At 71.0% G+C, this 115068-nt stretch carries 99 protein-coding genes, 1 tRNA gene, 1 other RNA gene and 2 pseudogenes (2 of these 103 only partly in view); 43 read left to right on the forward strand and 60 right to left on the reverse strand.

What is annotated here, in order from left to right; genetic code table 11:
* The 6 genes from ACLQ2X_RS12925 to ACLQ2X_RS12950 all read right to left on the reverse strand — a co-directional run.
* Window positions 1-496, reverse strand: the start of a protein-coding gene (locus ACLQ2X_RS12925) for a hypothetical protein (protein WP_425681243.1). It extends 1331 nt beyond the left edge of the window; the window shows 496 of its 1827 coding nt (coding positions 1-496); it begins with the start codon at window positions 494-496; its stop codon lies off the left edge, out of view.
* Window positions 497-719: 223 nt separating this feature from the next.
* Complete coding sequence (locus tag ACLQ2X_RS12930) at window positions 720-1556, reverse strand: hypothetical protein (protein WP_425681244.1); 837 nt, start codon at window positions 1554-1556, stop codon at window positions 720-722.
* Window positions 1553-5611 carry an AAA domain-containing protein gene (locus ACLQ2X_RS12935; protein ID WP_425681245.1) on the reverse strand — a complete coding sequence of 1353 codons (4059 nt, stop codon included), beginning with the start codon at window positions 5609-5611 and terminating at the stop codon, window positions 1553-1555. The genes ACLQ2X_RS12930 and ACLQ2X_RS12935 overlap by 4 nt, the downstream gene beginning before the upstream one ends.
* A 337-nt stretch (window positions 5612-5948) precedes the next feature.
* Window positions 5949-6443 (reverse strand): hypothetical protein, encoded by a 495-nt coding sequence (locus ACLQ2X_RS12940; RefSeq protein ID WP_425681246.1) that lies wholly within the window; start codon window positions 6441-6443, stop codon window positions 5949-5951.
* The gene (locus tag ACLQ2X_RS12945; protein WP_425681247.1) at window positions 6437-6811 is read right to left on the reverse strand and encodes a hypothetical protein; all 375 of its coding nucleotides are present in this window, start codon (window positions 6809-6811) and stop codon (window positions 6437-6439) included. Before ACLQ2X_RS12945 ends, ACLQ2X_RS12940 begins: the two co-directional genes overlap by 7 nt.
* On the reverse strand, window positions 6808-9216 hold the full coding sequence (locus ACLQ2X_RS12950) for an AAA family ATPase (RefSeq protein WP_425681248.1): 2409 nt from the start codon (window positions 9214-9216) through the stop codon (window positions 6808-6810). The genes ACLQ2X_RS12945 and ACLQ2X_RS12950 overlap by 4 nt, the downstream gene beginning before the upstream one ends.
* Before the next feature lie 149 nt (window positions 9217-9365).
* Here ACLQ2X_RS12950 and ACLQ2X_RS12955 point away from each other — a divergent pair, with 149 nt between their 5' ends.
* The 4 genes from ACLQ2X_RS12955 (at window position 9366) to ACLQ2X_RS12970 (ending at window position 17442) form a co-directional block, all read left to right on the forward strand.
* Window positions 9366-11402, forward strand: coding sequence for an SAM-dependent DNA methyltransferase (locus ACLQ2X_RS12955; RefSeq protein WP_425681249.1), 2037 nt, complete (start codon window positions 9366-9368; stop codon window positions 11400-11402).
* Between the two features lie 20 nt (window positions 11403-11422).
* Window positions 11423-13039 carry an N-6 DNA methylase gene (locus tag ACLQ2X_RS12960; protein WP_425681250.1) on the forward strand — a complete coding sequence of 539 codons (1617 nt, stop codon included), beginning with the start codon at window positions 11423-11425 and terminating at the stop codon, window positions 13037-13039.
* Window positions 13040-13100: 61 nt separating this feature from the next.
* On the forward strand, window positions 13101-14195 hold the full coding sequence (locus ACLQ2X_RS12965; protein WP_425681251.1) for a hypothetical protein: 1095 nt from the start codon (window positions 13101-13103) through the stop codon (window positions 14193-14195).
* A gap of 31 nt (window positions 14196-14226) precedes the next feature.
* Window positions 14227-17442: a type I restriction endonuclease subunit R gene (locus tag ACLQ2X_RS12970; protein WP_425681252.1), complete on the forward strand. Its 3216-nt coding sequence runs from the start codon at window positions 14227-14229 to the stop codon at window positions 17440-17442.
* 275 nt (window positions 17443-17717) lie between these two features.
* Here ACLQ2X_RS12970 and ACLQ2X_RS12975 read toward each other — a convergent pair whose 3' ends face one another.
* Window positions 17718-18308 (reverse strand): AfsR/SARP family transcriptional regulator, encoded by a 591-nt coding sequence (locus tag ACLQ2X_RS12975; protein ID WP_425681253.1) that lies wholly within the window; start codon window positions 18306-18308, stop codon window positions 17718-17720.
* A 302-nt stretch (window positions 18309-18610) separates the two neighbouring features.
* Here ACLQ2X_RS12975 and ACLQ2X_RS12980 point away from each other — a divergent pair, with 302 nt between their 5' ends.
* The 6 genes from ACLQ2X_RS12980 (at window position 18611) to ACLQ2X_RS13005 (ending at window position 24106) form a co-directional block, all read left to right on the forward strand.
* Window positions 18611-18901 (forward strand): hypothetical protein, encoded by a 291-nt coding sequence (locus ACLQ2X_RS12980; RefSeq protein ID WP_425681254.1) that lies wholly within the window; start codon window positions 18611-18613, stop codon window positions 18899-18901.
* Between the two features lie 332 nt (window positions 18902-19233).
* The gene (locus ACLQ2X_RS12985) at window positions 19234-21858 is read left to right on the forward strand and encodes an FtsK/SpoIIIE domain-containing protein (RefSeq protein ID WP_425681393.1); all 2625 of its coding nucleotides are present in this window, start codon (window positions 19234-19236) and stop codon (window positions 21856-21858) included.
* Window positions 21855-22526 (forward strand): hypothetical protein, encoded by a 672-nt coding sequence (locus ACLQ2X_RS12990; protein WP_357410502.1) that lies wholly within the window; start codon window positions 21855-21857, stop codon window positions 22524-22526. The genes ACLQ2X_RS12985 and ACLQ2X_RS12990 overlap by 4 nt, the downstream gene beginning before the upstream one ends.
* 65 nt (window positions 22527-22591) lie before the next feature.
* Window positions 22592-22852 carry a hypothetical protein gene (locus ACLQ2X_RS12995; protein ID WP_203173648.1) on the forward strand — a complete coding sequence of 87 codons (261 nt, stop codon included), beginning with the start codon at window positions 22592-22594 and terminating at the stop codon, window positions 22850-22852.
* 25 nt (window positions 22853-22877) lie between these two features.
* On the forward strand, window positions 22878-23513 hold the full coding sequence (locus tag ACLQ2X_RS13000; protein ID WP_203173649.1) for a hypothetical protein: 636 nt from the start codon (window positions 22878-22880) through the stop codon (window positions 23511-23513).
* A 164-nt stretch (window positions 23514-23677) separates the two neighbouring features.
* Window positions 23678-24106: a hypothetical protein gene (locus ACLQ2X_RS13005; protein ID WP_357410533.1), complete on the forward strand. Its 429-nt coding sequence runs from the start codon at window positions 23678-23680 to the stop codon at window positions 24104-24106.
* A 48-nt stretch (window positions 24107-24154) separates the two neighbouring features.
* On the opposite strand, the gene ACLQ2X_RS13010 is transcribed toward ACLQ2X_RS13005, so the two are convergent.
* Both ACLQ2X_RS13010 and ACLQ2X_RS13015 read right to left on the reverse strand, forming a co-directional pair.
* Complete coding sequence (locus ACLQ2X_RS13010) at window positions 24155-24559, reverse strand: hypothetical protein (RefSeq protein WP_425681255.1); 405 nt, start codon at window positions 24557-24559, stop codon at window positions 24155-24157.
* The gene (locus tag ACLQ2X_RS13015) at window positions 24556-24837 is read right to left on the reverse strand and encodes a hypothetical protein (protein ID WP_357410508.1); all 282 of its coding nucleotides are present in this window, start codon (window positions 24835-24837) and stop codon (window positions 24556-24558) included. Before ACLQ2X_RS13015 ends, ACLQ2X_RS13010 begins: the two co-directional genes overlap by 4 nt.
* A 721-nt stretch (window positions 24838-25558) precedes the next feature.
* Between ACLQ2X_RS13015 and ACLQ2X_RS13020 the strand changes: the two genes are divergently transcribed.
* Window positions 25559-26446 carry a helix-turn-helix domain-containing protein gene (locus tag ACLQ2X_RS13020; protein ID WP_425681256.1) on the forward strand — a complete coding sequence of 296 codons (888 nt, stop codon included), beginning with the start codon at window positions 25559-25561 and terminating at the stop codon, window positions 26444-26446.
* Entirely contained in the window at window positions 26443-26646 is a 204-nt protein-coding gene (locus ACLQ2X_RS13025) for a DUF397 domain-containing protein (RefSeq protein WP_425681257.1), read from the forward strand. Before ACLQ2X_RS13020 ends, ACLQ2X_RS13025 begins: the two co-directional genes overlap by 4 nt.
* Window positions 26647-26789: 143 nt before the next feature.
* On the opposite strand, the gene ACLQ2X_RS13030 is transcribed toward ACLQ2X_RS13025, so the two are convergent.
* Window positions 26790-27461: a hypothetical protein gene (locus ACLQ2X_RS13030; protein ID WP_425681258.1), complete on the reverse strand. Its 672-nt coding sequence runs from the start codon at window positions 27459-27461 to the stop codon at window positions 26790-26792.
* Between the two features lie 636 nt (window positions 27462-28097).
* On the opposite strand from ACLQ2X_RS13030, the gene ACLQ2X_RS13035 reads away from it, so the two are divergent.
* The 3 genes and pseudogenes from ACLQ2X_RS13035 to ACLQ2X_RS13045 form a co-directional block, all read left to right on the forward strand.
* On the forward strand, window positions 28098-28973 hold the full coding sequence (locus ACLQ2X_RS13035) for a replication-relaxation family protein (protein WP_425681259.1): 876 nt from the start codon (window positions 28098-28100) through the stop codon (window positions 28971-28973).
* A gap of 418 nt (window positions 28974-29391) precedes the next feature.
* On the forward strand, window positions 29392-29640 hold the full coding sequence (locus ACLQ2X_RS13040) for a hypothetical protein (protein ID WP_425681260.1): 249 nt from the start codon (window positions 29392-29394) through the stop codon (window positions 29638-29640).
* A gap of 87 nt (window positions 29641-29727) precedes the next feature.
* Window positions 29728-30765: pseudogene (locus ACLQ2X_RS13045) on the forward strand (recombinase family protein); the annotation flags it as partial.
* Window positions 30766-31339: 574 nt separating this feature from the next.
* Here the strand turns inward: ACLQ2X_RS13045 and ACLQ2X_RS13050 are convergent.
* Both ACLQ2X_RS13050 and ACLQ2X_RS13055 read right to left on the reverse strand, forming a co-directional pair.
* Window positions 31340-31412 (reverse strand) — tRNA-Ala (locus tag ACLQ2X_RS13050).
* A gap of 88 nt (window positions 31413-31500) precedes the next feature.
* Window positions 31501-32091, reverse strand: a complete 591-nt coding sequence (locus ACLQ2X_RS13055) for a YqgE/AlgH family protein (RefSeq protein WP_425681394.1) — start codon at window positions 32089-32091, stop codon at window positions 31501-31503.
* A 150-nt stretch (window positions 32092-32241) separates the two neighbouring features.
* Here ACLQ2X_RS13055 and ACLQ2X_RS13060 point away from each other — a divergent pair, with 150 nt between their 5' ends.
* Window positions 32242-33042 carry an S-methyl-5'-thioadenosine phosphorylase gene (locus ACLQ2X_RS13060; RefSeq protein WP_425681395.1) on the forward strand — a complete coding sequence of 267 codons (801 nt, stop codon included), beginning with the start codon at window positions 32242-32244 and terminating at the stop codon, window positions 33040-33042.
* Between the two features lie 108 nt (window positions 33043-33150).
* Window positions 33151-34746 (forward strand): benzoylformate decarboxylase, encoded by a 1596-nt coding sequence (gene mdlC, locus ACLQ2X_RS13065; RefSeq protein ID WP_425681261.1) that lies wholly within the window; start codon window positions 33151-33153, stop codon window positions 34744-34746.
* A 77-nt stretch (window positions 34747-34823) separates the two neighbouring features.
* On the opposite strand, the gene ssrA is transcribed toward mdlC, so the two are convergent.
* The 7 genes from ssrA to pruA all read right to left on the reverse strand — a co-directional run bounded on the left by ssrA (window position 34824) and on the right by pruA (window position 41185).
* Window positions 34824-35199, reverse strand: a transfer-messenger RNA (tmRNA) gene (gene ssrA / locus ACLQ2X_RS13070).
* A gap of 103 nt (window positions 35200-35302) precedes the next feature.
* Window positions 35303-35782: an SsrA-binding protein SmpB gene (gene smpB, locus ACLQ2X_RS13075; protein ID WP_425681262.1), complete on the reverse strand. Its 480-nt coding sequence runs from the start codon at window positions 35780-35782 to the stop codon at window positions 35303-35305.
* A gap of 131 nt (window positions 35783-35913) precedes the next feature.
* Window positions 35914-36789 carry a permease-like cell division protein FtsX gene (gene ftsX / locus ACLQ2X_RS13080; protein WP_425681263.1) on the reverse strand — a complete coding sequence of 292 codons (876 nt, stop codon included), beginning with the start codon at window positions 36787-36789 and terminating at the stop codon, window positions 35914-35916.
* Window positions 36790-36853: 64 nt separating this feature from the next.
* On the reverse strand, window positions 36854-37534 hold the full coding sequence (ftsE, locus tag ACLQ2X_RS13085) for a cell division ATP-binding protein FtsE (protein ID WP_013284225.1): 681 nt from the start codon (window positions 37532-37534) through the stop codon (window positions 36854-36856).
* Between the two features lie 118 nt (window positions 37535-37652).
* On the reverse strand, window positions 37653-38774 hold the full coding sequence (gene prfB / locus ACLQ2X_RS13090) for a peptide chain release factor 2 (RefSeq protein WP_425681264.1): 1122 nt from the start codon (window positions 38772-38774) through the stop codon (window positions 37653-37655).
* Between the two features lie 108 nt (window positions 38775-38882).
* A complete protein-coding gene (locus ACLQ2X_RS13095; protein ID WP_425681265.1) occupies window positions 38883-39398 on the reverse strand; it encodes a helix-turn-helix transcriptional regulator in 516 nt (171 codons plus the stop codon).
* A gap of 158 nt (window positions 39399-39556) precedes the next feature.
* Window positions 39557-41185 (reverse strand): L-glutamate gamma-semialdehyde dehydrogenase, encoded by a 1629-nt coding sequence (pruA, locus tag ACLQ2X_RS13100; RefSeq protein ID WP_425681266.1) that lies wholly within the window; start codon window positions 41183-41185, stop codon window positions 39557-39559.
* 454 nt (window positions 41186-41639) lie between these two features.
* Between pruA and ACLQ2X_RS13105 the strand changes: the two genes are divergently transcribed.
* The gene (locus ACLQ2X_RS13105; protein WP_425681267.1) at window positions 41640-42692 is read left to right on the forward strand and encodes a hypothetical protein; all 1053 of its coding nucleotides are present in this window, start codon (window positions 41640-41642) and stop codon (window positions 42690-42692) included.
* A 12-nt stretch (window positions 42693-42704) separates the two neighbouring features.
* On the opposite strand, the gene ACLQ2X_RS13110 is transcribed toward ACLQ2X_RS13105, so the two are convergent.
* On the reverse strand, window positions 42705-43214 hold the full coding sequence (locus ACLQ2X_RS13110) for a DUF6912 family protein (RefSeq protein ID WP_425681268.1): 510 nt from the start codon (window positions 43212-43214) through the stop codon (window positions 42705-42707).
* Between the two features lie 199 nt (window positions 43215-43413).
* On the opposite strand from ACLQ2X_RS13110, the gene ACLQ2X_RS13115 reads away from it, so the two are divergent.
* Both ACLQ2X_RS13115 and ACLQ2X_RS13120 read left to right on the forward strand, forming a co-directional pair.
* Window positions 43414-43641 (forward strand): helix-turn-helix domain-containing protein, encoded by a 228-nt coding sequence (locus ACLQ2X_RS13115; RefSeq protein ID WP_099162455.1) that lies wholly within the window; start codon window positions 43414-43416, stop codon window positions 43639-43641.
* Window positions 43642-43741: 100 nt separating this feature from the next.
* Window positions 43742-44443 carry an Rv3235 family protein gene (locus ACLQ2X_RS13120; RefSeq protein ID WP_425681269.1) on the forward strand — a complete coding sequence of 234 codons (702 nt, stop codon included), beginning with the start codon at window positions 43742-43744 and terminating at the stop codon, window positions 44441-44443.
* An 85-nt stretch (window positions 44444-44528) separates the two neighbouring features.
* Here the strand turns inward: ACLQ2X_RS13120 and secA are convergent, their stop codons facing one another.
* Window positions 44529-47444, reverse strand: a complete 2916-nt coding sequence (secA, locus tag ACLQ2X_RS13125) for a preprotein translocase subunit SecA (protein WP_425681270.1) — start codon at window positions 47442-47444, stop codon at window positions 44529-44531.
* Between the two features lie 170 nt (window positions 47445-47614).
* Here secA and ACLQ2X_RS13130 point away from each other — a divergent pair, with 170 nt between their 5' ends.
* Entirely contained in the window at window positions 47615-48772 is a 1158-nt protein-coding gene (locus ACLQ2X_RS13130; RefSeq protein WP_425681271.1) for a GNAT family N-acetyltransferase, read from the forward strand.
* Entirely contained in the window at window positions 48769-49875 is a 1107-nt protein-coding gene (locus tag ACLQ2X_RS13135; protein ID WP_425681272.1) for a GNAT family N-acetyltransferase, read from the forward strand. The genes ACLQ2X_RS13130 and ACLQ2X_RS13135 overlap by 4 nt, the downstream gene beginning before the upstream one ends.
* A gap of 47 nt (window positions 49876-49922) precedes the next feature.
* On the opposite strand, the gene hpf is transcribed toward ACLQ2X_RS13135, so the two are convergent.
* The 5 genes from hpf to mtrA all read right to left on the reverse strand — a co-directional run bounded on the left by hpf (window position 49923) and on the right by mtrA (window position 55786).
* Window positions 49923-50567, reverse strand: coding sequence for a ribosome hibernation-promoting factor, HPF/YfiA family (gene hpf, locus ACLQ2X_RS13140; RefSeq protein WP_425681273.1), 645 nt, complete (start codon window positions 50565-50567; stop codon window positions 49923-49925).
* Window positions 50568-50814: 247 nt separating this feature from the next.
* Entirely contained in the window at window positions 50815-51522 is a 708-nt protein-coding gene (locus tag ACLQ2X_RS13145; RefSeq protein ID WP_425681274.1) for a ComF family protein, read from the reverse strand.
* A gap of 7 nt (window positions 51523-51529) precedes the next feature.
* A complete protein-coding gene (locus tag ACLQ2X_RS13150) occupies window positions 51530-53335 on the reverse strand; it encodes an LpqB family beta-propeller domain-containing protein (RefSeq protein ID WP_425681275.1) in 1806 nt (601 codons plus the stop codon).
* Window positions 53332-55047 (reverse strand): MtrAB system histidine kinase MtrB, encoded by a 1716-nt coding sequence (mtrB, locus tag ACLQ2X_RS13155; RefSeq protein ID WP_425681396.1) that lies wholly within the window; start codon window positions 55045-55047, stop codon window positions 53332-53334. The genes ACLQ2X_RS13150 and mtrB overlap by 4 nt, the downstream gene beginning before the upstream one ends.
* Window positions 55048-55096: 49 nt before the next feature.
* Complete coding sequence (gene mtrA, locus ACLQ2X_RS13160) at window positions 55097-55786, reverse strand: MtrAB system response regulator MtrA (protein ID WP_425681276.1); 690 nt, start codon at window positions 55784-55786, stop codon at window positions 55097-55099.
* 211 nt (window positions 55787-55997) lie between these two features.
* On the opposite strand from mtrA, the gene ACLQ2X_RS13165 reads away from it, so the two are divergent.
* Genes ACLQ2X_RS13165 through ACLQ2X_RS13185 form a run of 5 tightly spaced genes read left to right on the forward strand, consistent with a single transcriptional unit; the run spans window position 55998 to window position 61015 of the window.
* Window positions 55998-56843: a hypothetical protein gene (locus ACLQ2X_RS13165; protein ID WP_425681277.1), complete on the forward strand. Its 846-nt coding sequence runs from the start codon at window positions 55998-56000 to the stop codon at window positions 56841-56843.
* The gene (locus tag ACLQ2X_RS13170; protein WP_425681278.1) at window positions 56840-57445 is read left to right on the forward strand and encodes a DUF4129 domain-containing protein; all 606 of its coding nucleotides are present in this window, start codon (window positions 56840-56842) and stop codon (window positions 57443-57445) included. Before ACLQ2X_RS13165 ends, ACLQ2X_RS13170 begins: the two co-directional genes overlap by 4 nt.
* The gene (locus tag ACLQ2X_RS13175; protein ID WP_425681279.1) at window positions 57442-58734 is read left to right on the forward strand and encodes a DUF4350 domain-containing protein; all 1293 of its coding nucleotides are present in this window, start codon (window positions 57442-57444) and stop codon (window positions 58732-58734) included. The genes ACLQ2X_RS13170 and ACLQ2X_RS13175 overlap by 4 nt, the downstream gene beginning before the upstream one ends.
* Complete coding sequence (locus ACLQ2X_RS13180) at window positions 58731-59708, forward strand: AAA family ATPase (protein WP_425681280.1); 978 nt, start codon at window positions 58731-58733, stop codon at window positions 59706-59708. The genes ACLQ2X_RS13175 and ACLQ2X_RS13180 overlap by 4 nt, the downstream gene beginning before the upstream one ends.
* Window positions 59705-61015, forward strand: a complete 1311-nt coding sequence (locus ACLQ2X_RS13185; protein WP_425681281.1) for a DUF58 domain-containing protein — start codon at window positions 59705-59707, stop codon at window positions 61013-61015. The genes ACLQ2X_RS13180 and ACLQ2X_RS13185 overlap by 4 nt, the downstream gene beginning before the upstream one ends.
* On the opposite strand, the gene ACLQ2X_RS13190 is transcribed toward ACLQ2X_RS13185, so the two are convergent.
* Entirely contained in the window at window positions 60993-61946 is a 954-nt protein-coding gene (locus ACLQ2X_RS13190) for a stage II sporulation protein M (RefSeq protein WP_425681282.1), read from the reverse strand. The two genes, ACLQ2X_RS13185 and ACLQ2X_RS13190, sit on opposite strands and share 23 nt — an antisense overlap.
* Before the next feature lie 41 nt (window positions 61947-61987).
* Between ACLQ2X_RS13190 and ACLQ2X_RS13195 the strand changes: the two genes are divergently transcribed.
* Window positions 61988-62917: an RDD family protein gene (locus tag ACLQ2X_RS13195; RefSeq protein WP_425681283.1), complete on the forward strand. Its 930-nt coding sequence runs from the start codon at window positions 61988-61990 to the stop codon at window positions 62915-62917.
* A gap of 6 nt (window positions 62918-62923) precedes the next feature.
* On the opposite strand, the gene efeB is transcribed toward ACLQ2X_RS13195, so the two are convergent.
* From efeB to ACLQ2X_RS13265, 14 genes are all read right to left on the reverse strand, one after another.
* Window positions 62924-64246: an iron uptake transporter deferrochelatase/peroxidase subunit gene (efeB, locus tag ACLQ2X_RS13200; protein ID WP_425681284.1), complete on the reverse strand. Its 1323-nt coding sequence runs from the start codon at window positions 64244-64246 to the stop codon at window positions 62924-62926.
* Window positions 64243-65373 carry an iron uptake system protein EfeO gene (gene efeO, locus ACLQ2X_RS13205; protein WP_425681285.1) on the reverse strand — a complete coding sequence of 377 codons (1131 nt, stop codon included), beginning with the start codon at window positions 65371-65373 and terminating at the stop codon, window positions 64243-64245. The genes efeB and efeO overlap by 4 nt, the downstream gene beginning before the upstream one ends.
* 29 nt (window positions 65374-65402) lie before the next feature.
* Window positions 65403-66296 (reverse strand): iron uptake transporter permease EfeU, encoded by an 894-nt coding sequence (efeU, locus tag ACLQ2X_RS13210; protein WP_425681286.1) that lies wholly within the window; start codon window positions 66294-66296, stop codon window positions 65403-65405.
* A gap of 194 nt (window positions 66297-66490) precedes the next feature.
* Complete coding sequence (gene ahcY, locus ACLQ2X_RS13215) at window positions 66491-67990, reverse strand: adenosylhomocysteinase (RefSeq protein ID WP_425681287.1); 1500 nt, start codon at window positions 67988-67990, stop codon at window positions 66491-66493.
* Window positions 67991-68275: 285 nt separating this feature from the next.
* Window positions 68276-69433 carry a mannose-6-phosphate isomerase, class I gene (gene manA / locus ACLQ2X_RS13220; protein ID WP_425681288.1) on the reverse strand — a complete coding sequence of 386 codons (1158 nt, stop codon included), beginning with the start codon at window positions 69431-69433 and terminating at the stop codon, window positions 68276-68278.
* Between the two features lie 3 nt (window positions 69434-69436).
* Window positions 69437-70471 carry a cation diffusion facilitator family transporter gene (locus tag ACLQ2X_RS13225; RefSeq protein WP_425681289.1) on the reverse strand — a complete coding sequence of 345 codons (1035 nt, stop codon included), beginning with the start codon at window positions 70469-70471 and terminating at the stop codon, window positions 69437-69439.
* A gap of 28 nt (window positions 70472-70499) precedes the next feature.
* Window positions 70500-71696 (reverse strand): SIS domain-containing protein, encoded by a 1197-nt coding sequence (locus ACLQ2X_RS13230; RefSeq protein WP_425681290.1) that lies wholly within the window; start codon window positions 71694-71696, stop codon window positions 70500-70502.
* Window positions 71693-71899 carry a Trm112 family protein gene (locus ACLQ2X_RS13235; RefSeq protein ID WP_425681291.1) on the reverse strand — a complete coding sequence of 69 codons (207 nt, stop codon included), beginning with the start codon at window positions 71897-71899 and terminating at the stop codon, window positions 71693-71695. Before ACLQ2X_RS13235 ends, ACLQ2X_RS13230 begins: the two co-directional genes overlap by 4 nt.
* Window positions 71900-72099: 200 nt before the next feature.
* A complete protein-coding gene (locus ACLQ2X_RS13240) occupies window positions 72100-73146 on the reverse strand; it encodes a hypothetical protein (RefSeq protein WP_425681397.1) in 1047 nt (348 codons plus the stop codon).
* Between the two features lie 65 nt (window positions 73147-73211).
* Window positions 73212-73994 carry a deoxyribonuclease V gene (nfi, locus tag ACLQ2X_RS13245; RefSeq protein WP_425681292.1) on the reverse strand — a complete coding sequence of 261 codons (783 nt, stop codon included), beginning with the start codon at window positions 73992-73994 and terminating at the stop codon, window positions 73212-73214.
* 139 nt (window positions 73995-74133) lie between these two features.
* Entirely contained in the window at window positions 74134-74580 is a 447-nt protein-coding gene (locus tag ACLQ2X_RS13250) for a hypothetical protein (RefSeq protein ID WP_425681293.1), read from the reverse strand.
* Window positions 74577-78833, reverse strand: a complete 4257-nt coding sequence (locus ACLQ2X_RS13255) for a toxin glutamine deamidase domain-containing protein (RefSeq protein ID WP_425681294.1) — start codon at window positions 78831-78833, stop codon at window positions 74577-74579. Before ACLQ2X_RS13255 ends, ACLQ2X_RS13250 begins: the two co-directional genes overlap by 4 nt.
* A gap of 18 nt (window positions 78834-78851) precedes the next feature.
* Window positions 78852-79208 (reverse strand): hypothetical protein, encoded by a 357-nt coding sequence (locus ACLQ2X_RS13260; RefSeq protein ID WP_425681295.1) that lies wholly within the window; start codon window positions 79206-79208, stop codon window positions 78852-78854.
* A gap of 3 nt (window positions 79209-79211) precedes the next feature.
* On the reverse strand, window positions 79212-79625 hold the full coding sequence (locus ACLQ2X_RS13265) for a YbaB/EbfC family nucleoid-associated protein (RefSeq protein ID WP_425681296.1): 414 nt from the start codon (window positions 79623-79625) through the stop codon (window positions 79212-79214).
* 78 nt (window positions 79626-79703) lie between these two features.
* Between ACLQ2X_RS13265 and ACLQ2X_RS13270 the strand changes: the two genes are divergently transcribed.
* Entirely contained in the window at window positions 79704-80939 is a 1236-nt protein-coding gene (locus ACLQ2X_RS13270) for an SUKH-3 domain-containing protein (RefSeq protein ID WP_425681297.1), read from the forward strand.
* Between the two features lie 28 nt (window positions 80940-80967).
* Here ACLQ2X_RS13270 and ACLQ2X_RS13275 read toward each other — a convergent pair whose 3' ends face one another.
* Window positions 80968-82407 carry an aldehyde dehydrogenase family protein gene (locus ACLQ2X_RS13275; protein ID WP_425681298.1) on the reverse strand — a complete coding sequence of 480 codons (1440 nt, stop codon included), beginning with the start codon at window positions 82405-82407 and terminating at the stop codon, window positions 80968-80970.
* Between the two features lie 142 nt (window positions 82408-82549).
* Here ACLQ2X_RS13275 and ACLQ2X_RS13280 point away from each other — a divergent pair, with 142 nt between their 5' ends.
* Both ACLQ2X_RS13280 and gabT read left to right on the forward strand, forming a co-directional pair.
* Complete coding sequence (locus ACLQ2X_RS13280; protein WP_425681299.1) at window positions 82550-83986, forward strand: gamma-aminobutyraldehyde dehydrogenase; 1437 nt, start codon at window positions 82550-82552, stop codon at window positions 83984-83986.
* Window positions 83987-83989: 3 nt separating this feature from the next.
* Window positions 83990-85261 carry a 4-aminobutyrate--2-oxoglutarate transaminase gene (gene gabT, locus ACLQ2X_RS13285; RefSeq protein ID WP_425681300.1) on the forward strand — a complete coding sequence of 424 codons (1272 nt, stop codon included), beginning with the start codon at window positions 83990-83992 and terminating at the stop codon, window positions 85259-85261.
* Window positions 85262-85315: 54 nt separating this feature from the next.
* On the opposite strand, the gene ACLQ2X_RS13290 is transcribed toward gabT, so the two are convergent.
* Window positions 85316-85975, reverse strand: coding sequence for a hypothetical protein (locus ACLQ2X_RS13290; protein ID WP_425681301.1), 660 nt, complete (start codon window positions 85973-85975; stop codon window positions 85316-85318).
* A gap of 207 nt (window positions 85976-86182) precedes the next feature.
* Between ACLQ2X_RS13290 and ACLQ2X_RS13295 the strand changes: the two genes are divergently transcribed.
* The 4 genes from ACLQ2X_RS13295 to ACLQ2X_RS13310 all read left to right on the forward strand — a co-directional run bounded on the left by ACLQ2X_RS13295 (window position 86183) and on the right by ACLQ2X_RS13310 (window position 89925).
* On the forward strand, window positions 86183-87466 hold the full coding sequence (locus ACLQ2X_RS13295; protein ID WP_425681302.1) for a transcriptional regulator: 1284 nt from the start codon (window positions 86183-86185) through the stop codon (window positions 87464-87466).
* Window positions 87467-87507: 41 nt separating this feature from the next.
* The gene (gene adh, locus ACLQ2X_RS13300; RefSeq protein ID WP_425681303.1) at window positions 87508-89013 is read left to right on the forward strand and encodes an aldehyde dehydrogenase; all 1506 of its coding nucleotides are present in this window, start codon (window positions 87508-87510) and stop codon (window positions 89011-89013) included.
* The gene (locus ACLQ2X_RS13305; protein ID WP_425681304.1) at window positions 89013-89360 is read left to right on the forward strand and encodes a DUF779 domain-containing protein; all 348 of its coding nucleotides are present in this window, start codon (window positions 89013-89015) and stop codon (window positions 89358-89360) included. Before adh ends, ACLQ2X_RS13305 begins: the two co-directional genes overlap by 1 nt.
* 121 nt (window positions 89361-89481) lie before the next feature.
* Window positions 89482-89925, forward strand: a complete 444-nt coding sequence (locus tag ACLQ2X_RS13310; protein ID WP_425681305.1) for a hypothetical protein — start codon at window positions 89482-89484, stop codon at window positions 89923-89925.
* Between the two features lie 45 nt (window positions 89926-89970).
* On the opposite strand, the gene speB is transcribed toward ACLQ2X_RS13310, so the two are convergent.
* Genes speB through ACLQ2X_RS13345 form a run of 7 tightly spaced genes read right to left on the reverse strand, consistent with a single transcriptional unit; the run spans window position 89971 to window position 97680 of the window.
* Window positions 89971-90984: an agmatinase gene (gene speB, locus ACLQ2X_RS13315; protein ID WP_425681306.1), complete on the reverse strand. Its 1014-nt coding sequence runs from the start codon at window positions 90982-90984 to the stop codon at window positions 89971-89973.
* A complete protein-coding gene (locus ACLQ2X_RS13320; RefSeq protein WP_425681307.1) occupies window positions 90981-92183 on the reverse strand; it encodes a saccharopine dehydrogenase family protein in 1203 nt (400 codons plus the stop codon). The genes speB and ACLQ2X_RS13320 overlap by 4 nt, the downstream gene beginning before the upstream one ends.
* The gene (locus ACLQ2X_RS13325) at window positions 92183-93604 is read right to left on the reverse strand and encodes an NAD(P)/FAD-dependent oxidoreductase (RefSeq protein ID WP_425681308.1); all 1422 of its coding nucleotides are present in this window, start codon (window positions 93602-93604) and stop codon (window positions 92183-92185) included. The genes ACLQ2X_RS13320 and ACLQ2X_RS13325 overlap by 1 nt, the downstream gene beginning before the upstream one ends.
* Entirely contained in the window at window positions 93601-94431 is an 831-nt protein-coding gene (locus tag ACLQ2X_RS13330) for an ABC transporter permease (RefSeq protein WP_425681309.1), read from the reverse strand. Before ACLQ2X_RS13330 ends, ACLQ2X_RS13325 begins: the two co-directional genes overlap by 4 nt.
* Window positions 94428-95339 (reverse strand): ABC transporter permease, encoded by a 912-nt coding sequence (locus ACLQ2X_RS13335; RefSeq protein ID WP_425681310.1) that lies wholly within the window; start codon window positions 95337-95339, stop codon window positions 94428-94430. Before ACLQ2X_RS13335 ends, ACLQ2X_RS13330 begins: the two co-directional genes overlap by 4 nt.
* Window positions 95336-96490, reverse strand: a complete 1155-nt coding sequence (locus ACLQ2X_RS13340; protein ID WP_425681398.1) for an ABC transporter ATP-binding protein — start codon at window positions 96488-96490, stop codon at window positions 95336-95338. Before ACLQ2X_RS13340 ends, ACLQ2X_RS13335 begins: the two co-directional genes overlap by 4 nt.
* A gap of 5 nt (window positions 96491-96495) precedes the next feature.
* A complete protein-coding gene (locus ACLQ2X_RS13345) occupies window positions 96496-97680 on the reverse strand; it encodes an extracellular solute-binding protein (RefSeq protein ID WP_425681311.1) in 1185 nt (394 codons plus the stop codon).
* Between the two features lie 205 nt (window positions 97681-97885).
* Between ACLQ2X_RS13345 and ACLQ2X_RS13350 the strand changes: the two genes are divergently transcribed.
* The 3 genes and pseudogenes from ACLQ2X_RS13350 to ACLQ2X_RS13360 all read left to right on the forward strand — a co-directional run.
* On the forward strand, window positions 97886-98398 hold the full coding sequence (locus ACLQ2X_RS13350) for an Lrp/AsnC family transcriptional regulator (protein WP_425681312.1): 513 nt from the start codon (window positions 97886-97888) through the stop codon (window positions 98396-98398).
* A gap of 148 nt (window positions 98399-98546) precedes the next feature.
* Window positions 98547-99893, forward strand: a complete 1347-nt coding sequence (locus tag ACLQ2X_RS13355) for an aspartate aminotransferase family protein (RefSeq protein ID WP_425681313.1) — start codon at window positions 98547-98549, stop codon at window positions 99891-99893.
* An 11-nt stretch (window positions 99894-99904) separates the two neighbouring features.
* Window positions 99905-100498, forward strand: a pseudogene (locus ACLQ2X_RS13360) (NAD(P)/FAD-dependent oxidoreductase); the annotation flags it as partial.
* A 94-nt stretch (window positions 100499-100592) separates the two neighbouring features.
* On the opposite strand, the gene ACLQ2X_RS13365 reads toward ACLQ2X_RS13360, so the two are convergent.
* The gene (locus ACLQ2X_RS13365) at window positions 100593-100961 is read right to left on the reverse strand and encodes a DUF3499 domain-containing protein (protein ID WP_425681314.1); all 369 of its coding nucleotides are present in this window, start codon (window positions 100959-100961) and stop codon (window positions 100593-100595) included.
* 153 nt (window positions 100962-101114) lie between these two features.
* Here ACLQ2X_RS13365 and ACLQ2X_RS13370 point away from each other — a divergent pair, with 153 nt between their 5' ends.
* Window positions 101115-101564, forward strand: a complete 450-nt coding sequence (locus ACLQ2X_RS13370) for a metallopeptidase family protein (protein ID WP_018787548.1) — start codon at window positions 101115-101117, stop codon at window positions 101562-101564.
* A gap of 117 nt (window positions 101565-101681) precedes the next feature.
* On the opposite strand, the gene ACLQ2X_RS13375 is transcribed toward ACLQ2X_RS13370, so the two are convergent.
* From ACLQ2X_RS13375 to ACLQ2X_RS13400, 6 genes are all read right to left on the reverse strand, one after another.
* The gene (locus ACLQ2X_RS13375) at window positions 101682-101942 is read right to left on the reverse strand and encodes a WhiB family transcriptional regulator (RefSeq protein WP_013284161.1); all 261 of its coding nucleotides are present in this window, start codon (window positions 101940-101942) and stop codon (window positions 101682-101684) included.
* 458 nt (window positions 101943-102400) lie between these two features.
* Window positions 102401-102694, reverse strand: coding sequence for a phospholipase (locus tag ACLQ2X_RS13380; RefSeq protein WP_425681315.1), 294 nt, complete (start codon window positions 102692-102694; stop codon window positions 102401-102403).
* A 55-nt stretch (window positions 102695-102749) separates the two neighbouring features.
* Window positions 102750-104147 carry a DUF4331 domain-containing protein gene (locus ACLQ2X_RS13385; RefSeq protein ID WP_425681316.1) on the reverse strand — a complete coding sequence of 466 codons (1398 nt, stop codon included), beginning with the start codon at window positions 104145-104147 and terminating at the stop codon, window positions 102750-102752.
* Window positions 104148-104218: 71 nt separating this feature from the next.
* Window positions 104219-104512, reverse strand: coding sequence for a hypothetical protein (locus tag ACLQ2X_RS13390; protein ID WP_425681317.1), 294 nt, complete (start codon window positions 104510-104512; stop codon window positions 104219-104221).
* Window positions 104513-104662: 150 nt separating this feature from the next.
* A complete protein-coding gene (locus tag ACLQ2X_RS13395; RefSeq protein WP_425681318.1) occupies window positions 104663-107188 on the reverse strand; it encodes a bifunctional FO biosynthesis protein CofGH in 2526 nt (841 codons plus the stop codon).
* Window positions 107189-107293: 105 nt separating this feature from the next.
* Window positions 107294-108304 carry a hypothetical protein gene (locus tag ACLQ2X_RS13400; RefSeq protein ID WP_425681319.1) on the reverse strand — a complete coding sequence of 337 codons (1011 nt, stop codon included), beginning with the start codon at window positions 108302-108304 and terminating at the stop codon, window positions 107294-107296.
* Between the two features lie 100 nt (window positions 108305-108404).
* Here ACLQ2X_RS13400 and cofD point away from each other — a divergent pair, with 100 nt between their 5' ends.
* On the forward strand, window positions 108405-109352 hold the full coding sequence (gene cofD / locus ACLQ2X_RS13405; protein WP_425681320.1) for a 2-phospho-L-lactate transferase: 948 nt from the start codon (window positions 108405-108407) through the stop codon (window positions 109350-109352).
* Entirely contained in the window at window positions 109349-110434 is a 1086-nt protein-coding gene (locus ACLQ2X_RS13410; protein ID WP_425681321.1) for a coenzyme F420-0:L-glutamate ligase, read from the forward strand. The genes cofD and ACLQ2X_RS13410 overlap by 4 nt, the downstream gene beginning before the upstream one ends.
* A gap of 20 nt (window positions 110435-110454) precedes the next feature.
* Here the strand turns inward: ACLQ2X_RS13410 and ACLQ2X_RS13415 are convergent, their stop codons facing one another.
* Entirely contained in the window at window positions 110455-111447 is a 993-nt protein-coding gene (locus ACLQ2X_RS13415) for an ArsR/SmtB family transcription factor (RefSeq protein ID WP_425681322.1), read from the reverse strand.
* 296 nt (window positions 111448-111743) lie between these two features.
* Here ACLQ2X_RS13415 and ACLQ2X_RS13420 point away from each other — a divergent pair, with 296 nt between their 5' ends.
* On the forward strand, window positions 111744-112322 hold the full coding sequence (locus tag ACLQ2X_RS13420) for an NUDIX hydrolase (protein WP_425681323.1): 579 nt from the start codon (window positions 111744-111746) through the stop codon (window positions 112320-112322).
* Between the two features lie 75 nt (window positions 112323-112397).
* Here ACLQ2X_RS13420 and ACLQ2X_RS13425 read toward each other — a convergent pair whose 3' ends face one another.
* Window positions 112398-113489, reverse strand: coding sequence for a mannose-1-phosphate guanylyltransferase (locus ACLQ2X_RS13425; protein ID WP_425681324.1), 1092 nt, complete (start codon window positions 113487-113489; stop codon window positions 112398-112400).
* Between the two features lie 64 nt (window positions 113490-113553).
* Complete coding sequence (locus ACLQ2X_RS13430) at window positions 113554-114699, reverse strand: glycosyltransferase family 4 protein (protein WP_425681325.1); 1146 nt, start codon at window positions 114697-114699, stop codon at window positions 113554-113556.
* 150 nt (window positions 114700-114849) lie between these two features.
* On the opposite strand from ACLQ2X_RS13430, the gene ACLQ2X_RS13435 reads away from it, so the two are divergent.
* Window positions 114850-115068, forward strand: the 5' end (the start) of a protein-coding gene (locus ACLQ2X_RS13435) for a TIGR03089 family protein (RefSeq protein ID WP_425681326.1). It continues 471 nt past the right edge of the window; the window shows 219 of its 690 coding nt (coding positions 1-219); it begins with the start codon at window positions 114850-114852; its stop codon lies off the right edge, out of view.

Here is a 115068-nt window from a genome sequence, read left to right on the forward strand (position 1 = left end):
CGAAGACGACGCCTCGTCGCTCGGTGTCGATGAGCGCTCTGTGGACCTCGTCGACTTCGTCGCCGCGGATGACGATTGGTCGCGTCGTGAGGTGTGCGGCACCGTCCCAGGCATCGATGATTTCGAGCATGGGGGCGAGAAAGCGGGGGGTGCCGGCGCGGCGGGGGCGGCTGCGTGGGTCCTCGCTGTCGGGGTCGGGGGATTCGATGTCGACCCAAGCCCACGCCGCACGCTCTCTTGCGTTGGGCGCGTGTACGGTCAGCTGGGTGATCCACTGCCCGTCCGGCTTCGTCTCGACGATCCGTACGCGCGTTGAGGCCGATCCATCCTGCCCCTCGTGCTGCAGTAGGAGGGCCCTGACGTTCTCGCCGATGGTCGCCCACCGATTCTCATGAAGCGCAGACGGATCCCAGCCCTTGACGTCCGCGATCCAGCGGTCGAGTTGTTCCCGTACCAGTGGCTGCAGATGGTTCCGTTCGCGGTGGGTCGTGAACACAGACCTGAAACCGAGCATTGCGCCGTCCCGAGGGGTTACAGGCGAGAGGGCTGCGCCGAACGCGTCGCCGCACTCGCTCGATGCGGCCCCGCTGACCTCCGTCTGCTACTCCAGCACCTGGTCTTGGTTCGGAAGCTGGAGTAGCAGCGGCGGTGTCGAGGTCGGCATCTGGACAAGGAGAGGTCAATCCGCTTGCTTGCTGGTCACCGAGATGAGCTGTTGATCATGGTGCGGATTCCAGGTCATTGAGGAGCGCGTGTACAGGTGCCCAGCACATCCGCACCGTGTCCAGATCGGGCACGAGCCCGTAGTCGATCTGGTGGCGGGGGTGGACGAAGTTGCGGTAGTCCCGGACCTTCTCCATGAAGTCCTTGGCGTCGGTCTGGACCCACTTCTGTCGGTGCGCGTACTCGAGGAGCAGGTGAAGGCCCGCTCGTTCGGCCCGAACCCGTCGGCCGTTCCGGTCGACCAGGCCGCTCCTGCGCACGGTCTCGTCGCGGTCAGTCACCACGACGTGCAGCAGGCCTTCGACGAAGCTGCCGATGCCGATGATCGCCAGTGCGTAGGCTCCGTTGTTCTGGCAGATCGACGCTTCGTCGGCGCGGGCCATGAGGATGTCGGTCGCCTTGCTGTTGGGGGATAGTCGTCGCACCCGCTCGTGGAGGTCCGGCGGCGGCCCGTACAGGGGGACGTCGCTGCTCTGGCTGATCTGACCGAGCACAGGGCGCCCGCCGACGTAGGTGATGGTGAGCTGCTCGGGAGCCAGAAGGCGGTTCAGCTCTTGCGCGATCGGTTCGGCGGCCTCGACGCCGCCGTCGTACTCCAGCGGATCGCCGATGCGACAGAGCAGCCGGTCGAGGGCGGCGGCGTCATGGGCATGGGAATTGAGTACTTCTGTCAGCCAGGGGATGCGCGGAGAGCCGTCGTACTGCGGATCGCCAGGCCACCGGACTCGGTGAAGGAACCGCTCGATCTGCGTACCGGTCCGCTCGTAGGGACCATCGACGTCGCAGATCAGGCGGGCGACGCGTTCCAGAGTGAGCGGGTCGAGGGCAATCATCGGGATACCTCCCGGTCGGCGCGCTGCTGCGCGATGTCGAGTGCTTCGGTCAGGCGCTGGAGGATGATTGAGCCGCGCTTGCGGAAGCCAAGTTCGCTCATGGCCTCCTGGAGGCGCTCATCCCGATCACGCTGAAGCTGGTCACTCACCAGCCAGGTGCAGATCCGTACCAGCTGTTCCCGCGTGTAGTCGGTGATCCGCAGACCGATCGGCACGTCGGGGCGTGGGCCGCGGCGGGTCGCCGGCGGCGCCGGTGGCTGATCGGGCCGGCGTGCCGGCGGTATGGGGTGGCTCCTCGCGGCGTGGTTGGCGCGGTCGACCGCCTGCTTCCAGCGGGCGATGAGTCGGACTGTCTGGCCTGCCGGATCCACGTACCAGTCGGTCGACCAAATGCGGTGGAACTCCCACCCGAGGCGCTCGAGGTGTTGCTGGCGCAGCCGGTCCCGGTCCCGGGCGCTGTGTGCCTGGTGGTACGAGTGACCGTCGGTCTCCACGGCGAGGACCATGCGGCCGGGCTGCTCTGGGTGGGCGAGGGCCAGGTCGATGCGGTAGCCGGAGACGCCCCACTGCGGCACGGCGTTGATGCCCTGCTGCTGGAGAGCCTTCAGGACGCTGCGTTCGAGGCCGTTGAGCTCGACCCCGGTGTGCTGTCGCGCGCCGAGGTCGCCGCCTAGGTCAACGAACTCCAGGTAACGGCGGAGCAGTTCGGGCCCGCGATTCCGTGTCGCTGCGGTCTGGTTCGGGTCCATATCGTGATGGGAGAAGGCGCTCACCACGGTCATCCGACTCCGCGCTCGAGTGACCGCGACGTTGAGGCGCCGCTCACCGCCCTCCTGGTTGAGCGGTCCGAAGCGCAGCGGAAGTCGGCCGTCTTGAGTCTTGGCGTAGCCGATGCTCAGGATGATGGCGTCCCGCTCGTCGCCCTGGACGTTTTCCAGGCTCTTGATGAAGAACCGCTGGCTCGCGGCCTGGTCCTGCGAGAAGAAGTCGTCGAGGTGCTCGTGCTCGCGGCGTCGGCTGCGCAGGGTCGCTTCAATCCGCAGGGCGTGCTTCTGCCCCATGGTGATGACGCCGAGGCTCTCGTCTGGTCGCTGCTCGGCGTGCTCGAGGATCAGCTCGACTGCTCTGTTGACCTCCTCGGTTGATGAACCGCCCTGCCCGGGGGAGACACGGCCGTCCACCGTCTCCAAGCGCAGCGGACTGCCGACCTGGACGCCAGGGAACGTGACGAGGGAACGGTTGTAGATCTCGACGTTCGAGAATGCGATCAGGCGCTCGTCTCGGCTGCGGTAGTGCCAGGTCAAGCGGTACCGGTCCGAGATGAGGCCACCGAGGACGTCAAGAACGGACTCGTAGTCCTCGAGGCTCTCGTCGCCGAGATCATCGTCTTCGCCAGCCGGGCTCTGCTGAACGAGGCGCCGGAAGAACGGCGTGGGTGGGAGTTGCTTCGGGTCGCCGGCCACGACGAGCTGGGTGCCACGCATGATCGAGGCGACCGCGTCGTGCGGCTCGATCTGGCTCGCCTCGTCGAAGATCACCATGTCGAACGACCGCTCGGGCGGCAGGATGCGACTGACCACCAGTGGTGACATGGCCCAGCACGGAAACGCGGCGAGGAGCACCTCCGGTGCGCTGCTAAGCAGCTTCCGAAGAGAGAGGTGCCGGCTCTTCTTGGCCGCCTCCCGCCGGACGAGGCCGTTCTGGTCGGGATAGGCGTCTCGAGCCTTCCGGAGGTTCACTGCCACGTTGCGGCGCACGTGCCGGGCGGCCATCTCAATGTGCCGGCTGTCCGCAGCGCGGAAGTCCTGGACCACCGTGGCATGCTGCTGCCCGACGAACTGACCGAGGTACGGGACCCGCATGCGCATCTCGTCGAGGACCACCTGCAACCAGGAGCGCAACAGGGTGTCGGCTGCCTCGTCGCTCGAGACCTGCCGGGTGGCCAGGTCGTCGAGCATGTGGCTCAGCCCTAGCGAGCGGAACAGCTGCTGCTGCTTGTTCAGGTCGGGCATCAGGAACAACGTCTCGCGGTCGGCGTTCAACTCAGCGAGCGTGTTGGCCGCGGTCGTGGTGGCTCCACGCTCAAGGCCATCGATCCGGGCACATGCCGCCACCGCAGCGAGGTGGTTACGCACCTGCGTGAAGGACGACATGCACAGGTCGGCGCCCGCCAGAGCAGTGGGTGCGCTGTCTTGACGGCTGAGCTTCCGCCACCGCTCACGCTGGTCCACTGCGGCGACCAGGCCCTGGTACATCTCGGATCGATTCCGGGGAGCGGCCGGACAAGTCCGCCGCAGCTCGCGGCGCAGTTGGAACCGGCGGAAGATCCCGAGTGGCTCCGAACGGCGCGGCCGGGATCGCCCAGGTGCCGTCGCATAGACGAAGTCGTCCAGATCCGGGCCGAAGACCTGCTCGCCGTAGCTGGCGATGGTGCGGTCGACCTCGCTGAGCAGGTCAAACAGATCCTTCCACGCAGCGAGGTCGTCCGGCACGTCCAGCCCCGCTCGGTCGACCAAGTCCCGGATCTGGCGCTGTGCGCCCTGCAGGGCACCGGCCGCGAGTTCTTCGAGATGCACCAGCACCTTGCCGACATCGTCTGGGGTGCGGATGACGGCCTTCGCCCACGGCGACTCCCCGCGCCAGATCCTCAGGCCGCCACGATCCACGAACGTCCGAAGGTCCTCCCGCGCGGACTCAAGCCTCGACCGGTCGAGGTTCCGCAGCTCGGATGCGCGCAGCTTGTAGCCGCTGACGTCGCACGTCGGAAGCGCGAGGAGCTGCTCGATGATCTGAAAGGCGCTCACGCCCCAGGGCTGCCGTAACTCGTGCAGCTCGGCCGGATGCCGTTTTGCTACGGCCCGGCGGCTCTGTAGGCGGCGGTGCAGTTCGTCGGTGTCGACGGGTGGTTCGGCGCCGGCTTCAGTGAGGACATTGGCGATGCGTTGGGCGACCTGCCGCTTGCTGATCTTGCGGTCGTGCAGGTCGAACACCAGGTTGTCGAGCCCGACGTCGCCAAGGCGGTTCATCACAGCTTCGATGGCAGCCCGCTTCTCGGAGACGAACAGCACGCTGCGACCCATCGCGGCCATGTACGCGATGATGTTCGCGATCGTCTGACTCTTGCCCGTGCCGGGTGGGCCCTCGATGACCACATGCCGGCCGGACAGCACCGCGTCGATCGCCGACTGCTGAGACGAGTCCGCGTCGTGGACCAGGAACTCGTTGGCCGGATCGATCCGATCGGCACTGGAGCTGGACCCCTGAGCTTGCTCAGTGCGCAGCTGTTGCCGAGCGTCGCGGTCGCCCGCCATCGCGCCGATCACCGGATGTGATGCGAGCAGCTCGGCCGAGTTACGAAGGTCCTTGACCATGGGGAGCTTGTCGAAGCTGAAGACGCCGGCAACCACCGCGGGCTCGAGCCGGAGAGACAGGCCGCTGGGAGCGACTGCCTCGGCGATCAGCTCGTAGGCGGCACTGAGCTGCTGGTCCGGGTCAGCGATCTCGGACAGCATCGCGCTCAGCTTCTCGCCGAGTGCGCTGATATCCGCCTCCACGCCGTACTGCCGCTCCAGCGCGTACAGAAGGACGGGATTGATCTCGGGTGACTCCGACAGCTCCAGCGTGAAGTCGTTCTCCGTCGCCGTCCTGCTGTCCAGCGCAAGCTGCTGCAGAATCAGCGGCGCCCGCAGCGGTTGCATCGGCACGGACCCCCGGGTGTACTGGCCGACCATGCAGAGCAGGCCGCGGCTCACCCAACCTGCCTGGATGCCCTGCTCCTCCTCCAGCTCGACCAGCTTCCGGCGGAGGCTGCGGGCAGTGTTGCAGGCGGTGTTGTGCCGGTCCTGGTCCGGGAACAGCGTCCGTAGGCGAACCTTCTGTCCTCGGAGCAGGTCGGCGACCACGCCGGGAGCCGCGTCAGCGAGATCGAGGGTGGTGGTCTGTCGCTCCTTGAAGTAGAGCAGCGTGTTGCGCGGGCCGAAGTCGATCAGTTGGTCTGCCCACCGGCCAGCGGCCTGTTGAACGAGGTGGAGTACATCCGGTTGGGTCAACAGCATCTCGTCTCCAGTTCAGTCGACGTACGCCAATGCTGATCCGCCGGGCCGTCGGCCCGAGGTAAAGCCCTCCAGGATAGGGCGCATAACACGTTCATCTATGCATCCGATTTCCGACACCCGACGTCATCGGAACGACCTCTCTCAGCAACCTTCACCTCCGCGCCCGGAGCACCGCTGTGCCTTGTCGGCTCATCGAGCAGGCCGAAATGTTGCAGCGCCGCGCGGCTTGACGCAGCTGAAGCCCAACTCGAACAGGTGTTGCGTGGCGCGGAAGAGGCCGTAGCGCGCGACCCTCGCCGGGACTTGATCTTCGACGCATCGATGGGGGAAGTCAGGGTCAGCGGGAGACGGCGGCCGGCGGCTTCGGCGGCTCGTGAAAAAAGTTGGTGGCATCGACGGTGGCACTGACCAGGGCGCACGTCGTCGCGGTGAGGGCGAGCCAGAATGTCACGGTGCTCTTCCAGTCCTCGGCGATCTTCACGGTCACCACTTCGGTGACCTCGGTAGCCTCGGTAGACCGGCTTTGACGATTGCTCGGGTCTGGCTGACGACGCCAACCGAAGCGGGCAAAGAATTTGGCCCAGGTGTGGTTCGACCGGCCGCAGCCGAAGATCACCCCGTTGACCTTTCGTCCGCACCGGCCGCCGTTCTGGGTGGTCAGGCCGCACGTCGTCGGCGCCTTGACGGCAAGCAGCCAGGCCGGGATGGCGATCGCGATCGACGCCGACCAGGCAAGGCTGATGAGATCGAGCGTGACGAGGTAGTAGACGACACCGACGATGGCCAGCGCCTCAACGCCGAGGATCAGCATGGCCTGATCTCGCTTCAGCATGTCGGGGCCTCCGAGTGGTCAAGGAGCGCGACGAGGTCGAGGAGTTCGGCGCGGAGCCGGGTCAGCTCGGCTGCGGTGACGCCGAGTTCGTAGTGGTGGTGGTGACCGGCGCGGGACAGCGCCCACCACAGGTAGCTGGCCCGGCGCCCCAGGTCGGGGTCTGCGTAGTGGGCGAGCAGCAGCAGTTTCGGTCGCTGCACCCGGGTCTGTCCGATCTCGGGGCAGACCCGGGCCCAGTACCGGTCCATCGCTGCTTCCAGTTCGTGGCGAAGTAGCCAGGCGCACGCCCGGGGCCAGGCTCCGCGGGTGCCTCGGATGACGCTGTTGAGCATCCGGTCGGCGGTGGCGAGGTACAGGGACGTCGTCATCGCAACCGCCCCACGAGCGCAGCGGTCTTGGTGACCATCGCTCGGGCGGGCATGCTCCGGTGGCCGTGGACCGCGTCCGCCACCGCTTTGACCGCCCGGGTGGCCTGGGTGCCGTAGTCACGGTCGAGACGAGCGAAGAGCTCCGGGCGGGGTACGAGGCGGGCGAAGAGCCCGAGGCTGAGCCGGTCCTTGACCGTGTGCGCTCGGCTGAGTCCTTCCAGGATCTCCTGGTAGGGCGTGCCACGCCGGTGCTCGGCGGCCCGGTAGCGATCCATGCTCACCGACTCGATCGCGGACCGGCAGAACCCGGCGACCATCAGGTACTTCGCCTCGTCGGGGATGTCTGCGGCGACCAGGGCGCGGGCATCGTCGAGGTAGCGGTCCGCTGGGTCGCAGACCTTGCGGACCTCGACGATCGAGCCCTCGCGGCGAGTGACCTCCCGGACGTCGGCCTCGATGTCGAGGCGGCGGATCGCTTCCGGCAGCCGGTCGTCGTGTGTGAACACGATGACCTGCCGGGTCAGGGCGATCTCCCGCAACACCTCGGCCAGGCCGTCGATCTTGGTGGGGTCCATGCTCTGCACCGGGTCGTCGATGATCACGAACCGGTACGGGCTGGTGTCGGCGCAGGCGCGGGGCAGGAAGACCGCGAGGCCGAGGGCGTGCAGCTCACCCTGGCTCATCACCGCGAGCGCGCTGGTCTCGACGCCGTCGGCGGCTACGGGAAACAGGACCCGGCGGGTGTTGTTCGACCCTTCCATCCGCAGCCGGTGCAGCTCGACGTTGCTCTCCTGCCGCAGCTTCTGCCAGATCCGGTCCGACTGCGCGGCGAAGCTGCCCAGTCGGTCGGCCCGGATCGCCTTCTCGGCGGTGTCGAGGGCCGCACGAGCCTTGGTGAGCAGAGCCAGGGCTGGCGCCTCGGCGCGGGCCACGGCCGCGGCGTCGACCCACCGGCGGATCGCAGCGCCGGGCTCGCGCCAGGCGTCGTGACGCTGGGCGAGCCAGCCGGCCGCCGCCTTCACGAGGGTGGTGTGCGCCGCGACGACACTGTCCCAGGCGACCCGATCGGGGCCGAGGCCGGCGAGAGCTTCGCGCATTGCCGCGCTCTCGCCGGGGATGTAGGGCGCCAGCGTGGCAGCGGCCGGTTCCAGCAGCCGGTGGATGTCGCCGAGCAGCCCATCGACCGTACGCCGGGCGTGCGCGTAAGCCTGCTGGGCCGCGCGTGCCGCCGCGGCGACCGCGGCCATCCTGGCGAGTTCCTCCTCGGCCTGCGTACGCCAGTCCTGGTCCAGGGTCCCGACGCGGCACACCGGGCAAGGGCCGTTCCCACGATCGTGGTGCACGTCGAGCGCGGCCCGCAGCAGCCGAGCGCTCCGATCCGCGGCGCCGCTGTCGGTCGCGGTCGCCTCACGCATCGCCGCCGCAGACTCGGCGAGGGCAACCAGCGCCCCACCCAGGTCGGGCAAGTCCTGCTCAGCGAGCCCTCGTGCGGCTGCCGCTGCAGGTTCCTCCGACGTGGCGGTGTCGCCGCAGGCTAGGTCAGCCAACTGGGTCAGGTTTGCGCGGAGCGGACGGGCACCGAGCGCGCTCAGGGCGTCGCGGGCACGGTCGTCGTCGATGTGGCCGAGCTGTTCGCGCAGCTCGGTGAAGGCCGCCTTGAGCGCCTTGGCCCGGTCGTCGTAGACCTTGCGTCGTTGCTGCAGCCGGGCGTCGGTGTCGCGTAGCGGGCCCAGGCCGAGGATCGGCGCGATCGCGTCGTACAGTTCGGCCGGCTTCGCGGTGATGACCCGTTCGAGGTCGCGGGCGGACAGGAACGGCCGGTACCTGGCGGCCTGACCGACCCACTGCGGCACCTGATCGGGCGGCATCGCGGCGCCGCCCGTGGTCGTCGTGACCGTCGCGGAGGTCAGATCCGTGGCCCCAGCCGGCCAAGTGCGGTGGGTCGTCACCTGCTGGCCGGAGTCGAGCCGAAGGCTGAGGCGGATCTCCGATGCGCCGTCGTGGTGCAGGTTCCGCCAGCCCTCGCGGAAGGCCGGCGGGCGCTGCGCCCAGCGCACGGAATCCTCGGTCAGCGCGTACTCGACGGCCTCGGCGATGCTGGACTTCCCGGAGCCGTTGCGGCCCACGAACACGGTCAGCCCGGTCTTGGGCAGCCGCCCGACCGTGACCTGCTGGCCGATCCCGCGGAAGCCGGCAACACGGACCTCTTCCAGGAATGCCTGCGGCGCGGTGTCGCCCGTCTCACCCGGTTCGGGCGACGGCGGAAGGGCTTCACCTCGCAGTACGTCATTGAGAACCTGCTCGCCTTGGAAGGCGGCAAGAACCAGATCGTTGACCGGGCCGGGCGCCTGGGACCGCTGTAGGCGGTCCACAAGCTCCTGGTAGAGCGTGAGCGTGTCGTTCATCAGACCCCCTGATGTCGTTGGCGCATCGAGGGAACCGCAGATTGGTTGCTTACACTGCCCTACACACTGTTATCCGGGGATAACAGATCCACGGTCGTCTTTCACCGTTCAGAACTCGTACCTTGACCGCCAGAGCGAGGAGGTGAGCAGTGGAGGCGGAGTTGATGTCGCAGCGCGAGATCGCGCTGCTCGCGCGAGTCAGAAAGCCTGCGGTCACGACTTGGCGCCGGCGGCACCCCGACTTCCCTGCGCCCGTGCCGGGCAACCATGGACAGCCCTTGTTTTCCGCAGACGCTGTCGTGGCTTGGTTACTCCGTACCGGTCTCGGCCACGCCGACCCGGACACCCTGCGTGCAGAGCGGTCCATGCACACGCTGGCGGCCTACGCCCGGCGGCACGGCGGCCGACGCACGATCGTTGTCCTCGGCGCCGCGCTCTGCCTCCGCCACCTCGTCGGCCGGGCGCTGCCAGCCGATCCTCTGCCGCTGGCTCGGCGCCTCGATCCCGAAGACGAGTTTCTGCTGCACGAGCTGACCGACGCCCCTGAACCCACAGGGCTCGCCCAACTGGTCGAGCAACTGATCGAGGGTGCCTTCGACCCCTGGCACAGCTGCCAGTTCCTGCTCAGCTCCGCCAACCGCCTCGGCTGGCCCGAGCTGACAGCGGATGCACTCACTCCGGAGACGGTGGCTCTGATCCGCCGGGTGGCCGACGTGCCGACCCGGCTGCGGACCCACCGTGCCCTCACCATCGCCGACGGCAACGCGGGTGTCGGCGACCTACTGACAGCGCTGGTAACTGACCAGGACCGCGACAATCTGCGAGTCAACGCATCCGTCGCCGACGAGGAATTCGCCCGCCTGGTGCGCCGGCAGTTACTCCTCGCCGAGTTGCCCGAGTTCCAGTTCGACGTGCGCGCCAATGAGCTGAACGAGGAGTTCGCCGAACCGGACCTCATCGTTACCCGGCTGCCTTACCAGCCGTCGGAGAACCGAGACGCCCTCGCCGACCTCAACCGGGTCGAAGCGATCGCCGATCTGCTCGGTCCGGGCCACACGGCCATCGTCGTCGGTCCCGCCAGCAGCCTCGTCTACCAACTACGGGACGGGCCAGCGGCGTTGCGCCGATCGGCGCTGTTGAGCAGCAACATCGTCGAGGCAATTGTGCAGCTGCCGGGCGGCGTCTACCCGGCCAGGCCAGGCCACACTGCTGCCCTGTGGGTGCTGACCCGGGATCCGATTCCCACCACCAAGGGCCGCGTGCTACTCGCCGACCTCAGCGGTCACGCGCTTGACCAACCCACTATTGAGTCGGCGGCCGAGGACATCCTCCTCTGGCGCGCCGAGGGGCACCGCAGCGACGGCCACGACCCGCGCACCGGCCGAATCGTCCCACTGGAGAGCCTCGACCTGCGTCGGGCTGCCGCGCTCCGGCCGCCCGGACCAGCGTCAGGAACCCTGCGTGCCCGCCTGGCCGCCGACCGTCCCGCACTCGTCGGCGAGGTCGAGGGGCGTCTCACCGACGCTGAGCAAGAGGCCGTCCGGTACTGGAAGGAGAACGGCTTCCTGAACACTGGTGCGGTGCAGCGCGAGGGAATCAGGCCGAAGGAGCTTTCTTGCGAGGCACTACGAACGGCTCGCCGAATCCGCTCCCTCACCGGGCATCGCCTGAACCCCGAGCATGTCGGACCGCGAGGTCACCATCGGGTACTCGGCGCGGCAGAGGCACTCGGGCAGGGGTCCGAGCGCTGGATGGACCGCCTCACTCTCGCCGCGCAGTATCCGCAGGTCGCCCTCACCGAACCCGGTGACGTCGTGGTCACCAGCGTTCCTCGGTTCGGGGTCCTCCTCGACGACGACGGTTTCTCGGTGATCGAGTTCCCGGCCCGCGGCCTGCGCATCTCTTCTGGCGACCCGCTCACCCCCCGGGTGCTGGCGGCACTCCTGAGTACCGCCAGCAACATGGCACGCAGCCCTGGTGCAGTGCGGGGCCCGACACTGATGGACGCCACGATCCCCGACCTGGCCCGCGAAGAGGCAGCCCGCCTGGACGACGTGCTGCGCCGTCTGGAGGAACGCGAACATCTACTGCAACGGCAGGCCTACCTCTTGGCGACGTTGCGTGAACTTATCGTGACCGGGTTTGCCGATGGCACTCTCACGACTCTGTACGGTACGAACTCCTGAACGAGAGAACGGAACACATAGTGCCCCCACGTAAACGCGCCAACAGCCAGGCCGAGCTGTTCGGTGTGTCGAGCACCAAGCAGATCCAGGACATCCTGTGGAAGGCGGCCGATAAGCTGCGCGGCTCCATGGACGCCGCTCAGTACAAGGAGTTCGTCCTCGGCCTGGTCTTCCTCAAGTACGTCTCAGACGCGTTCGCCGAACGCCGCGCCCAGATCAAGGACAGCCTCTCCGACATACCGGAGAACCGCCGCGCCCAGTTCCTCAACGATCGCGACGAGTACGCCAGCGCCAACGTCTTCTGGGTCCCGGAGATCGCCCGCTGGGACTACCTGGTGGAGAACGCGCCCAGTGGCGTCGGCGAGCTGCTCGACAACGCCATGGACGCGATCATGCGGGAGAACCCGGCGCTGACCGGCGTCCTCCCGAAGATCTTCAACCGGGACAACGTCGACCAGAAACGGCTGAAGGAACTCGTCGACCTGATCAGCGACGCCCGCTTCACCGGCCACGGCAACCGGAAGGCACAGGACGTCCTTGGTGAGGTGTACGAGTACTTCCTGGAGCGGTTCGCCCGCGCCGAGGGTAAGCGGGCCGGCGAGTTCTACACCCCGTCCAGCGTGGTTAGGGTTCTTGTCGAGGTGCTGGAGCCCTACGAGGGCCGGGTCTACGACCCGTGCTGTGGATCCGGCGGGATGTTCGTGCAGTCAAAAAAGTTCGTCGAGGCCCGCGCCGGCCGAGATCACACCCACGACATCGCCGTATATGGGCAGGAAGCCAACGAGCGCACCTGGCGGCTGGCGAAGATGAACCTCGCCATCCACGGCATGGACCCGGTGGGCATCGGCGACCGTTGGGCCGACACGTTCGCCGACGATAAGCATCCGGACCGGCGGGCCGACTTCATCATGGCGAACCCGCCGTTCAACATGAGCGACTGGGCCCGCCACAATACTGACCCCCGCTGGCGCTACGGTGTGCCGCCGCAGAGCAATGCCAACTACGCCTGGCTCCAACACATGCTCTCCAAGCTGGGTGACCGCGGCAGCGCGGGCGTTGTCCTCGCCAACGGCTCGATGTCCTCGAAGCAGTCCGGCGAAGGTGCCATCCGCCGGGCGATGGTCGAGGCGGACCTAGTGGCCTGCATGGTCGCTCTGCCGCCGAACCTGTTCCGCACCACCGCCATCCCGGCGTGCCTGTGGTTCCTGACCAAGGACAAGACCCCGCAGGGCGGGAAGGCGCTGACGGACCGGCGCCACGAGGTCCTCTTCATCGACGCTCGCGCGCTCGGCACCATGGTCGACCGCACCGAGCGCATCCTGACTGACGACGACATCGCCAAGATTGCGGACACCTACCACGCGTGGCGCGGCACCAAGTCCGCCAAGGCCAAGGGCCAGACGTACGAGAACGTGCCCGGCTTCTGCTACTCCGCGAAGCTCGACGAGGTGGCCGCCCACGACCACGTCCTCACCCCTGGCCGCTACGTCGGCGCAGCCGAAGCTGAGGAAGACCCGGACGCCGAGCCGCTCGCCGACCGCATCGAGCGCCTAACCAAGGAACTGCAGGCTCACTTCGATGAATCATCTCGCCTCGAAGCGGTCATCCGAATGCAGCTCGGAGGACTCGATGCCTGATTGGCCGACCAGAACCCTCGAAGATTTATGCGTCCGGGTAACTGTCGGACACGTTGGCTCCATGGCACACGAGTATGTCGAGAACGGCATCCCGTTCCTACGGTCGCAAAACATCAAACGCGGCCACCTGGACCTATCCTCAGTTAAGTACATCAATGAAGATTTTCACCAGCGGCTCGCGAAGTCGCAGCTGAGGCCCGGAGACCTAGCAATTGTACGCACCGGTGAGCCTGGTGCTACCGCCCTGATTCCAGACGATCTCGGGTCGGCGAACTGTAGCGACATTGTCATTGCGCGCCCTGGTCCAGACACCGTCGGACGGTATCTGTGTTACGCAATCAACGCCACCGCACAACAGTTCATCGACGCGCACACGGTCGGAGCCGTCCAGCAGCACTTCAACGTAGCCTCGGCGAAGCGTCTGACCGTGGCCGTTCCCCCGATTGCTGTACAGGAGGCGATCGCCGGTCTACTCGGGGCGCTCGATGACAAGATTGCGGTCAACGACCGCATCGCCACCACTGCCGACTCGCTCATCAAGACGAAATACGAGCAGGCCGTGCAGCATGAATCGCGCCTGGTAGCACTATTGTCGGCACTCCGGTTAACTTTTGGCGCACCATTTCGCTCCAGCGCATTTAACACGAATTCGGTCGGCTACCCGTTGATACGGATTCGGGATTTAACAACGTTTAGCCCACAGGTCTGGACAGAGGAGCGACTGCCTCGCGATTTCCTAGTAGAAACGGGGGAAACTGTAATCGGCATGGACGCCGAGTTTCGGCCAACCTTCTGGCTGGGCGGTGCCGGGCTCCTCAATCAACGGGTGATGCATGCCGCTTCACTCATTGGCGGGGGGCAAGTATTAGCCCGAGAAGCCCTGCGGGCACCGCTAGCTCACGTGGAATCCTACAAGACTGGCACCACGGTGGCACACCTCAACAAGTCAGACCTTGAACGTCTGGAGGTAGAGGTTCCCGCGGCGTCGGCTATGTACATGCTGGAGGAAGAAACAATGCCATTGCACGGCATGATTGTTTCGCTCTCTAGGCAGAATCGAGCCCTAGTAGAGATCCGAGACACATTACTGCCCGAGTTGATGTCGGGGCGGCTGCGAGTCAGGGAAGCCGAGAAGGTCGTCGGAGAAGCGGTTTAGGTGGGTAAACGGTTCACGGGGAGGGATTGTGGTGGGTGCGGGCGGGTGGATGAGCGAGGCGGACTGGGAGGCCCTCGCGCTGGATCAACTCGGTGAGCTCGGGTGGGAGCCGGGTGCCGGGAAGGACTTCGCGCCGGGGTCTGGGCAGCGGCAGGCTTGGGCCGATCTGGTGCTCGTCGAGGACCTGCGGGCCGCGGTCGAGCGGCTCAACCCCGACCTGCCGCCCACGGCGGTCGCCGACGCGGTGCGGGCCGCCACCGACGTGGCCTCCCGGGAGGCGTTCGCCGAGAACCGGGCGGCACACGAGCGGCTGGTCCACGGCATCCGCTCGGTCACGTACACCGACGCGTTCGGTGCCGAGCACAACCCCACCGTGCGCCTAGCCAACCTGGACGACCCCGGCCGCAACGTCTACCGGGCGATCAGCCAGGTCACGATCGTGGACGGTGACTTCCGGCGCCGGTTCGACATCGTGCTGTACCTCAACGGTTTTCCGGTCGCGATCGTCGAGCTGAAGAACGCCGCCGACGAGAACGCCACCCTAACGGGCGCGCACGCCCAGCTTCAGGCGTACCTCGCGGAGTTCCCGCTCGCCTTCCGGCACACCGTCCTGTGCTTGATCTCCGACGGGGTCACCGCCAAGTACGGCACCCCGTTCACCCCCTACGAGCACTTCGCGCCATGGAACATCGACGACGAGGGCGAGCGTGTCGACACCACCTCGCCCGACTACGACGGCCCGGAAGCGCTGATCGTCGCCCTCTACGGGCTGTTCAACCAGCGGCGCTTTCTGGAGCTTACCGGCGGCTTCGTCAACTTCACGTCGAAGGCGAAACGGATCGCGAAGGCCCACCAGCACTTCGCGGTGATCCGGGCCGTCGAGTGCATCGTGCGGGCATCGCAGAGCGACGGGAAGGCGGGCGTCGTCTGGCACACCCAGGGCTCCGGCAAGTCTGAGGAGATGGTGTGCACGGCGGCGATGACCGCCCGCCACCCCGCACTGAAGAACCCAACCATCGTGGTGCTCACCGACCGCAACGACCTCGACGACCAACTCTTCGACACGTTTCTCGACAGCCAGACGCTGCTGGGCCAGGAGCCGGAGCAGGCCGACACCCGCGCCGAACTGCGGGACACGCTGTCGAACCGGAACGCCGGCGGCATCATCTTCACCACCTTGCAGAAGTTCGGGCGTACGAAAGAGGAACGCGACGCCGGGAGGCCGCATCCGCTTCTTTCCGACCGGCGCAACATCCTGGTGATCGTCGACGAGGCGCACCGCAGCCACTACGACAGCCTGGACGGCTACGCCCGCCACCTGCGTGACGCGCTGCCGCACGCCACGTTCATCGCCTTTACCGGCACCCCGATCGCCACCGCCGAGGTGAACACCCAGGCCGTCTTCGGCAACCACATCGACGTGTACGACCTCAAGCGTGCCGTCGACGACGAGGCGACCGTGCGGGTCTACCACGAACCGCGGATCATTCCGGTGTCGCTGCCGCCGGACATCGACCCGGAGAGCATCGACGAGCAGGTGGAGAAGCTCACCGCCAGCCTGGACGACGCGGAACGGCGTAAGGCCGAGGCGTACGCGGCCACCATGAACACCGTCTACGGTGCTCCCGACCGGGTCGAGACCCTTGCGAATGACCTCGTCGAGCACTGGGAGAAGCGGCGTGAGCTGATGCGGCCGCAGCTCGGCGGGCCGGGTAAGGCCATGTTGGTCTGCGCGACCCGGGAGATCTGCGTCCGCGTCTTCGACGCCCTCAAGGAGCTGCGGCCAGACTGGGCGGACCCGGCCGTCGACAAGGGCAAGATGAAGATCGTCTTCCATGGGGTGCCCAGCGACAAGGAGGTGCTACGCCCGCACCACCTACGCCCGTCACAGCAGAAGACCATCCAGGCCCGCGCCAAGGACCCGGACGACGAGCTGGAGCTGCTGATCGTGCACTCAATGCTGCTCACCGGCTACGACGCCCCGCCGATCCACACCATCTACATGGACCGGCCGATGAAGGGCGCCAACCTGATGCAGGCGCTCGCCCGGGTCAACCGCCGGTTCCGGGAGAAGCAGGATGGCCTGCTTGTCGGCTACGCCCCGCTCACCGAGAACCTGCGCAAGGCGCTCACCGAGTACACGCCCAGCGACCAGGAGGACCAGACCCTCGGCCGCGAGATCGAGCGCGCCATCAGTGAGGTGCACAACGAGATCTCCGTCCTCGAGGCCATGCTGACCCCGGTCAAGTGGCGGGAGATCCTGGACGACGAGACGGACCCGACCCGCTGGCGCCGGGCGGTGAAGAAGGCCGCCAACTTCCTACGCAACCCACGGACCCCCGGCAACGACGTGGAGCCCGGCACGAAGCCGCTGCACCGGCGGTTCCGTGACTCAGCGGGCCGGCTGGAACGGTTCTACACACTCTGCGCGACCAGTCGCGACTTCGCCGAACGCGCCGGTGACATTCAGCGGATGCGCCGCGACATCCACTACTTCCGCGACGTGCGGGTCTGGATCGTCAAGGAGGAGGCCGCTGACCGAGAGGCCAAGGGTCTGCCCAACACGGCCGAGGTGGAACGCTACCTGTCCCAGCTCGCCGCCGAAGTGGTCGACGCCGCCGACATCACCGACATCTACGAGGAGGCGGGCCTCGGCAGGCTCGACATCACCGAGCTCAACGGGGTGGCGTTGCAGCGCCTGCAGGACTCGGAGACCCCGCACTTGGCTGCTGCGGCGCTGCGCCGGCTGATCGAGCGGAAGATGCGTGAGGTCACCAAGCACAACGTGGTTCGGCAGGAGCGCTTCTCCGCCCAGCTCGAAGATCTGATGAACCGCTACATGCGCCAGCAGCTGACCAGCGCGCAGCTGATTGTTGAGCTCGTTGAGCTGGCCAAGCAGGTATCCGCGGACGCCCGGCGCGGCCAGCAGTTCGACCCTCCGCTCAACCACGCTGAGCTGGCCTTCTACGACGCCGTCGCGCAGAACGGCGCTGCCACCGAGCTCATGGGTGTCGGCACCCTGGCGGAGATCGCCCGGGAGCTGGTCAAGTCGATTCAGACCTCGATCACGGTGGACTGGTTCTCCCGTGAACCGGTGCGTGCCAAGCTCCGCAGCCATATCCGCCGCCTGCTGGCTCGCTACGACTATCCGCCCGATCACGAGCGTGCGGCCGTCGACCTGGTCATTCGCCAGATGGAGACGTTCGCGAACGAGTGGGCTCCGGGAGGTGCGGCCTCACAACGGTGACAGGAACGGGCGCTCAACCTCCCAGTCGAATGGTTGGGGCTACGCATCTCGGTGATGCCGAGTGAATGGCGCTCCGATCGGCATCTGGCGACGGTGCGTATGGTGACTCGATGGTGTCGGCCATAAGATGTTTTGTCCCGCTTCAAGCGTCATCCTTTCGGATGAATCTTGCAAAATCACAAAGTTGAGGCGTTCGTAGAATCTGACAGAAGCCGTTTTGGTTAGTGCAGAGACCTTCAGGTCGTTCGTGGCAGCGGCGGTGGTGAGGGCGGCAGTCAACCCAGCCGAAGACGGATGGTGGCAGCGGCGGCGGCCAGGATTTCGTCGTCCGGGTGGTGGTGGGCGGCGATGTCGAGGACGGCGTTGGCTTCGGTGGGGCTGTCGGCGAGTGCCTCGGCCAGGTTGACGGCCGCGGTCAGGAACTCCCGAGATACGGCTTGCCGATGCCGGACGAGCCATAGGTATCCGGTGTTGACGGCGAGGGGCCCGCGGTAGACGGAGACTGCTCGGCGTAGGGCACCAGTGCTAGCTGCCGGGCTGCTGGCGTGTTGGGCTGCGGTGATGGCGTCACGCATGGTCCACAGGTCGACGTCGAAGGCGTCGATATTGAGGGTGTAGTGGTGTCGGCGTAGCCGCAGGTAGACGTTGTCCCCGCTGATGGAGCGGAAGATGTGGCGCAGGTTGTAGGTGTACGTGTGCAGCCGCTGCGTGGCCAGGCGGTGCGGTGGCTCGGGGATGAGGTCGCCGAGGATGTCGTGCTGGTAGGCCGATCCTCCGCGCACGATTAGGTAGACGAGGAACTCCATCGCCTGTGGGCGGATGTGCTGCCCGTCGGGGACGCCGAGGATGGTAGGTGTGCCGAGCACCTGGACCCGGATCCGGTCCGCTCCGGCATCGGTCCGCCGGCCCGAGGGGTGGGCGGGGACGTGGACGCTCGGCAGTTCAGCGTTGTGACCGCTCTCGGAAGTGATGGCGGGAGGGTTCCCCGGTCGTGAGTCGTTCATGGCTGGGCTCCAGTGACCGCCCTCGAATCCGCTTGTGAGGACTCGGTGCTCATTGTCGCAACGGTACAGATCCCGTCGGCCTGTCGGTCCGGTCGAACGCGTACCGCCTGCTCGACGGCTGGACACGTGACCGTCTGCGGTGTCGAAAGGTCTCAGTCCTCCGCGTGACTGTGTTGCCGCTGGTTTTTCGCGGCATCGAACTCGATGTTGGGGTGGTTGTGTCCGCGGTCTGCGCAGTGCCGCCGCAGCTCGTTCAGGTGTTGAAGCGTGCGGGCGGTGGCGGGGTGGTGGGGGTGGGCGCGACGGTGCGTGGTGATGGTGTCGGCGAGGAGGTGTCGGGCGGCGCCGCAGTGGCCGAGGTCGCGCAGGACGAGGGCGAGGGTGGCCTGCGTGGCGAGGGTGGGGTGGGCGTCCCGCCGGCGGTGAGGGCGAGTTGGTCGGCGAGGTGCCGGTAGGCGTGGTACGCGCGTTGGTGATGCCCCGCCTGCCGGTGGGCGGTGGCGAGGGTGTGCAGAGTGGCGAGGGCGGGCTGGCCGGAGGGGGCCGTGCTGGTCTTCGTCGGTGTCCAAGGGCGCACCGACGTGGAGTCGACGGCGGCGGTCCTGTCGGGCACTAGTCGTTGACTTCCGATAGGCCTAGCCGGAGTTCGACGCGCTGCAGTCGACCCGAAATCATCCGCTCGGCATTTGATCAGCACCCTGCGCTACACAGGGCTGACTGCAGGTGGCGCAGTTGGGTAAGGTCGGCTCCAGAGATCGCGGTCCATCGGTCCTGGGGAGACGTTGGCATGGAGTCGGTGGCGTCGGCGTTCGGTCGGGCGGTGACAGCACATCGGGAGGCTGTGTCGCATGTGGATGCCGCCAGGGTGCGTCTGCGCGACCGCGCTGGCCAGGATGGCGTCTCGACGCAGGCCCGCGAGGAGGCGCGGCGGTTCGCTGCGGGGATGCAGCGGCTCGCTGAGGGGTTGACGCCGGGCTGGCTCGGCTGCCGGCTGGCTCATGCCGCTGCCGACATCCCAACCGGCGCCGACGCCGCACTGGGACGCCCGATTCCCGTTCGGCTGGGAGACGCGTCGCCCGTCGCCGGCAGCGCGTTCAGTGTCGTGGTGCCGTTCGTGGGCGCCGGTCATCTGGCGGTTGACAGTGACACCCGTGATCCGGCGGTGGCGCGCTGGCTGCGTGGCTTACTGCTGCGGGTGCTCGCGGCGCTACCGGATGGCGCGCTTCGCGTCGCGGCCGTAGACGGGGCGACTCTCGGGGCGGTGTTCGGCCCGTTCCGGGCGATGGTCGATGCGGAGGCGTGGCGGCGGCCCGCAATCGACCTGCCCGGCCTTCAGCAGGTGCTGACCGAGGCGGAGGAACGGATCGAGCGCGCCCAAGCCGGCGAGACGGACCCCTCGGTACTGCTGGTGTGCTGTGCGGCCCTGCCCGAGGGCGCGGGTCGTACGGAATGGTCGCGACTGGCGGCAATCGCCCATGCCGGTCCGGCGGCCGGGGTGTTCCTGCTGCTCGCTGGCTATCCACCACCGCAGCATCCGGGGCTCAACGCGGCACCCCGCCTGGAGAGCACCACGCATCTGACGGCGGTCGGCGGCGGGTTGTTCGCCGTGTCCGACCCGCCGGGGCCTTACCGGTTCAGCTCTGACGGGTCCGGGTTGGCGGTGCCGATGCGGTTGGACGCTGGGCCTCCAGACGATCTGGTGGAGGCGGTCTGCCGCAAGTTGGCGAAGTCGGCGCGGGTGCAGGCGTCGACGGACTTCGCGGCGCTGATGCCGGCGCAGATTTGGCAGGAGTCGTCGGTCGGCGGGCTAAAGACCGTGGTGGGCCGGGACGGCCGCAACGAGTGCGTGTTGGCGCTCGATGACGCGACACCGCACTGGTTGGTGGGTGGTCGTACCGGGTCGGGCAAGACGGTGTTCCTGCTGGACGTGCTCTACGGCCTGGCGTCGCGCTACTCGCCGGACGAGCTTGGCCTGTACCTGCTGGACTTCAAGGAGGGCGTGTCGTTCGCCGAGTTCACCCCGACGGCGGTGGACCCGTCCTGGATTCCGCACGCCCGCACCGTCGGTATCGAGTCAGACCGGGAGTACGGGCTGGCGGTGCTGCGGACGCTGTCGCGCGAGATGACCCGGCGGGCAACCGAGCTGAAGCGGGCCGGGGTGACCAAACTCGCCGACCTACGCATCGGCCGGCCGGACGTGGCGATGCCGCGGCTGCTGGCGGTGATAGACGAGTTCCACGTGCTGTTCGAGGGCAACGACGCAGTCGCCCGGCAGGCTGTGGCCCTGCTAGAAGAGCTGGCGCGTAAGGGGCGCTCGTACGGCATCCACCTGATCCTGGCCTCGCAGACCATCTCCGGGGTGGAGGCGCTGTTCACCAAGACCGAGTCGATCTTCGGCCAATTCCCGCTGCGGGTCGCCCTCGCCGGCGGCGGCGGCATCCTCGACCAGCTCAACGACGGCGCGGACAACCTGCCCATCGGTGGCGCGGTCATCAACTCAGCGGCCGGGATAGCGGGGGCGAACCGGGTCATCCGCTTCCCCAACGCCGACGCAGAGTCGGTGAGCGCGCAGCGGCACCTGCTGTGGGACGCTCGGCCACCGGGCGACGCCCCGCCAGCAGTGTTCGCCGGCTACGCCGAGCAGCACCCCGACCAGGACCCCACCTTCGTCCGCCTGACGCCGGACGTACGCCGACGGCGAGCCCTGGTCGGCCGAGCCGTGGATGTCGGCCTGCCCACTGCCGGGTTCACCCTGGACGCGACCCCGGGCAGCCACGTAGCGGTGCTCGGCACCTCGCCGGTCGGGGCCGACGTCCTCTTCGCGGCCACCGTCAGCTTGGCCCGCCAGCACGCCCCCGGCACCGCCAGGTTCCTCGTCGCGCCGTTGGTTGCCGCAGCCGACGAGGCCGCCGACGCCACTGTCGGCGCGATCACCGCAGCCGGCCACTCATGCGAAACCGTCAGCGCAGCCCAGCTCCGAGCGCGACTGGCGGACCTCGCTCAGGCGACCGCTCCCGGTGGTGGGCAGACGACCTATCTGGTGATCTTCGGCGCGGACATCGCCAGTAGTCTCCTCGCCGCCAGCGACCCCACCACCTACCGCTCCGGACACGACGACCTCCGAGATGTGTTGGCCAATGGGCCCACACAAGGTGTCCACCTGCTCGGCTGGTGGCGCACCGTGAGCCGGTTCACCGACGACCTCGGGCCCACCGGTGGCAACGAGGTCGCCTGCCTCGTCGCCCTCAACCTTCCCGGGAACGACTTCGGGGCCCTGCTCGGCGACTACGCATCCGAATGGCAGTCCCGCCCCAACCGCGCTCTACTGATTGATCGGCACGACAACCGCCGCGCCCTCATCGTCCCCTACGTGCGCCCCGGCACCCTCGACCAGATCGACGACATGGAATGACAGACCAGCCCGTCACCCCGATGCCCCGCGACGGCGGCTGGGCTGCCTACACCGATCACTCCCGTCGCCTGTCCGCCCTGCTGCACGACGAACGCGTCCGCTCCGAGCACCAGGGCGCTACCAGCCGCAACGGACAGGCCGCCGTCGACCAGATCACCTACCGGCTGGGGGCTCAGCGACAACACCTTCAACAACTCGCCGTCTCCCTGCGCCTGCCCGAGCCACACATCGGAGGTATAGCGCCCGGTCCCATACCTGACCCCGCTGAGGCCCTGCGCCGGGCCGCAGCAGCCGCTGACGCGGCTGACGCCGCCGCGGAGAACGCCCACCGGCGGGCGGCTCAGCCACCGCTGTTGCCCGGGCTGACGCCGCTGGCCCGCAACGCCCTCGTCTATGCCGCTGCGGCGATGCTGGGCACCTTCGCGTCGCTGCTGATGTTTGCCGTCAGCCCCGACACCGACCTCGACCGGATCCCTTGGCAGCTCGTGCCCTGGTCCCTGTGTGGGCTGCCCGCGCTGGCCTTCTTCGCCGGCTATCTCACGATCAGCCTCGTCGGACAGCCGCGCATCGGCAGCGGTGGCACCCGGTCCGCGCGGGCCGGCGGAGTGATCTGTTTTGTCGGCATGCCGATCTTGTGGTTCATCTTCATCGCCGCGACCAGAGGCTGAACCGCAGACGCATCTGCCACCAACGGCGGTGCGTTGGACACCACGAATCAGGGGAGGAACATCCAGTGGCCACCATCGGAGACATCAAGGCGGGCCTGGCTCACGGCAAGTCCGAGGCCGAAAAGGCACTCGCCCAGCTCGCCGGCGTCAACGCCCAGGTCGACAAGGCCATCGCCGTGCTCCAGGCCCTCGCCGCCGGCACCCAGCAACCCGCCGTCATGGGTGCCATAGGCAAGCTCAGCGCCGCCAAGCAGAAGTTCGGCGAAGGCGCCGGCCTGATCCAGGCCGCATCCGCCCAGACCGACAAGTACAACGCCGTCCTCTGACACCGAATCCCGGAAGGTCCCCTCGATGCCCACCGTCATTGTTCCTGTCGGCCTCAACCTTGGCCCCTCGTACCGGTACGCCACTCCGCCTGACTCTGAGCCGGAGTTCTACCGGGTGAGGCTTGGCCAGGAGTTCGCACAGCTGACCATCGACGAGTTCAAGGTGTGGGGACGAGCTTTCCTTGACCCTGAGCGTCACTCCCGGCTTGAGATCAACCGAGGAACGCTGCGCGACGATATCGATGCGTCTGGCGACGGTCCCACAAAGCCGGAGCACATCATCGAAGGACTCCTGGAGCGGGGATTGCTCATCGAGTTCGACCCGGACGGCTCGCTCGAGAGAGTGTTTAGGCAGCTCAAGCTGTTTCCCACCGCCGAAGGCATGGGCAACACGCCGGACGAGCCTGCTTGGGAGCGCATCGGCCACAACGGGCAGCCTCTATTGAAGGTAAGCGCGACGGTCTACGGGATCTGGGCGTTCTCCAACATCGAAGAGTCGCTCTGGGCCGCCTGCTCTGGCCTTGCTGAGGACGCCGAGCAGGGCAGAGCCGATGGCGAAGAGCTTGACGCCTTGACCGCGGACGAAGCCGCAAAGGCGATCGCCGGCAACGTGCCGCTACTCGTATCTGCGGGCTGCGCAGTTCTCGACAAGACTTCCTAGCGATGGGATGGCGTCGGCAGACTAACCGAGCCGGAACCTCCGGTTCCCGCCTCGGCAACGTAGGACGGTCAGCCGGACGCGCGCTGGTGGATACAGCGGTGGAATCAGCGCGGGAAGGCATCACCAAGGTCAGCGAGAAGGTCGGGAAGGTGGCTGGCGCTGGGATCGCGGTGGCGGCCACTGCGGCAGTCGATGCCGCTGGCCACCAGCCCTCGCCCTTGGTCGCGGTGGGTGCGGCGTACGCCGGCATGAAGGTCGGTGGGTTGGTCGGCCGTGCCATGAACGCCGGGCTGGATCGGATCACCGCTGGGCGGGGTGGTGGTCCGATCGGTTCGGTGATGGCGGAGTTGAGCATGGTGCTGCAGACGCTCGATCAGGTGGGTCGGGGCATCGCGGAGGTTGTCGACTCGGTGAACAATGCTCAGGCCCACTTCCAGAAGGTCAGCCGGGGCGGCGGGAACAACCTGCTGAACAGCGCCGTCCGTGCGTGCCGGCAGGCGCCTGTTCGCCTTGAGGAGGGTGTAGACGAGGTCAAGCAGGCTCAGGACCTCGTCGGTAAGCACTTGGTGGCGGTGGCGACGGCTGGTGGCTGAGCGCCGCCAGCCGCCCGCCGCTTTAAAGATGTCGTCGAGCCCGAACGGTCAGTGGGCCTTCGGATCGTGTGGTGCCGACTCGTCGGATTGCGAAGGTGGCTGGCCGTCGGGATGGTCGAAAATGGTTTCGCTTTGCTCGTCGTGAGTCGGCTCGACCTTCCGCTTTTCCTTGGCGGGCTGCTGAGGGAGGTCGATGCCGATTGCTCGCGCGTACTCGGCGAGGATGCCGCCTGCTTCGGCGAGCAGCCATGAGCCGTCGCGGAGCTTGACGATTCCTTGGGCGTAGTTGCCCAGTGCCCGGTTGACCAGTGGGTTGGTGGCCCCGGCGGTGAGAGCGCGGAACTCGGCTCGGGCGTTCTCGGCATCCTGGATGACGACCTTGGCAAGGTCCTGCTGCTGGCCGATGGAGACGTGCAGGTCCCGCAGCGCGGCGGCGATGTTGGGCAGGATCACGGTTGGTACCTCCGGGTGAGGCCGGCCGCGGAATCAGGGCTGGCGGTGAGTCGGCGGGCGTTGATGAGTTGTGGGCGGGTGGCGCCGGGCGTTCTGCGGGGTAGGCGGCCGTAACGCGTGAAGGTGGCGGCGGCCTGCTCGTTCGTGGGGCAGGGGCCAACCAGACGGCAGCGCAGGCAGTAGCCGGTGGCGCTGGAGGTGACGTGCTCGGCGAGCGTTCGCTGGGCGGCGGTGAGCTGATCGATGGCCGCCTCCGACAGGTAGATGGTGGCGGCCATCTCATGCCTCCGGTCGCGGGAGGGCAGCCACGCGGGCGAGCACTTGCCGGAAGCATCCTGCCTGGCTGTGCGCGTTGATCTCGATGCCTTCGAGCCACACCCACTGGCCGTCGTACCAGGTGCTTAGGTCAAGGCGGACGTGGATGATTCGCAGCCAGAGCGGACCGCAGCTGTGCTGATAGTCCTGCTCACGTAGGTGCACAGCGTCGCCGGGCGCGACCGTCACCTCGGGTATGAGGGGTGTCGGGATCACAGCCCGCCCATCCAACCCGTTTGGCCCGGCTGTGGCCGGGATCTGCGGCCTCCGCAGGCGGGGCAGTTCAGCACCGAACCGCACCGTCGGCACCACCGGGATTTGATCTTGAACAGGAACAGCCCAGCGGCGAAGCCGAGTACCGCAACCGCCACCAAGGCGAGGGATGGGACCACTGCGCTGCCTCCCTGACTCGGCCCCTCAAGGGACGCAACCCGCTTCGGGTGACGGACTGCGTCCCGTCAAGAGGCGTCCGAGGCCGGACGAGCGGCGGGCCCCTGGGAGCGCGAGCCCACCGTCGCACCGCGCGGCTTTCGGGCCGCACCGGCCTGACATGCTCAAGCCCATAGTGCCTATGCACTAGTGAGAATGCAAGGATTGCATTCGCAAGTAAGTCACTTGCCTGGCCTGCCTAGAGGTTGCATCCGCATGGCGGGCACACTCTGACTACGACAGGAGCGAAGGGACATGGAGTTGTCAGCTCGACGGCAGCCACCCACCGTGCGCCTCCGGCGGCTCGCTGCGGAGCTGCGTGGACTGCGCACCGCGGCCGGCCTCACCCGCGACGAGGTCAGCGAGCAGACCGGCATCAACCCCGCCACGCTCTATCGGATCGAGACGGCCAAGGTCCGCCCACAGCGGCGCACCCTGATGGCGATGCTCGACAAGTACGGCGTCACCGACGAAGACAAGCGCAGCGAACTCATCGCCCTATCGAGTCAGGCCGCACAGCTGGGATGGCTCCAGGCGTACGAGTCCGAGCTTCCCGAGCTGTACACCACGTACATCAGCTTCGAGGCCGAGGCCCGATCGGTCCGCAACTACGAGTCCCTCTTCGTCCCCGGCCTCCTCCAGACCGAGAACTACGCTCGGGCGGTGATCCGCGGCGTCCTACCGTTAGCCACGGACACTGACGTTCAGGCCCGAGTAGACGCGCGGATACAGCGACAGGTTTCGCTTCGCAAGACGGAGCCGCTGCGTGTCTGGGCAATTCTCGACGAGGCCGTCCTGCACCGGCAGACCGGCGGCGCTGAGGTCATGGCCGCGCAACTGGAAGCCCTGGCGGAGGCAGCCGACCAGCCGCACGTGACTCTCCAAGTCATCCCATTCACGGCCGGCGCCCACGCCGGCATGCCGGGCTCGTTCGTCGTCATGGACTTCCCCGACCCGGCCGACCCGGCCTTGGTCTACGTCGACAGCATGGCCGGCGATCTGTTCCTGGAGCGCGAGGCAGACGTACGCCGCTACTCCACCACGTTCGAACACCTCCGCGCCACCGCGCTGGACCCCACCAACTCGATCAAACTGATCAAGGCCCAAGCCGCCGTGATCGATCAACAAGGAGGTACGGGATGAACCAAGCTGAAGCGTCCCGCGCCCAGTGGAGAAAGAGCAGCCGATCGAGTGGGAACGGTCAGTGCGTCGAGGTCGCCGACTTCGACACCACTGTCGCGCTGCGTGACAGCAAAGACCCCTCGGGTCCGGTACTCGCCTTCGAGCGCGCCGCATGGGCGAGTTTCTTGGCGGGCGCAAAGAACGGCATCCCGAGGTCGTAGCAGGGCGATCCGGGTGGCAGTAGGCGAGGCACTTGCGCCACCAAGTCGGTCGTCCGCCGCACTGACCAAGATCGCGGGTAGCCCTCATGCTCCCGCTGCCAATGTCGGCTCCGCCTGAAAAGTTCAGCCGACATCGACAGTCTTCAGGTCGCCATCTTCTGGGCCCGTCGCGGGAGCTTCGCCCCGCCCCACAGGCAGCCCGGCTGAGCGGACCTGATGCCGTCCTGCTCATGGTCATCCGTAAACCACCACGCTGGAAGGCGGTACGGATCGGCCTCGCGCCCCTCGATGCTTTCGGACGTGAGAAGGCAGGCGATCGTCTGATCGACTAATTGGACGTAGGTGGCGAGGACGCTCCGGGCGATGCTTGTGTTCAACGTCCGGCCCGACCATCGCGCCTCGCCACTCCGCCGGCCGGGACCCGCGTCGCTGCCCATGCCTTCGTAGGAGGGCGCTGCCATCTTGTTTGGTAACACCCGGTGCGCCACGCCGTTGCGTAGCTCGATGAAGTCGTCCAAGCGCTTCGACATGTCGTCGTAATTCTCGACGGCGCTCAGCTCAACAGGGGCTCCGAGTCGCTTTCCAGCAGCGCTGTCGAAGAAGGTGAGGATCAACGCGCCGGGAAGTTGTAGCTGGGCAGGACACTGCGCCGTTGCCTGAGCCAAGATTCGCGCGGCCTTCGACTGCTTGTTCCGCCAGCCCAGCCGGCCGACAGTCTCCCGCTCGCCCACGGGGAAGCTGACGGCGGTGCCGACCTCGTACACCAGCCGCTCCCATGTCGATACAGCCAGCATCACAACCAGCGGGTTCAGCACCCCCCGCGGCTGATCACCACCGCCCGGACGTTCGTTGTGAATCAGTACGAGATCTACTGCGTCGCCCAGCGCTCCACGAGCCCTCAGGCATGCACGCACTACTGGTGGTAGAGCGTCAACCTTCTCGTTAGTCAAGTCACCACGGATCGATCCGAACGGCATCCGAACATGATTCCAGGTCGCCGCCGACCGTGTGAGCCCGTGCTCCTGCCGGCCGTGTCCGTCCTGCTGTGGTCAGTCAGTAGACGTTGGTTGTGACTCCTTGCGGCCTCACCTGACATCACCCCGACTCATTACCAGCCTGCCCTTGTGCCACCACCACGGCCGCGAAGTCTACGGCTCCGCTTCCACCCACCCTGATCTCGCTCATGGAGGACACCTTGACCACGCATCACGCCTCTTCCGCGCGAAACGCAAGAGCCCTCGCTTTCGCGAACCCCGAACCTGACAGATTCGGCCTTGACCTCCCGTTGCGGGTCCGGCCGGGTCTCCCACTTGGCGTCCCGCTTCAACAGGACCCCCGAACGGACCCTTCGGTTCGGCTCACAGCCCAGGTCAGGGCCGCTGTCAGCAACGTCTGTCGTGATGCGACAGACCCTCCGACTGGGTCTCTCCCCCCTGGGATGGTGATGGCGCATGCCTGATCAGCTGCTTCGTGTGCAGTCCCAGCTCACCGACCGCGACCTCGTCCTGCTCGGTTGGCTGGCCGATCACGGTGTTCTCACCTCCTTCCAGATCGCCAATGCCCTTTTCCCCTCGGTCGATTACGCCCAGGAACGCCTGCGGGCCCTGATGCAGAAGTTGGGGGTAGTGGACCGGTTCCGGCCGCAGAAGCCCGACGGCGGCTCCTACCCCTACCACTACGTGCTGGCGCAACTCGGCGTCGAGGTCGTCGCCGCGCAGCGCGGCGACGACCTGCCGCGCAGGGACCAGGCCCGGCGGAAGCGTTGGCACCTGACGAGGCGGGCAAACCTGCCGCATCTGCTCGGGGTCAACGGCTTCTTCACCGCCCTGGCCGGTCACGCCCGCACCCATCCCGGCAGCGAGTTAACGCGCTGGTGGCCGGCTGGACGTTGCCAGCAGACGGGGGCCTTCGCCGAGCCCGACGACGATGTCGCGGCCCGCGCTTATACGCCGAGGTCGCGGCCGGATGGGCACGGCATCTGGGTCGAAGGCGACCGCAGGGTGCCGTTCTTCCTGGAGTACGACCTCGGCACCGAACGGCCGCTTTCCCGACTGGTCGACAAGATCGACGGCTACCGGGAACTCGCGCACGCCACCGGCCGGATCTGGCCGGTCTTGTTCTGGCTGCACTCCCCGGAGCGGGAGCGGCACCTGCATCAGGAACTCGCCGCCGCCGGGACCATTTACCCGGTGGCTACCGCCGTGCACGCCGAGGTCACCGGCGTCACCCCGGCCGAGGCGATGTGGTGGCTGCACCGCTACCACGGGGCGTCGATGCGTTTGGCCGACCTCCCTGTCGGAGGCAGCCGCAGCGAACAGGCCGGCTGACCCACAGCGGCGGACCCGTCCCCGGTGACCGGACACGCGCCCACACAGGCGGCGACAAGGGCCATCCCGCCGTTGACCAGGCGGCCCCGCGGCGCGCGTGCGTGCGGTAGCTGTCCGCGCCTTTCTCCCGTCGAGGAAGGGCGGAGGGTACCTCTGCTCTCGCCACGACAGCAAGCCTTCGAAACTGTCAGCCGCTCTCCGACCCCTGCGTGAGTTGTCGTGAGTCGCTGACAGCCCGAATCGTCTGCCGGTGACCCCGCTGCGAGCTATCGTCCGCGCCCCTCACGCCAGGCAGCCGTGACCGCCGCCAGTGGGCTCTCCCGCATCAACCGGATCATCGCGCGCATTCGCGCAGGAAAGGAAACCGCATGAACGAAGGACTCCGACCCCAGCAGCGACACTTGCTTTTCGGAGGACCGTGGCCACCGCGCCCCATGACGACGAAAATGCCGTCCGGAGCTATCCTGACGACCCGCATTCCGGTACCGCCACCAATAACGGCGGTGCGAAAACCACCTCAACCGGCGGAAAGGAAACGACGATTCCGATGCGTATCGCACGCGTCGACACCATTCCCATGACCGCCGAAGACCTCGACAACGCCGCCGAAGCCCTCGCCGTCCTACTCAACCAGTTCTGGCGCGAACACCCCGACCTCGCCGCCTGAAACCCTCGCCCGACACCGGGCGGCCCACCCGCGAGTGGGCCGCCCGTCGGCCGAGCCACCCCAACCCCGCACGGAGGAACCACCCTCATGCCAGGCAAGCCCACCCCCACCAGCGCACCGAAGCGACGCGGCCGACGGGCCCCCACGAGCACCCAGCCCGACACGTCGACCGGCCCGTGCCGGGTGTGCATCTACATCCGGCGCTCCACCGACGACGAGCACCAGCCCTTCAGCCTGCTCGCCCAACGCACCGCCCTGCGTAAGTACGTCGAGAGCCACCCCGACTGGGTCATCGTCTGCGAATTCGAAGATGACGCCTCCGGCGCCACCACCGACCGCCCCGGATTGAAAAAGGCACTCGATGCCGCGAAAGCCGGCATGTTCGACGTCCTACTCGTTTACCGAGTAGACCGATTCAGTCGAAGCCTCGCTCATTTCATCGATCTCGCCGCCACCCTCGACGCCGCCAACGTACGATTCGCCTCCGCCACCGAACCCGTCGACACCGGCGGTGCGATCGGTCGCATGATGCTGCAATTCCTCGCCGTGTTCGCCGAATTCGAACGCAACATGATCATCGACCGGGTAAAGAGTGGCATGACCGCGAAAGCCAGCAAAGGCCAATGGGCCGGCGGCAACCGCCCCTACGGCTACCTCGTCGACCGCGACACCCAACGCCTGGTGCCCCACCCCGACGAGGCACCCATCCTGCGCGACATCTTCCACCTCTACACGCGCGACCGTCTCGGCACCCGCGCCATCGCCACCGAGTTGAACGGCCGCGGCGTCCCCAACCGCACCGGCAAACAATGGTCCGGACACACCATCAACCGGATCCTGGACAACCCCGCCTACCTCGGGGACATCGCCTACCGCGACATCCTCGTCCCCGACGCCCACGACGCACTCATCGACCGGGACACCTTCCGACGCGCCCAGGACATCGCCAACGCCCGAGGCGACGTCCAAACCCAGCGGGCCATGTCCGACTCGGACTACTACCTCACCGGCCTGTTGACATGTCCGCAGTGCGGACAGCGCTACATCGGCACATCCGCCAAAGGCCGGACCCGCCGCTACCGCTACTACACCTGCTTCACCCGCACCCGCTACGGCAAACACGCCACCTGCACCGCACCCCGGCTCCCCGCCGACGACCTCGACCACATGATCCTGCAGGCCCTGCACGACTTCTACACCACCGCCGAACCCGTCCTCGCCGCCATGATCGACCGCGCCCACGCCCAACACGACACCACCAGCGACGACCGGCGAGCCGAACTCACCGCCATCGCCCACCAGATCACCAGCACCGAGAACGCGATCGACCGGTATCACGCGGCGTTCGAGAACGGCACCATGGACGACGCCACCGCCGGACCACGCATCCGCGAACTCCGCCAGCGACTGGCCCAACTCCAGGCCCGGCACACCGAACTCGACGCTGGCCTGACATCGCAGCCCGAGCCCCCGCCGCCCGGCACCGTCGCTCGCATCCGTGACCACCTGAGCGCCATCATGACCAGCGGCACCGCCACCGAACGCAAAGCCGCCATCGAGGTACTCATCGCCGAAGTCCAACTCACCGACCAGGGAGTCGTACCCGTGTTCAAGATCCCCACCGACACGACAATGCCCCCGCCCGAAACGGACGGGGGCACCTCAGGAGTACCACCGGTTCGCACAATGGTGCGGTCGGTGGAGCCGAGGGGACTCGAACCCCTGACCCCCACACTGCCAGTGTGGTGCGCTACCAGCTGCGCCACGGCCCCTTGCGATCGTCCCGGGTCGCCCCGGGCACGGGAAGAACTATACACACGCCGCCGAGCATGGTCATATCGCGGGGTCCCGCACCGGTGCTCAGTTCAGCGCCACGTCGGGCGGGAAGTGGGCCACCGCGGCCATCATGCCGCCCTGCCGGCGCAGCACCATCGGCCAGAGATCATCCGGGCGGTCGACGAAGGCGTCGCCGGGCAGCGCGTCGAGCACGAACCAGGACCCCTCCTCGATCTCCCGCTCCAGCTGGCCGGCGCCCCAGCCGGAGTAGCCGGCGAAGACCCGGATGCCGCCGACGGCTTCGCGCATCTTCTCCGGGTCGACCGACAGGTCGATGGTGCCGACCGCTCCGGAGACCCGGTGGAACCCCTTCACCTGCGTGACCGGCTGGCGCATCCGCGCCAGGCAGATGGCCGAGTCGGGCTGCACCGGCCCGCCCTCGAACAGGACGGCGGGATCGCGTGCCAGCTCACCCCAGTCGCCGAGCACGTCGGCGACAGGCACCTCGGTGGCCCGGTTCAGCACCACACCGAGTGCGCCGCCGGACTCGTGGGCGACAAGCAGCACGACGGTACGGTCGAAGTTCGGATCCTTGAGCACGGGCGTCGCGACCAGCAGTCGTCCGGTCATCGACTCCATGGCTCGGCCACCGATCGCCTGCCCCTCACCCTGCATGTCGAACACCCGTCAGCCGTGCGCCCCTACCGGCGCGGGGTCGTCGACCGTCCACGCCGTCGACGCCATGTCTCGCACCATAGCTTGCGTCCCGCCGTCGGTCTAAGGTCTGAGTGGCGAGTGATCGGCACGATTCTGGGGAGGGATCGGATGGCGGCGGAAGCCGAACTGGCGGTAATCGGCGGGTCGGGCCTCTACGCCCTGCTGGACGGCGTCGAGCACACGGTGGACACCCCGTACGGCCCTCCGTCCGATCCGATCACGGTGGCCGAGGTGGGTGGTCGCCGGGTGGCGTTCCTGCCCCGGCACGGCCGGGACCACAGGTATCCGCCACACCGGATTCCCTACCGGGCCAACCTGTGGGCGTTGCGCTCCCTCGGCGTACGCCAGGTGTTGGCGCCCTGCGCGGTCGGCGGGCTGCGGCCGGAACTCGGTCCTGGCACGTTCGTGGTGCCGGACCAGTTGATCGACCGGACCAGCGGGCGCACGCAGACCTACTACGACCGGGGCGCGGTGCACGTGTCGTTCGCCGACCCGTACTGCCCGACCGGGCGTCGGACGCTGCTGGCCGCGGCGGCCGGGCGGGACGTGACGGCGGTGGACGGCGGGACCGTGGTGGTGATCGAGGGGCCGCGTTTCTCCACCCGGGCGGAGTCCCGGTGGTTCGCCTCGATCGGCGGCACGGTGGTCAACATGACCGGCCACCCGGAGGCGGTCCTCGCCCGCGAGTTGGCGCTCTGTTACACCTCGATCGCTCTGGTCACCGACCTGGACGCGGGTGTCGAGGCGGGCGACTCGGTCACCCAGGACGAGGTGTTCCGTGTCTTCGCGGAGAACACCGACCGGCTGCGCGCGGTGCTGCTGGACGCGGTCGCCGCGCTTCCCGCCGAACGGGAGTGCCCCTGCGGTGACGTGTTGGACGGCATCAAGCTGCCGTTCCCGCTGCCCTGAGCCCAGGCGAAGCGCCCGAAAAGTCACCCGGGGCCGGATAGATTCGGTTGTCGGGGACCGGGGCACCCGTCTCCGGCATCCACGGCCAGGGGATGGAGGCAGCCGGCGATGGCGACGGTGCGCGAGGCCACCTACGACCTGCTGCGCGCGCTCGGGTTGACCACCGTCTTCGGCAACCCCGGCTCGACCGAGGAGCCGTTCCTCCAGGGCTTCCCGGCCGACTTCCACTACGTGCACGCGCTCCAGGAAGCGTCCGCGGTCGCCATGGCGGACGGCTACGCACAGGCCACCGGGCGGCCCGCGCACGTCAACCTGCACACCGCCCCGGGCACCGGCAACGGCATGGGCAACCTGGTCACCGCCTGGCACAACCGGACGCCGCTGATCGTCAGCGCCGGCCAGCAGACCCGGGAGATGCTGCTGATCGAGCCGCGCCTGGCCAGCCCTCGCGCGGTCGAGCTGGTCCAGCCGTACGTCAAGTGGGCGCACGAGCCGACCCGCGCGCAGGACATCCCGGCGGCCTTCATGCGGGCGTACGCCATGGCGGTGCAACCGCCCGCCGGGCCGGTCTACCTCTCCCTGCCGATGGACGACTGGGACCGGCCCGCCGGTGCGCCGCCGCCGGTGCGTACCGTCGCCACCCGCGTCGCGCCGGACCCGGACCGGCTGCGCGGCTTCGCCACCGCGCTGGCCGCCGCCCGCGCCCCGGCGTTGGTGCTCGGCGCGGCCGTGGACCGGTCGGACGCCTGGCCGGCCGCGGTGGCGCTGGCCGAGCGACTGGCCGCCCCGGTGTGGGCCGCCCCGGCGCCGGAGCGGGCCGTCTTCCCGGAGCGCCACCCGCAGTTCCGGGGCGTGCTGCCGTACGCGATCGGTCCGCTGTCGGCGGCGTTGCGCGGGCACGATGTGGTGCTGGTGGTCGGCGCACCGGTGTTCCGCTACTACCCGTACGTACCGGGCGACTACCTGCCCGGGGACGCCCGGCTGCTGCACGTCACCGACGACCCCGACGAGGCGGCCCGCGCCCCGGTCGGGGAGAGCCTGCTCGGTGACGCCGGGTTGACCATGTCCGCGCTTGTGGACCTGCTGCCGCCGACCGACCGGCCCGCGCCGCCGCCCCGGGAACACCCGGCCCCGCCCGAGCCGTCCGATCCGCCCGGTGCCGACGGGCTGTTCGCGGCGCTGGCCGCCGCCTGGCCGGTGGACGGGGTGCTGGTGCAGGAGTCACCGTCCAACCTGGCCGCGTTGCGGCGTCGGCTGCCGATCGACAGGCCCCGCTCGTACGTCACGATGGCCAGTGGCGGTCTGGGCTTCGGGTTGCCGGCGGCGGTGGGCATCGCGCTCGCCGAACGCGACACCGGGCGCGGACGTCCGGTGGTGGCGGTGGTCGGCGACGGGTCGTTCCACTACTCGGTGCAGGCCCTGTGGACCGCGGCGCGGCTGCGGCTGCCGCTGGCCGTGGTGATTCCGGTGAACCAGCAGTACGCGATCCTCAAGGCGTTCGCCGAGTTGGAGCACACGCCGGGCGTGCCGGCGCTGGACCTGCCCGGGTTGGACGTGACCGCGGTGGCTCGGGGGTACGGCTGCGCGGCCGAGGTGGTGACGTCGCTGGAGCGGTTCGGGCCGGCGTTGGCCGCCGCACTGGCCGGGGACCGGCCGACGGTGCTGCCGGTGCCGATCAGCACCGAGGTGCCGAAGATCCTGTGAAGCTCAGCCCGGCGGGGCGGGTGGGCCGCCGACGACTGTGCGCCCCGGTCCGGGTGGACCGGGGCGCACAGTTCAGGTGGTGGAGGTGCCGGGAATCGAACCCGGGTCCTTCGCCGGTTTGTCAGGGCTTCTCCGAGCGCAGCTCGCTGTGCCTCTACTCGGCCCCACCGCTCACGCGAGCAAGTTGGTGTGACGGGCCCAGTCGCTGATTAATCTCGCCGCACGGACCCCGCGACCGGGTCCGATTGGCCAGCCTTCTAGCTGATGCCGGCTAACTGGGTCGAAGGCGCTCCCAGGCCGACAGACTCACTACTCGCCTCAGGCGGCGAGAGCGAAGTCAGCGCGATTTTGCTTGGCGCTTATTGGTTTCCGACGACCGATTCTCGAGACGACGTCGGCTTCCTCGGCTCGCTTCCCCTGTCGCTGCGTACGAAGTCGAAACCAGTCACCCCCTCGAAGGGCTGCCCGTGTCGGCAGCACACCAAGCCTAACGCCTGGCGCAACCGGATTCATCCCGAGGCCGGCCCGAGGCCGGCAACCGGACGAACCGGACGTCTCACTCGGCCATGCCCTTGCCGCGCCGCCCCACCGCCCGGGAGATCTCCCGCGCGGCGTCCCGCTTGGCCAGGTCCTGCCGCTTGTCGTAGGACTTCTTACCCCGGGCCAGGCCGATCTCCACCTTCGCCCAGCCGTCGGAGAAGTAGACCTGCAACGGCACCAGCGTCAGACCGCTCTCCTTGAGCTTGCCCAACAGCCGGTCGATCTCCAGCCGGTTCAGCAGCAACTTACGGGTCCGCCGGGGCTCGTGGTTGGTCCAGGTGCCCTGGGCGTACTCCGGGATGTGCATGGCGTGCAGGTAGAGCTCGCCGTCACGTTCCTGGGCGAACGCGTCGACAAGTGACGCCCGCCCGGCCCGCAGCGACTTGACCTCGGTGCCGGTCAACGCCATGCCCGCCTCGTACGTGTCGAGGATGGCGTAGTCGTGCCGAGCCTTCTTGTTGGAGGCGACCACCTTGCGCCCTTTTTCCCGTGGCATCGGTGCCACCTCCTCCCGATCGTCTCGCCGGCTGCCGGCCGGCGAGCGGAGATCATCCTACCGGAACCACAAGGGCCCTTCCGCGCGGTTTATTCCGGCGGAAGGGCCCCTCGACGAAGCCGTACCAGCGACTAGACCCGCAGGTAGAAGCGCAGCGTGACCCAGGCGGTGACCGCGCTGACCACGCCACCGACGGCGGCCATCAGCGGGAAGGTCAGGAAGATGTCGGACCAGGAGATCGGCGTGATCAGGCCCTCCAGGGCCGCCATCGAACTGCCGGCGGACAGTGTCTTCACCGCGATCAACGCGACCAGGCCGAGGATGGAGCCGAACAGGCCGGCGACCACCGCCTCCAGCACGAACGGCGCCTGGATGAACCAGTTCGAGGCACCGACCAGCTTCATGACCGCGACCTCACGCCGTTTGCTGTACGCGGCCACCTGAATGGTGTTCGCCACCAGCAGCAGTGCCGCCACCGCCATCACCGTGGCGATCGCCAGAGCGCCGTTCTGGAACCCGCTGAGCACGCCGAAGACCTTGTCGAGCAGCTTGCTCTGGTCGACGATCGTGTCGATGCCCTCGGTGGCCTTGTACTTGTCGTAGATGGCCTTGTACTGCTCGGGGTCGTTCAGCTTGAGCCGGTACGACTCGGGAAGCTGGTCCGGCTTGACCACGCTGACCAGATCCGGGGCGTCGGCGTACATCTGCTGGAAGCGCTCGTACGCCTGGTCCTTGTTGACGTACGTCGAGTCCCTGACCAGCGGGTCCTGTTCGAGCTGCTGGCCCAGCGCGTCGACCTGCTCCTTGGTGGCGTCGGTCTTCAGGAAGATCGAGACCTCGACGTTCTCGTAGTAGAGGTCCTTCATGTCGCCGACCTTCTGGTACAGAAGGCCGCTGCCGCCCAGCATGAACAGCGAGACCGCCATTGTGATGATCATGGCGACGGTCATCGTGACGTTGCGCCACAGTCCGACCAGTACCTCGGACAGGACGTACTTCATCCGCATCGGGATATTCCTCCGGCTCTCCGGCGTGAGGTGTTCGTCGAGGGTCTACGGATCGTCTACCGGCTCAGCCGTAGACGCCGCGGGCCTGGTCGCGCACGATGCGGCCGCTCTCGATCTCGATCACCCGACGCCGCATCTGGTTCACGATGTTGGAGTCGTGCGTAACCATCACGACAGTGGTGCCGGTGCGGTTGATCCGGTCCAACAGGCGCATGATCTCGATCGAGGTGTCCGGGTCCAGGTTTCCGGTGGGCTCGTCGGCCAGCAGGATCAGGGGCCGGTTCACGAACGCCCGGGCCACCGCGACGCGCTGCTGCTCACCGCCGGACAGCTCGTGCGGGTAGCGGTGCTCCTTGCCGCCGAGACCGACCAGCTCCAGCACCTCCGGCACGACCCTGCGGGCGACCGCCTTCGTCTTGCCGATCACCTCCAGCGCGAACGCCACGTTCTCGTACGCGGTGCGGTTGGGCAGCAGCCGGAAGTCCTGGAAGACGCAGCCGATGGAACGCCGGAAGTGGGGTCGCTTCCACGAACGCATCGACGTGACGTCCTTGCCGTTGACGACGACCCGCCCCTTGTTGGGCGTGACCTCGTGCAGCAGCAACTTGATGATGGTGGACTTGCCGGAGCCGGAGGGACCGATGAAGAAGACGAACTCGCCCTTCTCGATCGAGACGGACACGTTGTCGAGCGAAGGCCGGGACGCCTTCGGGTACGTCTTCGTCACTTGCTCAAGCTGAATCACGGGTCGGAAGTCTACGCGGTGTAACCGCAGAGCCAAGCCCCCCGCCCCGCCCAAGCGACACGCGTCATCGATTTACCCGGTCAAACCGAGATCGATGACGCGCTCTGTCGGAGTGTGATCACGCACCGTCAGCGGTGAGCTGCTGCTGCTTCCGCCAGCGGATTCCCGCCTCGATGAAGCTGTCCAGCTCACCGTCGAAGACCGAGGACGGATTGCCCGTCTCCTGCTCGGTTCGCAGATCCTTCACCATCTGATACGGGTGCAGGACGTAGGAGCGCATCTGGTCGCCCCAGGAGCTGGTGCCGCCGGTCTTGAGGCCGGCCAGCTTCGCCTCCTCCTCCTGCCGCTTGCGCTCCAGCAGGCGGGCCTGGAGCACCCGCATCGCGGAGGCCTTGTTCTGCAGCTGGGACTTCTCGTTCTGGCAGGTCACCACGATGCCGGTGGGGATATGGGTCAGCCGCACCGCCGAGTCGGTGGTGTTGACGCTCTGCCCACCCGGCCCGGACGACCGGTAGACGTCCACCCGGACCTCGTTCTCCGGGATGTCGATGTGGTCGGTCTGCTCGGTGACCGGCAGCACCTCGACACCGGCGAAGCTGGTCTGCCGGCGGCCCTGGTTGTCGAACGGGCTGATCCGCACCAGCCGGTGGGTGCCGGACTCCACGCTCAGCGTGCCGTAGGCGTACGGGACCTTCACCGTGAACGTGGCGGACTTCAGGCCCGCCTCCTCGGCGTACGAGGTCTCGTAGACCTCCGTCGGGTAGCCGTGCCGCTCCGCCCAGCGCAGGTACATCCGCAGCAGCATCTCGGCGAAGTCCGCAGCGTCGACACCGCCCGCGCCGGCCCGGATGGCGACCAGCGCCTCCCGCGAGTCGTACTCGCCGGAGAGCAGCGTGCGGACCTCCATCTCCTGGATGGCCTTGGTCAGCCCGGCGATCTCCGACTCCACCTCGGTCAGCACGCCCGGGTCGGACTCCGCCTGGGCAAGCTCCAGCAGCACCCCGGCGTCGTCGAGCTGGGAGCGCAGGTCACCGAGCCTGGTGATCTCGCCGTTGACGTACGACAGCTGCGACGTCACCTGCTGCGCCTTGGCCTGGTCGTCCCACAGGTCGGGTGCGGAGGCCGCCTGCTCCAACCGGGCCTTCTGCTCGCGCAGCTTGTCCAGGTCGAGCACGGCCTCGATGTTGCGCAGTGTGGCGTCGAGGTCCTTGAGCTGTTCGGCGTAATCGGCAGCGGTCACGACAGACAAGACTACTGCGCGTGCGAGGAGTGAGCTTGCGAGCCCCGCAGTCACACCCAAAAAAATCCCGCCCCGCCGGTGTCGGCCGGCTCGACTCAGGGGGTTGGTTCAGCCGACCGGGGCGGTCTTGAGCCAGGACAACGCCGCCTTGTGGTAGGCGACGGCGAACTCCAGCGCGCTGGCGTCGTAGGTGTCGCCTTCCTTCTTCGCGTTCTTGACCTGCTCCCGGACCGCCGCCAACGCCTCGGTGTGGTACTCGTTCGCCGTGGCGTACAGGTTCTTGAGCTGGCTCGTCGAGTGCAGGGCGCCGAACGCGATCCGTAGCGCTATCGGATTACGGACGGTGTCCTTGCCGGGATTCTCCGCCAGCCATCGGGAGAATGTCCGTTTCCCGGCTGCCGTCAGCGCGTACGGCTGGCTCATCCGCGGGCCGGGCTTGCCGAGGCGCACCAGGCCTTTCTCGGCCAGCACCGGAAGCTCCCGGTAGACCTGACTGCGGGTCATGGACCAGTACGGCGCCAGCCGGCGCTCAGCGGCGGCCATCAATTGGCCGCCAGTCATCGGGCCGTCGTGCAGCAGGCCGAGCAGGGCCGCCGCCGTCGGATTGACTCCGGATTCCGCCATGCCCTCTAAGCTGCCACTTTGTCGGCTCCGGTGTCCAGGATTTGCCGTTTTCGCCACTCGATGGCAGGTCCGATGTGCACTGTCGGCCGACGACAGTAGGGAAGGGGCCCCTCCTGAAGCACCCGTCTGTTAGGAGGGCCCCTCCGCACACCGCGCTCTCAGCCCATGTGCGGGTAGGTGTGGTCGGTCGGCGGGACGAACGTCTCCTTGATCGTTCGCGGCGACGTCCAGCGGACCAGGTTGTGCCATGAGCCCGCTTTGTCGTTCGTGCCGCTGGCCCGCGCGCCACCGAACGGCTGCTGCCCGACCACCGCCCCGGTCGGCTTGTCGTTGATGTAGAAGTTGCCGGCCGCGTACCGCATCTTCTCCGCCACCTGGTCGACCACCCGGCGGTCGGTCGCGAAGATCGACCCGGTCAGCGCGTACGGCGCGATCGACTCGGCCTGGGCGACGGCCTCGTCGAAGCGGGCGTCGTCGAAGACGTGCACGCCGAGGATGGGGCCGAAGTACTCGGTGGTGAACGTCTCGTGGGCGGCGTCGGAGCACTCGAACAGCGTCGGCCGGACGAAGTAGCCGACCGAGTCGTCGGCGGTGCCGCCGGCCAGGGTCCGACAGGAGTCGTCACCCTTGATCAGCTCCAGCGCGGCGACATGCCGGCCGAACGCCTTGTCGTCGATCACCGCACCGCCGAAGTTGGCGAAGTCGGTGACGTCGCCGTAGGTCAGGCTGTCCGCGGTGGCGGCCAGCCGGTCGCGCAGCCCACCCTCCCAGATCGACCTCGGGACGTACGCCCGCGAGGCGGCCGAGCACTTCTGCCCCTGGTATTCGTAGGCGCCCCGGATCAGCGCGGTGTGCAGCGCGTCCACGTCGGCGCTGGGGTGCGCGACCACGAAGTCCTTGCCGCCGGTCTCGCCGACCAGCCGGGGGTAGCCGCGGTAGCCGGCGATGTTGTCGCCGACGCTGCGCCACAGGTGCTGGAACACCTTGGTCGAGCCGGTGAAGTGGATGCCGGCCAGGTCGGGGTCGGCCAGCACGACGTCGGAGACCTCCTCGCCCCGCCCGGTGACCATGTTGATCACGCCGGGCGGCAGGCCGGCCGCCTCGAACAGCCGCATGGTGAAGTGCGCGGCGAACTGCTGGGTCGGGGCCGGCTTCCAGACCACGGTGTTGCCGAGCAGGGCCGGCGCGGAGGGCAGGTTGCCGGCGATCGCGGTGAAGTTGAACGGGGTGACCGCGTAGACGAAGCCCTCCAGCGGCCGGTGGTCCAGACGGTTCCACACACCCGGCGAGGACAGCGGCTGCTCGGCCAGGAGCCGGCGGGCGAAGTGCACGTTGAACCGGAGGAAGTCGATCAGCTCGCAGGCTGCGTCGATCTCCGCCTGGACGGCGGTCTTGGACTGGCCGAGCATGGTGGCCGCGTTGAGCGTGTCCCGCCAGGGGCCGGCGAGCAGGTCGGCGGCGCGCAGGAGGATCGCGGCCCGTTCCTCGAACGGCAGCGCCCGCCACATCGGCGCGGCGTCCTTGGCGGCCTGGACCGCGGCGCGGGCGTCCTCGTGGGTGGCGTGCCCGGTGACGCCCAGCACGTGCGCGTGCTTGTGCGGCTGGACCACGTCGATGGGTTCGCCGCCGGCCATCCGCCGTTCGCCGGCGATCGTCATCGGCAGGTCGATCCGCTCGGCGGCCAGCTCGGCGAGCCGTCGCTGGAGCCGCTCCCGGTCGGCGCTGCCGGGCTCGTAGTTGCGGACCGGCTCGTTGTGCGGCTCGGGTACGGAGAACACGGCGTCCATCACAGGCTCCTGGGCGATCTCGACGGCGACGGCGAAACCGGACCCGCGGGCGCCGGCCGGGTGACCGGACGCCGGACACCGCGGGGTGGGGCGGGTCGCGGCGGCGGGACCTGGACCGATTCTTTCACGGGACACCCCCGCCGGCCCGGCCTCCCCGACTGACGACTCGGTAGGCCATTTCTCCGGTCCTTCGGCAGGAGGCCGCACAAGCCCGCGAAACCTCGGGACCGTCGCACTTCAACCGACGATTCGTCGGAGCGGGGGCCCACTGCACCCCGGCGGGCCGCGGTGTCCGGGAGCGGCGGACGACGTCACCCGGCGAGGTGGAGTCGATCAAGGAGGCGGGCGGGGGCCGGAGTGCCGCACCGCCTGGCCGGGCAGGCCCCATGTGCCGCGTACCCTGGTTGGTCGGTGACCTGCCCGGCCCGGCCCGGCGACCGTCGAAAGGGAGACGATGAGCAACCAGCCCGGCAGCTCCACGGCCGCGGAGCCGGACAACCCCGAGGTCGTCGAACCAGCCGTCGTGGAACCGGCCGCCGACGAGCCGGCCGGCGCGGACACCGCCGACGCGAGGCCGACCGGCGACGGCCCGACGGCCGTGGTGCGACCAGAGTACGCCCCCGCGGCGCTGGTGCTGGCCGCGCTCTCGATCGGGTGGCTCGCCGCCATGCTCTGGTCCACCCGGGAGGCGATCACCTCGACCGCGGCCGGCGTCACCGCGATCAGCCTGTCCGCGTACGCGCTGCCCGGCGTGATCACCGCGGCCCTGCTCACCGGCGCCACGGTCGCGCTCGCCGCGACCAACCGACTGGGTCGGGTCACCCTGCGCTTCCTGGCCACCGTCGGCACCGGCCTGCTGGTCGGGCTCCTGACCGCAGTGGCGATCAACCTGACGTACGCGGACAACGCCACCACGAACACCATCGCCGGCACGGCTGCCGCCGCCTCGATCATCGGTGGGGCGCTCGCCGGGGCGCGCCAGGCCCGGGTGGTGGCCGCGCTGGCCGCCGCGACGCTGGCCGCGCAGGTCTTCGTGGTGCTGTTCAGCCGGGCCCGGGACCCGCTCTCCGAGCTGTTCGGCGCCGGGGAGACCCAGCAGTCCGTGATCGACGCCGCGAAGTGGGTCTCCCGTACCGAGTCACTGCTCGCCGGGCTGCTCGTGGGCTTGGTGGCATTCCTCTACCTGGCCTGGTCGCGCCGCCGCGCGGAGCGTCGGGACGGCGTGGCCGCGCCGGTGCGGTGGCCCGGTTACCTGGTGGCCGGCGCCGGCGCGGGCCTGCTCCTGCTGCTCACCGAGGTGATCATCCGGATCGGCGGGCGCGGACTGCTCGACCTGGCCGCCGCGCTCAGCGAGGCCGACGAGGTGGCGCAGACCGCGCTCGGCACCTCGCGGGTGGACAACGGCATCTGGGTGCTCTTCGTGGGTGCGTTGACCACGCTCATCGCCTTCGGGCGCACCCTCGGCCCGCGTCCGGTCGAGGACGGGCAGGACGAGCCGGCGTCCTGAGCGCTCGACGGCTCAGCGGGCGTCGCGCAGCAGCAGGTCCAGTTCGGTCACGTCGTACCACTCAAGTTCGTGGTCCTCGGCCCCGTCCACGGTGAACTGGGCGTCCGGGTCGCCGGCCTGGGCCTCGGCCACCACCTCGACGGCTGCGGCCACGTCGTCCGCGGCGTCCGCGCCGTCCACGTGCAGCGCGGCGACCGACTTCACCGGCACCGGCCCGGCCGGCTGGACCGCGCTGGAGCCCAGTTCGCCGGCGAGCCGGCCGACCGCACGGCCCGGCAGGTCGACCGAGACGACCACCCGTCGCCGCGGGGCGGCGGGATCGGCCCGCAGCAGCAGGAGCGCGTCCTGGGCGGCCCGGGTGAAGGCGACGTATTCCAGCTCCTCCTCGTCACCCTCGGCGTACCACTCACGCAGCTCCGGCGTGACCGCGTGGGCCGACTCGACGGTCAGGCCCTCCTCGCGCAGCCGGGCGAGCATGGGCACGGTCGCCGGCAGGTAGACCCGGACAAGCTCGTCGGACACCGGTCTCTCCCCCGCACTCAGGCCACCGGTCGGCGGACGCCGACTCCCGGGCGCCGATCATGCCGTACGCCGAGACCGTCATACACCCGACGACCCGTCCCGGCGAAATCTGCCGACGGTGTGTCCCCGGGAGGAGGATCGGGAAACGTCATGCGCTGGTGGCAAACTGAGTCAAACGAAGCCAACCCCGGGAGTCACCGTGGAGTCGAGGTTCCTGCTGTTGTCCGACGTCGCCGCCGAGCTGAACGTCTCGGACTCGCAGGTCTACCACATGGTGCGCAGCGGCGAGCTGCCGGCGATCAAGATCGGTGGCCGGGGTCAATGGCGGGTCGAGCGTGCCCGGCTGGAGGAGTACATCGAGCGCAAGTACGCCGAGACCGCGGAGTGGGTACGCGGCAACCCGCTCGGGGAACGCGACGCCGAGTGACCCCCCACTGACCGTGGGCCATTGACGATGACCCTCGCCGTCCCGGAAGATGAAGGCTGTCGGAGGCAAACGAAGGCAAACGTAAGGACTGAGGGCTGACATGGTCGACACCCGGCGTCCCCGATCGCCACGCCCACCGATCCGCCTCCGGCCTGCTCCGCCGCTCGACCCGCCCTGCGCCGACGAGGAGTCCGCCTGGGGCCCGGCCGGCCAGTTGGCCCTGGACCTGGTCGACCCGCGCCGCCGTGATCCCGGGCGGCCGGCAAGCCGCGCGGCCGACCCGGCCCCCGCCTGGCCCCGCTGGTCCACGTCCGGGCCGCACGCGGGCGGGACGGCGCCACCCGGCACCGTCCACACCGCCGGCACCGGCCGACCACCGCACCCGCCCAGTCCGGCCCGGCCAGCCGGTGGCGCCCGCCCACTGCCGACCGCAGCGGCGCCGACGGCACAGGTCACCGCCACCCCCGAGGCGGCCCGGGCCGCACACCGGTTCGTCCGCACCTTCCTCGAGGTGGTCAACGGCTTCCGCCCGCCCGGTCAACTCCGCCCGCTCTGCCTGCCCGAGGCGGCGAGCCTGGTGTCGGCCGAGCTGGGCCGGGCAGCCCGTCGGGTGAAGCCGGTACGCAGCCGCACCACCCGGCCGGCCCTGCTCCTGCGGCGCCTACGGGTCTGCGAACCGCGCGCGGGAGCCGTCGAGGCGACCGCCGTGTTCGCCGGGCCCGGCGGCACGAGCTGGGCGGTGGCCCTGCGCCTGGAGCGCCGCCGTGGCACATGGTTGTGTCTCGTCCTCGACGTCCTCTAGGCCAGGGGGCGACCAGCCTGCGGGCGCGAGCCGGACGAACGCCGACGGGCCCCGGCCGTAGCCGGGGCCCGTCGGGCTGCTCGGATCAGTTGCCGCCGTTGGGCGAGCCGTGGCAGCGCTTGTACTTACGGCCGGAACCACACGGGCAGGGCGCGTTGCGGGACGGGCCCTCGCCACCGTCGACCTGACCGGGCGCCGCCCGCCGGGCGGTGCCCGCGGCTGCCGCCGCCTGACCGCTCGCCCCACCGGCACCGGCGCGCGTGCGGCGCGGCGTCGAGCCCGCGGGACGCTCCGCAGCCGGCTGGCCGATGCCGAGGGCCGGCGCCTGCTGCTCGACCCGCTCGACCACCGGGGTCCCCCGACCGGCCTCGCCGTCCACGGCGGGCGCGGAATATTGCAGGCCCTGCCGCTGCGGCGTGCGGTTGAGCCCCTTGGCCCGGATCTCGACCGGCTTCTCCAGCAGCTGCACCTCCTCCGCCTCCGGCTCGGCGGCCTCCTCGACCTGCACGTCGAGGTTGTAGAGGAAGCCGACCGTCTCCTCCTTGATGCCGTCCATCATGGTGGCGAACATGTCGAAGCCCTCGCGCTGGTACTCGATGACCGGGTCGCGCTGGGCGTAGGCCCGCAGGCTGATGCCCTCCTGCAGGTAGTCCATCTCGTAGAGGTGCTCGCGCCACTTGCGGTCGATCACCTGGAGCAGGACCATCCGCTCGAGCTGGCGGACCGCCTCCTCGCCGAGCTGCTCCTCACGCCGGTCGTACGCGGCGTGCGCGTCCTCCTTGAGGCGGGCGAGCAGGAAGTCCTGGTCGATACCGGCGCGGGCGCCGACCTCCTCCTCCACCTCCTCGACGGTCATGCCGACCGGGTAGAGCTGCTTCAGGCTGGACCAGAGCTGGTCGAGGTCCCAGTCCTCGGCGTACCCGTCGCTCGTCGCGCCGACCACGTACGCGGTCACCACGTCGTCGATCATGTTGCGGACCTGGTCCGACAGGTCTTCGCCGTTGAGCACCCGGAGACGCTCGGCGTAGATCACCTGGCGCTGCTTGTTCAGCACCTCGTCGTACTTCAGGACGTTCTTGCGGATCTCGGCGTTCTGGCCCTCGATCTGGGCCTGGGCGCTCTTGATCTGGCGGGTGACCATCTTCGACTCGATGGGCACGTCCTCGGGGATGTTGAACCGCTCCATCACGGCCTCGACCGCCCCGGCCCGGAAGCGCTTCATCAGTTCGTCCTGCAACGACAGGTAGAAGCGGGACTCGCCCGGGTCGCCCTGACGGCCGGCTCGACCGCGCAGCTGGTTGTCGATGCGGCGGGACTCGTGCCGCTCGGTGCCGAGCACGTAGAGCCCACCGGCGGCGGCCACCTCTTCCGCCTCCGCGTCGCACGCCTGCTTCCAGGTCGGCAGGATCTCCTCAAGCGCCTTGGCGTACTCCTCCGGCTGCTCGACCGGGTCGAGACCGCGCTGGTGGAGCTCGTTGGCGGCGAGGAACTCGGGGTTGCCGCCGAGCAGGATGTCGGTGCCACGCCCGGCCATGTTGGTGGCGACCGTGACCGCCCCCCTGCGCCCGGCCTGGGCGACGATCTCCGCTTCCTTGGCGTGGAACTTCGCGTTCAGCACCGAGTGCGGGATGCCGCGGCGGCGCAGCATGTGCGACAGGATCTCGGAGTTCTCCACCGAGACCGTGCCGACCAGCACCGGCTGGCCCTGCTGGTGACGCTCGGCGATGTCCTCGACGACCGCGTTGAACTTGGCCTTCTCGGTCTTGTAGATGACGTCGGGCCGGTCGAGGCGAACCATGGGTCGGTGCGTCGGGATGGTCACGACGCCGACCTTGTAGACCTTGTTGAACTCGCCCGCCTCGGTCTGCGCGGTGCCGGTCATGCCGGAGAGCTTGTCGTAGAGGCGGAAGTAGTTCTGCAGGGTGATGGTGGCAAGCGTCTGGTTCTCCTGCTTGATGTCCACCCCCTCCTTGGCCTCGATCGCCTGGTGCATGCCCTCGTTGTAGCGGCGGCCGTGCAGGATACGACCGGTGAACTCGTCGACGATCAGGACCTCACCGTCGTTGACGATGTAGTCCTTGTCGCGCTTGTAGAGCTCCTTGGCCTTGATCGCGTTGTTCAGGTAGCCGACGAGCGGGGTGTTCACCGACTCGTAGAGGTTGTCGATGCCGAGGCGGTCCTCCACCTTGGCCACGCCGCGCTCGGTGATGGCGATGGTCCGCTTGGCGTAGTCGACCTCGTAGTCGCCCTCGCCGTCGGTGCCGGGCTGGAGCCGGGCCACCACGGTGGCGAACTCCTGGTACCACCGGGCGGAGTGCTCGGCCGGCCCGGAGATGATCAGCGGGGTCCGGGCCTCGTCGATGAGGATCGAGTCGACCTCGTCGACCACCGCGAAGAAGTGGCCGCGCTGGACCAGCTCCTCCTTCGACCAGGCCATGTTGTCGCGCAGGTAGTCGAAGCCGAACTCGTTGTTCGTGCCGTAGGTGATGTCGCACTCGTAGGCCGCGCGGTGCTCGCTCGCCGGCCGGTTGGGCAGCACCACGCCGACGCGCAGACCGAGGAACTCGTGCACCCGGCCCATCCAGGCGGCGTCGCGCTCGGCCAGGTAGTCGTTCACGGTGATCACGTGCACGCCCTCGCCGGCGAGCGCGTTCAGGTAGACCGGCATGACCGAGGTCAGCGTCTTGCCCTCACCGGTCTTCATCTCGGCGATGTTGCCGAAGTGCAGCGCCGCGCCGCCCATCACCTGGACGTCGTACGGACGCTGGCCGAGCACCCGGGAGGCTGCCTCCCGGCACACCGCGAACGCCTCGGGCAACAGGTCGTCCAGGGTCTCGCCGTCGGCGAGGCGCTCCCTGAACTGGTCGGTCATGCCGCTCAGCTCATCGTCGGTGAGGTTGACGTAGTCGTCCTCGATCGAGTTGACGGCGGCCGCGATGGCCTTCAGCCGACGCACCATGCGGCCCTCGCCGGCGCGAAGGACCTTTTCCAGAATCGACACGGATCAACGCTCCCCTAGACGGTCTCGAACCATCGTAGGCGCTCCGACGCGACGATGGTCACTGGTGGCGGCGGTCCGGGCTCCCGAACCCGACATAACGCCACGGTGGTGTGCCACGGCCACCGAAATCCGGTTACGCCATCGGCGAACGATCCGGCACGATGGCTCCGATGGAGCCTGTGGAGATCATCGAGGACGGACTGTTGCTACGGCCGTGGCGGTCGGCGGACGCCGACGCGGTGCACCGCGCCTGCCAGGACCCGGACATCCAGCGCTGGAGCGCCGTACCTCGCCCGTACCTGCCCGAACACGCGGCCGAGTTCGTGACCACGGGCAGCGCCACCGGCTGGGCGCAGGGCACCGGGGCGCAGTTCGCGGTCTGCGACGACGGCACCGGCGAGCTGCTCGCCTCGATCGACCTGATCTCCATCGACAGGGTGCTGGACTCGGCCGAGGTGGGTTACTGGACCGCGCCGTGGGCCCGCGGCCGGGGCGTCGCCGTACGCGCCATCCGCGCGCTGGCCCGCTGGGCGTTCGACGCGCTGAAGCTACGCCGGCTGATCTGGCAGGCCGAGATCGGCAACCACGCCTCCCGGCTGGTCGCGCTGCGGGCCGGCTTCCAGATCTCCGGCGAGCTGCGGCTGGCCCACCCCGCCGAGGGCGGCCGGCCGGAAGGGTGGATCGGCTCCCTGTTCCCGGCCGACCTGGCCGCCCCCGGCGCCCCCTTCCCGTACGGGCCGGACACGCTCCAGGCCCGCCGTGCGGCGGTGTTCGGCCGACCGCAGCCGGTGCTGTTCGCCACCGTCGGGGACACCGAACTGCGGCTGCGTGCCCTGGAGGAACGCGACCTGCCCGAGCTGACCCGCACCTGCCAGGACGAGGAGACCGTCCGCTGGACCACGGTGCCGCACCCGTACCGGCCGGAACACGCCGAGGGCTACCTGCGGGACCTGGTGCGCCCGGCATGGGCGCGGGGCACCGCCGCGACGTTCGCGGTGGCCGACCCGGACGACCGCTACGTCGCCTCGATCGACCTGCGCATCCACACCAAAGACCCGCTGGTCGGCGACGTCGGCTACATGACCGCGCCGCACGCCCGGGGCCGGGGCTATCTGCCGGCCGCGCTCGCCGCGCTCTGCACCTGGGGTTTCACCACGCTCCGCCTGGCCCGCATCGAGTGGGGGTGCAACGTCGGCAACACCGCCTCCCGGCGGGCCGCCGAGAAGGCCGGCTTCACCGTCGAGGGCACCCTGCGCGGCGGCGTCCAGCACCGCGGCGAGCGGCAGGACGTGTGGATCGGCGGCCTCCTGCCGCAGGACCTGGTGTGACCCCGGAGACGATCGAGGGGTACGGGGTACGGCTGCGGCCGTGCCACCCGGCGGACGTGCCCGAGATGGTGGCCGGGTGCGCCGACCCGCAGTCCCGGCGGTTCATGCCCCTCCTGCCCGACCCGTACGACGCCGACGCCGCCCGGTGGTGGATCGCCGAGGGGGCCCCGGCCGCGTGGGCGGCGGGCGGGTCGGCGTACACGATCGCCGACCCGGCCACCGACCGGCTGCTCGGCAGCATCGGACTGACCCGGGTCAGCGCGGAGCGGGCGACCTACGAGATCGGCTACTGGGTGGGGCCGTCGGCGCGTGGCCGGGGCGTGGCGACCGCCGCCACCCGGCTGCTGACCGAGCAGGCGTTCACCGCCGGGGCGGGCCGGCTGGAACTGCTCACCCATCCGGAGAACGTGCCGAGCCAGCGGATCGCACTGGCCTGCGGCTACCGGCACGAGGGGGTACGCCGGGCGGCGGGCGCGCCGCGCGAGGGCGTACGCCCGGACCTGGTCGCCTGGGTGCGGCTGGCCGGCGACCCGCCGGGGCCGACCGCCCGCCTGCTGCCGGACCTGCCCGGCGGGCGGCTCACCGACGGTGTGGTGGCGCTGCGCCGGGTGGAGCCGGCGGACGTCGACGCCCTGCACCGCCTGCACACGCTGCGGGAGGTGGTGGCGAACCGGGTGCCGCCGGTGCCGCCGGAACGGGCGGCGGTCGCCCGCCGTTGCCGGCTCGCTGCGACCCGCTGGCTGGCCGGCGAGGCGGCCGACCTGGCGATCCTCGACGCGACCACAGGCGTCGTGGTCGGCGGTTGCGCGCTGTTCCACGACGAGCCGGCGACCGGGCAGGCGATGGTCGGCTACAGCCTGCTGCCCGAGGCGCGGGGGCGCGGGCTGGCGACCCGGACCGTCCGCCTGGTCGCCGGATGGGCGTTCGGAATCGGGGTGCTCCGGCTCTGGGCCGGCACCCGGCCGGACAATCCGGCCTCGCAGCACGTGTTGGAGCGGGCCGGGTTCCGGCGCGAAGGGCTGCTGCGCGGCCGGCTGCCCGGCCCGGACGGCAGCCGCGTCGACTCGGTGGTCTTCGGCCGGTTGGCCACGGACGAGAACTGAGGCGGGCCCCCGCGAGCGGGCGGGGGCCCGCGTCGTCCGGTCCGGGGTCAGGTGTCGAGTGCGATGATCCCGTAGTCGTAGGCGTGCCGGCGGTAGACCACGCTCGGGCGGCCGGACTCCTTGTCCTGGAACAGGTAGAAGTCGTGCCCGACCAGTTCCATCTGGAACAACGCGTCGTCGACGGTCATCGGCTCGGCCGGGTGGACCTTCGCCCGGGCGATGTGCCACGGCTGGTCGTCCGGTTCCGGGTAGGCGGCCTCGTCGGGGCGCTCGGCGACCGCGGTGGCGCTGCGCCGGCCGTCCAGGGCCGCCAGGCCGGGCCCGTCGAGGTCGGCGACCGGCAGGCCGGCGGTGGCGGCGGCCACCGAGATCGGCGCGTGGCGTCCGCGATGCACGCGGCGGCGGTCGGCCGCCCGGCGGAAGCGGGTGTCCAGCTTGGCGATGGCGGCGTCGAGCGCGCTGTAGAAGTCGCTGGTGCAGGCTTCGGCCCGGATCACCGGGCCACGCGTCACGCAGGTGATCTCCACCCGCTGGCAGTGGTCGGCCTGGCGCGGATTGCGCTCGTGGAACAGTTCGACGTCCACCCGAATGAGCTTGTGGTCGTACCGTTCGATCTTTGCGAGTTTCTCGGCTACATGTACCCGGTAATGATCGGGCACTTCGACGTTTCGGCCCTTGACCACGATGTCCACGTGACCTCCTTTGTTCGGCGGTCGTTCAGTCCGGATCATCCGGTCGACGCAGCCGGGGAGCCCCGCTCGGCGTCGACCGGTGGTGTTCGGCTACGCCTCCTTCCAGTGCCGGGGGAAGGTTGGCATCTCACTACCCCCGACACCGAAACGCTAACTCCTGTCGGGGCGGCCGTCACCCCCGGTCGCCGAGAGGGGTCGTGGAATTTAACACCTCATACACCATGGGGTGAAAGGGAAACACGAAGCGTCACCGCCGACGCCGTTTTTGCGTTGCCGCGAGCACTGCCGCGGCCTTTGGCGTCATTCCCACGCCGCGCAATATCCGGCTCACCGCGGCCAGCGTGGCCCCGGTGGTGACGATGTCGTCGAGCAGCACCACGGCCCCCACCGGCGCCCGGGCGCCGGTCACCAGGCGACGCAACCGGAACGTCGCCTCGGCCGCCGCGGCCCGCCCGGCGCTGTCCAACCCCACCGAGTCCAGCCGCGGCAACGCCCGCAGCGGACGCAGCACCCGTACCGGCCAGCCGGCCGCGCGCAGCCGCGTCGCCGCCGGGCGGACCAGCCGGTCCAGGTGGTCGCCGTACCGGGAACGAGCGGCACGGGCGGTGTCCGGCACCGCCACCAGGGTCACCGGGCCGGGCGACCCCACGGCCGCGGCGACCACCTCGGCCAGCAGCGCGCCCAACGGGCGGGCCAACCCGTGCCGGCCCCCGTCCTTGTACGCCAACAGTCCCCCGCGCAGGGCCCCGCCGTACGGGCCCAGCGCGACGCAGGGAGGCAGGCCGGGCGGCGACGGATCGGGGCGGGTCGGTGCGGGTCGCAGCGCCTCCAGTTCGCCCACGCAGACCGCGCAGAAACCCTGCCGCAGGCCCGCCGACGCGGAACCGCAACCGGCGCACCCGACCGGCAGCACCAGATCGGTCAGGTCCGACCAGAGCCCACCCGGATCCCGCACCGGGTGCTCAGTAGAGGAAGAACGGGGCGGTCGGACTGGTCGCCCGGCTACCAGCCGGCACGTCCAGCACCTGCGCCGGCTTGACGAAGGTGAAGGGGTTGTTCCGCCACGCCTCGTTGTTCGTCTCGAACATGAAGGAGAACGGCTCCAACCCTCGGTCACGACCACCCGGATATCCCGCCACCCGGGGGACCGGGGCACCGATCTCCGCCGCCAGCGGGTCCTCCCACGCGCCGTCGACGGCCACCTGGTAGATCGCCGACCGCCGGTCCGCCTCGTTGCCGGCGAGCACCAACTGGTTCTCCGCCACCCAGTCCACCGCCGTCACGCCGGTCAGCAGGGTGGCCAGTGGACGGGGCGGCCCGAGGTTGGGCACACCCCCCTCGACGCTCACCGCGGCGACATAGGCCGCACCACCGCTGATGAAGGCGATCCGATGGCCGTCGAGAGAAGCCGCGACCGTCACCACGGGCCCCGGCACGGACAGCGGGATCTCGCTCATCCGGCCCGAGCCGTCGAACCGGTAGAGCCGATCGTCCGCGGCCACCAACCCGCTCGGGCGGGTCTTGTCGAGCGAACGCAGCCAGGTGGGGCGGCTCATCTCGCTGAACGCCCGGTCGCTGAGGTTGAGCACCGCCACCGGTTCCGGGCCGAAGCCGACCTTGAGCCGTTGCCGCCGGTCCGGCCCCGGCCCGGTCACCACCAACGCCGCCAACACCTGGTCGTCGGCCTGGGCGAACGACGCAAAGACCACGTTGCGGTTCTCCGGGGCCGGCAGCGGCACGGTGCCGCGCGGTTCGTTGCCGAGGGCCAGCGGGCGCACCGCCCCGTCGTAGACGGCGAACCGCACCGGGTTCACGCCACGGGGGTAGGCGGTGTTCGACTCCCGCTCCCGCTGGAGGTCGACGGTCAACCGCTTCTGGTTCTGGATCTTCAGGTCGAGCTGACCGGTCAGGTCCGACAGGGACCAGGCCAACTGGGTGCCGAGCCGGGTCAGCCGCTGCTCGTTGGCCCCCGGCATGTTCAGGTTGACCTCCCAGCGGCCGTCCGCGCCGGTCGCGTTGTTGATCAGCTGGGTCCCGTCGGGCAGCCCGGTCACCCCGGAGGCCAGCCAGTCGGACGGGCGGTCCGCCAGCCACTTCACCACCTCGGTGATCCGACGCTCCGTCGGCGCCGAGGCGGGCAGGTAACGCTGGTCCGGCACCAGCCGGGTCAGCTCGGCGTTCCAGAAGTAGACGGTGCGGGGGCGGTAGTACTCGCGCAGCGCCGAGTCGCTGGCCAGCAGCACGTTCGGCAGTTCGGTGATCAGCAGCCCGGTGCTGGCCGGCTCGGCCCGACGCATCTCGAAGACGTACTGCGTCTGGCCGGACACCGGCTGGCCGAGCGTGCCGTCGGCCCGCAGCACGCCGATCTGCTGCACCTTGAGCGTCACGGTGCTGGTGCCCTGGTTGTTGGGCGGGGTGCTCTCCGGCTTCTCCCGGAGCCGGACCACGGTCAGGTCCACCTCGCTGGTCTGCGGTTTGCCCGGGAGCAGGTCGCGGGCCTCCTCGGCGAGGAACTTCCGGGCCCGGGCGTACGCCTGGTCGCGTTCCCCGGCAGCGGCGGCCCGCAGGTAGTTCTCGATGAACGCCACCGGCTCGCTGCTGTCCGTCGGCGCGGGCGGCGACGCCGGAGTGCCGTTGAGCGCGTCGGCCTCGCCGACCCGCACCGAGCCGTCGACCTGCACGTCGGTCTCCCCCGGAATGCCGCACCCGGCCAGCCCTGCGGGAAGCAGGGCGGCGGCCAGCAGCAGGGCCAGCGCACGCCGGCTCACGGCCGCGCCTCCGCCCGGTCACCGCCGTCTGCGGGGCCGGCAGCCAGCGCTTCCGCGTCACCGTGGCCGACGGGGAGCAGGCCGCCGACCCGCGGGCCCCCGAACGGCACGAGGGCGTCGGCCGGCACCAACCGCAGCGGAGAGGTGGTGAGCCGGTCCCCGGACCGCGCCGGCAGGGTGAGCCGGAACTGGGCGCCCTGCCCCGGCGCGCCCCACGCCTCCAACCAACCGCCGTGCAGGCGGGCGTCCTCCAGGCTGATCGACAGCCCCAGACCGGTGCCGCCGGTCTGCCGGGCGCGGGACGGGTCGGCCCGCCAGAAACGGTTGAACACCAGCTTCTCCTCGCCCGGCTTGAGGCCGATGCCATGGTCGCGCACCGTGAGCGCCACCGCGCTCTGGTCCTGTCCCAACGTGATCCGTACCGGCTTGGCCTCGCCGTGCTCGACCGCGTTGCCGACCAGGTTGCGCAGGACCCGTTCGACCCGGCGCGGGTCGACCTCGGCGATCACCGGAGTGTCCGGCAGGTCCAACTCGATGGTCACGCCGGCCCGCCCGGCCAGCCCGGCCAGCCGCTCGGTCACCCGATGCACCACCGGGACCAGATCGGTCGGCTCGCTGTCCAGCACCGCGAACCCGGCGTCGAACCGGCTGATCTCCAGCAGGTCGGTGAGCAGTTCCTCGAACCGGTCCAGCTCGGCCTGGAGCAGCTCGGCGCTGCGGGCCACCGCCGGGTCGAACTCGTCCCGCTCCGCGAAGATCAGGTCGGCCGCCATCCGTACCGTGGTCAGCGGGGTCCGCAGCTCGTGCGACACGTCGGAGGTGAACCGGCGTTGCAGCCGGGACATCTCCTCCAGCCGGAGGATCTGCCGTTGCAGGTTCGTGGCCATCTGGTTGAACGAGGCGGCCAGCAACGCGAGGTCGTCCTCGCCGGAGACCACCATCCGCTGGTCGAGCAGGCCGGCGGAGAGCCGCTGGGCGGTGCGCGCCGCCACCCGCACCGGCGTCACCACCAGCCGGGTGACGAGCGCGGCCAGCAGGCCGAGCAGGAGCACCAGCGCCACACCGGTGGCGACCACCGTGGCCCGGGCGTCGGCCGCCGTGGCGTCCTGCCGGGTCAGCGGTACGAGGTAGTAGAGCTCGACCTGCCCGAACTTCGTCGGCACTGGGGAGCCGTAGACGAGGTATTTCGTGCGTTCGCCGCCCAGTGCGCCGGCGCGGATCTGGTGGGCCACCTTGCCCGACGCCACCGCCTTGCGCAGCTCGTCGCTGATCACCGCGCCCACCGGCACGTCGGGGGAACTGCGCGGCTCGATGAACTCGGCGAAGTTGTCGGCGGTGATCGCCACCACCACGCCGCTGGTCTGCGCCGGGTCACCGCCGGCCAGATAGTTGACCGTGCCGTCGATGGTGTCCTGGAGCTGCGCCTCCTGCGGCTGCCGGTAGAGGTTGAACTGCTTCGCGGCGTACTCGCTGCCGTTGCTCAACCGCAGCCGCACGTCGGTCTCGGCGTTCTCCAGCAGGATGCCGGTGATCTTGTCGGCGATCAGGTAGGCGAAGCCGCCCACCAACAGGCTCGACGTCACAAGTGTGATGGTGACCACGCGAACCTGGAGCGAGCGCCGCCAGGACCGGTGTACCGCTGCGGCGGCCCGGGACAGCCAGCCACCGAGGGCGAGCCACAGTGCCCGCACGGCGGACAGCCGGCGGGGCACAGGGGGCGGCGAGTCGGGCAGCGGGGCGGTCACCACAATGCTGACCAGGCTATCCGGTGCCCGCCTTATAACCCACGCCTCGCACGGTGAGGATAATTTCGGGTCGCTCCGGATCCGGCTCGATCTTGGCGCGCAGCCGCTGCACGTGCACGTTGACCAGGCGGGTGTCGGCGGCATGCCGATAGCCCCAGACCTGCTCCAGCAGCACCTCCCGGGTGAAGACCTGACGCGGCTTGCGGGCGAGCGCGACAAGCAGGTCGAACTCCAGCGGCGTCAGCTTCACCTCCTCGCCGTTACGGCTGACCGTGTGCGCCGGCACGTCGATGCTGATCTGGTTGCTCGGCGGCCCGATGGTGAGCATCTCCGGGGCCACGTCCTCGCCCCGGCGCAGCCGGGCCCGCATCCGGGCCACCAGTTCCTTGGGCTTGAACGGCTTGACCACGTAGTCGTCGGCGCCGGACTCCAGGCCCAGCACCACGTCCACGGTGTCGCTCTTGGCGGTCAGCATCACGATGGGCACACCGGACTCGGCCCGGATGGCGCGGGCAACGTCGATACCGCTCATGCCGGGCAGCATCAGATCGAGCAGGACGATGTCGGGCCGGCTGTCGCGGAAGGCGGCCAACGCCCGCTCCCCGTCCGCGACGAAGGACGGCACGAAGCCCTCGCTGCGCAGCACGATGCCGAGCATCTCGGCGAGGGCGGGGTCGTCGTCGACCACCAGTACCCGGGCTCTCATGGGGTTTATCGTTCCATCCCCGTTCCTCGGAAGGTTCGCATCTCACGGCACGGTAGCGCCGAGTGCGTCGGCACACCACCGCAGGCGGCGTGATATCCCGGCGCGGCGCATCGCGCCGGGGCAGGTCCACCGGATGCGGACCCGCCGTGCAACCATGATCCCCCGGGTGCGCCACCGCCCGCCACCTCCGCCCTCCCGCCCAGGAGTACGCGTGTCCGACACCGGTCCGACCACGGTGCTGCCGCGCCGTGCGCTGACCGTCGGTGAGCTCCTCGACGCGGCGGTGCTGCTGATGCGCGACCAGGCCCGGGTGCTCGTCCCGCTCGCCGCCGCGCTCGCCCTGGCCGAACAGGCCGTGCTCCACCCGCTGCGGATGCTCGCCGGCACCGGGCCGCCCGTCTGGTCACCGATCGAGAGCGACCTGTCGCTGGGCTGGTACTGGCTGCTGCTGGCGGTCGGCGCCGGCACCGAGGCGGCGATCATCGCGCTGCTGGGTGCCCCCGCCGCCCGGGGCGCCGGCGCCGCCCTGCTGGGACGCCGCCTCGCCCCGGTCGAGCTGCGGCGGGGAACCCGACCCGGCGCGACCCTGCTGGCCGCAGCCGTGATCGGCCTCGTCGTCGCCCTGGCCGCGTTGACCGGACCGGGCTGGTTCCTCGCGTACGCGCTGCTCGGGATGGTGGTGCCGGTCCTGGTGCTGGACGGGTTGCCCGCGTACCGGGCGCCGTGGCGGGCGGTACGGCTGGCCGGCCGGGTCGGCACCCGCGCCGCGGCCATCCGGCTGCTCGGCTACCTCGGCTGGTGGGTGATCCGGCTCGGCATCGGGATCGGCGGCTACTACGGCCTCCAGGCGCTCGGTCTCTTCGACGTCTCGGCCTGGGCACTGCCGGTGGCGACCGCCACCTGGGCGGCGGTGAACGCGCTCGCGTACGCGGGGCTGGCCTGCCTGGACGCGGTGCTGCACCTGGAGGCCCGGGTCCGCACCGAGGGGCTGGACATCCGGCTGTCCCGCGCGCCGGACGGCGTACCGGAACCGGTGCTGCTGGCGGCGCTGCGGTGAGCCGGTGGTGGACGGAGGCGGTCGCCGCCCTCGGTGACGTCCTGCCCCTGCCGCTGGCCGCGTTGATCCTGCTGGCGACCGCGCTGGTGATCGCGCTGGCTTGGCGCTACTACCCCGCCTGGGTGCCCCGCCGGCTGCCCCGGCCGAGGCTGCCCCGGCTGCGGCTACGCCGTCCCCGGTTCCGCTGGCCCCGCCTGCGCCGGCCCCGCCGCCGGCGGCGGCGCACCCGCCACCCGACGGACCTGCCGCCGGTGCGCGTGCCCGCGCCCCGGGCTCCGGCCCCGGCCGGCGAGCCGGGACTGGCCGACCGGCTGGCGGCCGAGGGCCGGTACGCCGAAGCGGTGCGGGAACGGCTGCGCGAGATGGTCCGGCTCCTGGTGGCGCGGCGGGTGGTGGAGCCCCGGGCCGGGCTCACCGTCACCGAGTTGACCGAGGCGGCGGCCGGCGTGCGCCCCCAGATCCGGCCCACCCTGCACGCGGCCGGGGCGATCTTCTCCGAGCTGTGGTACGCCCAACGTCCCGCCACCGTCGGCCACGACCGCCGGATGGCCGACCTCGCCGCCGACCTGCGGCGGGACCTGACCGGGGAGGAGCGGCCGTGACCGCCGAGACAACGGCGGCCCCGGCGGCGGCGGGCCGCCGCGGGCACCGGTTGCTGATCCCGCTCGGCCTCGCCGCGCTCGTCATCGTGGCCACCCTGGTCCTGCACGCGATCGACCAGCCCGACCCGGACGAGCCCGGGTTCCTCTCCCCCGTCGCCACCACCGACGAAGGCGGCAGCCGGCTCGCCGAGGAGCTGCGCGCCCAAGCCGTGCCGGTGCGCCGGGAGACCGACTTCGACGCGGCGCTGCGGGCCGCCCGCTCCGGGCCGACCACGCTGTTCGTGCCCGCACCCGACCTGATCCACCCGGACCGGCTGCGCGGGTTGACCGCGCTGCCACCGGGCAGCCGGCTGGTGCTGGTCGAGCCGTCCCGGCGGGTCCTCGTCGAGCTGGACGCGCACGCCGAGCCGACCACCCGGCGCTGGGCCGCCCGGGCCGTGCCGCCGGACGCGGACGGTGCACCGTGCCGGCTGCCCGAGGCGGTCCGCGCCGGCACCGCCGCGGTCGACCGGCAGCGGTACGCCGGGCCGCCGGGCGCGGACCGCTGCTACGGCGACGCGCTGCTCCGGGTCGCCGGCCGCACCGAGCTGGTGCTGGTCGGCGCCAGTGACCCGTTCCGCAACGCCCGGATCGACGAGTGGGGCAACCAGGCGCTCGGCACCGGCCTGCTCGGCGGCGACCGTCCGCTGGTCTGGCTGGACCTGCCCGGCCCGGTGCCCGCCCCGACCCCACCGAGCTGGTCACGGGCGCCGTCCGTCGAAGAATCCGACGGGCACGGTCGGGCCGAACGGACTGAACGGACCGAACGAACCAAGCCCCCGGAATCGGCGCGGCGTTGGCAGAACCCGCTGTGGGGCGCGTTCCCGCCCTGGTTCTGGGCGATGCTGGTGCAGCTCGCCCTGGCCGGGTTGCTCGTGGTCCTCTGGCGGGCCCGCCGGCTCGGGCCACCGGTGTCGGAACCACTGCCGGTGGCCGTCCGCTCGGCCGAGACGGTGCGCGGCCGGGCCCGCCTGTACCGGCGGGCGCGGGCTCGGGACAGCGTCGCGGAGACGCTGCGCGCCGCCGCCCGGCACCGGCTGCTGACCCGGCTCAACCTGCCCCCGGACCTGCCGGAGGACGAGGTGGCGGCGCGGGTCGCCGGGTCGGCCGGGGCCGATCCGCAACGCGTCGCCGACCTGCTGTACGGCCCTGCCCCGAAGAAGGACCGCGAGCTGGTGGAGCTGGCCCGCGACCTGGACGCGCTGACCCGTACCCTGGCCCCGCATCCGACCGAAGGAGATCCCCGGTGACCGGACCCGTCACGACCACCGCCCCGTCCGGCGCCCGCGCCGCCCTGCACCGGCTGCGCGCCGAGGTGGCCAAGGCCGTCGTCGGGCAGGACGCCGTGATCACCGGCCTGGTGATCGCGTTGCTCTGCCGGGGGCACGTGCTGCTGGAGGGCGTACCCGGGGTGGCCAAGACGCTGCTGGTGCGGACCCTGGCCACCGCGCTCGACCTGGACTCCAAGCGGGTGCAGTTCACCCCGGACCTGATGCCCGGCGACGTCACCGGCTCGCTGATCTTCGACCAGCGCACCGCCGCGTTCACGTTCCGGGAGGGGCCGGTCTTCACCAACCTGCTGCTCGCCGACGAGATCAACCGCACCCCGCCCAAGACGCAGTCGGCGCTGCTGGAGGTGATGGAGGAACGGCAGGTCACGGTCGAGGGTGCCCGCCGTCCGCTGCCCGAGCCGTTCATCGTCGCGGCCACCCAGAACCCGGTCGAGTACGAGGGCACCTACCCGCTGCCCGAGGCGCAGCTCGACCGGTTCCTGCTCAAGCTGACCGTGCCGCTGCCGGAGCGCGAGGCGGAACTGGGCGTGCTCCGCGCGCACCACGCCGGTTTCGACCCGCGGGACCTGCGCGCGGCCGGCGTACGCCCGGTGGCCGACGCCGCGGACCTGGCCGCCGCGTCGGCCGAGGCGCGGGCGGTGTTCGTGGCCGAACCGGTGCTCGCCTACATGGTGGACCTCTGCCGGGCCACCCGGGCCGCCCCGGCGCTGGAACTGGGCGCCTCCCCCCGCGGCGCGACCGCCCTGCTCAACACCGCCAAGGCGTGGGCCTGGCTGGCCGGGCGGGACCACGTCACCCCGGACGACGTGAAGGCGGTGGCCCGTCCCACGCTGCGGCACCGGCTCCGGCCGCGCCCGGAGGTGGAGCTGGAAGGGCTGACCGCGGACGCGGTGCTGGACTCGGTGCTGGCCACCGTGCCGACCCCGCGATGACGTGGCGGGCGGGTCTGCTGCTCGGCGTGGGCGCGCTGACCCTGCCGGCGTGGCCGACGCCGTTCCTCGGCGTCGCCGCGCTGACCGTCGTGGTGCTGCTGCTGGTCGCCCTCGACCGGGCGCTGGCGGCCCCGCCGCACGCGTTGACCGCGACCCGCAGCGGCGACCGGACGGTCCGGCTCGGCGGCACCGCCACGGTCACCCTGCACCTGACCAACCCGACCGACCGGGTCCTGCGCGCCAACGTCCGTGACGCCTGGGTGCCGTCGGCCGGGGCGCGACCCGAACTGCCGCCGGGGCGACTGCTCACCGTCGCGCCGGGCGGCACCGTCGCGGTGCCGGTCCGGCTCACCCCGACCCGGCGCGGCGACCGGCCCGCGGTGGCGTTGACCGTACGCTCGCTCGGGCCGATGGGGCTGGGCGCCCGGCAACGGGCCGGGCGACCGGCCACGCCACCGTGGACACTGCGCGTGCTGCCCCGCTTCGACTCCCGCCGGCATCTGCCGGAGAAGCTGGCCCGGCTGCGGGTCATCGACGGGGTGCAGGTGACCCGGGGACGCGGGCAGGGCACCGAGTTCGACACGCTCCGCGAGTACGCCGTCGGCGACGACGTCCGCTCGATCGACTGGCGGGCCAGCGCCCGCCGCGCCGACGTGCTGGTGCGTACCTGGCGTCCGGAGCGGGACCGGCGTCTGGTCTGCGTGCTGGACACCGGCCGCACCTCGGCGGTCCGGCTCGGCGACGAGCCCCGCCTGGACACGGCCATCGACGCGGCGCTGCTGCTGACCGCGCTCGCCGCTCGGGCCGGCGACCGGGTGGACCTGCTCGCGGCGGACACCGAGATCCGGGCCCGGGTGACCGGCAGCGGTCGGCCCCGGTTGTTGACCCGGCTGGTCGACGCGGTGGCGCCGCTTCAGCCGACGCTTGCCGAGACCGACTTCGAGCTGATCGCCGCCGAGGTGCTGCGCCGGGAACGGCAGCGCAGCCTGGTGGTGCTGTTCACCGCGCTGGAGGCCGGCGCGATCGGCGAAGGGCTGCTGCCGGTGCTGCCCCGGCTCGCCGCCCGGCACCGGGTGGTGCTGGCGGCCAGCAGCGATCCGGCGTTGACCGGGCTCGCCACGGCCACGCCGACCGGCCCGGACGACCCGTACACCGCTGCCGCGGCCTGGCGCGCGCTCGCCGAACGGGACCGGGTGCGCGCCGCACTGTCCCGGCACGGCGTGACCGTGGTGGACGTGCCCGCGGACCGGCTCGCCCCGGCCGTCGCCGACACCTATCTGCGGCTCAAGTCGCTCGGGCAGCTCTGACCGCCCGCCGGCCGAGGATCAGCGCGTACGCCAGGAAGGCCAGCCAGGCCGCCGCGCCGGCCGCCACCCGCAGGACCACCGGCAGCGGCGCCGGGGTGACGAACGCCTCGATCAGCGCGGAGATCGCGAAGAGGCCGACCAGGCCGACCGCGGCCACGGCGGCGAGGCGTCCCGCCTCGGCCAGCGCCCGCCCGCGCCCCAGGTGTGCCGGCGGGGAGATCCACGCCCAGGCGGTACGCAGTCCGACCCCGGCGGCCACGTAGATGCCGGTCAGCTCCAGCAGGCCGTGCGGCGTGATCATGCCGAAGAAGACGTCGGCCCGGCCGTAGGAGACCATCACCCCGCCGACCACGCCGATGTTCAGCGCGTTCTGCCACAGCAGCCAGAGCACCGGCACCACAAGCACACCCGCGGCCAGGCACTGGGCCGCCAGCCAGGCGTTGTGCGTCCACAGGCGGAAGGCGAAGGTCGGTGCGGAGAACTCGGTGTAGTAGCCGGCGAACCCGGAGTCGACGAGTTGCCGGGCGGCTTCGACGCCGATGAACGCGGCCGCGGTGTCCGGGTGACCGGCGACGTACCAGATGAGGAAGAAGGTGAACGCGCTGAACGCGGTCGCCACGCCGCACCACCACGGCCAGCACCGGTAGAGGGCGGCGGGCAGGTCGGTCAGCAGGAACCGGCCGGCCGCCGTCCAGGAGAGTCGGGGGCGGCCGGTGACCCGGGCGCGGGCGGCCAGCACCAGCTGCGACAGCCGCCCGACCAGCGCCGGTTCCGGTGCCCGGCTGCGCAGCGCGGACAGGTGCGTGGCGGTGCGCTGGTAGAGCGCGACCAGTTCGTCGACCTCGGCGGCGTCGAGGCGGCGTCGGCCGGTCAGGTGTGCCAGCCGCCGCCACTCGGCGTCGTGCTCGGCCACGTACGCGTCGAGATCCACTCACCCTCCCCCGTCGGGCGTCCATGGTGTTCACTGTCGTGGTGCGCGCGCAACCTACCCCACCGGCTCGGTGGGCCGACGCCGGTCTGGTCAGTGGCGAGGCGGTGGAGTTGGAGGTCCGGGCGGCCCGGCTGGGCTCCCGGGTGCTCGCCCTGCTGATCGACCTGGTGGCCCAGTTCGTCGTGGCGCTGGCGCTCATCTCGGTGCTGTCGATCGTGATGCGCTCCGGGCTGGGGGACGCCGCCGACAGGGCTCTGATCGGCGCGCTGACGACCGTGCTGGCGGTGCTGGTGCTGATCGGCTACCCGGTGGTGATGGAGCGCTTCGCCGGTGGCCGGACGTTGGGCAAGATGGTCGTGGGCCTGCAGGTGGTGCGGGCCGACGGCGGCCCGGTCGGTGTCGGCCAGTCGCTGACCCGGGCGCTCGTCGGCGTCGCGGTGGAGTGGCCCGGGCTGGTGCTGCCGCTGCTGAGCTGGACGGCGGGCGTGGCGGTGATGCTCACCGATCCGCGTGGTCGCCGGCTGGGCGACCTGGTTGCCGGCACGCTCGTGGTGCACACCCGCGCCGCCACGCGGGGGTGGCGGCCGCTGCCGCCGGCCCCGGACCTGCTGGCCTGGGCCGGCACGCTCGACCTGACCCGGCTGGACGACGGGCTGGCGCTGGCCGTCCGGCAGTACCTGGGCCGATTGCCGGGCCTCGCCGGGCCCGACCGGGCGCGGCTGGGCCGGGAACTGTGGGCGGAGGTCGCCGCGGTCACCTCTCCGCCCCCGCCGTGGGCGGCGCCGGACTGGGCGTACCTGGCGGCGGTGCTGGCCGAGCGGGGGCGGCGGGCGGCGCACCGGCTGGGCCGCACCCGGGGGGTCACCGGCACGCTCTGGCCGGAGCTGGTCCCGGCGCCGGTCGTCGGGCCGGCCGCCGGCCGGTTGCGGCCCGCCGCGCCGGATGAAACCCCCGATCCGGTACGCCGCTGAGCCGGCTCAGGAGAACAGGGCGCTGCCCCACCAGTCGGCCGCGTCCCGCACGCCGGGCGGGCAGGCGAACAGGGCACTGGAGACGTGCCGCAGGTATTCGTTCATCGCGTCGTTGCGGGCAAGCCGGGTCTGGACCGGCACGAACTGGCGGCGCGGGTCCCGCTGGTAGGCGATGAAGAACAGACCGGCGTCGAGCCGGCCCAGCCCGTCGGAGCCGTCCACGTAGTTGTAGCCGCGACGCAGCAGGCGGGCCCCGCTGTTCGCGTCCGGGTGGGCGAGCCGCACGTGGGCGTTCTCCGCGATGACCGGCTGACCGTCGTCGCCCTTCGCGGCGAAGTCCGGCTCGTCGAACTCGTCCCGCCGGCCCAGGGCGGCCCCGCTGCCCTTGCTCCGGCCGACGATCGTCTCCTGTTCGGCCAGCGGGCTGCGGTCCCACGTCTCGATGAGCATCCGGATCTTCCGGGTGACCAGGTAGGAGCCGCCGGTCATCCAGTCCGGCCCGTCGCCGGGCTGCGCCCAGAGCTGGTCGCGCAGCAGTGCGGCGTCCTCGGCCTTGAGGTTGGCGGTGCCGTCCTTGAAGCCGAACAGGTTGCGCGGCGTGGCCTGATCCCGCGACGTCGACGAGGTGCGCCCGAAGCCGAGCTGCGACCAGCGGACGCTGACCACGCCCATGCCGATCCGGGCGAGGTTGCGGATGGCGTGCACCGCCACCTGCGGATCGTTGGCGCACGCCTGGACGCAGAGGTCGCCGCCGGAGAGCTCCGGTTTGAGTGCGTCGCCGGCGAAGCGCGGCAGGTCGGCGAGGGCGGCCGGACGCCTGTCGGCGATGCCGAAGCGGTCCCGGCCCTGGGCGTCGCGGAACAGCGACGGCCCGAAGCCCACGGTGATGGTGAGCTGCGACGGGGGCAGTCCCAGCGCCTCGCCGGTGTCGTCCGGCGGGGCCTCCGGCATGCCGCCGACCGCACCGATCACCCCGGCGTCCCTACCGGCGGTCATCCGGGCCGCGGCGGCGGTCCACTCCTGGAGCATCGCCACCAGCCGAGCCCGGTCTTTCGTGACCACGTCGAACGCCACGAAGTGCAGCCGGTCCTGGGCCGGGGTGGTGATGCCGGCCTGGTGGGCGCCGAGGAACGGCACGGAACCGGCGGCGGATCCGGTCCCCGACGCCTCGTTGCCGGCGGCGCGCAGCGCGCCGGCGCCGGTCGCCACCCCGGCGACCCCGGCCACGCCGACGCCGGCCAGGGTCATCGCCCGGCGGCGGGAGATCACGCGCCCGGTCCGCTGGCTGTTCGGCTCGCTCGTCGCGTCACCGCCGGTCGGTGCGGTCATCGCGCGACGGCCGCCGCGACCTTGCTGACCGGCTCCGCGAGCGCGTTCACCGCGTCGGACAGCTCCTTCAGCTCTGCCTTTCCGAGCTGGGTGTGCAGCTTCCAACCGTCACCGGCGCGGTGCTTGCCGAGCGTGGCCTCCACGTTCGCGAACTCGCTGTCGAGCTGCTTGACAAGGTCGGGGGCGCGCTGCTCCAGGGCCGGGCGCAGCGCGGCGATCGCCGCCTTCGAGCCCTCCAGGTTGGCGTTGAAGTCCCACAGGTCGGTGTGCGAGTAGCGCTCCTCCTCGCCGGTGATCTTGCCGCTGGCGACCTCGTCGAGCAGCGCCTTGGCGCCGTTGGCGAGTTGGAGTGGGGTGAGCTTCTCGGCGTCCGCCTTGGCCACGATGGCCTTGACGTCGACCAGGAGCTGGTCGGCGATCGCGCCGTCCCTGCTGACGTCGCCGGTGGTCCAGAGGTCCTTCTCGATCCGGTGGAAGCCGGTGAACTCCATGCCCTCCTCGACCACCTCCTCGCGACCGTCGATCTTCGGGTCGAGGTCGCCGAAGCTCTCCGCGACCGGTTCGATCCGCTCCCAGTAGGTGCGGGCCACCGGGTAGAGCGCCTTGGCCTTCGCGACGTCGTTCGCCTTGACGGCGGCCACGAACTCCTCGGTCCTGGTCAGCAGCGCGGCGGTCTGGCTGCGCACGTAGCGCTGGTAGCTGTCGGTGGCCTGGGTCAGCGCGGCGTCGGGAGCGACGCTCGCGGCGGTGCCGCTGACCTTCAGCGCACCCCGGATGCCCCGGCCGCTCATCCCTGGCTTGCAGGCCGTCTCGTACGTGCCGGCGGACAGCTCGACCCGCAGCTCGCGGCTGAGCCCGGGGGCGATGTTCTCCACCTCGCCCATCACCCGGTCCCCCGCGGCGTAGACGTAGAACTCGTTGACCTTGGCACCGTTGTTGGTCACCTTGAACGTCACCTGACCGGCGTCGATCTCGGTGTCGCCGACCTCGCAGACGGTGTCGGTGGCCTTGACGGCGATGGGCCCGCCGCTCGGGGCGTCGGTGTCGTCACCGCCTCCGCAGCCGGTCAGTCCGGCGACGGCGAGCAGCCCGGCGACGGCGGGCGCGACGAGTCGGGTGGTACGCATCGTGCGGGGTCTCCTCGGGAACGGGCGGGTCAGGCGCGCGGGGACGGGACAGCGGCGACGTCGGCCGGCACGTCGGTGGCCGGGGCGTCGGCGGCCGGGGTCGGCCGGGCCGGTGGGGCGGGCTTGCGCAGGAAGAGCACGAGCACCGGCACCGCGTACGCGATCCAGGCGGTCAGCTCCAGCACGGTGGGTGCGGCGGTGATGTTGAACATGCCGGCGAGCAGCGCGCCGTACCAGGTGTTCGGGTCCAGTGTGGTGGAGATGTCGAAGGCCAGATCGTTCAGGCCGGGCAGCACGCCTGCCTCCTGGAAGTCGTGCACGCCGTACTTGAGGATGCCGGCGGCCACCAGGATGAGCAGCGCCCCGGTCCAGGTGAAGAACCGGCTCAGGTTGATGCGCAGCGCGCTGCGGTAGAGCAGGAAGCCGATCACCACTGCGGTGGCGATGCCACCGACGAGCGCGAGCAGCGAGCCGAGGCCGGTGCCACCGGCCACACTCTCGGCCGCGGCGTAGAAGATCAGCGCGGTCTCCAGGCCCTCCCGGACCACGGCGAGGAAGGCCATGCCGGCGACCGCCAGGGAACCGACCGCCAGCGCGTCGGTGAGCTTGCCGCGCAGCTCACCCGCGATGGAGCGGGCCGCCCGGCGCATCCAGAAAATCATCCAGGTCACGAAGACCACGGCGGCTACCGAGGTCACCGCCTCGAACATCTCGCGCGACCCGGAGGTGCGCAGCAGCGAGGTCGAGGTGTATTGGATCAGTGAGCCGAAGCCGACGGACAGCGCCACGGCCAGGCCGACGCCGGCCCACACCTGCGGCAACCGGTCCCGGCGCTGCGACTTGACCAGGAAGGCGACGAGGATGCTGACCACAAGGGTGGCTTCCAGGCCCTCGCGCAGGCCGATCAGGTAGGTGGCGAACATCAGGCGCTCCGTAGACGTGCCTCAATAACTTAGGGCAGGCATACCTTGCTCCTGTTCACAGCGAACGTCAAGCCGATCCGGGTAACGTCACCCGGTTCGATGGAAGGTCGACATCCGCCGGCTGCCCCGCGTACGCGAAAGGGGACCGGGACGGCCGCGCGGCGGCCGTCCCGGTCCCCTTTTCGTGCGGGAACTCAGTAGCGGTAGTGGTCGGGCTTGAACGGCCCCTCCGGGGAGACGCCCAGGTAGGCGGCCTGCTCCTTGGTGAGGGTGGTCAGCTTGACGCCGAGCGCGCTCAGGTGCAGCCGGGCGACCTTCTCGTCCAGGTGCTTGGGCAGCACGTACACGCCGATCGGGTATTCGTCGGTCTTGGTGAACAGCTCGATCTGGGCGATGGTCTGGTTGGCGAACGAGTTCGACATCACGAAGCTCGGGTGGCCGGTGGCGTTGCCCAGGTTCAGCAGGCGGCCCTCGGAGAGCACGATGATGGCGTGGCCGTCGTCGAAGCGCCACACGTCGACCTGCGGCTTGATGTTCTCCCGGGTGACGTCGTCGCGCTTGGCCAGACCGGCCATGTCGATCTCGTTGTCGAAGTGGCCGATGTTGCCGACGATGGCCTGGTGCTTCATCCGGGCCATGTGCTCGTTGGTGATGACGTCGTAGCAGCCGGTCGCGGTGATGAAGATGTCGGCCTGCTCGACCACGTCGTCGAGCGTGGCCACCTGGTAACCGTCCATCGCGGCCTGCAGCGCGCAGATCGGGTCGACCTCGGTCACCACGACCCGGGCGCCCTGGCCGCGCAGCGACTCGGCGCAGCCCTTGCCCACGTCGCCGTAGCCCATCACCACTGCCATCTTGCCGCCGATGAGCACGTCGGTGGCCCGGTTGATGCCGTCGATGAGCGAGTGGCGGCAGCCGTACTTGTTGTCGAACTTGCTCTTGGTCACCGAGTCGTTGACGTTGATGGCCGGGAAGAGCAGGGTGCCGGAGCGGTGCATCTCGTAGAGACGGTGCACGCCGGTGGTGGTCTCCTCGGTGACGCCCTTGATGCCGGCGGCGATCCGGGTCCAGCGCTGGTTGTCCTCGGCCAGCGAGCGGTGCAGCACCTCGAGGATGACCGCGTACTCCTCGGAGTCGGCGGACTCGACCGGCGGCACCGCCCCGGCCTTCTCGAACTCGGCGCCCTTGTGCACCAGCAGGGTGGCGTCACCGCCGTCGTCCAGGATCATGTTCGGGCCCTGCCCGTCCGGCCAGGCGAGCACCTGCTCGGTGCACCACCAGTACTCCGGCAGCGTCTCACCCTTCCAGGCGTACACCGGGACGCCGGCCGGCGCCTCCGGAGTGCCCTCCGGGCCGACCACGATCGCCGCGGCGGCGTGGTCCTGGGTGGAGAAGATGTTGCAGGACGCCCAGCGGACCTGCGCGCCCAGCGCGACCAGGGTCTCGATCAGGACGGCGGTCTGGACGGTCATGTGCAGCGAGCCGGTGATCCGGGCGCCGGCCAGCGGCTGGGCGTCGGCGAACTCACGCCGGATCGCCATCAGGCCGGGCATCTCGTGCTCGGCGAGCCGGATCTCCTTACGCCCGAACTCGGCGAGCGACAGATCCGCCACCTTGTAGTCGCCCTCGGCGAGGGTGCTCGGCCGGGCTCCGGACGACGCGCCGGTGGAGGCCGCCGGAAGGGTGCTGGTCATGGAAGCTCCTGTCGAACGGGTGTGGTGCGCAGCCTTCCACCATACGCGCGCGAGGGTGTCGGTCGGTGGCGGCGGGCGGATCGACGACGGCGGACAGCGCACGGGGCGGTCGGTCGTGAACAGACTTTCGTCCACGGCCCGGCCGCCCCGCGCATCCCCCCGGTTTGGTTCCCCCGCGCGTCACCGGACCTTCGTCGCGACAACGCTGCGTACTCATAGGCTCACACCGAGCCACCGATTCGTCAAGCCAATTCGGGAAAGTCGGACTTGTGCCGTCGCTGGCCGTCAGCGCACGCCACAGGTCGCCACGAACGCCTCACCGTCCCCGCCGATCACCAACGGGCCACCCGCGGCCGTACCGACCGCGGCCTGACCCGCCCCCAACGTGATCGCGCCCACCCCGTCGTCCACGGTGACCTTCCCGACCCGGCACAGCACCACCCGCGGCCCCGGCACCGCCAACCGCGCCTGCGGCGACCCGGTTGCCACCTCGACCCGGTGCAGCGCGAAATCCTCCACCGGCACCGGCCAGGTCACCACCCCGGGCGCCACCGCCTCCGGGCGCAGCACCGGATCGGCCAGCACCTCGAACCGGAGCACCCGCAGCAGCTCGTCCACGTCGACCCGCTTCGGGGTGAACCCGCCACGCAGCACGTTGTCACTCGCCGCCATGATCTCCACACCGGTGCCGCGCAGGTAGGCGTGCAGGTTCCCGGCCGGCATCCAGATCCCCTCGCCGGGGGCCAACCGCACCCGGTGCAGCAGCAACGCCACCACCACGCCCGGGTCCGCCGGGTACAGACCCGCCAGCATGCGCACCAACGCGGCGTCCGCCGGCACCGGTCCGGCCTCCGCCGCGGCCATGGCCGCCACCAGCCCCGGACGCTCCGCCTGCGGCCAGCTCAGCAGCAGGCGCACGGCCTCCCGCAGCCCCGCCGGCCCGGCACGCAACGCCGCCACCACCGGAGCCAACGCGGGTACGCCGAACGCGCCGATCGCCGCCGCCGACTCGGCCGGGTCGCGGAAGCCGCACAGGGCGTCGAACTCCGACAACGCCACAAGCAGCTCCGGCTTGTGGTAGGGGTCGACGTAGTTCACCCGCCCCGCGTCGGCGGCGTGCCCCGCCCGGGCCTGCTCGGCGTCCGGATGGGCCTGCAGGCTCAGCGGCGCCTCCGCGGCCAGCACCTTCAACAGGAAGGGCAGTCGGGTGCCGAACCGGCCGACCAACCGCTCACCCAGCCAGCGCCCCGGCTCGGCCACCAGCAAATCGTTGAGGCTCACCGGCCGGCCGTCCCGCTCGACCGTGGCCGGGGCGCCCGGGTGGGCACCCAGCCACAGCTCCGCCTCCGGCCCGCTGCTCGGCACCGGCCGCCCCTGCAACTCGGCGATCGCGGTGCGCGAGCCCCAGGCGTAGTCACGGATCCGGCCGCGCAGCAACTCCATCGGTCAGCTTCCCGACCGACCGGCCACCTCGGCGGCCGTGTGCCCCTCGGCCGTCGGGTGCGCCCCGGTGCCGGCCGCCGGTACGGCGGGGTCGGCCGTCTGCCCAGCGCCCGCGCGTTCCATCTCCGGGCGGTAGATGTCCGGTTCCAGGTAGATCACCCGGGCGGTCGGCACCTCACTCCGGATCCGCGCCTCGACCGCGTTGATGTCCCGGGCCAGGTCCTGGGCGGTCTCCCACGCCGGCACCCCGATCTTCGCGGCCACCATCAGCTCCTCCGGGCCGAGGTAGAGCGTCTTCATGTGGATGATCCGCTCGACCTCCGGGCCGTCGGTCACGGCCTTCTCGATCTTCTCCAGCTCACCCTCGTCGGCGCCCTCACCGAGCAGCAGGCTCTTGGTCTCGATGGCCAGCACGATCGCGATTATCACAAGCAGTACGCCGATCATCGCGGTGCCCGCCGCGTCCCACATGCCGTTGCCGGTGATCAGCGTCATGCTGACGCCGAACAGCGCGAAGACCAGACCCACGAGCGCGCCGAGGTCCTCCAGCAGCACCACCGGCAGCTCCGGCGCCTTGGCCCGGCGGATGAACCGGGCCCAGGACTGGTCGCCGCGAACCAGGTTGGACTCCTTGATCGCGGTGCGGAAGGAGAAACCCTCCATCACGATCGCCGCGAGCAGCACGACCACCGGGACCCACTGCCAGCTGTCGATCCCGTGCGGGTCGGAAGCCTTGTGGTACGCCTCGTAGAGCGCGAACAGGCCACCGATGCTGAACAGCACGATCGACACGATGAAGGCGTAGATGTAGCGTTCCCGGCCGTATCCGAACGGGTGTTGCGGCGTGGCCTGCCGCTTGGCCCGCCGCCCGCCGATCAGCAGCAGACCCTGGTTGCCGGAGTCCGCCACCGAGTGGATCGACTCGGCAAGCATCGACGACGAACCGGTCAACGCGAACGCGACGAACTTCGTGACGGCGATGCCCAGGTTGGCCGCCAGGGCGGCGACGATCGCCTTCGTACCCCCGGTGGCGCTCACTCGCCGCCTCGCTCGATGCCCCACGTGCTCACTGGTTTGCCAGCTCCTTCATTTCCGTGATGGCCGGTACCGCCATCGGGTCCAGTCCGTGTGCCAGGGCAAGATAGACCGAGGTGAAGTCGGGGACCGCCACCAGCGAGGCCAGCCGCTCCAAGGCGGAGCCACCCTCGGCGGTCACCACGTCGCAGCGCACCCCGCGACGCTCGGCGAGGGTCTGCACCGCGTCCGCGCGGCGTTCCTCCACCGCAAGCGGCTCGTCGGTGTCGTCCTCGGCGTTGAGGCCGCCGTCCCGCAGCAGCACGAGCCGCAGCCGGGTGCCGTCGGACTCCTCGTCGGCCCGGTCGGCGAAGATGTCCCGATCGCCCTCCGTGAGCCCGCCGAACACCCCGTCGAGCAGGCCGACCCGGCCCCGACCCGCCTCACCCAGCGCGCCGGCCACCACCGGGTAACGCGCGTTCGCCGACAGCGTGTCGCCGAACCGGCGGGCGGCCACCGTCGCCAGCGGGGACGAGCCCCACACGATCGGAACCGAACCGGACAGGCCCAACGCCAGCGACTTCGCCGGGTTGACGAACGACTCGGCGGTCGGCCGGCATCGATCGGCGTCGGCGTCCAGCCGGGCCGCGGTCTCGGCCAGGTCCGCCTCATTGACCTTCACGAGTCCGAGGGTACGGGCGGCCAGCAGCACCGGCACGGTGAGCGCCCAGAGGCTGGCCCGGGCCGGGGCGCGCCGGGGCACCGGGATGAACGGCGCCCGGGCCCGCTCGGCCACCGACTGGAGTTGGGAGTCCGGGGCGCCGACCGCCACCAGGCGAGCCCCGCGCCGGTGCGCCGCCTCGGCCGCGCCCAACGCCTCCGGGCTGCGACCCGACGCGCTCACCGCGATGACCACGTCCGCAGCGCCCACCCAGCCGGGCACGCCGGCGCTGCGGTGCGCGATGACCGGCACCGGGCAGCGCGGCCCGGCGACCGTGGCAAGCACGTCACCGGTACGCCCGGCGGTGCCGATGCCGGCGATGACCACCGCGCGGGGCCGGCCGTCGTCGGCGAGCACGGACAGGTTCGCCTCGGCGGCCAGCGCCGCCGACTCGCGCACCTGCGCGCCCGCGGAGGCGGTGAACCGGAGCATCCCGCCGGGGTCCCGCTCCGCCAGTGCCTGCGGGTCGTCGAGCAGGGACTCGTCCGCGTGGCGGTGGCCGCTCACCCCGGCCGTACCGTCCATCACTTCGGCGACCCGCCCCGCGCGTCGCCGGCCGCGTGCCCACCGCGCGCCTCGTCGAGCAGCAGCACCGGGACGTCGTCCCGGATGTCGAAGATGCGACCGCACTCGGTGCAGGTCAGGGTCTGCGCCTGCGGGTCATAGTCGAGCGGGGCGTGGTGCGTGTCCGGGCAGGCGAGGATCTCGAGCAACTGCGGGTCCAGGGCCACGGCGCGGCTCCTTCCACGTATGCGGTCTCACCGATCGGCGGTGCCGACCGGCGCAGGGGATCTTATCGGCGAACCGGCCCCGGCACCGGGCCCCGTTCGATGCCCGGTGATCCACCCGCGACCGGGCAGGTGGGAGCGGCCGCGATCGCGGCTTCACCACGCACCGTCACGGTAACCCCGGGACCCCGTCAGGTTCCGGCTCAGTCCGGCAAGCGGGGCAACAGACTGGTGGCGTCCCCACCCGGCGCCGGCGGCTTCGGGCCACTGCCGGACGGCGGCGGGTCACTCGGGGCGGGTGCGGCCGGGCCGCTGCCGGCCGGGCCACTCGGGGCGGGTACGGCCGGGCCACTCGCGGGCGCCCCGTACACGTTTCCGGCCGGGCGGGGCGGGGTGACGCCGCCGCCGTACACGGTCGGGGTGGGCCCGGACGTCCCGGCGCGGTAGACGGTGGTGCTGCGCGGCAGCGGCACCGGCGGGAGGTCGGCACCCGGGGTGCCGCCGGCGCGGTCGGTGCGGTCGGCGCGGCTACGGCGCACCAGCAGGACGATGAGTGCGGCGCCGGCGAGCACCAGCGCGATACCGAACCACATGATCAGGGAACCTCCGAAAGACGAGTCGTCGGCCGCCGCACCGGCCACCGGGACGACCGCGGCGGCCACCGGCGACGTACTCGCCGTCTCGGCCGGCGTGGTGACGGCCGCACTGGGCGTGGGCGTGGGCTTGCGGGACGGGCTCGGGCTCGGCGTACGCGGGGCGCCCTCGACGCGGGCGGACCCGGCGGCCCGGCCGAGCACCCGACCGTTCGCGGCGCTCGCCTCGCCGACCAGTTCCAGCCGCCCCCCGGCGGTGCCGGTGAGGAAGGACACCCGGTAACGCACGCTCGCGGCGCGGCCCTCGCACAGGGGCCGGTCGACCGGCTCCATCGGCACGGTCGCGACCGCACCACCGCCGCCGGTGACCGCAACCGGCGTCCACCGGCCACCCGTCGCCACCTCGACCCGGACCTGATCCGCCCGCACGTCGGCCAACCGAAGCCCGAGCACGGTACGCAGCGCCACGCAACCGTCGGTGCGTTTGCGCACCGACAGCGTCACCGTGCCCGGCGACCCGTCGGCGTCGAAGCTGCGCGCCGCGCGCAACCCCACCCGGTCGTCCGCGGCAAGCGCCGGGGAGGCCGGAACGGCGACCAGGGCGCTCAGCAGCGCGCCGGCCATCGCCCACCGCGCCGCGTGCCCGCTCACCGACATCTCCACCTCACCGTTTCCGTCCCGGACGCGACCCGCCGGCTTCCGTCCCGGCCAGGATCCGCCGGTCAGGTTACTACCGGCCGGTCGGGGGGCCCGCCGGTCGCGCGGGGCACACGTGTGCCGCGACACGCGGTCACGCTCGACCCTGTCACGGCCGGCCGGTCACCACCGTCCGCGTCGACGGCGGCCAGCGCCCGGCGGCAGAGCCGGTCCGCCGTCCGGGTGGTTTCCGGCAGCCGATACCGGGGCGTCAGAGCCAGTACCCGCTGCACCGCGTTGTCCAACCCCATCCGGTGTCCCACGCTGACGAAGACCGGGCGGATGCCGTCCCTGGTCCGCAGCACCCGCCCGATCACCTCGCCGCCGTCGATCCACGTGGCCTGGTCGCCCCGCCGGGGTCCCGGTCCGGCCCAGGAGCCGATCAGTGGCGTCTTCCCCGCCCCGATCGTCGGCAGACCGGTCACCAGACCCAGATGGCAGGCCAACCCGAACCGGCGTGGATGCGCGAACCCGTGCCCGTCGCAGACCAACAGGTCGGGACGGACCGTCAGCCGGCCCAGCGCCGCCAGCAGCGCCGGCATCTCCCGGAAGGCGAACAGTCCCGGCACGTAGGGAAAGGAAGGCCGGCCCACGCACACCGCCTCGTCCACCACGGTGAGATCGGCCGCGTCCAGGACAGTGACGGCCGCCGCGAGCCGGTCACCGCCCTCCGCGTACGCGACGTCGAGCCCGGCCACCGTCGCGGGCGCGACCGGTCCCGGCCCGACCAGGTCCACCCGGGACCGCAACTCCTCCTGTACACGTATGGCCTCCGCCACGTCGGCCGGCGGCCGGTACGGCACGGTCACCGCCACTTCAGACCGTCGCTCGACCGGAGGCGGCCAGCGACGGCGCGGCTCCCCAGCCCACCGGCCCACCGACCGGCTCGCGCCGCAGGCCCGTGCTGCCGTCTCCGCTCCCCGACCGCATGCACCGGTCGCCGCAGCTTCACGAACCGGCGGCGGCAATGGTGGGGTCGGCCCCCGGGTCGCCGGCCCGCTGAAGTTGCTCCTCGAACATCACGAAGGTGCGCCGGCGAATCCCCTTGATGAGCGCCGCCTCTTGCGGCGTGTAGTCGCGGTCCTCGGCTGCGGCCTGCTCGTCGATCGCGCGAATGGTTTCGTACAGCGCGAAGACCGGCCCTTCGCCGCTGAGGTAACGCCCCCGCAACGCTTCGACATGCTGGACAAAACGGTCGGCCGAGCGCATGTAGGTCTCCCCACCTACCGCCCCGGTCACCTCGGCGAGGATGTCGTCCGCCGGCAACCAGCCACCGGTCGAGCGGTTCAACTGCCAGGCGGCATGACCACCATCCGGCGTAGCCACCAGCTTCACCGGCGTGTCGTAGTGCTCGAAGTAGCCTGGCAACTGGACGCCGTCAACTTTCGCCATCATTCCCTCTCGCTGGGCAGGGCCGTCTGAAGAGCGGCCCAAAAGAACTCGCGCTGACGTCGAAGTATTCCTTGCCGAATGGCCACCTCGGCAACCGTCCCGGTACGCCCCTCCTGCGTAGCAGCCGCCTGAAGGTCGCGCTGCACTTCGAAAAGGGCATGTTCCCAGGCCGCCACCTTGTCGAGGGGGGACAACTGCAGTCGAAACTCCCCTAGGTGACCATTGGAGGTTCGAAGATAAATCTGCACATCTCGATAGCCGCTGTTTTGCGGATCCCGAAATCGGTCTTCGAACCTCACCAGACGCAATCGCGGATCATCTCTCAGTATCGCCAGCGCGCTGTAGAGGTCGCCCAAGTCCTGATAGGAGACGTAGCCGCCGGCCAGATCCTTGAGCTTAGACGCGTCGCCTCCATAGCGCTTGATCTTGTCCTCGACCCGCCCGCGATCCTTGGGTTTTAGGCGCGGATGATATTCAGCACCATCACCGGACAGTGCCGCTAGGTCCCTGCCTAGCGAATCGATTTGCAGCTGCGCTACAGCAGCTTCTTGGTAGAGCTGGTCGACGTACTGCTTCCGGTAGATCGGATCGCCAGCGCGTGTGTGATCGAAACCGGGCTGCGCCGCCTCAGAATCCTCGCCGACGAAGAGCCCACTTATCGCCAGTTGGGCGTCCGTCAGCGGTGTCGCTCTATTGTCCGGCGGGTCCGTCGCTGCGACGACATCAGCTCCCCGTGCGGCTATCTCCGCCAGCACGTCACCCAGCACGTCGATGGCCTGCTGGTGGCTGGCCAGGTGGTGCAGGGTGAGCGGGCGAGCTGTCAGGGAGTTGGCGAGTTCCGGCGTCGTCAGGATCATCCGGACCAGGTCGGGCCGCTCGACGAACTGCCGCACCAGCGTCTCGGACAGCAGTTCCTCGTTGCGGGGCGGTGCCTCCCAGGTCTGGTCGAGCATCCGCTGCACATGCGGCTCGGCGAACAGCCGGCTCAGGTCCGCGGCGGCGGCGTCGTCCAGGCCCGGCACAAGTCGCCGCAGCGTCGACCCTTCGGCATGTTGCGCCATCTCGGCCGGCGTCACTCCGGCGGCGAAGACCGCGTCCAGGGTTCCGCTCGTTGCCAGGACGTCTCGGACGTAGAGGCCGGCGCCGATCCGGTCGGCGTGCGCTGCGCGGTGCGCCCGGCGTACCGCCTTCGGGTCCGGTTCTGCCGGCGGGGCGTTGCCCGGGGCCGCGTTGTCCGGCGGGCGGTGGATGGTGGTGGACTCGCCGAGCAGGTGTACGTGGTTGAAGTCCGGCGGGTCGTCGAGCGGCGACGGGTCCGGCAGTCGGGGCGGCGGCGGCTCGGGCAGGGCGCTGAAGGTACCGGGGGGACGGCCCGCGAGCGGCATCGGGCGGCCGTCCGGGCCGAGTACCAGTGCGTCGATGCCGACCACGTTGCTGGGCAGCGGAACCCCGCGGTGGTGGTAGAGCGGCCGGTCGGCCACGGCGCCGCTCTGCGGGTCCACGAACAGGACCGTGCCGTTCTGGTTCAACGCCACCCAGGCGTGTGAACCGCCGCCCTCGTAGCTGGTGATGAGGAAGGCGTAGCTGCCGTGGCCACCGGACGCCAACTGCGCGTACAGGTCGCGGTAACCGCGGTCGACCAGCCACTGCCGCTCCACGTCCGTCATCCCCGGACGGTCGGGCAGGCACAGGTTCTGGAACCGGCCACCTGTGGTCTCCTCGACCCGCAACGGACCGTCCTCCTCGCCGCCCACCGGCCGGAGCACGTCGCCGGCGAGGTAGCCGTCGAACGTCCGCGGTGCCGCGACCCGCGGTCGGCCATGCATCCAGGTCTCGAACAGCGACAGCGTGCAGTCCAGGCAGTTGATGCCTCGGGTCGCGTCCGCCGCCGGTCCGCCGTCGTTCGTCAGGCGGAACCAGCCGCCGCGCCGGGGATCGGCGGTCCGCACGACGCTGCCATCCGGGTTGCGAGGCATCTGCCGTTCCAGGTCACTCTGGTGCAGCGCGAGCGGTGGTCGAAGGCCCCAACGGCGGCCATAGGGCCGGGACCGGTCGATTGGCGGCGGATGACCGTTCCCGGTGAGCGCCGAATGGTCCGGCGTCTCCACCGCGCCGACGGCCAGGTCGGCCACGTCGTCGTTGATCCGGTAGAAGTCGAGGTCGTCCTCGACCAACACCAGTTGTGGTAGGCGTTCCCCGGCGCGGACCGCCTCCATTTCGTCGAACACCCGGTAGTGCAGCCGTTCCCGACGTCTCCCCTCCCGGAAGTGATTTTCGGCGAGGTCGTGACGCCCGGCCTGACGTAGGTCGTGCGACTCCGTCAGGAGCCAACGCGCCGCCTCAATATGCCGATCGGCGAGATCACGCAGTTCCTTGACCTGCGCTTGTCGTCTGTTCTCCTCGTGCAAGCTCCGCTGAGAACGCAGATAGCCCTGGTACCGTCGCCGGTCCAGCCCTTCCCGGTCGGCCGCCAGACGGGCCGCTCGCTCTTCCAGCATCTCCCGCTGTCGAGAGCTGGCATCGGACGGGCCGGGCAGTGGGCCCCGGGAATCGTTCGGCGGGCGGGGCGGCGCAAGTGACTCCAACAGCGGAAAGCGTGGATTCGGCACCGGCCGAGACTCTGGTCCGGCAGTGGGCGTTCCCGGGTGGGGCCCTGCCTGTGGGCTGACCGGTGTGGCCATCGGCTGCCCGTACTGCCCCACGCTGCTCGCCGGAGTGGGCCGGTCAGCGGGCGCCGGCGCACCCGACCGGGACGGATCGACAATCGGCGCGGGCCCCGCCGCCGCGGCCGCTGTCGCCTGAACGGGAGTGGTCGGGGAGGCGGTGACGGGATCCGAGAGCGCCACCGAGCCGGAGCTGGCTTGCGCAGTGGGCGTACCAGGCGACGGCGGGGCGACGGCGACGTCCGTCGCGACCGACGACAAGGTCGGATTCGCCGTACCGGTTCGGTGCTCTGGCTGCGGGACAACCGAGTCGGTCGACTGCGGCGCGCTCATCTCCGGTGTCGGGCCTGTCAGGTCGACCGGTCCGGGATTGTGCCCGGTTTCCGGGGGCACGACGGGCGCGGGCGCCGCGACCGGGCTCGGGACACGTGGGCCTGCCGTCGCGTCACCGACCGGGACGACGGGGGTGGCCGAGTCGGCCGGCGTCCCAGGCGGGATGAGCCCGACGGGAGCGGGGACTGACGGCCCGACGGCAACGGGCACGGATGGCACGTCAAGCGCGACCGGTGGAACAGACAGGCCGCCCAACTGGCCGTCGAGCCGGTGGCGCAGCGCCGCGTCAGCCTGGTTGGTGGCGGACCCGGACGCGCCGGAGGCGGCAGCGCGGGACAGATCCTCCAGCGACGGCCCTTGCCCGGTGGCCAGCCCCGCGGCGGTCTCCGCAAGCGTCTCCCCGCCCATCTCGCGCCCGAACCGCTCACCGATCTGCGCGAACCGCCCGTTGGCGTGCCGGCCCAGACCGGCCAGCGGCGCTACCGCGCCACCGGCGAAGCCGCCCAGCCCTGACGTGCTCACGTCGGTCAGGTCGATGCCGTCCCGACGGCCGGTGGAGTTCTGGTAGGCCTGGATGGTGAGGTTGGTGCTCGCCTCCTGGCCGGCCTCCAGCAAGCCGCCGACCGCCGCCTGCCGGCCAAGCTTGCGCACGCCGGACTTGGCGACCTCTTTCGCGGCCCGTTCGCCGGCCTCTTTCAGGCCCTGCTTGACCGCCTTGCGCGCCAACTGCGCCACCAGCCGTTTGAAGATCTGCTGCACGACGACACGGGTGGCGGCGATCGCCGCGCCGGCAGCCGGGGAGGCGGCGCCCATCGTGAGCACCGCGGCCACCGCGAGGGAGGCCAACTCCACGACCAGGATCCCCAGCTCGATCCAGACCTCAAGCTTCGCGCCCTCGATGTCGCAGCCGCAGGAGTCGACGAGCCGGCCCAGTTCGTCGGTCGCGGCCACGAGCACGTGCAGCGGCGCGTCCTCGCCCTCGGCGAGCTTGTGCCACGCGGTGTCGAACGCGTTGGCCACCAGGCCGACGCCGCCGTACCCGCGCTTCACCTCGCCGGCGGCGGTGACGGCGTCCCCGCGCGGGCCGACCAGTGCGCCGGCCACGCCGTACCACTGGTCGGCCAGATCCCAGACGGCGCGCTCGTTTCCGTCCGGCCACTCGACGCCGACCACCCAGTCGAGCGCTTCGTAGATCCAGCCGGGCAGGTCCCACGGGCAGAAGTCGAGCGGGTGTGGGATCGGGCTGGGCAGGATGCTCACGCGCGGGTCCTCCGGTGGTCAGCGCCAGGGCCGATGCGGGTTGTGCCGTTGCTGCGGGATCTTGCCCAGGTCACGGGCGTTGCTCAGGTCCGTCTCCACGGTGGCGGTCACCGACCGCACGACGTCCGAGCCGAGCCCTTCCAGCGACCGGCCGAGCAGCTCCCACACCCGCAGCAGCGTCTCGGCGTAACCCTGGTAGTGCTTGTCGAAGGCGCCACCGATGTCGTCCCGGCCCCACGGGCGCTGAGCACCCGCGGCGGCGATCGGATCACCGGTCGCCTGCCGGGCCGCACGCACAGCCTTACCGGACAGCGACAGATCCGCGCCGCCGCGCCGGGCCCGCTCCGGGTCCAGCCAGATCTCTCCCCCGGTCACCGGTCACTCGCCGCGCGCCAGCACGGAATCGGCCCGGCCGAGCAGCGCGCCGAAGTCGTTGGTGTGCAGGAACTCGACCGACGGCGAGCCCGGCGGCAGGTAGACCGAAACCAGTTCGCGGGTGGCCGTGGCCGCCGCTGCGGAGGCACGGGCCACGGTCTCGGTGATCTTCCGGCTCAGTGCCCTGGCATCCCGGTCTGCGAACACGGCCGGGCTCACCTCGACGCTGACCAGCTCGCCGCGCGCGCCGACCACAGCGGTCACGTGACCGTCGGCGGAACGTTCGGTCACCCGCAACTCGGCCAGTTTGGTCTGGAGTTCGTCCAGACCGGACCGCAGGCGCTGATATTGGCCGTACACCTCGTCGAATCGCGCGCGTAGTGCACGGTTCGCATCCCGGTCCGCACTCTCGGCCACCTCAGTTCCCCTTCCGTCACCGTGGGTAGGGCCGACCATACCGGGTGCCACGAAATCCGTGGGGTCCGGTAATTTCAAGTGGTGATCGAGCGACAGCAGGCCGACCAGATCGCCTCCGTATGGGCCCGGCGGGACTCCGACCGCCTCGGCCTCCCCTGCACCCCGGTGGTCGAGGAGTTCGACCTGGGCTACGTGGTGCTCTCCACTGTGTCCACCGACGCGCGGGCGCTGCCCGGTGACCTGCCGACCACCGTGATCGACAAGGAGACCGGCGAGGTCTCCACCTGGCCGCGCATTCCGGCGCCGGCGGTCGAGGCGTTGTACCGCCAGCAGCGTCCGGTCGCACCTCGGGCGCCCCGCGCCGTCGACCCGGCCGCCCACCTGCTCCGCGAGCTGACCCGGCTGCCCACCCCCGGCGCGGCGGCGCACCTGACACTCGACGGCCGGCTGCACGTCGCACAGGGCGCAAAGGGCGACGTGGAGGTGCGGCACCACCCGCTCGTCCAGTCCTATCTGGACGATCTGCCCGCCGGGCACTTGGTCCGCGGCGGCGAACGGCACGCCGAGATGATCGTCGTCTCGGACGCGCTGTACGAGCACGACCACCGCCGCGCCGCCGAGGGGCGTTCCCCGGTGACCATCCGTGAGGCCCGGGAACTGCTCGGCACCGGCGGGATCGAGGTCTACCGCGCTCGCGAGCCCGGCGACCCCCTGGGTGGGCGGGCCGACCTCCCGTGCGACTCGTGTCTCAAGTTCCTGGTGCGGTTCGCGGTGCTGCCGTGGTCCGACCTCGCATTCGTGGAGGAGTGGCACCCCGAGCCGCACGACGTCATCCAAGCCGGCAGGTTCCCGGACGAGGTGTCGCACGCCTTGGTCGACGGCGGCTGGCAGATCAGCATGTTCAACCAGGCGCTCGCGAAGGGTGCCATCAACGAGACCAAGGAAATCGCGGGTCAGCACCACCGTCACGAGGTCTTTCCGGCAGCCGCGCGCGCACTCACCGCCTTCCCGGCCCTCCTGAGCAGACGCCGTGGGCCCGGAGAGCAGGTGTGGATCAGCCGCTTCACGACCAATCCCCTGCGAGCCGCACACACCGCCGACTCCCTCGCCGACTTCGCCGCCGTCCTGGGCGCCCGGCTCTTCCCACTGGGCAGCGAACGTCAGGAGAGCATCCTCGCCGTGGACGAGCACGGCCGGGTCTTCGCCCTCGACCAGGCCGGCGAGTGGTTCCTCGGTGCCGACATCGACGCCGCCCTCACCACCCTGCTGCTCGGTCGCGCTCCCGCCCGGGTACGTGAGGACGGCACCTGGTGACCCGTCGGGCGCGGCCGGTGCGACCAGCCTAGAGGGCTACCCGGGTCAGCACGGTGACCCGCTGTTCGGTGTAGTCGTCCATGGCGCTGCGTACCCCTTCCCGCCCGACGCCGGAGCCTTTCGTGCCGCCGTACGGCATCTGGTCGGCCCGGTAGGACGGCACGTCCCCGACGATCACGCCGCCGACCTCCAACGTCCGGGCGGCGGTGAATGCCACGTCGAGCCGGTGGGTGAAGACCCCGGCCTGGAGGCCGTACGCGGAGTCGTTGACCGCGGCGAACGCGGCCTGGTCGTCGGCGGCCGGGGCGACCACCAGCACCGGTCCGAACACCTCCTCGGCGGACACCTTCGCGTCGGCAGGCACGCCGGTGAGCACGGTGGGCGGATAGGTGGCGCCGTCGCGCCGGCCGCCGGCGGCGATGGTGGCCCCGGCGACGACGGCCTCGTCCACCCACGCCTCCACGCGTTGCGCGGCCTCGACGGACACCAGCGGGCCCACCTCTGTGGTGTCGGCGCGGGGATCGCCGGTGCGTAGTGCCTCGACGGCGGCGACGAGCCGGGGCAGGAAGCTGTCGTAGAGCCGTTCGTGCACGTAGACCCGCTGCACAGCGATGCACGACTGCCCGGCCTGGTAGGTGGCGAAGGCGGCGATGCGTCGCGCGGCGAAGGTCAGGTCCTCGTCCGCGGACCAGTCGGCGCAGATCACCGCCGCGGCGTTGCCGCCGAGTTCCAGCGTGACGTGCTTGTCGGGGGCGGCCCGGCGGACGGCCGCGCCGACCGGCCCGGAGCCGGTGAACGACACGACCGGCAGCCGCGGGTCGGCGACCAGTTCGGCGGCCCGCTCGTTGGGCAGCGGCAGGACGGAGAACATGCCGTGGGGCAGGTCGGTCTCGGCCAGGATCTCGCCGAGCAGCAGCGCGGTGAGCGGCGTGGCCGGGGCCGGTTTGACGACGATCGGGGCGCCGACGGCGAGCGCCGGTGCGACCTTGTGGGCGACGAGGTTGAGCGGGAAGTTGAACGGGGTGATGCCGAGCACGGGTCCGCGCGGTACCCGGCGGATCAGGGCGATGCGGCCGGTGGCGGCCGGGTCGGTGTCGAGGCGTTGCAGGTCGCCGGAGAAGCGCCGGGCCTCCTCGGCGGCCCAGCGGAACACCGAGACGGCCCGTCCCACCTCGGCCTTCGCCCACATGATCGGCTTGCCGTTCTCGGCGGTGATGAGGGCCGCGATCTCGTCGGCCCGGTCGGCGATCCGCCGGCAGACGTGGTCGAGGGCCGCCGCGCGGGCGTGTGCGGGCAGGGCCGCGGCCTCCGCCGCCACCCGGGCCGCGGCGGCGATGGCGGCGTCGACCTGGTCGGCGGTGGCGAGCGTGGTACGCCCCACCGGCCGCCCGTCGTACGGGTGGTGGACGGTCAACTGGCCGTCGCCGTGGGCGGGGTGGCCGGCGACATAGAAGGCTCTGAGCTCCACGTCCGGCAGCCTAAACCACCGACGCTCACACGGAAACAGTTGCTCAAACCCTTGTCTACCTCGAATTTAGTAGCCAAGATGGCAATCAGGGCGCGATAACCTCCGCCCACCGTCGCCCCGGCCACCCTCTCGGAGATTCCTGATGAGCGACCAGCAGAAGCTGCGCAACTTCGTCAACGGCGAGTACGTCGATCCGGTGGACGGCGGCTACGCCGACCTGATCGACCCGTGCACCGGCGAGGTCTTCGCCCAGGCCCCGGTCTCCGGCGCGGCGGACGTCGACGCGGCGATGAAGGCCGCCTCCGCCGCGTTCGAGACGTGGCGCGACGCCACCCCCGGCGAGCGGCAGAAGGCGCTGCTCAGGTTCGCCGACGCGGTGGAGGCGCGGGCGGCGGAGCTGGTCGACGCCGAGGTCCGCAACACCGGCAAGCCCCGCCAGCTCACCACGGACGAGGAACTGCCGCCGGCCGTGGACGAGCTGCGGTTCTTCGCCGGTGCCGCCCGGCTGCTGGAGGGACGCTCGGCCGGGGAGTACCTGGCGGGGCACACCTCGTACGTGCGACGGGAGCCGATCGGCGTCTGCGCCCAGGTGACCCCGTGGAACTACCCGCTGATGATGGCGGTCTGGAAGATCGCTCCGGCGCTCGCGGCCGGCAACGCGGTGGTGCTGAAGCCGTCGGACACCACGCCGGTGTCGACGCTGTTGCTGGCCGAGATCGCCGCCGAGCACCTGCCGCCGGGGGTGCTCAACGTGATCTGCGGCGACCGGGACACCGGCCGTTCACTGGTCTCCCACCCGACCCCCCAGCTGGTGTCGATCACCGGGTCGACCCGGGCCGGCATGGAGGTCGCCGCAGCGGCGGCGCCCGACCTGAAGCGGACCCACCTGGAGCTGGGCGGCAAGGCCCCCGTGGTGATCTTCGACGACGCGGATCTGGCGGCGGCGGCCGAGGCGATCGCGATGGGCGGCTACTTCAACGCCGGGCAGGACTGCACGGCGGCGACCCGGGTGCTCACCGGGCCGGGCATCCACGAGGACTTCGTGGCCGCGCTGACCGAGCAGGCCCGCAACACCCGCACCGGCGCGCCGGACGACGCCGACGTGCTGTACGGCCCGCTGAACAACGCCAACCAGCTCGCCCGGGTGAGCGGCTTCGTGGACCGCCTGCCGGATCACGCGGACGTCACCACCGGCGGGTCGCGGGTCGGCGAGCGCGGCTTCTTCTACGCCCCGACCGTGGTCTCCGGCCTCCGGCAGACCGACGAGATCATCCAGGACGAGGTGTTCGGCCCGGTCATCACCGTGCAGCGGTTCTCCGACGAGGACGAGGCGGTGCGCTGGGCCAACGGCGTGGACTACGGCCTGTCCGCCTCGGTGTGGACCCGCGACCACGGCCGGGCCATGCGGATGACCCGCCGGCTCGACTTCGGCTGCGTCTGGGTGAACACGCACATCCCGTTCGTCTCGGAGATGCCGCACGGCGGCTTCAAGCACTCCGGCCACGGCAAGGACCTGTCGGTCTACAGCCTGGAGGACTACACCCGGATCAAGCACGTCATGCACAACATCGAGGGCTGACCGGTGGCCACCAGCGAGGAGTTGCACAAGCGCCGGGTGGGGGCCGTGGCCCGGGGGGTGGGCAGCACGATCTCCGCCTACGTCGACCGGGCCGGCGGCGGGACCGTCACCGACGTGGACGGCCGGGAGTGGATCGACTTCGCCGCCGGCATCGCGGTCGCCAACGTGGGCAACTCCGCGCCGAAGGTGGTCGAGGCGGTACGCGCACAGGTCGAACGGTTCACCCACACCTGCTTCATGGTCGCGCCGTACGAGTCGTACGTGGCGGTCTGCGAGCAGCTCAACGCGCTCACCCCGGGTGGCTTCGAGAAACGCTCGGCGCTGTTCAACTCCGGCGCCGAGGCGGTGGAGAACGCGGTGAAGATCGCCCGGCACGCGACCGGACGACAGGCGGTGGTGGTGTTCGACCACGCGTACCACGGCCGGACCAACCTGACCATGGCGTTGACCGCGAAGAACATGCCGTACAAGCACCGGTTCGGGCCGTTCGCGGGTGAGGTCTACCGGGTGCCGATGTCCTATCCGCTGCGCGACGGCGGACTCGACGGCGCGACGGCGGCGGCCCGGTCGATCGAGATGGTCGAGAAGCAGGTGGGCGCGGAGAACGTGGCCGCGCTGCTGATCGAGCCGATCCAGGGCGAGGGCGGCTTCGTCGTACCCGCCGAGGGGTTCCTGCCGGCGCTGCGCGAGTGGGCGACGGCGGCCGGGGTGGTGTTCGTCGCCGACGAGATCCAGACCGGGTTCTGCCGCACCGGCGACTGGTTCGCCTGCGAGCACGAGGGTGTGGAGCCGGATCTGGTGACACTGGCCAAGGGCATCGCCGGTGGGCTGCCGCTGGCCGCGGTGACCGGGCGGGCGGAGCTGATGGACGCGGTACACGTCGGCGGTCTCGGCGGCACGTACGGCGGCAACCCGATCGCCTGCGCGGCCGCGCTCGCCGCGATCGAGACCATGCGCGAGCGGGACCTGGCTGCCGCCGCCCGGCGGATCGGCACGGTGATGGGCGGGCGGCTGCGCGCGATCGCCGCCCGGGACGCCCGGGTGGCCGAGGTACGCGGCCGGGGGGCGATGCTCGCGATGGAGATCGTCGCGCCGGGCGGGACCACCCCCGACCCGGTCGCCACGGCGGCGATCTCGGCGGCCTGCCACGCGGCCGGGCTGCTCACGCTGACCTGCGGCACGTACGGCAACGTGCTGCGTTTCCTGCCCCCGCTGGTCATCTCCGACGACGAGTTGGGCCGGGGTCTGGACATCCTCGACGCCGCGTTCGGGTGACCGGTCGGGGAACACCACGGGCGCGACATTCGCCGTGGTGTTCCCCGCCGGGGATCAGCGGGCCAGTTGCACCGTGTTGCGGCGGACCAGGTTCTTGCCCGGTTCCCGGATCGCGTCCATCGCCGCCGTGTTGAGCAGCACGCAACTGCCCGACGGTCCGGTCACCGTCACGGTGACCGCCTTGCCGTTGTCCAGGTTCGTCACCCGCAGCCGGGTGCCCGCCGGGAACTGACCGCTGGTGGCGGCCGGCGCGCCGCCCTCGGCGAAGAAGGTGAGCGCCCCGCCGCAGACGCTGCCGCCGATCGGCTGGGCGGCGCCCGGCCGGTTCTCCCCCGGCTGCGCGTCGGGCGGCGGGGCGGTCGGGCCGTCGAGGCGTTCCACCACGTTGCGGCGGATGACGTTCCGGCCCGGCTCGCGGACCAGGTCCATGGCGGCGGCGTTGAGCAGCACGCAACTTCCGGACGGGCCGGTCACGGTGACGGTCGCCGCCCGGCTGTTGTCCAGGTTCGTCACCCGCAGCCGGGTACCCACCGGGAACCGGTCGCTTGTGGCGGCCGGCGGGCCGTCCTCGGCGGAGAACGTCACCGACCCGGCGCACACCGACCGCGTGCCCGGCGCGGTGCCCGCGAATCCCAGCCCGGTCCCCACCGACAACGCCACCGAGGCGGCCACCGCCACGGTCGCCGCCAGCACGTGCCTGCGCTGCACCTTCACGTTCACTCCTGTCGTCGATGTCGTTCGACGCCTGGTACGGACGCGGGCCGGCAACCGTTCATCGCACCCTCCGCATGTGCACACAGCGCGCTCCGCACGTGACGGTGCGGCGCGGTGCGGTGCGGTGTTAAGCGGGGGCCCTTCCTCTACCGCAGGCGTTAAGCAGGGGCCCTTCCTTGCACCTAACATGGGCGGAGGAGGTCGCCGATGGCTGACCCGTGGCTCGCCCTGGAGTTCGGCGCGGATCCGGCGGAGCGGATCGCGCAGATCGGTGCCGCCCACGAGGCGTTCCTCACCGCCGGCACCGCCACCGGTCGGGTCCGCGACGTGGTACGCCGCTCCTGGGAACGCTCCGCGCTGCTCGACCCGGAGGCCACCGCGCCCGTCGACCTCACCGACGACGCCCTGGCCAGCTACCGTGCCGCGCACCCGCTCGCCGGGGTGCTGCCGCTCTTCCGCGACCTGCTCGGCGGCATCGCCGAGGACGGCGCGCACCTGATGGCGGTCTGCGACGCGGGCGGCCGGCTGCTCTGGGTGGAGGGCCACCCGGGCGTGCTGCGGCACGCCGAGCGGATGAACTTCGTCCCCGGCGCGCGCTGGGACGAGGCGCACGCCGGCACCAACGCCCCCGGCACCGCCCTCGCCGTCGACCACAGTGTGCAGATCTTCGCCACCGAGCACTTCGTCCGGCCGGTGCAGCGCTGGACGTGCGCCGCCGCGCCGATCCACGATCCGGTCACCGGCGTGCTGCTCGGCGCCGTCGACATCACCGGCGGCGACCACCTGGCCAACCCGCAGAGCCTCGCCCTGGTCCGGGCCACCGCGCGGGCCGCCGAGGCGTACCTGGCCGCTGCCGCGCCCGCCGCCCCGGGCGTGGTGCACGTCGCCGCGCTCGGCCGGGACGAGGCGGAACTGCGGGTCGGCGGTCGGCGCATCCGGCTCGGCCGGCGACACAGCGAGCTGCTGGTGCTGCTGGCCGACCACCCGCAGGGGCGCACCGGGGAGCAGCTCGGGCTGGACCTCTACGGCGACGACCGGACGCGCCCGGTGACCCTGCGCGCCGAACTGTCCCGGCTGCGCCGGGCGCTCGGCGAGGAACTGCTCGACTCCCGGCCGTACCGGCTGCGGCCGGCCGTGCGCACCGACTTCCGTACCGTCACGGAACTGCTGGAACGCGGCGATCCGGCGGCGGCGCTGCGCGCGTACCCCGGGCCGTTGCTGCCCGGCTCCGACGCGCCGGGGGTGGCGCGGCTGCGCCGCCTGGTCGACGGCCAGCTCCGCGCGGCCGTGCTGGCCGTCGCGGACCCGGGGCTGCTGGCGGCCTGGACCGCGACGCCGGCCGGGACCGACGACCTCGTCGCGTGGCAGGCCCTGGTGCGGGTGTTGCCGCCGGGCGCGCCACGCCGGCCGCTGGCGCTGGCGCGGGCCCGCCAGCTCGCCGAGGAGTACGCGCTGCCGCGCGCAACGTTCCTGCAACGTCCCGGTAACTAGCCTCGGCCGCCATCCACCCTCGACGGACGGCGGAGGTACCCATGACGCGCTACGACGCCCCCACCCACTGGCAGTCCCGCTACGACCACTTCATCGGCGGCGAGTACGTGAAACCGCACCGGGGGAAGTATTTCGAGAACCCGACCCCGGTGACCGGGCAGCCCTTCTGCGAGGTGGCCCGGGGCACCGCCGAGGACGTCGAGAAGGCACTCGACGCGGCGCACGGCGCGGCCGACGCGTGGGGCCGCACGTCGGTCGCCGAGCGGTCGCTGATCCTCAACCGGATCGCCGATCGGATGCAGGACAACCTGGAGGCCCTGGCGATCGCCGAGACCTGGGAGAACGGCAAGGCGGTACGAGAGACGCTCGCCGCCGACATCCCGCTCGCCATCGACCACTTCCGCTACTTCGCCGGCGCGATCCGGGCGCAGGAGGGTTCGCTCGGCGAACTCGACGACGACACCGTGGCCTACCACTTCCACGAGCCGCTGGGTGTGGTCGGGCAGATCATCCCGTGGAACTTCCCGATCCTCATGGCGGTGTGGAAGCTCGCCCCGGCACTGGCCGCGGGCAACGCGGTGGTGCTCAAGCCGGCCGAGCAGACGCCCGCCTCGATCCACTACCTGCTCTCGCTGATCGGCGACCTGCTGCCGCCGGGCGTGCTCAACGTGGTCAACGGTTTCGGTGCCGAGGCCGGCAAGCCGCTGGCGTCCTCGCCCCGGGTGGCGAAGGTGGCGTTCACCGGCGAGACCACCACCGGGCGGCTGATCATGCAGTACGCCAGCGAGAACATCAAACCGGTCACGCTGGAGCTGGGCGGCAAGAGCCCGAACATCTTCTTCGACGACGTCAGCGCCGCGTCCGACGACTTCCTGGACAAGGCCCTGGAAGGCTTCACCATGTTCGCCCTGAACCAGGGCGAGGTCTGCACCTGCCCGTCCCGGGCGCTGATCCAGCAGGGCCACTACGCGGACTTCCTCGCCGCCGCCGTGGACCGGACCCGGCAGATCACGCAGGGACACCCGCTGGACACCGACACGATGATGGGCGCGCAGGCGTCGAACGACCAGCTGGAGAAGATCCTGTCCTACCTGGACATCGGGCGGCAGGAGGGCGCCCGCGTCCTGACCGGCGGCGCACGTGCCGACCTCGGCGGCGAACTGTCCGGCGGCTACTACGTCGAGCCGACCATCTTCGAGGGCGACAACTCGATGCGGATCTTCCAGGAGGAGATCTTCGGCCCGGTCGTGTCGGTGGCCTCCTTCGCCGACCTGGACGACGCCGTGAAGATCGCCAACGACACACTGTACGGGCTCGGGGCGGGCGTGTGGACCCGGGACCTGAACACCGCGTACCGGGCCGGGCGGGCGATCCAGGCCGGCCGGGTGTGGACCAACTGCTACCACGCGTACCCGGCGCACGCCGCGTTCGGCGGCTACAAGCAGTCCGGCATCGGCCGGGAGAACCACAAAATGATGTTGGAGCACTACCAGCAGACCAAGAACCTGCTGGTCAGCTACTCCCCGAAGAAGCTGGGCTACTTCTGATGGGTGACCCGGTGACCGTGACCCCCGCGGCGGCCGACCTGATCCGGTCGCTGCGGGGGCAGCACGGCCCGTTGATGTTCCACCAGTCCGGCGGCTGCTGCGACGGCAGCGCCCCGATGTGCTTTCCGGCCGGGGAGTTCCGCACCGGCGGCTCGGACGTGCTGCTCGCCTCGCTCACGGTCGACGGCGTGCCCGAGCCGGTGGAGTTCTGGATGGCGAAGGCCCAGTGGGACCTGTGGCGGCACACCCGGCTCACCGTCGACGTGGTGCCCGGCCGGGGAAGCGGTTTCTCCCTGGAGGCCCCCGAGGGCGTCCGCTTCCTCATCCGCTCCCACCTAAACCGCTGACCTGTCGGAGATCTTGCAGCTCGCCGGCATCGCGGCGGTGGGATGCTGACGGTGTCCACTTCGGAGTTCGCGTCCCGCGTCCGCCGGGCCGCACCCACCGCCGCCCGTCAGGAGACCGCGCATGAAACCGGTCCGACAGCCCCTGCTCGCCGCCGGCCTCACCGCCCTGGCCACCGTCGCCGTGCTCGGACTCGCTCCGGGCGCGGCCGTCGCCGCCCCGGCGCCCTCGCCGACCATCTCCGTCAACTGGTTCGGTGCGGCCGACGTGCGGGCGCACGCCGCCACCGTCGGCGGCCGGTTCGACTGCGGCGCCGAGCGCGGCCTCGCGTACATCGAGGTGCACCTCGACCAGCGGGTGCGGCGCGGCCCGGTCACCGGCTTCGGGTTCGGCGTCATCGGCGCGTGCACCGACGAGCGCACCGCCGGCACCTGGACCGCCACCATCCCCGCCGACCGGGGCTCGTTCCGTCCCGGCCCGGCCGCCGCGACAGCCCGCCTGGTGGTCGAGCCCAACTCCCTCACTGAGACCACCGAACGCCTGCGCCTCCGGAAGCGATGTCCCTGACCCGGAAGCGGTGGCAGCCCGGACCGAACCCGTCCGGTCATGAACTCAGCGCGAATCCAGGAGAGGCTGGGTGGGGTTCCAGGGGGTTCCGCCGGTGGCGTCGCGGCGACGGCGGGCGATCGCGGACAACGCCTCCAGCACCACCCGGTTGCCCAGGTGGGCGGTGATGTCGGCGTGGTCGTACGGCGGGGCGACCTCGACCACGTCCAGCCCGACCACCGGCAGTTCGTAGCAGACCCGGCGCACCGCGTCGAGCAGTTGCCGGGAGGTGAACCCGCCCGGCTCGGGGGTGCCGGTGCCGGGCGCCATTCCCGGGTCGACCACGTCCACGTCGACGGAGAGGAACACGCCCTCGCACTCGTCGGTCGCGATGCCGAACGCCTCGGTCAGGCAGGTGTCGAGTCCGCGGGCCACGATCTCGGTCATCTCGTACGAGCGCATCCGCTGCTCGGCCATCCACGCCAGCGTCTCCGGGCCGGGCCAGTAGCCGCGTAGTCCGATCTGGAGGAACCGGTCGCCGCGTACCGCGCCGGACTCGATGAGCCGGCGCATCGGCTGGCCGTGCCCGTGCAGGGAGCCGAACTCGACGTCGCCGGTGTCGGCGTGCGCGTCGAAGTGCACGAGTGACATCCGGCCGGGCCCGTGGTGCCGGGCCACCCCGGTGGCGTCGGGAAGTGCGATCGAGTGGTCGCCGCCGAGTACCACCGGGATCGCCCCGGCGGCGGCGACCGCGTACACGGCGGTCTCCAGCGCGGCGAGCGAACGCTCGATGTCCCCCGCGAACATCTCCACGTCCCCGGCGTCGTAGACACACAGGTCCTTCAATCCGTTTATGCGCAGCGCCAACGACGGGCGGGACCCGTCGTGCGGCAGGTAGCAGGCCTGCCGGATGGCGGAAGGGCCGAAGCGGGTGCCCGGCCGGTGCGAGGTGCCGCCGTCGAACGGCGCACCGATGATCACCACATCGGCGTCGGCGTACGTGACCGGCTCCTCGACGGTGCACGGTGGCACGCCCAGGAACGTGACGTCGGGGCCGAACATCGCGCCGTAGCGGGTCATCGTTCCTCCATCCCCCACGGCGAACCGTAGCCGGTGAGCAGGTCCAGGAAGGGTGCCGGCGGGAACGCCTCCGGACCGAGCACACCCGCGCCGGACCAGGCACCGGTGGCCAACAGTTCCAGTGCCACGACCGGGTTGACCGCGGTCTGCCAGACCACCGCCTGGTGGCCGTACTCGGCCATCGACCACTCGTTGTCGACCACGTGGTACAGGTAGACGCGGCGGGGACGCCCGTCCGGTCCGGTGCCGGTGACGTACGTCCCGGCGCAGGTCTTGCCGCTCATCCGGTCGCCTAGCGTGGCCGGGTCGGGCAGCGCGGCGGCCACCAGGTCGCGCGGTGACACCTCGGCGCCGCGCACCCGCACCGGTTCTGTCGAGTCGAGGCCGAGCTTGTGCAGGGTGCGCAGCACCTCGATGAACTCCGCACCGAGGCCGTACTTGAAGGTGACCCGCCTCGCCCGCACCCAGCGCGGAATGAGCAGCACCTCCTCGTGCTCGACGTTGACGCACTCGACCGGGCCGATGCCGGCCGGGAAGTCGAACACCTCCGGCTCGCTGAACGGTTCGGTGGTGAACCAGCCGCGCCCTGCCTCCCAGACCACCGGCGGGTTGAGGCACTCCTCGATGGTGGTCCAGATGGAGAACGACGGCGCGAACTCGTAGCCGGCGACGGTGAGGTTGGCGCCGTCACGTACCCCGATCTCGTCGATCTCGGTGAACAGCTCGTCGGCGGCGTAGCGGGCGAACACGTCGGACAGGCCCGGTTCGACGCCGATGCCGCACAGCGCCAGCCGGCCGGCGGCGGCCCACCGCTGCGCGACGGCGAACTGCTCGTCGCCGAGCTTCACGCCGGTCTCGGCGTGCGGGCGGGTGGGGTGCGGACGGGACAACGACATCGCCATGTCGAGGTAGTCGGCCCCGGCGGCGAACGCCCCGTCGAAGATCGGCATGACGAAGCGTGGGTCGACCGCGTTGAGCACGTGCGTGATGCGGTGCTCGCGGCAGAGCGCGGCGATCGCGTCCGCGGACGACGCGTCCACGGTGGCGGCCAGGAACCGGTCACCGTGGCCGGCGACGGCCCGGGTGGCCCGCGCCGGGTCCTGGTCGGCGACCACGACGGCCTCGAAGAAGGATCGGCGGGCGGCGATGGATACGGCGGCGGAGCCGACGCCACCGGCGCCGACGAGCAGGATACGCATCAGGAGTCGAACCCCATCCCACAGCGGTCGAGCGTGCGGAGCCAGAGGTTGCGCCGTCCCTCGCGCGCGTCGGCGCGGGCGAGGGCCCAGCGGGTCAGGTTGATGCCTGTGGACCGGACCGGCTCCGGCGGGAACGGCAGCGGTTTGCGCCGGACCAGCTCCAGCCGGGTCAGCGGGGTGTCCGCGCCGGCCAGCAGGTCGAGCGTCACCCGGGCACCGAAACGGGTCGCACCGACGCCCAGCCCGGTGAACCCGGCCGCGTACGCCAGGCGCCCCTCGTAGGCGGTGCCGAAGAACGCGCAGAACCGGGTGCAGGTGTCGATGACCCCACCCCAGCGGTGGCTGAACCGCAGCCCCGCCAACTGGGGGAAGGTGTCGAAGAAGTGCGATGCCAGAGTGCGGTACGTGGCGTCGCGCTGTTCCAGCGCGGGCGTCACCCGGTTGCCGTAGTGGTAGATCGCGTCGTAGCCGCCGAACAGGATCCGGTTGTCGGCGGTGAGCCGGTAGTAGTGGAACTGGTTGCCGGTGTCCGCCAGTCCCTGCCGGTGCCGCCAGCCGATCGCGTCGCGCTGCGCGGCGGTCAACGGCTCGGTCATCAGCGCGTAGTCGTACACCGGCGCCACCCAGGCGCGCAGCCGGCGCAGCAGCGGCGGGAACGCGTTGGTGGCCAGCACCATCCGCCGGGCCCGCACCGCGCCGGGCGCGGCGTCCCGACCGCCGGCCGTGGTGGCGCGCAGCACCGCGCCGTCGCGGGCCAACCCGGTGACCCGGGTGTGCTCGTGCACGCGTACGCCCAGGTCCAGGGCGGCCCGACGCAGGCCCCAGGCGAGTTTCGCCGGGTCGAGCAGGGCCACCCGGTCCCGGTCCCACATCCCACCCAGGTACGTCGGGGAGGCCACCTCGGCGCGTACCTCGTCCCGATCGAGCAGCCGCACGTCGTGGCCGTACCGGCGGGCCATCTCGGCGTCCGCGGCCAACCCGTCGAGCTGGTACGGCTCGACCGCCACCGCGAGTTCGCCGGTGCGTTCGAAGTCGCAGTCGATGCGGTGCCGGTCCAGGGTGGCGGCGATGGCGTCCAGATTCTCCCGGCCCAGCCGTTCCAGCTCGTCGATCTCGTCGGGGAACCGCTCGGCGCCGTTGGCCAGCCCGTGGGTCAGCGACGCGGCGCAGAACCCGCCGTTGCGGCCGGACGCCGCCCAGCCGCAGGTGCCCGCCTCGACCAGCAGCACGTCGGCGTCCGGGTCGGCCTCCTTGGCCAGCAGCGCGGTCCACAGGCCGGCGTACCCGCCGCCGACCACGAGCAGGTCGGCGGTGTGCGGCCCGGTGAGCGGGGGCAGCGGGTCGGGGCGTTGCGGCCGGTCCAGCCAGTACGACACGGGGGCGGCGTCGGCGAGCGCCCGCTCGGTGCGCGGCGACGTCATGGCTTTCCCGCCGGAGTGGCGACCACGGCGAGCGCGGCCCGGCGGGCTCGCCGTCCCCGCAGCGAACTGGCCCCGACCAGCAGCAACGCGATCACGAACATGGCGGTTCCGATCACGTTGACCTGCGGCGGGATGCCCCGCTGGGCGGCGCCCCAGACGTACATCGGGAACGTGACCGTGGTGCCGGCGTTGAAGTTCGTGATGATGAAGTCGTCGAAGCTGAGCGAGAACGCCAGCAGTGCGGCGGCCACGATGCCCGGCAGCACCAACGGCAGCGTGATCCGGCGGAACGTCTGCCACTCGCTGGCGTACAGGTCCATGGCGGCCTCCTCCAGCCGCCGGTCCATGCCGGCGAGCCGGGCCTTCACGGTGACCACCACGAACGACACGCAGAACATCACGTGCGCGATGACGATGGTCCAGAAGCCCTGCGGCACCCCGGCGGCGACGAAGAGGGCGAGCAGCGAGGTGCCCATCACCAGTTCGGGGGTGGCCATCGGCAGGAAGATCAGGCCGTTGAGCCCGGACCGGCCGCGGAAGCTGTGCCGGACCAGGGCGAAGGCCATCAGCGTGCCGAGCAGGGTGGACCCCACGGTGGCGATCAGCCCGATCTGCATGCTGCGCACCACGGCGTCGCACATGTCGGTGGTGGCGCAGGGCTGCGCCCAGTTGTCCAGGGTGAACTCGTTGAAGTCGTAGGACAGCCGGCTGGACGGCCGGTTGAAGGACAGCCCGGCGACCACCATGATCGGCAGCGTCAGGTAGCCGAGGACGAGCAGGGCCACGCCCATCACCCACCGGTCGGCGAGCCAGCGCCTGAGTTTCATAGAACGTCCTCCGTGCCGGCCTTTCGCAGGTAGACGAAGACGATCGCCAGGATCGCGGCCATCAGCAGGAACGACAGCGCCGCGCCCTGCGGGTAGTCCAGGCGGACCAGGAACGCCGAGTCGATGACGTTGCCGATCATGTATTCGTTCGGGGTGCCGAGCAGTTCGGCGTTGATGTAGTCGCCGGTGGCCGGGATGAAGAACAGCAGCGTGCCGGCGATCAGGCCGGGCATCGACAGCGGCAGGGTGACCTTGGTGAACGCGCGCAGCGGGCTCGCGTACAGGTCGCCGGCCGCCTCCAGCAGCCGGGAGTCGAGCCGCTCCAGGCTCGCGTACAGCGGCAGCACCAGGAACGGCAGGAAGTTGTACGTCAGGCCGAGCACCACCGCGATCGGGGTGGCCAGCAGCCGGCCGTCCGGCCCGAGCAGGTGCACGTCGCGTAGCAGCCCGACCAATGCGCCGTTGTCCGACAGGATGGTCTTCCAGGCCAGCGTACGCACCAGAAAGCTGGTGAACATCGGCGCGACCACGGCCACCAGCAGCAGGTTCTTCCACCGGCCGGCCTTCTGCGCGATCGCGTACGCCAGCGGGTAGCCCATCAGCAGCGCCAGCACCAACGCGATGCCCGCGTAGAGGAAGGACCGCAGGAACTGCGGCCAGTACGCCTGCAACGCGTCCGGGTAGTTGTCGACCGCCCAGGTCATCGCGTACCCGGTGGAGAGCGAACCGGCCGGGTCGTAGAGGCTGGCGGAGGCGAGTTGGACCAGGGGCAACGCGAAGAAGACCAGCAGCCAGACCGCTCCGGGCAGCAGCAACAGGTACGGCAGGAGCCGGTGCCGCCCGCGTCGGGGCGATGGGGGTGGCGGCGGCTGACCGGCGGAGGTCGGCACGTGGGCCAGCGCGGTCATGGCAGCGCACCCACCGGCGGTTCGTCGAGCACCGGTGTGGTCTGGTCGTCCTCGCCGGCCTGCCGGGGCAACAGGAACGCGTGCCGCGGGTCCCAGTGCGCGGTCACCGGCGTCCCGACGGCCAGCCGCCCGCCCAGTCCGCTGTTCGCCGCGAACGCGGACAGTTCGCTGCCCCAGGCGGTACGCACCAGGTACTGGGTGCTCACCCCGACGTAGGAGGTGTCGGTGATGACACCGGCGAGGTACTGGTGTCCGGCCGGGACCTGGTCCGGGCCGCCGGTCAGGTGCAGCTTCTCCGGGCGTACGCCGAGGAAGACCGGGCCGTCGGTGACCCGGGCCCGGCCGCCGGGCACCGAGAAGCGCGCGCCGTGCGCGGTGACGAGCACGTCGTCGCCGACGTGCCCGCCGGCGTCGGCGGCGAGCAGGTTGGACTGGCCGAGGAAGTTCGCCACGAACGCGGTGGCCGGGTATTCGTAGAGGTCGGCGGGCGCGCCGAGCTGTTCGATCCGGCCGGCGTTCATCACCGCGACGGTGTCGGCCATCGTCATGGCCTCCTCCTGGTCGTGGGTGACGTGCACGAACGTGATGCCGACCTCGGTCTGGATCCGCTTCAGCTCGATCTGCATCTGCCGGCGCAGCTTCAGGTCGAGCGCGCCGAGCGGTTCGTCGAGCAGCAGCACCTGCGGGTGGTTGATGAGCGCGCGGGCCAGCGCGACGCGCTGCTGCTGGCCGCCGGAGAGCTGGGCCGGTCGGCGCCGCCCGTACCCGTCGAGTTGGACCAGCGCGAGCATCCGTTCGACCTGGTCGCCCACCTTGCGGATGCCCCGGCGGCGCAGCCCGAACGCCACGTTCTCCGCGATGTCCAGGTGCGGGAAGAGCGCGTAGCTCTGGAACACGGTGTTGACCGGCCGCCTGTACGGCCGCAGTCCGCTGATGTCCTGCTCGCCGAGCAGGACCTGCCCGCTGGTGGGCTGCTCCAGCCCGGCGATCATCCGCAGGGTGGTGGTCTTGCCGCAGCCGGACGCGCCGAGCAGGGCGAAGAAGGAGCCCTGCGCGATGGTGAGGGTGAGGTCGTCGACGGCGGTGAAGATGCCGAACCGCTTGGTCAGGTCGGCCAGGCGCAGGTCGCCGGCCGGGGTCTGCTGCGCCATCTTCCTCACGCGCCGATCACCTGCTGGAACTTGGTCTCGTACTCCTTCTCCTGCTGTTCGTCCAGCGCCATGAAGACCTTCGCCTTGGCGAGCATCGCGTCGTCCGGGAAGATCAGCGGGTTGGTGGCCAGGTCGGGGTCGATCTTCTCCATCTCGGCCTGCGCGCCCTGCACCGGGCAGATGTAGTTGACGTACGCGGCCAGCTTCGCCGCCACCGCCGGGTCGTAGTAGTGGTTCATCAACGCCTCGGCGTTGGCCTTGTGGGTGGCCTTGTTCGGCACCAGCATGTTGTCCGACCAGAGCAGCACGCCGGACTCCGGCACCACGAACTTGATCTTGTCGTCCTCGAAGCCGAGCTGGACCACGTCGCCGGACCAGCCGATGCACGCGGCGATGTCGCCCTTGGCCAGGTCGGGTGCGTAGTCGTTGCCGGTGAACCGCCGGATCTGCTTGCTGTCGACGGCCTTCTTGAGCTTGTTCAGCGCGTCGTCGAACTGGGCCGGGGTGAAGTTTGCCGGGTCGTGGCCCAGCGACTGCAGCAGCAGGCCCATCGTGTCGCGCATCTCCGACAGCGCGGTCACCCTGCCCTTGAGGTCGGGACGGGTGAGCAGCTCGTCGACGGTGCGGATCTCCTTGGTCACCTTCGCGTTGTACGCCAGGCCGGCCAGGCCGGACTGCCACGGGATGGCGAGCTGCGTGTCGGCGTCGAAGGACCGGCCGCGCAGCGACGGCAGCAGGTTCGCCTCGACGTTCGGCATCTTCGCCTTGTCCAGCTTCTGCACCCAGCCGAGCCGGATCATCCGGGCGGCCATCCAGTCGGTGAGGACCATGACGTCCCGGCCGGTGCTCTGGCAGCCGGCGAGCTGGTTGCGCACCTTGCCGAAGAACTCGTTGTTGTCGTTGACGTCCTCGGTGTAGGTCACCTGGATGCCGGAGGCCGCGACGAAGGCGTCGAGCGTGGGGCGCTTGGACTCGTCCTTCTCGTCGGTGTCCATGTACTGGGGCCAGTTCGAGAAGGCGACCTTCTTCTCGGTGGCGGACAGGTCCTCGCTCCTGCACCCGGCCTCGGTCTGCTGGGCGCCCTTGGTGCCGCAGCCGGCGAGCGTGCCCGCGGTGGCGAGCAGCGCGGCCGAGCCGAGGGCCCCGGTGAGCAGGCCACGCCGGGTCAGGGGCCGGTGGGTACGACGCATGTGACGACTCCTTGGGGACATCGTCGGCGGCGGGACGGGGGCGGCGCGCCGGCGGGAGGGTCAGTGGCGATGGACGACTGATCCTGACATGAGAAACCCTCGCTCACAAGGGATTCCGTTGCAGGAATAGCCACTGACCACGAAATACGCCAGACTGCGCCGGGGCACTACGCTCATCGCAGAGAATCGGACTTGGGGAGCGTCGATGGTCAACCGGCAGCAGGAGAGCGGAAACGGCAACCGTCGCGTGACCGTACGTGAGGGCGCCAGTCACGCTCTGCTCGACGACGTCGCCAAACAGATCATCGAGCAGCTCCAGGAGGACGGGCGCCGCCCCTACGCGAGCATCGGCAAGGCGGTCGGCCTGTCCGAGGCGGCGGTACGCCAGCGGGTGCAACGCCTCCTCGACGCCGGGGTCATGCAGATCGTCGCGGTGACCGATCCGCTCCAGCTCGGGTTCCCGCGGCAGGCCATGATCGGCCTTCGCACCGACGGCGACCTGGAGTCGGTGGCCGACCGGCTCGCCGAGTTCGAGGAGATCGACTACGTGGTGATCACCGCGGGGTCGTTCGACCTGCTGGCCGAGGTGGTCTGCCGCAACGACGCACACCTGCTGGAGATCCTGCAGCGGCTGCGCGGCGTCCACGGCGTCGTGGCCACCGAGGCGTTCGTCTATCTGAAGCTGCGCAAGCAGACCTACAGCTGGGGCACCGCCTGATACGGATTCCGTTGACCGAGCCTTAACCGGACACTGGATCCGTCGCGACAAGGCATCTTGACTTGCCTTATCGGCATCATCTGTGGGATAACCGTGGGCAGAGCGGCCGGTGTCACCCCTGACCGGCCCGAGACCCGATGGGGCTGACATGGCCAACGCCACCGACCACCTCTGGATGCACTTCACCCGCATGGCGAGCTACTCCGCCGGCGAGGTCCCGACGATCGTCCGGGGCGAAGGCGCGTACGTCTGGGACGCCCGTGGCCGCCGCTACCTGGACGGCCTCGCCGGACTCTTCGTGGTCAACGCCGGCCACGGCCGCGCCGAGCTGGCCGAGGCCGGCGCCAAGCAGGCCGGCGAGCTGGCGTACTTCCCGCTCTGGTCGTACGCCCACCCGAAGGCCGTCGAGCTGGCTGAGAAGATCGCCACGCTCACCCCCGGCGACCTGAACCGGGTCTTCTTCACCACGGGTGGTTCCGAGGCCGTCGAGGCGGCGTGGAAGCTGGCCCGGGCCTACTTCAAGCGCACCGGCAAGCCCACCAAGCACAAGGTGGTCAGCCGCTACATCGCCTACCACGGCACCTCGATGGGCGCGCTGTCGATCACCGGCCTGCCCGGCATCAAGACCGACTTCGAGCCGTTGGTGCCCGGCGGCATCAAGGTGCCGAACACCAACTTCTACCGCGCGCCGGAGCACGGCGACGACGCCGAGGCGTTCGGCCGCTGGGCCGCCGAGGAGATCGGCCGGGCGATCGAGCGGGAGGGGCCGGAGACCGTCGCCGCGGTCTTCCTGGAGCCGGTGCAGAACTCCGGCGGCTGCTTCCCGCCGCCGCCCGGCTACTTCCAGCGGGTACGCGAGATCTGCGACGAGTACGACGTGCTGCTGGTCAGCGACGAGGTGATCTGCTCCTGGGGCCGGCTCGGCGAGTACTTCGGCGCGCTGCGCTACGGCTACCAGCCGGACATCATCACCACCGCCAAGGGCATCACCTCCGGCTACGCCCCGCTCGGCGCGATGATCGCCAGCGAGCGGTTGATGGAGCCGTTCCTCACCGAGACCGGCATGTTCGCCCACGGGGTGACGTTCGGCGGGCACCCGGTCTCCTGCGCCGTCGCCCTGGCCAACCTGGAGGTCTTCGCCCGGGAGGACCTGATCGGGCACGTCCGGGCCAACGAGGGAGCGTTCCGCGCCACCCTGGAGAAGCTGCACGACCTGCCGATCGTCGGCGACGTACGCGGCGACGGCTACTTCTACGGCATCGAGCTGGTCAAGGACAAGGTGACCCGGGAGACCTTCGACGAGGCCGAGTCGGAGCGGCTGCTGCGCGGCTTCCTCTCCACCGCGCTCTTCGACGCCGGGCTCTACTGCCGGGCCGACGACCGGGGCGACCCGGTGGTGCAGCTCGCCCCGCCGCTGATCGCCGACCAGCAGCACTTCGACGAGATCGAGCAGATCCTGCGCGCGGTGCTGACCGAGGCCTGGTCGCGACTCTGAGCGGGTGGGACATGGCATACCGGGACCTGTCGTACTGGCTGTCCAGCCTGGACCAGCCGCTGGTCCCGCGGCCGGGGTTGCCCGGCGACACGGACGCCGACGTGGTGATCGTGGGCGCCGGGTACACCGGACTGTGGACGGCCTACTATCTGGCCGAGGCCGACCCGACCCTGCGCGTGGTCGTGCTGGAGCGGGAGATCGCCGGGTACGGGGCCTCGGGGCGCAACGGTGGCTGGTGTTCGGCGCTGTTCCCCACGTCGCTGCCGGCGCTGGCCCGGCGGCACGGCCGGGACCGGGCACTGGCCATGCAGCGGGCCCTGCACGACACGGTCCGCGAGGTGGGGCGGGTGGTCGCCGTCGAGGGCATCGACTGCGACTGGCGAGCCGGCGGCACCGTGGTGCTGGCCCGCAGCGAGGCGCAACTGGCCCGGGCCCGCGCCGACGTCGCCCAGGCCCACGCGCACGGGCTGACCGACGACGACCTGGTGCTGCTCGACGCCCGGGAGGCCGCCGCGCGCTGCGCCGCCGACGGGGTACGCGGCGGCACGTACACCCCGCACTGCGCGGCCGTGCACCCGGCGAAGCTGGTCCGTGGGCCGACCAGGCCGAACAGCGCACCCTGCGCGCGTCCCGGCGGGCCGAGATCTTCTCCCGCTTCCTGGGCCACTGACGGCCCGGCCCGATCACGTGGTGGACGGGTCAGTGGTGCGGTGGGATCACCCGGAGGTGGCCGCGGCGGCCCTGCTGGGGGGTCTGCGGCTTGGTGGACTCGTCCTCGGGCGGGCGGGGCGGGGCCGGGCGGGCGGCCTCCCGCACCGCCTCGGCCAGCGCCACCAGGTCGTCGGTGGTGGGCGGCGGCGGCTCGAACTCGCCCTCGTGCCGCACCACCTCCCAACCGCGCGGGGCGGTCAGACTCCGGGCGTGCGGCTCACACAGGTCGTACGTGTGCGGTTCGGCGAACGCGGCGAGCGGACCCACCACCGCGGTCGACTCGTTGTAGACATAGGTCAGTGTGGCGACCGCTTGCCGGGGGCAGCCGTTACGGGAGCAGCGCCGTGGTGACCTCACGGCGGCAGGGTATCCCCATTACCCGGTTCGGCGCGACGCTTCGCGTTCCGACACGCGCGTCACAGTGATCACAATTCCACCGTCCGGCACAGCGGCACGCCGGGTGGGCCGCGCCCCGGCCGGTGGGCCCTGGGCCGGGCTACCCTGTGCGTCATGACGAGCCCGCAGAACCGCCGCCCCGGCTCCGGCCGGCGCACCCACCGTGACCGGCACGGTAGGGGTTTGCGCGGGCGGCTGGTGCCGGCCACCGTGCCGCTGGCCCGGACCAAGGCCGAGGTCTTCGACGACCTGGTGCTCGACACGGTGGAGACGCTGGAACGCCGGTTCGCCAAGGAGTTGGCCGGGGTCGAGTTCGCCGTCGAGGACGTCCCGCCGGACCTGAACGTCTACGACTCGGACGTGCTGGAGGACGGCGAGGTCCCGCTGGCCCGGCTGCTGCCGGGTCGACCGGGCCGGCAGGAGGTGCCGCCGCGCATCGTGCTCTACCGGCGGCCGTTGGAGTTTCGGGCGATGGACCGCGAGGATCTCGCCGACCTGGTGCACGACGTGATCATCGAGCAGGTGGCGAATCTGCTCGGCGTCGACCCGGACGAGCTGGCCTGACCGGTCGCGCGTCGGGCACCCCGGTCGGAGTGCCGCCACCCGGCCGGCCCCCGCCGGCCGGACAGCGACCCCGTGGGCCCGGCGATCCCCGTCGCCGCAGGCCCGTCGTCGGCCGGATCAGGCGGCGACCCGCCGCTTGAGCTTGCGGCGCTCCCGCTCGGAGAGACCGCCCCAGATCCCGAACCGCTCGTCGTGGCCGAGCGCGTACTCCAGACATTCCGTCTTGACTTCACACCGCGAGCAGATGCGCTTCGCCTCGCGGGTCGAGCCGCCCTTCTCAGGAAAGAACGCCTCCGGGTCGGTCTGCGAGCAGAGCGCCCGCTCCTGCCACTCCGGCGCGTTCCCGAGCAGGTCGGCCACCTCGAGCTGGCCGTCCATCGATTGCCTCCTTGTCGCGCACCGGCGTCATTCGCCGCTGCAACCCCCCACGCGAAAGGCGTGCCTGTCCGTACGGGCCCATTTGATGGGATCCGCGCGAACAACCCCATTCAAATTACACGCGTGTAATGCGTGCGCCGTCAAGCCAAACTTGATAATGGAGTCGCCCTCCCGACACGTCCGGGACGACCGCTGTGGCCGCCCGTAGCCTCGCAACCTGCCCTATCGATTCAGACCCCGGACGAGTAACGCCCTCCCCGGCGAGTTGCCCCAAGTTTTCTGCCGTGGCGCAACACCGGGTGGGCCGGTCGGACGCCCCCGCCGACCGTCGTTTCAAGATCAGAATTGTGGGGCAAAGGTTAACTCGCCCGTCCCACCAACGCCCGCCGAGCCGCCCCACGCCGGCCGCGCCCCGTCCACATGATGGACGAGGCACGGCGGGCCAGCTGCGGAAAAGGTCACCCCACCTGCGGTAGAAAACGCTCTGGCCAGGCAAATTCGGCAATCGACCCGCCCGTGACGGAGATCGCTCCGGCCGGCGTGCGCTCGTCCCACCAGACGGTATACCGCCCCGCTTCCAGGTCCGGATAGACGGCACTGTGGAACACCCCGTCGCGGACGTGCCGCTCCCGGACCGCGGAATGGGTACGCGGTCCGTCGTGGTCGACGCGACTGATCTCGATTTCGCGACCGCGCCACTCCCGGCCGGTGTGGATGATGAGCGCACCGCGCGTACCGCCCAGGTCGAGCACGACGCTGCCGACCGCTGACGGGCCCGGCTCATGGTGATGTCCCATTCCCGCCCCCTCAGGACCTCGTCGCCGACGGGTTGGCGAACCCGTCGTAGGGCGTACCGAGGAACGGGAAGTCGGCCAGGAACGGCGCGGTCACGTCGGTGGCGCTCAGACCCGGCGTGACAGTTGCCGCCGCGGCGTCCGGCGCGAACGTCCGGTCCACCAGCGGCACGGTGAGACCGGCGATCGCCCGCAACGCGACGGTCACCACGTCGTCGCCGACCCGACGCCCGTTCGGGAAGCCGGCCAGGTCGCCGCCGAGCACCCCGAACCGGTCCGGCGAGCGGCTGGGCGGGATCGCCGTGTTCAGTCGCAGCATGTCGGCCTGCACGTCCCCGGTGGTGTTGGCGAAGCCGTCGACCAGCCCTGGCGGCAGGCCGGTCAGCAGGAGCGCCACCAGATCGGCGCGTGGCTTCTTCGCCTTGTTCCACGCCTCCAGCCGGGGAAAGACACCCGGGTAGAGCGCCGGCAGCAGCGCGGCCAACTCGGGCCGCTCGACAAAACCGGCGAACCGCTTGTCCTCCGACGGTGGCAGCGTGTTCCACAGGTCCTTCCTGGACATCGGCACGACCACCTCGTTGAACAGCGGATTGCCCAACCGGGAGACCTGGATGAACGGGCCCGCGGCGGTGTCCGCGGTGATGCGGTCCCCGAGCACCCGGACCTGCTGGCGGGACGCGCTGGTCCAGACGCCGACGGTCGAGGCGCGGTCCGTCAGGCCGTACCGGCCGGCCCGGCGGCGGACCCGGTCCAGCGGCACCTGCACGGCCAGACTGTGCACGTTCAACCGGTCCAGCGCGTTGACCGGCTCCCCCTCGGCCCGGAACAGCTTCTTCCCGGCCACGTGCAACTGCTGGAACGGCCGCAACGTGCCCAGGTCGAACACCGCGCCCAGGTCCACGAAGAAGCCGTCGGCGCGCTGGCCGGCAAAGACCCGCTCGCCTGTGGACAACGTGAACGTCGCCTGCCGCACCAGGTTCGGGTAGTTCGGGGTGGACAGCGGACCCACGTTGCAGGGCGGACAGGGCAGCCGGTGGGCCAGCACCCGCGCACGCCCGTCGGCGATCCGGGTCAGCCGGTAGAACTGCCGCCGGTTCCAGTTCCCGCTCTCCAGCGACTCGATCGGCCCGGTGTTGTAGAGAAAACTGTTCTCGTTCGTGATCTCGGTGGTGAATTCGAACCGGTACGTGACATCCGGAAAGCCGTCACCATCGTTGTCGATGTGAATCTCGTACCGGACGTCGTCGCCGAACTCGAAGAAGTTCGGCCCGCCGGACGGAAGCTGCACCGGCACGTAGTTGGCGATCAACGTGACGGTGTCCGGTCGGCTCGGAGTCACGAACGCGTACAGGTCGGAACTGTCGGCGACCGGATCCTTGGCGATCTCCGGGGCCTCACGGTGAGAGGACATGGCGGACCACACCTTCGTCGGGGGAACGGAAGTCGAAACCGGCGCCGGTACCCGCGCCGGTCGGGGTGGGCTCAGCGCCGCCCGGCGGCGCGCACCAGGCGGTCGGCCAGATCCCGGTCGCGCACCTGGGCCCGACTCGTGCCGACGAAGACGTCCATCGTGCCGCTCGCCGCATCCCGCAGATGCACCACGATCGGCTCGTCGAACCGACGTGCCGACGCGCCGTTCTGCGCGGCGGACAGGCCCGGCACGGTGAGGGCGGCGGCGCCCAACGTGGCACTCGCGGCGGCGGTCAGCGTCTGCCGGCGGGTCAACCGCGGCCACACCCGCCGCTTCGGCACGTCGGTGGTCTCGTCAGTGCTCATCGGCAACCTTTCCGGGCCGGCGCCGCGGCGCCGCAGCGGGCCGAGGGCCGGACACCGCCGGACCCCCGGGCTGGGGGCACCGGCGGCGACACTCGCCGACACCGCCGCCGGCATCCACAGATACGGCGGGCGGCGGGAAAAGGTTCGACGTCAGGCGCCCGCGTGACCGTACGCGGTCGTCCGCTTGCGGAACGGCCGCCCGGCCGCCGTGGCGATGGCCCGCAGCTGCTCCTCGGTCCGGGCCGACCCGTTGCCCGAGCCGGCCATCCGGGAGATCGTCTCCTCCATCAGCGTGCCGCCCAGGTCGTTGCAGCCGCCGCGCAGCATCGCCACCGTGCCGGCGTCACCCAGCTTCACCCAGGAACACTGGATGTTGCCGATCCGGCCGTGCAACAGCAGCCGGGCCATCGCGTGCACCGCCCGGTTCTCCCGCCAGGTCGGCCCCGGCCGGGCGATGCCCGCCAGGTAGATGGGCGCGTTGGTGTGCACGAACGGCAACGCCACGAACTCGGTGAACCCGCCCGTACGGTCCTGCACCCCGGCCAGCACCCGGAAATGGGCCAGCCACTGACCCGGGTGGTCCACGTGGCCGTACATCATCGTGGAGCTCGACCGGATGCCCAACTCGTGGGCCGTGCTCACCACGTCCACCCAGGCGGACGCCGGAAGTTTGCCCTTGGTGAGCACCCAGCGCACGTCGTCGTCGAGGATCTCCGCGGCGGTGCCCGGAATGGTGTCCAGCCCGGCCTCGCGAAGCTGGAGCAGCCACTCCCGCACCGGCACGCCCGCCTTCGCGGCGGCGGTGACGATCTCCATCGGGGAGAACGCGTGCACGTGCATGCCCGGCACCCGCGCCTTGATCGCGCGGACGATGTCGGCATAGCCGGTGACCGGCATCTTCGGGTCGATGCCGCCCTGGAGGCAGACCTCGGTGGCACCGGCCGCCCACGCCTCCTGCGCCCGGTCGGCGACCTGCTCAAGCGACAGCCGGAACGCGTCCGCGTCGCTGTCCCGCTGGGCGAAGGCGCAGAACCGGCAGCCCACGTAGCAGACGTTTGTGAAGTTGATGTTCCGGTTGGCCACGTACGTCACGTCGTCGCCGACGGCGTCCCGGCGCGCGTCGTCGGCGAGCCGGCACAACTCGTCGAGCGCCGGGCCGTCCGCACCGAACAACGCCAGCGCCTTCGCCTCGTGCGCGGCGGACAGCAACGCGGCCGGGTCGTCCGCGGCCAGGCGCAGGCCCGCGCGCAGCTCGGCGTCCGCACCGGCGGCAAGGGGTACGCCGGCGCGCGCCTGCGGCGCCACCTTGCCGGCCACCTCGGCCCAGTCGCCGTAGACGCTGTCGAAATCCCCCCGCCGGTCGTCGGTGCGGCCGGTCACGTCGATGGTGACGTGCAGGTCGGTCCGGCCGCCGTGGACCTCCTCCGGCTCCTGCCAGGGCCGCCCCACCGGGCGGGCCGCCTCCACCGCGAGCCCGGTGGCCGGGTCGGCCAGCGCGGTGACGTGCGGCAGCAGCCGCGGATCCAGCCACGGCCCGCCGGCCCGCACGTACTCCGGGTAGACGGTCAGCCGCTCGCGCAGCGTGAACCCGGCGCTCGCGGTACGGGTCGCCAACTCGTCCAGGTGCGGCCACGGTCGCTCCGGGTTGACGTGGTCGGGGGTGACCGGGGAGACGCCACCCCAGTCGTCGATGCCGGCGCGCAGCAACAGGTCGTACTCGCCGGCGATGAGGTTCGGCGGGGCCTGGATGCGGGCCTTCGGGCCGAGCAGCACCCGGGCCACCGCCACGGTGGCGGCCAGGTCGTGCAGTTGCGCGTCCGGCATGCCGCGCATCGCGGTGTCCGGCTTGGCGCGGAAATTCTGCACGATCACCTCCTGGAGGTGGCCGTACTCCCGCATCGACCGGCGGATCGCGAACAGGGCGTCCACCCGCTCGGCCCGGTTCTCGCCGATGCCGATCAGGATGCCGGTGGTGAACGGCACCCCCACCCGGCCGGCGTCGTCGAGCACCCGCAGCCGCACCGCGGGTTCCTTGTCCGGGGAGCCGAAGTGCGGCCCGCCCGGCTCCGACCAGAGCCGGGTCGCGGTGGTCTCCAGCATCATGCCCATGCTCGGCGCGACCGGCTTGAGCCGCTGCAACTCCGACCAGGAGAGCACACCCGGGTTCAGGTGCGGCAGCAGGCCGGTCTCCTCCAGCACCGCCACCGCGCAGGCGCGCAGGTAGTCGAGCGTCGAGTCGTAGCCCCGCTCGTCCAGCCAGCGGCGGGCCGCCGGCCACCGTTCCTCCGGCCGGTCGCCGAGCGTGAACAGCGCCTCCTTGCAGCCCTGCGCGGCGCCCTCCCGGGCGATCGCCAGCACCTCTTCGCGTTCCAGGTAGGCGGCCGGCAGCCGGTGCGGCACGGTGGCGAACGTGCAGTAGTGGCAGCGGTCCCGGCACAGCCGGGTCAGCGGGATGAAGACCTTCTTCGAGTACGTCACCACGCCCGGCCGGCCGGCGTCGCGCAACCCGGCGTCGCGGATCTCACCGGCGACCCCGAGCAGTTCGTCGAGCGCCGGCCCGCGCGCGGCGAGCAGGGCCGCCGCCTCGCCCGCGTCCAACGCCCGGCCGGTGGCGGCCCGTCCCAGTGCCCGCCGGACGGTCGCCTCGGTCGGTATGGGGTCGCTGCGATCAACCATCCGCCCAGCCTATGCGCTGCCCGCCGGGTACCGGTGAGGTGAGGCGGGGCCCCCTCTCCACGTCTTTGGTGGAAAGCGGGCCCCGCCTGCCGCCGGTGCCACGGGTCATCGGGGCTGGTTCGGGTCCTCCCGGTCGAAGCGCTGGGTGCGCTCGTCCTCGCCCGGGTTCGCCGACTCGGCGGACTGGCGCGGGATCGCCTGGGTCGGGTCCGCCGACGGCGGCTGGCCGAACGGCGGCGCCGACTGCGGCTGGCCGTACGACGGGTCGGACTGCTGCTGGCCGTACGGCGTCGACTGCGGCTGGCCGTACGGCGTCGACTGGTGCTGGCCGGGCTGCGGGGCACCAAACTGCGAACCGTGCTGCTGCCCGACGAACGGCGGGCCGGACTGCGGTTCGACGGCCGGCGGAGCGGACTGCGGGGCGTGCGGCGGGGCGGTGTTGAACGGCGGGGCCGACTGCGGCTGGCCGTACGGGCCGGCCTGCGGCCAGCCGGGCGGCGTCGACCCGGACTGCGGGTGACCCGGACCGGGCTGCTGCGGGTAGCCACCCTGGTAGCCACCGGGCTGACCGGGCTGCTGCGGCCAACCAGGCTGGGCCTGGCCGTACACGCCCGGCTGCGCCTTGGGCTTCGGCACGTAGAAGAGGGTGCGCCAGATCTTGAACACCATGTACGCGGCGACCGCGAAGATCGCCAACCAGGCCACCCGGGTCAGCAGACCGAGGAACGCGTCCAGCACCTCACCGTCGGCGAGCCGGCCGACCAGCCAGATCAGGAACGTCAGCGCGCCGAACACGACGGACACGCCGTACTCGACAAGCGCCACCAGGGTGATCAGTTTCGCCTTGGCCAGCACCGGGTGGATGTGGGTGGCCAGCAGGACGGCAAGCAACGGCAGAACCGTCGCCTCCAGCCCCATGAAGGCGAAGTAGGTGCTCCCCGCCCGACCGCTGAACGTGCTGTAGTCGTCGACCGGCACCAGCAGGCGCAGCAGGCCGACGAAGAGAAGCACGGCGTTGGCGCCGAGCAGGACGAGCGCGGCCAGTTCGCGCAACGACTTGGTCAACTGGCTGGCCTGCGCGGCATCACCGGACGCGGGCTCGGCGGGGCTGGTCACGGAACTCCCCCAGGGGATGAAAGCGGACAGTTGCCGAAGTGAGCGTAGTCTCTCCGGCCACCACGCGATCGACGGCGGCCCGTAGGCAAGGATGGACGGCATGCGCATCGTGGTACTGACCGGCGGCATCGGGGGCGCCCGGTTCCTGCTCGGCGTGCGGGCGTACGCCCGTCAGGCGGGCGCCGAGGTGACCGCCGTGGTCAACGTCGGCGACGATCTGCTGCTGCACGGGTTGAAGGTCTGCCCCGACCTGGACAGCGTGCTCTACACGCTGGGCGGCGGCGCCGACCCGGAGCGTGGCTGGGGGCGGGTCGGTGAGACCTGGACGGTCCGCTCCGAACTGGCCGCGTACGGCGCGGAGCCGACCTGGTTCGGCCTCGGCGACAAGGACCTCGCGACCCATCTGGTACGCACCACAATGATCAACTCCGGGTACCCGTTGTCCCAGGTCACCGAGGCTCTGGCGACCCGCTGGCAGCCGGGCGTACGCCTGCTGCCGGCCACCGACGACCGGCTGGAGACCCACGCCGTCGTCACCGACGGGCAGGGCCGACGGGCGATCCACTTCCAGGAGTGGTGGGTGCGGTACCGGGCCGACGTGCCCACGGACCGGTTCGTCTTCGTCGGGGCCGACGCGGCGAAACCCGCGCCCGGCGTGGTCGAGGCGATCGCCGAGGCGGACGTGGTGCTCGTCGCGCCGAGCAACCCGGTGGTCAGCATCGCCCCCGTGCTGGCCGTGCCCGGCCTGCGGGACGCGGTGGCCGGCGGGCCGGCCCCGGTGATCGGGGTGTCACCGATCATCGGCGGCGCGCCGGTGCGCGGCATGGCCGACCGCTGCCTGGCCGTGCTCGGCGTGGAGTGCAGCGCGGCCGGGGTGGGTCGCCTCTACGGCGGCCGCTCCGCCGGTGGGCTGCTCGACGGTTGGCTGGTCGCGCCGGAGGACGTGGGCACGGCGGTGCCGGACGTGACGGTCCGCGCGGCGCCGCTGCGGATGACCGACGAGACGGCGACCGCCGCGATGGTGCGCGCGGCACTGGAGCTGATGTGAGACTGGAGATCCTGCCCGTGCCGGGCATCGGTGACGTGACCGAGGGCGACGACCTGGCGGCGCTGATCGCCGGTGCGGCGCCCTGGCTGCGCGACGGCGACGTGCTGGTGGTCACCAGCAAGATCGTGTCGAAGGCCGAGGGCCGGCTGGTGGACGTGCCGGCCGACGGCCCGGAACGGCTCGCCGCGCGGGACCGGGTGCTGGCCGGGGAGACCGCCCGCGTGGTGGCCAGCCGCGGGGCGACCCGGATCGTGCAGACCCACCACGGGTTCGTGATGGCCTCCGCCGGCATCGACGCCTCGAACGTGGACAAGACCCGGCTGGTGCTGCTACCGGTGGACCCGGACGCCTCCGCGCGGGCGCTGCGCTCCGCGCTGCGCGACCGGTACGGAGTCGACGTCGCCGTCATCGTCAGCGACACCATGGGCCGGCCGTGGCGTAACGGGCTCACCGACGTGGCGCTCGGGGTGGCCGGCATGCCCGCGATCCGCGACCACCGGGGCGAGGTCGATCCGTACGGCAACGAACTGCACATCACCCAGATGGCCGTGGTCGACGAGCTGGCCGGCGCCGGTGAGCTGATCAAGGGCAAGTGCGACCAGGTGCCGGTCGCTGTCGTCCGCGGCTACCTCGCCGCGACCCGCGACGACGACGAGGGTGCCCGCGTCCTGCTCCGCGACGCCTCGATGGATCTCTTCGCCCTGGGCACCGCAGAGGCGCACGCCGCCGGCCTGCGGGCCGCGGCCACCCTGCCGGAGCGGACCGGCCCCGAGCCGGCCGACCCGGCCGTGGTCCGGCGGGCCGTCGCGGCGGTCGCCGACGTGGTGGCCGCCGGCACCGTCTTCACGCACGTCACCGACGACGAGGTGCGCGCCGGACTCGTCGCCACCGTGCCCGGCTGGCCCGCCTCGGCCACGGGCCTGGTGCTCGGCGCGGCGCCGACCCCGATCGACCGGGCGGACCTGGTCCGGTTCGGCGCGGACGTGCAGCGCCTGCGTACCGCGCTGGCCGCCGAGGGAGTCGCGTCCACGCTCCTGCCACCCCCGACGGGGAGCACCGCCAGCGCCGCCCTGGCGCTCTGACCCGTCGGGCCCGGCGCGGGTCAGGCGTCGAGGACCGCCCGGCCCAGCGGCGTCAGCGTGTGCAGGACGGTGTTGCGTTCGCGCTGGCTGACCAGCAACCCGGCGTTGCGCAGCACGCCCGTGTGCTGGCTGGCCGCGGCGGCGGAGATGTGCAGCCGGCGCGCCATCTCGCCTGTGGTGCAACCCTCGTCGGCGGCGTGGAGCACCGCCGCGCGGGTGCGGCCGAGCAGGGCGGCGAGTGCCTCGCGTTGCGCGGGGTCGCCGTCCCCGGCGCCGCCGGAGGTGAGCCCGGCGAGCCGGTCCACCGGGTAGACCAGCACCGGCGGCAGCGTCGGGTCGACGAGCGCCACCGGGATACGCGAGCAGAAGAACGACGGCACGAGCAGCAGTCCCCGACCGTCCAGGTGCAACTCGCGGGTGTCCGGGTAGTCGAGCACCTCGAGCACGCCGCCGCCCCAGCGCATGGTGGGCCGGAGGCTGGCCAGCAGCCCTTCGGCGCCGCCGTCGAGCATGGCCCGGGCCCGGCGGGCCCGGTCCGCCTCCACCGCGGCCTGCACCCGGGACCAGTACGGCGTCACCGCCAAGGAGTTGTACCGCGCCATGGAGTCGGTGAGGTGGCTGAGCGCCTCCGGTTCGCCGCGGGCGAGGGCGGTCGCGGACGAGGGCAGCGCGTTCTCCTCGGACAGCAGCGTGAGATCCCGGCGCAGCATGTCGACCGGGGTGCCCAGGACCGCTTCCAGCCCGGCCCGGAAGCCTTCCCGGCTGTCGAACGGGGTGAGGAAGTCGGGGAAGTAGCCGTGCGGCGGGTTGAGCGCGAGGAGCAGGCGGTAACGCTCGGCTCTGGTGTCGGTCCGCAGCCCGTGCGCCACGGCCTGCCGCCACGGGCTCATCAGCGGGTCACGGCTGCGCCCTTGGAGCAGGTGCAGGCTGAGGACCAGCTCCCAGAGCGGATCCGCGCCCGGGGCGACCCGGGTCCGCAGGACGTCCTCGCCCGAGAAAATGATCTTCAGCATGGAATGCTCCCGTGCGGGCGGCGGGGGCGCCGGCCACCCCTGCACTTTACCCGTCGGCACTAATCTCCATCTTTAAGCGTGAGGTGAAAAGCCTCGACGGAACCCCAGCCGGTTCGGCAGACTCTCCTTGCCCGCCGACGCCGGGGCGCGCTGTCGAACCGGTCGCCGGCTGACGGGCGTGGCCGGGTGGCACCACGAGGGTCTGCGGATTCACTCCGCAGGGGTGCCACCCGGCCGTCGCTCATCCGTCACGCCGCGTGCCACGGCAACGCACGCGGCGCTCGTACAGTGTCCGGGTGACCGACACCGATCTCGCCGCGTACGCCGACCTGCACGCCGACGCCGTCACGACGCTGAGCCGGTGGACGGCGACCAGCCCGGCCGCCGCCGCCAACCGGGACCGCACGCTGGCGCTGCTGGCCGACGGTCCGGTGGCGATGAGCCGGGCACACCGGGCGGGGCACGTCACGGCGAGCGCGCTGGTGCTCGACCCGAACGGCGAACGGGTGCTGCTCTGCCTGCACGGCAAATTCCACAAGTGGGCGCAGCTCGGCGGGCACTGCGAACCAGGTGACCCGACGCTGGCGGCGGCCGCGCTGCGGGAGGCCACCGAGGAATCCGGCATCGCCGCGCTGACCATCGACCCGGAACCGATCGACGTCGACATCCACCCGGTGACCTGCCAGGGCGGCTCGCTGCACTACGACGTCAGATACGCCGCCCTCGCCCCGGCGGGCGCGACCGAGCGGGTCAGCGACGAGTCCGAGGCGCTGGGTTGGTTTCCGCCGGACCGGCTGCCCGAGCCACTCGCCCACGCGACCGCCCAACTGGTCACGCCGGCGTTGGCCGCGCTGGCCCGACGCGCCGCCCGCTGAGAACGCGACAGCCGGCGGCGCACGGCGCACGCACCGGGGCCGGCGGACCGCCGGTGCGGTGCCGACCGGCGCGGATCAGACCAGACCCTCCTCGCCACGCTCCTTGAGCTGGTCGACGACCTTCTTCACGTCCTGCGCGCGGGCCCGGGGGCAGACCAGCAGCGCGTCCGGGGTGTCCACCACGATCAGGTCGTGCACGCCGACGGTGGCCACGAACCGGCCCGAGTGCGGCACCACGACGGTCCCGGTGGTGTCGTGCAGCAGCACGCCCGGCTTCGCCTCGCCGCCGAGCACCACGTTGCCGGCGTCGTCGGCCGGCAGCACCTCGCCGAGCGTGTGGAAGTCACCGATGTCGTTCCAACCGAAGTCGCCCGGCACGGTCGCTACCCGACCGGCCGTCGCCGCGCCCTCCATCACCGCGTAGTCGACCGAGATCCTCGGCAGCGTCGGCCAGACCGTACCGAGCACGTCGTCCTGCTCGGGGGTGCCCCAGGCGGCCGCGATGGCGGTGATCCCGGCGTGCAGCGCCGGCTGCTGGCGGGCCAGCTCGGCGAGGAACACGTCCACCCGCCAGACGAACATGCTGGCGTTCCAGAGGTGCCGTCCGGACCGGACGTAGACCTCCGCCACCTCGGCGTCGGGCTTCTCCTTGAACTCGCGTACCGGACGCAGCGGGTCGCCGTCCACCGGCTCGCCGGTCTCCAGGTAGCCGTAGCCGGTCTCGGGACGCGTCGGGGTGATGCCCACGGTCATCAGCAGCCCCTGCTCCGCGCCGCGGATGGCCTGCCGCACCACCTCGACCAGTCGGGCCGGGTCGCCGATCAGGTGATCGGCGGCGAACGAGCCCATCACCGCCTCCGGGGTGCGTTCGGCGATCACCGCGGCGGCCAGCGCGATGGCCGCGCAGGAGTCCCGCGGCGACGGCTCGACCAGGATGTTCTCCTCCGGCAGGCCGGCCAGTTGCCGAGCCACCGCCGCGGCGTGCGCGGCCCCGGTGACCACGAGTGTGCGCTCGGGTGTGGTCAGCGGCGACAACCGGTCGACCGTGGCCTGCAACAGGGAGTCGGTGGTGCCGGTCAGCGGGTGGAGGAACTTGGGGTGGCCGGCGCGGGACAGCGGCCACAAGCGGGTGCCGCTGCCGCCCGCCGGGATGACGGCGTAGAACATCAGCACATCATGCCCGAAGCGGGCGAGCACGGTCGGTCGGTCGGCCGGGGCCGGCGAACGGCGCTCAGGAACATGCCCGGCGCCAGGCGGCGATGTGCACCTCCGCGCTGGACTCCCAGGTGAACTCCTTGGCCCGCTCGAAGCCGGCCTTGGCCAGCGACAGCCGCCGCTGCTCGTCGTCGAGCAGGGCGACGAGGTCACTGGCGATCTGGTCCGGGTCCTCGCTGGTGTAGGCCACCGCGTCGCCGCCCACCTCGGGCAGGGACAGCCGGGGCGTGGTGAGCACCGGAGCCGCGCACGCCATCGCCTCCAGGATCGGCAGGCCGAAACCCTCGCCGTAGGAGGGGTAGGCGGCGACAAGCGCGCCACCGAGGAAGCCGGGCAGGTCGGCGTAGCGCAGGTAGCCCGGACGCAGCAGCCGCAGGTGCGGCGGCACGTCCGCCACCGCGCGGTCGATGTCGTCGTCGTGCCCCTGGCCGCCGGCCACCACAAGCGCGGGCGGGTTCGGCCGGTCGGCCACCGCCCGGGCCCAGCCACGGATCAGATTGGGTACGTTCTTGCGCGGTTCCTTGGCGCCGAGGAACGCGATGTAGCTGCTGTCGCCGAGACCCAGGCGGGCACGCACCCGGGCCTTCTCCTCCTCGCCCGGCGCGTGGAACGCGGCCTGGTCGACCCCGTGGTACGCCACGTCGATGCGGGTCGGGTCGGCGTCCAGCAGGCGGATCAGTTCGTCCCGGGTGGCCTTGCTCGGCACGATCACCCGGCTGGCCCGGCGCAGCGAGGTCTTGATCGCGCTGCGGAAGAAGGTGCGGCGGGACTTGTCGTAATGCTCCGGTTCGGTGAAGAAGGTCGCGTCGTGCACGGTCACCGTGACCGGGCAGCCGGCCCGCAGCGGGCAGGTGTAGAACGGCGAGTGCAGCACCTCCGCGCCGACCTGCTGGGCCAGCATCGGCAGGCCGGTCTGCTCCCAGGCCAGCCGGGCCGGCCGGTGCGCCACGGCCGCCGGAGCCGGAATCACCTCGGCGCCCGGCAGCATCCGGCGATAGCGCTCCAGGTCGGTGCGCAGGCTCACCACGGCCAGGTCCACGTCGGAGCCGCAGACCCGGCCGAGCGCGCCGAGCAGGCCGTCGACGTATCTACCGACGCCGCCACGGTCGGCGGGGACACTCGTGGCGTCGATGAGAACGCGGGGCGGGCGACCGGCGGTCACGGGGCGACTCCTCAGCTGGCGCGGTTGTGGGATAGAACACTGTCGGCAAGACTACGCCGGGCCGAGCCGACAACGCTGACCGCGACCCGACGGTACGCCGACTTGTCGGTGTCATCGAGTACGCGCGCGGGGCGCGTATCGTTCGCGCCGATGGCCGACAACATTGCCCGGGTGCTCGCCGACGCGATCGCGCCCGACCCCACCCGACCGCTGCTGACCTGGTACGACGACGGCACCGGCGAGCGCACCGAACTCTCCGGCGCGACGCTTGCGAACTGGGTGGCCAAAACCGCCAACATGCTCACCGACGAGGCCGGCGCCAGCCCCGGCGACCTGGCCGGCGTGCTGCTGCCACCGCACTGGCAGACC

The organism is Micromonospora sp. DT31 (genome assembly GCF_049841795.1).
GTDB lineage: Bacteria > Actinomycetota > Actinomycetes > Mycobacteriales > Micromonosporaceae > Micromonospora.

What these genes read in the sequence shown, in the direction of transcription:
- ACLQ2X_RS13335 (WP_425681310.1), bottom strand. Translation starts at nt 95,339, where the DNA reads ATGACCGCGCTGGCCCACGTGCCGACCTCCGCCGGTCAGCCGCCGCCA.
- ACLQ2X_RS13370 (WP_018787548.1), top strand. Translation starts at nt 101,115, where the DNA reads ATGACGAGCCCGCAGAACCGCCGCCCCGGCTCCGGCCGGCGCACCCAC.
- ACLQ2X_RS13355 (WP_425681313.1), top strand. Translation starts at nt 98,547, where the DNA reads ATGGCCAACGCCACCGACCACCTCTGGATGCACTTCACCCGCATGGCG.
- ACLQ2X_RS13015 (WP_357410508.1), bottom strand. Translation starts at nt 24,837, where the DNA reads ATGGCCGCCACCATCTACCTGTCGGAGGCGGCCATCGATCAGCTCACC.
- ACLQ2X_RS13395 (WP_425681318.1), bottom strand. Translation starts at nt 107,188, where the DNA reads ATGGTTGATCGCAGCGACCCCATACCGACCGAGGCGACCGTCCGGCGG.
- ACLQ2X_RS13310 (WP_425681305.1), top strand. Translation starts at nt 89,482, where the DNA reads ATGAAACCGGTCCGACAGCCCCTGCTCGCCGCCGGCCTCACCGCCCTG.
- ACLQ2X_RS13330 (WP_425681309.1), bottom strand. Translation starts at nt 94,431, where the DNA reads ATGAAACTCAGGCGCTGGCTCGCCGACCGGTGGGTGATGGGCGTGGCC.
- pruA (WP_425681266.1), bottom strand. Translation starts at nt 41,185, where the DNA reads ATGGACGCCGTGTTCTCCGTACCCGAGCCGCACAACGAGCCGGTCCGC.
- ACLQ2X_RS13375 (WP_013284161.1), bottom strand. Translation starts at nt 101,942, where the DNA reads ATGGACGGCCAGCTCGAGGTGGCCGACCTGCTCGGGAACGCGCCGGAG.
- efeB (WP_425681284.1), bottom strand. Translation starts at nt 64,246, where the DNA reads ATGACCGCACCGACCGGCGGTGACGCGACGAGCGAGCCGAACAGCCAG.
- cofD (WP_425681320.1), top strand. Translation starts at nt 108,405, where the DNA reads ATGCGCATCGTGGTACTGACCGGCGGCATCGGGGGCGCCCGGTTCCTG.
- ACLQ2X_RS13250 (WP_425681293.1), bottom strand. Translation starts at nt 74,580, where the DNA reads ATGATGGCGAAAGTTGACGGCGTCCAGTTGCCAGGCTACTTCGAGCAC.
- ACLQ2X_RS13350 (WP_425681312.1), top strand. Translation starts at nt 97,886, where the DNA reads ATGGTCAACCGGCAGCAGGAGAGCGGAAACGGCAACCGTCGCGTGACC.
- ACLQ2X_RS12945 (WP_425681247.1), bottom strand. Translation starts at nt 6,811, where the DNA reads ATGACGACGTCCCTGTACCTCGCCACCGCCGACCGGATGCTCAACAGC.
- ACLQ2X_RS13385 (WP_425681316.1), bottom strand. Translation starts at nt 104,147, where the DNA reads ATGTCCTCTCACCGTGAGGCCCCGGAGATCGCCAAGGATCCGGTCGCC.
- ACLQ2X_RS13425 (WP_425681324.1), bottom strand. Translation starts at nt 113,489, where the DNA reads ATGTTCTACGCCGTCATCCCGGCGGGCGGCAGCGGCACCCGCTTGTGG.
- ACLQ2X_RS13345 (WP_425681311.1), bottom strand. Translation starts at nt 97,680, where the DNA reads ATGCGTCGTACCCACCGGCCCCTGACCCGGCGTGGCCTGCTCACCGGG.
- ACLQ2X_RS13130 (WP_425681271.1), top strand. Translation starts at nt 47,615, where the DNA reads ATGGAGCCTGTGGAGATCATCGAGGACGGACTGTTGCTACGGCCGTGG.
- ACLQ2X_RS13025 (WP_425681257.1), top strand. Translation starts at nt 26,443, where the DNA reads ATGAACCAAGCTGAAGCGTCCCGCGCCCAGTGGAGAAAGAGCAGCCGA.
- ACLQ2X_RS13295 (WP_425681302.1), top strand. Translation starts at nt 86,183, where the DNA reads ATGGCTGACCCGTGGCTCGCCCTGGAGTTCGGCGCGGATCCGGCGGAG.
- ACLQ2X_RS13340 (WP_425681398.1), bottom strand. Translation starts at nt 96,490, where the DNA reads ATGGCGCAGCAGACCCCGGCCGGCGACCTGCGCCTGGCCGACCTGACC.
- mdlC (WP_425681261.1), top strand. Translation starts at nt 33,151, where the DNA reads ATGGCGACGGTGCGCGAGGCCACCTACGACCTGCTGCGCGCGCTCGGG.
- efeU (WP_425681286.1), bottom strand. Translation starts at nt 66,296, where the DNA reads ATGTTCGCCACCTACCTGATCGGCCTGCGCGAGGGCCTGGAAGCCACC.
- ACLQ2X_RS13390 (WP_425681317.1), bottom strand. Translation starts at nt 104,512, where the DNA reads ATGAGCACTGACGAGACCACCGACGTGCCGAAGCGGCGGGTGTGGCCG.
- ahcY (WP_425681287.1), bottom strand. Translation starts at nt 67,990, where the DNA reads ATGACCAGCACCCTTCCGGCGGCCTCCACCGGCGCGTCGTCCGGAGCC.
- mtrA (WP_425681276.1), bottom strand. Translation starts at nt 55,786, where the DNA reads ATGAGAGCCCGGGTACTGGTGGTCGACGACGACCCCGCCCTCGCCGAG.
- adh (WP_425681303.1), top strand. Translation starts at nt 87,508, where the DNA reads ATGACGCGCTACGACGCCCCCACCCACTGGCAGTCCCGCTACGACCAC.
- ACLQ2X_RS12940 (WP_425681246.1), bottom strand. Translation starts at nt 6,443, where the DNA reads ATGCTGAAGCGAGATCAGGCCATGCTGATCCTCGGCGTTGAGGCGCTG.
- ACLQ2X_RS13055 (WP_425681394.1), bottom strand. Translation starts at nt 32,091, where the DNA reads ATGCAGGGTGAGGGGCAGGCGATCGGTGGCCGAGCCATGGAGTCGATG.
- ACLQ2X_RS13060 (WP_425681395.1), top strand. Translation starts at nt 32,242, where the DNA reads ATGGCGGCGGAAGCCGAACTGGCGGTAATCGGCGGGTCGGGCCTCTAC.
- speB (WP_425681306.1), bottom strand. Translation starts at nt 90,984, where the DNA reads ATGACCCGCTACGGCGCGATGTTCGGCCCCGACGTCACGTTCCTGGGC.
- ACLQ2X_RS13035 (WP_425681259.1), top strand. Translation starts at nt 28,098, where the DNA reads ATGCCTGATCAGCTGCTTCGTGTGCAGTCCCAGCTCACCGACCGCGAC.
- ACLQ2X_RS12985 (WP_425681393.1), top strand. Translation starts at nt 19,234, where the DNA reads ATGGAGTCGGTGGCGTCGGCGTTCGGTCGGGCGGTGACAGCACATCGG.
- ACLQ2X_RS13120 (WP_425681269.1), top strand. Translation starts at nt 43,742, where the DNA reads ATGGTCGACACCCGGCGTCCCCGATCGCCACGCCCACCGATCCGCCTC.
- ACLQ2X_RS12935 (WP_425681245.1), bottom strand. Translation starts at nt 5,611, where the DNA reads ATGCTGTTGACCCAACCGGATGTACTCCACCTCGTTCAACAGGCCGCT.
- ACLQ2X_RS13305 (WP_425681304.1), top strand. Translation starts at nt 89,013, where the DNA reads ATGGGTGACCCGGTGACCGTGACCCCCGCGGCGGCCGACCTGATCCGG.
- efeO (WP_425681285.1), bottom strand. Translation starts at nt 65,373, where the DNA reads ATGCGTACCACCCGACTCGTCGCGCCCGCCGTCGCCGGGCTGCTCGCC.
- ACLQ2X_RS13020 (WP_425681256.1), top strand. Translation starts at nt 25,559, where the DNA reads ATGGAGTTGTCAGCTCGACGGCAGCCACCCACCGTGCGCCTCCGGCGG.
- ACLQ2X_RS13240 (WP_425681397.1), bottom strand. Translation starts at nt 73,146, where the DNA reads ATGTCGGTGAGCGGGCACGCGGCGCGGTGGGCGATGGCCGGCGCGCTG.
- ftsX (WP_425681263.1), bottom strand. Translation starts at nt 36,789, where the DNA reads ATGCGGATGAAGTACGTCCTGTCCGAGGTACTGGTCGGACTGTGGCGC.
- ACLQ2X_RS13325 (WP_425681308.1), bottom strand. Translation starts at nt 93,604, where the DNA reads ATGACGTCGCCGCGCACCGAGCGGGCGCTCGCCGACGCCGCCCCCGTG.
- ACLQ2X_RS12930 (WP_425681244.1), bottom strand. Translation starts at nt 1,556, where the DNA reads ATGATTGCCCTCGACCCGCTCACTCTGGAACGCGTCGCCCGCCTGATC.
- ACLQ2X_RS12965 (WP_425681251.1), top strand. Translation starts at nt 13,101, where the DNA reads ATGGCACACGAGTATGTCGAGAACGGCATCCCGTTCCTACGGTCGCAA.
- ACLQ2X_RS13280 (WP_425681299.1), top strand. Translation starts at nt 82,550, where the DNA reads ATGAGCGACCAGCAGAAGCTGCGCAACTTCGTCAACGGCGAGTACGTC.
- ACLQ2X_RS13185 (WP_425681281.1), top strand. Translation starts at nt 59,705, where the DNA reads ATGACGTGGCGGGCGGGTCTGCTGCTCGGCGTGGGCGCGCTGACCCTG.
- ACLQ2X_RS13320 (WP_425681307.1), bottom strand. Translation starts at nt 92,183, where the DNA reads ATGCGTATCCTGCTCGTCGGCGCCGGTGGCGTCGGCTCCGCCGCCGTA.
- ACLQ2X_RS12990 (WP_357410502.1), top strand. Translation starts at nt 21,855, where the DNA reads ATGACAGACCAGCCCGTCACCCCGATGCCCCGCGACGGCGGCTGGGCT.
- ACLQ2X_RS13000 (WP_203173649.1), top strand. Translation starts at nt 22,878, where the DNA reads ATGCCCACCGTCATTGTTCCTGTCGGCCTCAACCTTGGCCCCTCGTAC.
- manA (WP_425681288.1), bottom strand. Translation starts at nt 69,433, where the DNA reads ATGGAGTTGCTGCGCGGCCGGATCCGTGACTACGCCTGGGGCTCGCGC.
- ACLQ2X_RS13415 (WP_425681322.1), bottom strand. Translation starts at nt 111,447, where the DNA reads ATGCTGAAGATCATTTTCTCGGGCGAGGACGTCCTGCGGACCCGGGTC.
- ACLQ2X_RS12950 (WP_425681248.1), bottom strand. Translation starts at nt 9,216, where the DNA reads ATGAACGACACGCTCACGCTCTACCAGGAGCTTGTGGACCGCCTACAG.
- ACLQ2X_RS13095 (WP_425681265.1), bottom strand. Translation starts at nt 39,398, where the DNA reads ATGGCGGAATCCGGAGTCAATCCGACGGCGGCGGCCCTGCTCGGCCTG.
- ACLQ2X_RS13105 (WP_425681267.1), top strand. Translation starts at nt 41,640, where the DNA reads ATGAGCAACCAGCCCGGCAGCTCCACGGCCGCGGAGCCGGACAACCCC.
- smpB (WP_425681262.1), bottom strand. Translation starts at nt 35,782, where the DNA reads ATGCCACGGGAAAAAGGGCGCAAGGTGGTCGCCTCCAACAAGAAGGCT.